Source organism: Haladaptatus sp. DYF46 (assembly GCF_021083305.1).
In the GTDB taxonomy this organism is placed as follows: Archaea; Halobacteriota; Halobacteria; order Halobacteriales; family Haladaptataceae; genus Haladaptatus.
This window is the reverse complement of the sequence record NZ_JAJFAY010000006.1, coordinates 57,672-173,014: the sequence shown is the minus strand read 5'-3', so window position 1 is coordinate 173,014 and position 115,343 is coordinate 57,672. Positions and strand designations below refer to the sequence as shown.

Here is a 115,343-nt window from a genome sequence, read left to right as displayed (position 1 = left end):
CTCGACCATCACGTGGGCGATGCCCGCGGTGGTCATCACCAGCGTGTGGAAGTTCGGCTCGTTCGCCTTCTTCATCCTCTTGGCGCGCTTGCAGGCCATCGACCCGAACCTCTACGAACGGGCGCGGGTCGAGGGTGCCTCGACGTGGCAGGCGTTCCGGGACATCACCCTCCCGCACCTGCGCGGGGCCATCCTCATCATCCTCCTCGTGCGGGGGATTTGGATGTTCAACAAGTTCGACATCATTTACCTCTCGACGCGGGGAGGACCGCTGAAAGCGACGACTACCCTGCCCATTCGTGTGTACGAGATCGCGTTCGAAGCGGTCGATTTCGGCGGCGCGACGGCGCTCGCGGGAATCATGTTCTTCCTGCTCGCGGGCGTCGCCGTGGTCTACTTCTACGTGTTCGAACCCGAAAAGGAGGTGGCTCGCTGATGGCGTTCGGTGAAGGGGCCGCCGGATCGGTCGTTCCCCAACGTCTCCAGCAGCGGGTGAAACGTATCGCCGTGATCCTCACGGCGTTGCTGGTGGCCGTGTTCGTGACGTTCCCGGTCTACATCATGGTCTCCATCGCGGTGCAGTCGCCCGCGGCGGTGTTCGAAGGTGGAGCGGTCCACCTGTTGATCGATTCGGTGACGTTCAGGAATTTCCGGGTGCTGTTCGAGGAAACGAACACGGTTCGGTACTTCACGAACAGCATCATCGTCACCGCGAGTTCGACCCTGATGTCCACCGCGCTCGCGGTGGCGGCGGGCTACGGTCTCACCAGATTCGATTTCACGGGAAAGACGCTGGCGGCACGGGCGGTTCTGTTCGCGTACATGTTCAGTCCCATCGTGCTGGCGATACCGCTGTACGTCATCTTCTACACGCTCGGGTTGCTGAACAGCTACTTTGCGCTGGCGATGGCGCTGACCGGCATCTCCGCGCCGTTCACCATCTGGCTCATGTGGCAGTACTTCCAGACGATCCCGATATCGCTGGAGGAGTCCGCGTGGACCAAAGGGGCGAGTCGAACGCGCACGCTCTGGGACGTCGTTCTTCCGGTCGCGCGACCGGGGTACATCTCGGCGTCCATCTTCGCGTTCGCCGTCGCGTGGAACGATTTCACCATGGCCCGCGTGGTCATGAGCAGCGACGAGATGTACACCATCACGGTCGGGGCGAGCCTGTTTCTCGACCGTGTCACCATCGGCTGGGGTGAGACGATGGCCGTTTCGCTCTTGATCTGCATCCCGCCGTTCCTCATCGCCCTGTTCCTCCAGAACTACCTGCTTCAGGGCTTCAACGTCGGAGGTCTCGAATAATGGCACGCCCAATTCACATCGATTCGGTTCACAAGGAGTATCGATCCGCCGGTGCGGTCCACGTCGCCGTCGACGACCTTTCGCTGTCGATTCCAGAGGGATCGTTCACGACGCTCGTCGGGCCGTCCGGTTGCGGCAAAACGACGACGCTGCGAATGATCGCCGGATTGGAGACGCCCACGGAGGGTCGCATAGCGTTCGGAGAACAGGACGTTACCGACCTCTCCCCCCAGGACCGTAACTGTGCGATGGTCTTCCAGTCGATCGCACTGTACCCGCACATGACGGTTCGACAGAACATCGGCTACGGGTTGAAGGTCCAAGGGGTACCACGCGAGAAGCGAAACGACCGCATCGAGGAAGCCGCGACGGTCCTCCAGATTTCCGAGCAACTGGAAAAGATGCCCGCGGAACTCTCGGGGGGACAGCAACAACGAGTGGCGCTCGGGTCGGCCTTCGTCCAAGACCCGGACGTACTCCTGCTCGACGAGCCGATGAGCGACCTCGACGCGCAACTGAAGGCCGAACTTCGCGTCGAAGTCCAGCGGTTACATCAGGAACTCGATGCGACGATGGTCTACGTCACGCACGACCAGACGGAGGCGATGACGATGAGCGACCACGTCGTCCTCCTCAACAGCGGGCAACTCGAACAGTTCGCCCCGCCGGGCGAGTTGTTCGACCGCCCCGTCTCGAAGTACGTCAGCCGATTCATCGGAACCCCCTCGACGAACCTCCTGCCCGCGACGGTCGTCGAACGCGACGGCTCTTATGTCCTCGATGGGGACGGGTTCGAGATTCCGGCGTCGGCCGATCGCTTCGCGAACCGCATCGGCGAACCGATCACCCTCGGAATCCGTCCGCAGTACCTCTCCCCCGACGGCGGCGAGCATCGATTCACCGTGATCGTCGACGTCGTCGAGCAACTCGGGACGGAGTTCGTCGTCCACGGACGGTCGAACGACACCAACATCGACGTCGTGTCCTCCACGCTCGGGCACGTCAATCACGGGGACGAAATCGTCGTCGAGTTCGACGAGAGCGACTTGTTCGTGTTCGATGACGACGGGAAAACGATATGTTACGGCGACGAACTCACGAACCACTCCCCGAAACAGCAGCGGTAATCGGTACGAAACGAAAAATGATAGACGACAATCGACCCACGGAGAACAGTCAATCAGACGAGAAAAGCGAGCAGCATTCGTCCGACACCCGCGGCGAACGCGACGCTCGAACGGACGGCGGTCGAATCGTCCCGGGTTTACTTCCCGGTGCGGACGGTCAACCGCTCTCGGACGTCACGGTTCTCGAACTCGGGCACATCATCGCCGGACCGTTCTGTTCGATGTTGCTGGCCGATCTGGGCGCCGAAGTCATCAAGGTCGAACACCCCGAGCGAGGCGACGCCGTCCGGGATTCGAGTCCGATCGGCAATAGCTCGTTCAACTACGTCAATCGGAACAAGCTCAGTATCACCGTCGATCTGAAATCCGAAGCAGGAAACGCCGTTTTCCGCGATCTCGTCGGCGAAGCGGACGTTGTAGTAGAGAACTTCGCCGCGGGGACCGCCGACCGGCTCGGCGTCGGGTACGACGATCTGAGTCGGAGCAACGACTCGTTGGTTTACTGTTCGATAAAGGGGTTCAATCCGGGACCGTACGAGAAGTTCCCGGCGCTCGACCCCGTCGCCGAGGCGCTCTCCGGCGTGATGAGCGTCACGGGGCATCCCGGCACGCCTCCCGCTCGCTCCGGGACGAGCCTCTCGGATATGGCGGCGTCGCTGTACGGGGCACTCACGATACTGGCGGCCATTCGCCAACGGGATGCGACCGGCGAGGGCCAGCACATAACCGTGCCGCTCTTCGAGAGCACCGTCGCGCTGATGGGGTATTGGCTGGCGTACACCCAAGCGTACGACGACGTTCCCGAGCCGATGGGTGCGAGTCACCCCGGGTGGGCCCCCTACGACGTCTTCCGGACCGAAGACGACCGGTGGGTGTTCATCGGACCGTCGTCGGAGAAACAGTGGTTGCGGTTCTGTGAGGCGCTCGACGTCGACCTGCACACGGACGAACGGTTCGAAACGCTCCCGGATAGGCTCGAAAACCGTGAAGAACTCGGCGAGCGCGTTCAATCGATTTGCGACACCTACACCGCGACGGATTTGGTCGAACGCCTACAGGCGGCCAGCGTTCCGGTGGCTCCGGTGAACGATACCAGCGATGTCGCCGCCGACCCGCATCTCGAAGCGACCGACGCTCTCGCGGAGGTTCGGGCGACGGAGGGGGACGGCGATCGTATACGGACTCCGCGATTCCCGGCACACACCACCGGATTCGACCGAGTCGAGTCCACCGATCCGCCGGCGCTGGGCGAGGATACCGACGCCGTCCTCGCCGCGTTCGGCTACGATTCGGAGCGAATCGAACGGCTTCGAGAGGACGGGATCGTATGAAACTCCTCGACCTCACGCTACGCGAAGGCGAACAACGACCCGGCGTTCGCTATTCGGTCGAGCAGAAAGTCACCGCCGCGCGGGAATTGGATTCGCTCGGCGTGGACTACATACAGGTCGGGTTTCCGGTTGCGGACGGTCGAACGGCCGAGGTCTGCGAGCGCACCGATTTGAACGCCTCCATCACCGGACTCGCCCGTTCGATCCCGAGCGATGTGACGGCCGCAATCGAAGCCGGGGTGGACGTCGTCGACCTCTTCGCCCCAACGAGCGAGCGCCAACTCGACCACGTCCTCGGGATAGACCGAACCGAACTGGCGGAAACGGTAATCGAGGCCGCCGACGTCGCCCACGAACACGGTGTCGAGGTACACTTCAGCGCGATGGACGGGTTCAGAACGGAGCCATCCGCCCTCGACGACTTGTTCGCGGCGGTCGACGCGGAACTCTACACGATCGCGGATACGGTCGGCAGTCGGACACCTACCGGTGTCGTTACCCACCTCGAAGCGCTCGACGCCGACCCCTCCTCCGTCGGCGTCCACTTCCACGACGACCTCGGCGTCGGGACGGCGAATGCACTGGCCGCCGCCCGTTGCGGCGTTGGGAAAGTCGATCTCTCGGTCGCGGGTCTCGGTGAGCGGGCCGGAAACGCCGCGCTCGAAGCGTTCGTCGCCGCGGCGAGCGTCGGGGACGAAGCGGTCGACGTTGCGATCGCCGAAGACGAGTTGCTTCCCGTCACGAAGCGCGTTCTCGCCACCTTGGACGAGGACGTGAAACCCGAAAAGTCGCTCCTCGGGGAGGAGGTGTTCTCCCACGAATCCGGCCTCCACACCGCAGCGATGTTGGACGAACCGAGTACGTTCGAACCGTTCGACCCCGCCCGGTTCGGCGGCGAACGGCGGCTCCTCTTCGGTCACGCGACCGGCCGAGGTGCCGCACGACGGATCGTAGAACGGAGCGGGAGACGAGTTACCGAAGCGCGAATCGAGCGATTGGTAGAACGGCTCCACGCGAGTTCCCGAGAGCTGTCGCTCGACGAAGCGATATCGCTCGCCGAACGGATCGACTGAGTCACCGCCGTCGGTTCCGTGAAGGGCTAACCGGCACTCCCCTTCGATTCGTCGGTCGCTGTAGATCGGCGTACCCTCTCATCGAACCGTTTCGATCCGTTCGAGCAACTCCTCGCGAGCCGAGCGTCACAAACCGATCAGTTCTCGTTCGAATCATCCGCATCCTTTCCAAGAATGAGGGCGTTTTCGACGAGGCTTTCGTGCCCGCGACGTAACCGTTCGGAGATGGCTTGGTGGGAGATATCCAGTTCCTCGGCGAGATCCGTCGCGCCGGCTTTCCGAGGGATTTGATAGTAGCCCTGATCGTACGCGAGCGTCAACGTATCTTGTTGCTCATCCGAGAGACCGAAGCGACCTTTTCGACCGTCCTCCAACTGATAGATGTTGATGACGTTCAACGTCATCTCCCGATCCTGGCAGTATTGGTACGTCCGCGAGAGGGCATCTCGTTCGGGAAAGACGATGCGAAGGTTCCACTCGTGTTCGTTGCCCATCGCAGCCAGAATCGTCCCGTCCTCCTCTACGAGGACGCGAACGAGCAACTCGACCTTACTGATCCACTCCATTTGATAGAGCCATTCGTCTCCGAGATCGGCGAGTAGTTCGACGTCTTCGGTCGACGGGTCATCCGCGATCGTCGATTCGATCGTATCACGGGGTTTATCGGCGGTAATCCAGACGAAGGGCATGATACGATCGTCGTCGTGAGCGACGACTCGTTCGACTTCGCAACTCAGTTCATCGATCGCGGATAACGAGTCACTGAGTGCGAATTCAGTCGCGGGGATTCCGACTTCGACGACCGTTGCAGTCATACCCTCACCCAGGGAAGAGCGAACGTTATATCCGTTGGCCAATGGTCGACGAGAGACGGTTGTTGCTGTGCCATAATCGTCCCTATGACGACCGTTTTTCCGGACCGACGGCGGTGATCGGATGCCCGGTCTCACAGAAATGCTCGATCGCATTCTGATTTACCGTCGGCTTTTCCGTACCATCATCTCCCGCCGACCACTCACACTCTTTACAGACGAGCATAAAATCCCCCATCGGCCAACGAGAATACGACCCTGAACAAGACGATAGTGACTGTCACTGCAAGGTATTTTTGACGGGGGTCCGGCTTCGATCGGTGGTTTCCGCCGTCACTCGGCGCGGTCACGACGAGAGGGCGTTCGACGACCGAACGACTCAACGGTCAGAATGGAAGTAAATCGCCCGTTTCCGTTCCGGGAGTTCGGAGTCGTTTTCAACATCGATCCGAGCGGTACACCGGCGTTGATACGATTTGAAAAAGTCGAAAACGGTGCCGGGGAAGAGATCGCGCCAGCGCACACCCTCCTCGACGATAGTCAGTTTGTCGTACGGGGTACCACACTGCGGGCATTCGGTCTGGTCCGGCGCTGAGTTGTGCATCGTACGTCCACTAGACCACTTCTACCGGGAAACATCTGGCGACGATCACTGGTCGGATGACGGGGTCCGTAACGCTCGAATCCAGTCGGTAACGATACCCCGTGTTCGCGGGTCAGTCGTCGAGTTCGACGGTTGCGATCAGCGCGCTATCGTCGGTCGTTCGACCGGTGATTCGGATCGGAATCCGCGTCTCGAATAGCGGTCCGTCGATCGTAACGGTATGATACTCGCCGAACTCGCCCATCGGATGGAGATCGTTCGCGAGGAGGTAATCGAGGAACTCCTCGTCCAGCGGCGCTCCGAGCCAGCGGTCCGCGACGCGTTCCGCGTCGATTTTCACGATTCGAGCCTCGAATCCACGTTCGATGAAGCTTCGATAGAGTTCGATCGGGTTCCCGTCCCAGAGCGGATAGACGGGTGTCAGGTCGAGATCATCGCAGAGGTCATCGACCCACGCACGTAGTTCCGGACCCGTGACGTTCCCGAAGACACCGGTGTTGGATTCGACGGTCGAAAGCGTTTCCCGATAGGTCGGTTCGTAGGACTCCCAGTCGACCCGTCGCCGAATCAGGGGAATGCCCATCGACCGGGCTTGTGCCACGAGTATTTCATCGACCGCGTCGAACCCCGTCTGGGCGTCGTCACGAACCGCCATGTGTACCAGTTGGACGACATCGTACTCCTTCATCGCGCGAAAACACGCAAAACAGCTATCCTTGCCGCCGGACCACGAACAGAACGCCGTCGGGAGCGAACCGTTGATATCCATGGGTGCCTGTTCGGTGTTTCTACGGGTCATATGGACACGTTCTACGGAGTTCCGGTGCGTATTGAGTGTATGGTAGAATCCACGAAAATACGAAACGGAGCGTATAAGAGGTCAATACGATGGGATCGTCCGACAGTGTGCGACCGGTCGTCACGCTGACTAACCGGATACATCCGACCCGTAACGGCATCGCGATCTCCGACCTCCGTCCCGCGTTCCATACCCTCATCGCGTCGTTTCTCTCGTCCCGACGGTGGCCCAGTTTTCCGTCCGTTCGCGGTCGTCGGTGTTCGTTCTTCGGGAATTTATAATTTTTCTAACGGGTTTTAAATAAAGGCCGGTAAAATCATATCCTTTGGAGCATATCCTCTGTATTAGTGTCGCCGAACCCATCGACTATCGAGTCAAACGGAACTGAACACCTATGGTACGGATGAGGAACCTCGTCGTGGGTGGCGTCATCGTGCTGCTCGTTCTGGCAGGGAGCGGCTATCTTGCAGTCACGAACGAGGATGTCCCGAAACCCACCGCTGGCGTTCAGGACTTCGGAGACTGGGGAACGGTTACCGATCAACGAACCGAGGTCGTCACCACCTTTTGGACGACCAACCCCTATCCCGTCGATGTCACGACCGGCAATTCGCTTCACGTGGACTACTCGCTTTCCCTCAACGGAGTCACGGTAGCCGATGGGTCGCGAGAGACGGTCGAACTTCCGCGCGGCAATACGACGCAAACGCAATCGACGTACATAGAAAACGACCGCCTGAAGCGCTGGTGGGTGAATTTCATCGAGGCCGACGAAACGATTCACGCGACTGCGTCCGGAAACGTACGCGTCACCACGCCGGTCAGAGATTGGTCGTATCGAGCGTCGGAGTCACACACCCAGTTCGCAAATCGGACGCCGATTCTCGATTCCATCTCGCATGCCGCCGAGCGAACCGAAGGCGAATACGTTCGTACTCGGCGTGTCGATACCGGTTCCATCCACCGGAAGGTGACTGTCGGCGCGGAGATACAGGATGCCCACGCGAGGTGGGGCCGCGTGACCGGAAACCGGACGACCGTCTCAGTACGGTTCCGAATTCACAACCCGAGCAAGACGGTGCCCATCGTCGTCGATCCGACCGGGCTCAGGATGCGAGCCTCCGTGAACGGAAACACGATGTTCCGTACGGGGAGTGGGGTCCTTTCGGCGAACGCGTCCAAACGGACGTTACTGCGTCCGGGGGAAACCCGGGAAGTCGTCATTCCCGTCACGATGGACAACGAGAAAGTGGACGATTGGTTTCGGTCTCACGTCAAAAACGGCGAACGTTCCACGATCGCCGTCCACACACAGCTCGTCGTCGATCCGATCGGGGTCGGAAAGCCGATTCGTGTTCCCGATGGGGACGGAATCTCCTATCGATGTAGCATGCAAACCGCCATTTTCGAGGACAATCAAACGGCCAAAACGACGTGTGGATGAACCGCCCGCTTGGCGGGTGAACCTCGAACCCGTCAGTCGGTCCCAAACGGCCGATTTCGGAAATAGAGAGGAGAGGAAAAGAGAGGACACGACGATTATCGGAGCTTCCCGATACGTCTAAATCGGCCGCACGAGTATCATTTCCCTCGTCGAGAGCGATACGACGAGTCCAAGCGCGACGAATCGTCGCGTATCTCGGTTCTCACGTGGGAGCGCTTTCGCTAACTGAAATCCCATCCAGATCTGCTCAAATAACGGGGGCTACGGGCCGAGAAAGTGCTTTTTCCGTGGTTTCACTTCACCGGTCGTCTTCGATACTGCCTTCGAAATCGTTGTCCGTGAGGGTGAGGTTCTCCGCGTCTTCGAGGATTTGGAGGGCCGGTTTTCCGCTTCGCGAGCGAGCGGTGACGTCCTCTATCAGCGTCCCGTCGCCGCCCTCCACGAGCGCGTGACTTTCGGAGACGTACGTGCCGCCACGAATCGTACAGTCTGCGGCCTTGTTGATCAGCGCGTGGCGACCGGAGTCGACGCCGTGGTCGACCGAGAGGCCGAGGAACTGGGAGTCATCGCGCTCGTTGAAGATAGCGCCGTACGTACCGCTCGTCTCTGCCTGCCCCGTGATGGTAGTGTCCAATAGCTTCACGCCGTCTTCACCGTCACCGATCTTCACGGCCGAACCGCCGCCAGCCTCGTGCGTGACGTCACAGTGCTGGATGAACGCCCTTCCCGAACCCGGCCGAACCATGATAGCGGGGACCGCATCCTCGGTTTGCACCGTGATGGTGCCGTTGTTGAAATGGCTTCGTTCGGCGTTTTTCGCGACCCACACGGCCGGGCTATTGGGAACGCTCGATTGGATTTCGACGTTGGACGCGACGACGTAGTCCCCGTTATCGTAGCGAAGCCCTTGTTGGGCACGGTCGAACCCACCTTCCTCGTCGACGATTATCGTCGCGTCCTCGACGGTGCTGTTGGTACCACCGATTCGGACGTTCGCCCCCAGACTGTTCTGGAAACGGCCACCTTCGACGTGAACGGACCCGTTGCCATTGGACGCGTACAGTCCGTGGTCCGGGAACGAACCGAGAACACAGTCGCGGAAGGTGATCGTCCCTTCGTTGTTGTTACACAGTATTCCGGTCGGTCCCCATTCCAACCTACTGCCCGGTGCGTTCTCCGTCGCAACCGCGCCGTCGGGGGCCGAGAACCGTTCGACGAGACCCGTACCGTCGGGGTCGGTGATCACGAATCGCCCGGGACCCCACGCACCGCTGTCGTGCGTGCCGGTGACGTCGATGTCTCGGACGACCAATCCGTCGTCAGCGGCCACATCGAGGACTCGAACGCCGGTTTCGTCGCCGCTCATATCGACCGTGAAGTTCTCCACCCTGAGGTCCGTCACGGGGTCGTAATCGACACCCAATTGGAACAGTTTATAATTCCAGTCGTCGCTGTCGTCGAACTCGTCGAACGAGGCCGGGACGAGGGTCGCGTCGTCGCCGACCATTCCGAAGTTATTACAGCCGGTGACGCGAACCCGTTTGTCGATATAGTACTCCCCGCTCGGGAATCGCAACAGCGTATCGCTCGCCGCCAATTCCTCGATGATCGGTGAAATCGATTCGTTCCCGTTCGGGTCCGCGTCTTCATCCGTAACGTCGATCACCGTCCCGTACTGGTCTTCGAGGTCGGACGACGCGGCCACGCCCGTACCGGCCAGTGCGGTCGAGCCGACGGCAACACCGGCGAGTTTGAGATACGAGCGACGACTTGCGGCAGTTCGGTTTTGTCGGTCTGGAGCCATCACGAGAATACCCATAGGCTGCAGTTTAAGATTTTTCGGCCATAGTTCATCCAATAAATAAATTCAAGACTTTATGTCCAATTTTAGTTACATCATGGTTCGAGACAACCATTTTTACCGAGGAATCGAGACGTAATCACACCATGGACCAACCCCGTTCGTTGCTTCGAAAAGAAAGGACGGAGGGTTCCGAATCGACGTCGTCGAAACGAGGGGGGCTCTACGATCGGGAGAGGACTTTTGTAGCCCTCGACAGGTCAGTAGCTCACCGACTGTCGTCGAAGTTCGTGACGAACCGGCGGTTTACCGCATCGAATCCAGCGCTCGAACGGTGTCCGACATGATCCACGCCGTCTCGCTCCCCGGTTCTTCGATGCAGATCGCAAAAAACGACTCGCGGCCCTCGTCGACGGTAATTCGGTACCCACTGCTCGCTAATTTTGGATCGTCGTCAAAAGACGAATCAAACGTAGTCACGGTTGGACTCGGAGTCGGGTATAAATAACGCCTGTGGTTTGAAATGGCTACCGCCCGAGAACGCCCGTTCCCGGGGAACGACGACGCGTCTTCTGTACTCCTCCACGTGTTTTCTGTATCCCTTCAACTCCGGTGAGATTCCAATCGAGAGATGATGTACTCAACATTTTTACGACAGATGATGATACCTCTGTTCATGCGACTCGCACGACTGCTCACTCCGACCGGTCCCGTTTCCGGGGAATACGAGAACGGGACTCTGTACACCGATGACGGTGTCTACGAAGTCGGTATCGACGGACGATTGCTTCCGCCCTGTCGCCCCAGCGCCCTCTACTGCATCGGGCGGAACTACGCGACGACGCTCGAACAGATGGACTACGAACAACCGGAGGAACCCGACTTCTTCATCAAACCGGCGACGAGTCTTCTCGCGGACGGGCGGTCGATACCGTATCCGACCTGGACCGACGAACTCACCTACGCGGGAGAACTGGTCGTCGTCATCGACGAACGCTGTCGGAATCTCTCGCCCGAGGCGGTTCCGTCGGTGGTTCGCGGGTACACGATCATGAACGACGTCGACGCCCTCGACCAGGTCGGGCGCACCGCGCGGAAAGCGTTCGACGGGTCCGCCCCGCTCGGCCCTTGGATCGAAACCGACGTCGACCCGACGAATCTCGACATGGAAACGTACGTCGACGACGAGAAACGGCAGGAATCGAACACGGAACTGATGCTCTTCGACCCGTACGAACTGGTCGCGCACCTCTCGCAGCGGTTTACGCTCCGTCCGGGAGATTGCATCGCACTCGGCAGTCCCGAGAACCCCGGAGTCATCGAACCGGGTCAAACCGTCACCATCACCTACGATGGCATCGGAACGTTGACGAACGACGTCGTCAACGGAGCGTTCCCGTAGTTGGGATTCCCCTTCGTGAGGGGAGGCGGTAGAAGAGTGGCTCGTACCTACGTCACGGGGTGACGTTATCCACCGCGTCAGTTCCCGCCGTCACCGTTCAACGACGAGATGTCGATGGAACCGTTGCTGGTCTCGAACACGAGGGAATGCCGTCCGTCGTTGAGAGTCCCCGAAAAACCGTGTTCGGATTTCTCCACCGAACTCACGTCGATATCGTGAACCGTCACGGGACCGTTCGACGTCTCGGCGGAGAGTTCGACGCTCAGCCCCGGCGCAAGGGCGGCGTCGATAGCCCCGTTCGAGTTCTCGACGGTGACGTCGTTCGGCACGGACGGGATTTCGATGTCGATGGTTCCGTTCGACGTCTCGGCTCCCGCCATCCCGCCGACGTTCTTCGCGGTGATACTCCCGTTGCTCGTCGTCAACGAAACGGTACCCTCGATGTCTTCGACCACGAGATTCCCGTTTCTGCTCCGGTATTCGATGTCCCCGACGAGGTTGGTGGCCTCAATGGAACCGTTCGTGGTCGTCACGGCGTCAGTCACGAGGTTCCTCGGACAGCGAACGTCCATGGAAACGGTCGCTTGATCGTGTCTGATCCCTTCGTCGAACTCGGTGACGATCCGAAGTTCGTTTTCGGTGTTCGTCGCGGTGACGGACACTTCGTGCAAGGACTCGTTCGAATTCGCCCGGATCTCGGCGTGCATATCGACCGTCGAACCGTCGTGGGGTCGTACGTTCACCGGACCGTTTCGATTGTGAACCGCCAGCACCGTGTCCGTGCTCACATCGTACGACCGATCCTTCGTTCGCTTCTCTTTGCCGGTCCCCCTATCGACGTTCCCCCGTTTCGTTTCGCCGGTCTCCCGCTCGCCCTTCGCTCGTTTCGTTTCGCCGTTCCCCCCGTCGTTATTCATCGCGTTCGAAACGCATCCGCCGAGCATTCCGACGACGCTGGCCATCGATATCGCGGAAAATTGTCTTCTGTTCATGGTTGTAGTTTGTCAGCCGCTACCATCGGTGTTCGAGCCGTCCGTGCCATCCCGTCGCTCGGTCGTCAACCGTTTTTCACCGAGCGCGAGCTTGTCACCCGGCTCCAGTCCCGTCCGATTGGCGAACCCGCGGTTCATTTCTACGAAGTACCGCCCCGGAACGTCCGCGGAGTATCTCCGTTTCTCCGAGTCGTTCACGTTCGGCTCCGGACTCGCGTGTTCGATGTTCGTTATCGTCCCGTTCGCCCGCACGAAGATGATGTCCAACGGTATCGTCGTGTTTTTCATCCAGACGGCGACCGGCCGAGGCTTATCGAACACGAACACCATTCCGTGATTGCGCGGGAGCGACTGTCGATGCATCAATCCGTGTTCCCACTCGCTCGGCGAGTTCGCGACCTCCAACGTCACCGGAACTCGCTCGGACCCAGTCGTGAACGCCGCCGAAATCGTCTCGTTCCCGGACGACGACGACGACGTCCGTGACACCGCGACCTGTGATTGGTTCGTCTCCCTCGAAACCGAGGTCGCTCGTTCGGTCGCTACGTCCCCGGTTTCACTCGACGTCGCCGGTCGAGCGACCTCCCCCGAACTCGTCTTCCCACCCTCCTCTGACCCGATTCCGATGCAGCCCGAAACCACGACGAACCCCACCAGACACCCGATGAGACAGAGGATACGTATCCTGCGCATGCTGCAGGCTGGACTACTCTCTAGCGTAAAAAAACTGGGGTTAGTTTCTACCACCCCTCGCGCGATCGATGGAGCGTAACGGCACCCACCGCGTCTCCCCGACCGCACTCGTCCGTCGTAGTCGGTCCGTACGGATCCCGCGGATGATCCGGCTACCGAAAGCGACGGAATCGCCGTGCTTCAAGAGCGGCCTGTCCGTTCGGTAGACGTGACACGGTGACCTCTCGGGGGCAGCAATTAAAAAAAAAACGACCCACGTGAATCGCGCGGATTCAGGTGTCGTTAACGATGCCGTCGACCGTCGCGTTCACGTCGACACCGATGTCGCCGCTCGTCGCGTCGCCGCCTGTCGCGTCACCGCTCGTCGCGTCACCGCTCGTCCCAGTTGCATCGCCGCTTTCGGCCGTCGCGTTGCCGATGAAGCTCACGTCTTGGGTGTTTTCTTGCGTTTGGTCGACGTCGGCGTCAGCATCGCCGCTGGACGAACCGTCGTGACCGTCGTGGCCGTCGTGGCCGTCGTGGCCGTCGTGCGGCGCGCACCAACTCGGATAGTCGGCACCGTACGTCCCGGCGTCCGACATCGAGTCACTGGTGTCGTCGGTCATCGCACCGTCGGTATCGTCGGCCATCGAGTCACCGCTTCCGGTCGTTGCCGAAGCGACACCGACCTGAGAGTTGCTGAATGAAATCGTGTTGTTGTTCTGTTGCACGCTCGCGGTCGCATCGCCGCTGGTGGCGTTCGCGGCACCGCTAGTCGCGGCACCGCTAGTTCCGTTTCCGCCGGTTGCGTCACCGACCGTCGCATTGCCATCGATCTGTGCCGCTGCCGTACCGATCGAACCCGCTGCTACGACAGTCACACACACGAAGAGTATGAGCACTCTTCTGAATTTATTAGTATTTTTCATTGTCACAACCGCGATAACGGTGTACCAGTGGTCGATAGATAAACCCGAAGAATCGTTTATAGCGTCTGGACGGCGCTATAATATGTCATATTGCGATCTCACATGTTACCCTTTACGAACCTCGCAGATGGGTCCGCTTTCGATCCGTACTGGTCGCCTCTACTCTATTTGACTTCCGCGATAGCCATGCTAATTTCTCACATGCAATGGCCCCGTGTTATCCCGCACCGGGACGCTTCGTGGTATTGTTCCCGTTTGCGCCATCGTCGCCAAAGACTCGATTCTGCTCGAACTGCCGAACGAGTACCGAATCGCGACATGACCACTGCTCACGACGGTACTCCCCGGATGGCAGTCTTCCGAGGGGACGTACTCACCGAAATCGAACCGGCCGAGTCGTCGGTTTCCCGCCAACGTGAGGAGCAGTCATGCGGAACTCCTCTCGGTGTAGTCACGGCCGTAGAACGAGCGTTCGTCGGTGAGGACGTGCGTCGCGGGACACGAAAATGGATTGGTAGTTGTTCGCTACGGAACTCCGCGTGTCCGTTACACCAACAGCTCGTTGAACGTGACGTTCGCACCGATGTCGATACCGCCGCTCGTGGCATCGCCGCCCGTCGCGTTCCCGCTCGTCGCGTCGCCGCTCGCCGCGGTCGCATCGCCGCTTTCGGCCGTCGCGTTGCCGATGAAGCTCACGTCTTGGGTGTTTTCTTGCGTTTGGTCGACGTCGGCGTCAGCATCGCCGCTGGACGAACCGTCGTCGCCATGGTGGCCCCACCAGGAGGACTTCGCGGCTCCGTCGTCGCCGCCGTCAGCATCGGTGGAGGCTTCGGCGATTCCGATCTGCTCGTTCGTGAACGAGATATCGTTGTTGTTCTGTTCGACAGTCGCCGTTGCGTCACCGCTCGTTGCGTTCGCCGCACCGCTCGTCGCGTCACCGCTCGTTGCGCTTCCTCCGGTCGCATTTCCGACGGAGGCGTTTACGCCAGCATCAACCTGTGCCGCACCTGTACCTGCGAAACCGACTGTGAGAAGCGTCGCACACATCGCGAGTACGAGTGCGCTCCTGATCACGTTTCGTTTCATGATTGGTCATACGGCGAACGAGCTGCTACCCGATTCAGGTGAAACACCACCTGTACGTGTAGCAACGTACCGCCGCAGCCACGATAACCAGCGAGCAGTATATAAAACGGAACTACAGTTTTACGTTCAGTTATCGATTTTGCCCGGCACTAAAGCCTCCCGTCGAAATATAGCCCACATCAACGATCACTGTGGTCGGGCTTAATTTACAGTACAGTCACCCAAGTCATTCGACCGATCGGACGATCGATGCTCCGTCGTGGCCCTTCGGTCGTTCACTCCCAAACCGCCTGAACCAAAGCAGTACGTACTAGTGAGTCACCGTGGAAATAACACTCCGAAGCGAATACGCGACACCGCTCTCCAACAGTTCGAGACAAAACGATGAACGAACCAACGCCGAACGTAACGAGGCGAACGTTCGTCGCGGCCGCGACGGGACTGGTCCCCGTCGGTTCCAATCGAGTGGACGACACGGAGAACGACCGGGAATCGGCGGGTCGCCTGCTCTTCGACAACGACACGAACGGGATGGTCGAGCTATCCGTTTCGATGGTACGGGGCGGAATGAAGAGGGTAGTCGTTTCGCCGAATCGCGGCCCGACGACCACCGTTCGGTACCCGACCCCGCTTTCCGAGGATCCACCCGTCCTCGACGAACCCATCGTCGAGATGAAACCCGTCTCGGGCGCGACGATCGTGAGAAAGAAGTACCTCGTCCCCTCCGGGGAAGGGATAACGCTGCTCATCCCAACACTGCCCCGGCAAAGTTCCCTCTTTTACACCACCCGGTCTCGGTCGAAAGGCGAGGGTAGTTCCATCGAGAAGTACGGGAAAGTCCGCTGCTCTTCGGTCTTCGACGTGTATCTGCGTGGTAACGGAACGCAAACGACGTGTGGCAGTCGTATCTCACGTCTCGATGACCGGCGGTCCGTGCGGGTGGAAACGCTCGACGTGCCGAAGCCGACGTGATGCGAACGCGGCCCGAACGGCATCCGAAATAGCAGCCAGAACGCGTCGGGAGGATGTTCGACGGCAGAATTGCGTCCCGCACGCGTTCGTCGGAGACACGGCGTGCCATCGGTTCGTGAAGCTCCGGGGTTTACAGCGCTCGGTAGCCAATTGCCCGACAATTCGTCTATCCGTGGCTAGCGGTCGAATCGAAGGTCCGGGGCGTCCACGATACCGAAAGCCCGCCGGATGTAGAATGGCGTGGCACTCGCCGGCTCACATGTCTCAGTCGGGTGAGACGGGTTGCTCATCCCTCGGCTCGCCATCGTGGAGTCCTTCGTGCAGCCACACAAACAGGTACGCGTACAGTTACACGCGTCAGTTACTCCCCGTCGTCCGAACTACTCGTGGAAAGTCGTCGAACGGCAAAAAAGAATCCGCGTACTCATCGGTCGCAAAGATGTCCGTCTACGGGACCGTACCGTCGACAAACCCGCCGAGCGTGACGTTCGCGTCAACACTGATGCCGCCGCTCGTCGCGTCGCCGCCCGTCGCGTTACCGCTCGTCGCGTCGCCGCTGGTGGCGCTCGCGTCACCGCTCGTCGCACTTGCATTGCCAGTGAAGCTCACGCTCTGGCTGTTTTCTTGCGTTTGGTCGACGTCGGCGTCAGCATCGCCGCTGGATGAACCGTCGTCGCCATCGTGGTTCCACCAGGAGGACTTCGCGGCTCCGTCGTCGCCGCCGTCAGCACCGGTGGAGGCTTCGGCGATTCCGGTCTGCTCGTTCGTGAACGAGATATCGTTGTCGTTCTGTTCGACGGACGCCGAAGCGTTGCCGCTGGTGGCGCTTGCCGCACCGCTCGTCGCGTCACCGCTCGTTGCGCTTCCTCCGGTCGCATCCCCGGTGGAAGCGTTCGCGTCCACGTCTATCTGTGCTGCGCCTGTGCCTGCGAAACCGACCGTGAGGAGTGTCGCGCAGATCATCACTACGAGCGCACTCCGTGCTATTTTTCGAACCATGTGAATCGTTTCGGTGAATGGCCGCTGACGTACCGCTCAGCGCCATTGCCTGCTCCGCTACCAGCCGTCCTTGGATAAACGGATAGCACCGTTTGAATCGTTAATCGATCATGTATCCGGTTATTGTCGCCCTCGTTCGGGGGGAGTCCATCGATTTGGATACGTGCCGAGGGGATGATATCTGTGGGAAATACCGTTTTTCCGTCTACGGATTACTCCACGGTATCGCCGGTTGAGACCTCGTAGAGCGATCAATACGGTCCGAGCGGTCCGCGGTCGTAGCCCGACCGTTTCGGGAGGATACGGTGGGCGTATCGACGTTAACGCGTCCTAGTTTCACCCCCTCGGTCGTCCGGATACGCCGGGCGCCGGTCCCGACTTCCGCATCATCCCTTTTTAACCAGTTCTGAACCAGTTGCGATTTTGAACCGTTCGATGGCGTTTCGTTGTTCGAGGATAACGTCGGTTAATACGTCTGTAGAAAACGTCGGTATCGAGGCTAAACACCGGGTTTGAGCGGTTTTCGATTTAGAGTCGATAAAAATCCCAAAACGATAGCACGGGTTTATACTCACTTTGCTGGTAGCGTGGCAGCGATGGTGTCGCTGGGTGCACCCGTGATGCACCGAATCGTGACACCCGCTCATCGAGGTGAATATCAACATGCGCAAAGCAGCAAGCAGGATGCTCGTACTCGCGATGTGTGCGACGCTCCTCACAGTCGGTTTCGCAGGCACAGGCGCGGCACAAACAGACGTAAACGCGACCCTTTCGACCGGAGACGCGACCGGGGGAAGTGCAACGAGCGGCGCAGCGACGAGCGGTGATGCGAGCGCCACCAGCGGCGACGCTTCGGCGTCCGTCGTTCAGAGTGGAAACTCCATCTCCTCGGACAACTCGCAAGCCGGTGAGGCAGCAGCGGGGTCGGATTCCGGCGGCAGTGACGAGAAAGCGATGTCCGGATCCTGGTACAACCCTGACGACGGCTCGTCCAGCGGCGACGCTGACGCCGACGTCGACCAGTCACAGTCGAACAGTCAAGACGTGAGCTTCTCCGGCGACGCGAGCGCCACCAGCGGTGACGCGAGCGCCACCAGCGGTGACGCCACGAGCGGCGACGCGACGGGCGGCGACGCCACGAGCGGCGGCATCGACATCGGTGCGAACGTCACGGTCGGCGGCCTGCTCTAAATCACCATCGAATGAGTGGAGCCGTTTAATCGGCTCTATTCACCATACTGATTTTTTCTCGGCGAAACCGCTCTCGTACCAGCCACAGCGAGCGGAGAACCGAGAGAGTTCGTTGCGACGTAGGGAGAGTTCGTTGTGACGTAGGGATGGTCAATCGCGAAGAGCCGAGTGATGGCACCGGGTAGTGTGCGCCTGTTGGACCGAGTAAGCACACCGAAACCGACGGTCGGGAACGGTCCGCTGGTCCCTGTTCACTGCGGCACGCGTGCGTCTCGGAAGCGACGTGAAAGACCACACGCACCCGAGCTTCGGCGCCGAAAAAGCGTCCCCAAGTCGATGTCCGAATACTCGACGCCAGTGGTCGAAGTGTATTCCCACAGGATAGCCCGATCGCTCGTCACGACGGGGAGTGTCTCTGTATAGCGAATTGTACGATACAATCGTCGTTTCTCGGCGACCGACGGGCGTTTTACATGCACGACACTACGTCGGGGAAGGTCCTCGCCGAACCCATTCGTCCCGCGTTGAGAGGATAATAGAGGCGGGAACCCCGTGAAACCGAACACTCGCTCTCCGCAGCCGACGAGCGATTCACACTCGAAGAAACGCGGGAACGGGGATACGCCGTTAACGATGAAGAAGCGGTCGATGGTCTCTATTCCGTCCGAAACCGATTCATCACCCCGACGGTCGCGTTTGTGGCGCAGTGAGTCTGGACAGCCCAACTACCGTGTCGACGAGGGATCGGTCGAAGAGTTGGTCTCGCAACTCGACCGGGCGGTCCAGAACGTCGAACGGGAATCGAGCGAGCGTTCACCGTCCCCCTAATCGGGTGAACTCACGGCGCGCCGGCGAGGACGAACAGCGATTCAGTATCGCCGTTCTGAATCTGACGGGTGGCCTCGGGTGGGAGTCGAATCGCATCACCGCTCTCCATCTGCACTTCCTCGTCGTTGACGGTCACCGTCGCGGAGCCATCGACGAGAAGGTACACTTCCTCGTGTTCGCGGTCTACGTGTGCGTGCTCTTTGCCGGTCCATCTCGGTTCGCATTCGAGTACCGAAATGCCGAATCGCTCGCATTCGAGGGGGTCTCGAAGAAAGTGTAACCCGTCGGCGACACTCTCGACATCGTGATAGTTGACTTTCTCGTATGCCATACGTAGACCACTAGCCCCTCGGACGGTAAAATCACCCGGCCCCTTCGACCGTCCTCGATTTATCGGTCGGCCGCCGTCTCGACCGCCGACCAGACCCGCTCGTTGGTCAACGGCATGTCGAGGGTGTCGACCCCGAGCGGTTCGAGAGCGTCGATAACCGCGTTGACGACCGCCGGCATCGAGCCGATGGTCCCCGCCTCGCCCACCCCTTTTACGCCGAGGGCGTTGTTCGGAGACGGCGTCACCGTGCTATCCGACTCGATATCGGGGACGTCGATCGCTTTGGGGATCGCGTAGTCCTGCAAGGAAGACGTGGCGAGGTTACCGTTCGCGTCGTAGTGGCCGTCCTCGTACAGCGCCTGACCGATTCCCTGGACGATACCACCAACGATCTGTCCTTCGACGAGTTTCGGGTTGATCTGCGGGCCGACGTCATCGACGGCGACGTACCGCTGGAACGACACCTCACCGCTTTCCGGGTCGACTTCGACGACCGCGACGTGGGTACCGAACGGTGCCGTCGAGCCGTCCGGTTCGAAGTACACCGACGCTTCGAGACCGGGGTCAACGTCGTCCGGGAGGTTTCGCGGGTTGTACGCGTCGGCGGAGACGTCCCGAAACGTAATCCCGTAATCCGGTGCGCCCTGAACATGAAACTCCCCCTCCGAAAATTCGATGTCCGCCTCGGCGGCTTCGAGACGGTGGGCGGCGATCGTCCGCGCCTTCTCTTCGATACGTCGGGATGCCTTCCGAATGGCGTTCCCCGCCATCGGCAAACTTCGGCTGCCAGCGGTGCCACCGCCTTCAGTGACCTTGTCGGTGTCCCCCTCGACGATTTCGATAGCGTCGTAGTCGACACCCAATTGGTCACTCACGATTTGAGCATAGGTCGTTTCGTGTCCTTGGCCCGTATCCTGCGTGCCGGTGTGAACGACGACCTGCCCGTCGGCGTTGACCCTCATCTGTCCGCTCTCGATACTTCCCGCAGAGCCGCCACAGATCTCGACGTACGAGGAAAAGCCGATGCCCAGATACCGTCCGTCGTCACGGGCGCGCTCCTGGCGTTCGCGGAATTCGTCGTAGTCGACGATTTCGAGGGCTCGGTCGAGCGTCTTCCCGTAGTCACCGCTATCGTAGTTCATTTTGAGGGCCGTCTCGACCGGGAACGATTCCGGCGGAACGAAGTTTCGTCGGCGAAACTCGACCGGGTCCATCCCGAGTTCGCGGGCGCAGGTGCTCGCCAGCCGTTCGATGATGTAGGCGGCCTCCGGTCGGCCAGCACCGCGGTAGGCCGAAATCGGAGCCGTGTTGGTGATCACTCCTCGAACGGAGACGTGCCCGACGTCGACGTCGTAGGCACCACAGAGCATCCCCGCGGTTCCCTTCGGGATGCCCACTCCACCGACCGTCGGGTATCCACCGAGATCCGCGTCGATCTCCCCTCGGAGCGCGAGGATGTGCCCCGACGCGTCGAGCGCCGCCTCGACGTGCGTCTCCTGCCGACGAGCGTGGACCATCGATTGGAAGTCGTCGGTGCGACGGGCCTGCCACTTGATCGGACGTTCGAGTCGCATCGAACACCACGCCGTCAGAAGGTGGCCGGCGTACGGTTGGAGTTTCGCGCCGAAGCCACCGCCGACGTCCGGCACACGAACGGTGATACGGTGTCGAGGCAACCCGAGAACCGTTGCAAGCCGATCTTGAACCGCGTGCGGGTTTTGGCTCGAGAGTTCGACCGTCAGTTTGTCGTCCGACGGTCGATACTGCGCAACCGCCGCTCGCGGTTCGATCGCCGTCGGGATTACGCGGTTGTTCGACGGATCGAGCGAGACAGTGTGTGCAGCCTGTGAAAACAGTTCTTCAGTCCCCTCGCGGTCGCCGGTGTCCCACTCGAAGGCGACGTTGCCCGGTACGCTATCGTGAATCGGCGGCGCATCCGATGAGACGGCGTCGTCGAGTTGTGGAGCGGCATCGAGGCGTTCGTATTCGACGTCGATCGCATCGAGTGCATCGAAGGCGGCGTACCGCTGCTCGGCGACGACTGCGGCGACGGGTTGCCCTTGGTACCGCACGCGGTCATCGGCGAGGAGGGGCCGCTCGACGGACATTTCCTCCCCGCTATCGTCGTCTTCTTGGAGATCTTCGGCGTCCAGTTCGGCGGCCGGCATCGTACCATCGAGGCCGGATTCGAGAAGGTCGTCGTGGGTATAGACGGCGATCACGTCGCTGTGGGCTTCAGCGTCGGTCACGTCGATCGACTCGATTCGAGCGTGCGCGTACTGGCTGCCGAGGAGCGCGAGGTACCCCATTCGCGGATACTGGATATCGTCGGTATACCGGGCGTCACCCGTCAGAAGGTGTCGATCCTCTCGACGCTGAACGGCGGTTCCGGTCATCTCACCGGGCCTGACCTCGGTGAAATCGACCGTTTCGATCGTCATAGAACTCCTCCCGTCGGATGGTAAAGTGAACTACCTCGTCCGCGCCCGGTCGTGAGTCTTATTCGCATGGTGAAATAGTTGGTTTATCCATGCACATTAAGCCGACTGTTCCGGTGAGCTAGGTGAGACGATTTTCGCCCGGTGTTCTCATTCCCATGCTCGTTTCGTCCAGCATCGCGGAATCTTCGCTCTCGGCTAGTAGGGCGGAACGAACGCACGAACGAGACCCGCTGCAGCGAACCATCCCTTGAGGGGACAGATAGGGGCCACAGAAAGCTGCTTTTCGTACCAACCGAGATGCTGTGACGACGATGGGTGGACCCGAGAGTGGTTAACATAGCCACCTATCGTAGACATTGTATCTGTTGTAGCTATTGTACCCATTTTATCCATTCATCTGTCGTGACTATCATATCTATTATCCCTATTGTTCCTATTGCATCTATTTTGGATATTTTAAGCACAGTAGCTATTGTAGCCGGAAAGCGGCAGATGACGAGCCGTAGACGAGCGACAGGTGAACGCTGTTACGCGTACTCTCCGTTGAATTTCGTTGTCTTTTCCCGATGGTTCCGAACGGAAACGTCAGCACGTCATGCCGCTACCGGTGCAGACTGCTGGGGTCACGGCAAAAATAGCGTCAAGAGCGTGTTCGGTGCTCCCCTCGTTCGTTATATGGAGATGGACTCCTCGTCCTCGTCCGTGTCGTCCGTGCGAACGGTCGTCAGCGACCCCTCTCGGACGTCCGCGAGAACCGTTTCGCCGTCGCTGGTTAACTGGTAAATTGCTTCACCGGTTACGGGTACGATAAGCCCGTTCTCGCGAAGAAGGTCGCATCGGCGTTCAGCGTACGACAGGTGGAGCCCCATCCGATTTGCAACGATCGGAATATATTCGGGTTGTATACGCTGCAGGCTAGTGAGTATCTCGATATCTACGGGACGCATCCAGTTCAGACTCTCGGTCATATCGATCGCTCGGCCCGTACTATGGGTCATGTTACCATATATTTACTTGCCGCTCGGGTTCGGGGCTTCGCGCCATGTCGCTGGAAGTACTCGGTATTCGAACGGTGTCGTTTCCGGACGAACCCTTAACTGACCGAGCGACCAAGCTAGTGCTGTCCACGATGTCCGACAGGGATTCCGATTACACGCCACTCCCGCCGATGACGGAACAAGCACTCTCCCACTTGCGGACGCGATTCGGATCGGGAGAGTCGTTCACCTACGAACAAGCGGATCAGGTGCTTCGAGCGCACGACATCGAGGCCGTTCTCATCGATGATCTTCTCGAAACGTTGTTGCTCCGTGGCTATCTCTACGAGGTCGGCGATGACTTGCGCATCACGGGGTAGCCCGCGACAACCGTGGCGGCACCACCGTGACAGTACCGCGGCGGGTGGTGACACGCGAACACGGTTCGAGTGAAACCGGTGGAAAGCGTTCGTCGTTCGGTTTTTAGACTTCGGATACGGTTCGCCTACCAAATAACCAGATAGCTACTTGGGACAGTAAAGACACTCTCATCGAGGAGTTAGACTTCGACATAGGTAGTTTTTTGTTTGTGGTCTTGGTGATTTCGAATATGCCAGACGATACCATGGAGACACCCGACGATGCCCTCTCGGATCGGTCCGAGGAAACAGCGGTCGGTCCGCCTGCGGCCGACGGCTCCGACCAGAAAACGATCCGGGAACTCCTCGAAGAGGACTCCGGCGGATCCGTGTTCGTGAACCGGAACCTCGTCGAACCGGATACCATCATCGACGAAGAACGCATCGTCGGACGTGACGACCAGCTTCAAGCCGTCGTCGCGTATCTCAAACCGGCACTTCGCGACGAGCGACCCCCGAACATGCTTCTCTACGGCCCCTCCGGAACCGGGAAATCCCTCATCGTCAACGCCGTCTGCGGACAAATCGTCGAGCTCTGTGAATCACAGGACATCAACTTCGGCGTCATCAGTCTCAACTGCCAGCCGATAACCACCCTCGACCGCGCGGTCTACAAACTCGTCGAAACCGTCGCAAAAGACGTGGGTGTCGCCACCGGCGTCCCGGCGACGGGTGTCTCCACCGAACAGAAGTACGAGCGCCTCTACGACCTCATCAACACCTACTACGACTCGGTCATCTTCATTCTCGACGAAATCGATCTCCTCGTGGGCCGGGAGGACGAACCCGCGTATTCGAAGCTCCTCTATCAACTGTCGCGGGCGGGGAAGACGGACACCATTCACGGGACGGTGTCCGTGGCCGCCCTGACGAACGACCCCAAGTTCATGGAGAACGTGGACGGGCGCTCGGAGAGTTCGTTCAATCCCGAAGATATCCCTTTCTCCGATTACGACGCGAATCAACTGCGTGAAATCCTCGACCATCGTCGTGACGCCTTCCGAGCCGGTGCCCTCAGCGACGACGTCATTCCGTTGGTCGCGGCGTTCGCCGCCCAAAGTCACGGCGACGCCCGCAAGGGAATCGACCTCTTCCGGAAAGCCGGTGACCTCGCCGACCGGCAGAACGACGACGTCGTCACCGAATCGCACGTCCGGGATTCCCAAGACGAAGTCGACAAGGACCGCATGCTCACCCAAATCGAAGGACTCTCGACGCAGAAGAAGATCTCGCTCTACGCGACGGCGGCAGTCGCGGTACACACGGCCCATGCCACAACATCCGTCCCGAGTCCCGTCGGGTATCAAGTCTACAAGTGGATCACCGAGCTGTTGGACGCGGATCAGATGACGCGTGAGACGTACATCAAGTACGTCAAAGAACTCAACACGTACGGAATCGTGGACGCCGAGCGAAAAAGCCGTGGCCGTGGACAGGGGATGCACATGGAGTTTTCGTTCTCGGATGACCCCAATCCGATTCTGGACCTGCTCGCGGAGGACTCCCGACTTTCGGCGATCGGCGGTGAGACGGACCATCTCAAATCCATCGCACAAACGAAGATGCAGAAGTTCGAGAGTTCCTAAACCCCGACATCGAATCCGAAGGCAACCGACTGGCTTTCTCTCCCAACTGTTCTATTTATGGTTGTTGCTCATCGTAAACGACCGACCTCGGGACAGTGGACGATTGATTGACAATCGACGATAACCCCTCCATCGAAGTGTAACGACGGTCGAGGGAACCCCCTTGTCGAAGTGTAACTGACTGGGACGCCTGTGGCAGTGTTCTCGTTCTCATCGTCCGCCAAACCGACAGTGGCTTACCCCGTCATCGAAGTGTATTGCTTAGTTAGAAGGCTTCTCAACCGAGAAATAGATGTTTGTCGAGATTCGGAGTACGAGGCATCGAGGTCTACTCGTCAAGGGTGTCCGGGTCGTCTTCTAGAGTGTTCGAACTGTCTTTTGGGATTTTCGAACCGTCTTCCGAGGTACTCGAATCGTGTCGAGGATACGTGAATATCGTAAACGCATTCGAAACGAAGGTATCATTCGTCCGTGCCGGTTGTCGTTCGAGATGTACTGTGACATCGGGGAGTGACGCTTCCAGAAGAGACTGTGTGACCCCGTCATCGAAGTGTAAGCAGATATCGAAACCGATAGACCACGTCGACTTTTCTGTTATTGTTTACCCCCTTATCGAAGTGTAACGTCTCCCTCGTTTATGGGGTACAATACGTTGTGTGCGTGCTTTTAACAGTCGTTACGGTTTGGAAAGTTCACGTCCGGTCACTCACCCCGTCATCGAAGTGTAACAACCGGTTCGTCGGAAGGATACGGGCAAAAACTGCCGTTCAGGGTCGCAAGCGGCGACGGAATAGAACCCACTCGCTCGTCCACGACAAGTCGAGGACGAACGAACGGACGAACGAGGTGGTTCGTTTCATCGGACGATGTTCACGGTGACACCCCCACCCCGTTATCGAAGTGTAACGTGGGAACGGAGTGGTTGGTGTTGCTGATACGATGTTATCTTCCCTTAGCTATCCGTCTTAGCTGCTTTAAATCTGGTTTGCGGATATTGTTTAACGAGCATTCTAATAAAGCTTTCCTTTATTATATGTCGGTGTCTATTCTGTTGATTTCCGGGAGTAGCGACGTATCCCTTGCCAAATTCGTCGCTAACTCCCTCGTTTCTGGCGCTGAACTCCGTTCCCTGCAACTACCTCTACGAGTTCCCCACCTTCCCCCTTCTCCCGTTTACACTTCGATGACGGGGGGAGGGGGTTCGTTTCCCGATTCACTGGAAAACGGCTGCTAACTTCTCTAAGTCGATCAGATGCCACCGATCATCGAGGCTCTCTCGAAGGCCGTTTTCGAACCCCGACTTCGAGAACAGCACGAATTCCTCGTCTCGTTCTCCCGTCTTCCACCGCACCTCACGCGCTTTCTCGCGCAAATCCTCGACCAGATCCGTGCCAACCGGCGTGGTGGTCCATTTACACTCGGCGAAGAGTGCCGTCGGTGTCCGGTCGTCGAGTCCAACAATATCGATTTCGTGCCCACCGTACCACCATCGACCGATCGCACCGTACGACCCGTTTAGTTCCCCATTCTTGGCGAGTTTCCAGAGAGCCTCCTGACAGATGTCTTCGAACGTCGTCGCGACGAACCGGTCGAGTTCGGGCATGATCCGATCCTCGAGAACGAGGTCAGGTGCCTGCTCGATTCCCGACCGACTCGGCTCCACGAACCGGAACCAGAAGCGAAGGAACTCGTCGCTGATCCGGTATATCGATCGTTTCGATTTCTTTTCGATCGCCGTGACAGGAACCACCCGCTGAATCAGCCTGAGCCGGCGAAGACGCTGGAGATACCCCGAAAGCGGTCCCGAACCGATGTCCGTCTGTCCGGAAATTTCGTTTGGCGTGGTATGTCCATTCGCGATGGCTTCGAGGATGCTCATGTACCGCGATGGGTTTCGCAGTTCCGTCCTGAGCAGGAATTCGGGTTCGTCGTAGAGGATCGATGTCTTCGAGAGGTGGTTTCGGAGGAGGTTCGTTTCGAGCGGTTCGTCGTAATCGAAGAGCGCGAGGTACATCGGCATGCCGCCGGTCACCGCAAACGACCGGACTCGTTCCTCAATCGGATAATCGATAATCTCGCTCGCCGAGGCGAACGTGAACGGTTGGAGGTCGATTTGGGCGGTTCGACGCCCATATAACGGGCTCTCGTGACCCATCACGTCCGATTCCATGACGCTGATGCTCGACCCGCACAGGATGAGCGTCGATGTCGACTCCGCCTGTTGTGTATCCACCAGACGTTGGAATGCGGAGAGAATCGTGTCGCTCGACTCGACGAGATACGGGAACTCGTCGATGGCCACGATTCGTTTGTCCTGCGCGAGAACCTCGCCGAGGTAATCGACTGCGTCGTGCCAACTTTCGATGCGTGGAACTCGTTCGTCTCGGTACGCCGCTAACTCCTCGACCAACTGTTCCTGCTGGACTTTCGCCGAGTCTTGGGACGCGAGGTGATAGAGATGGTTCCGGTTTTCACAGAACGCTTTGATCAGTTCCGTTTTTCCGACTCGACGACGACCGTAGATGATGACGAGACTGAATCGATCCCGTTCGTGCTCCGCGCGAAGTGCGTCGAGTTCGTCGGCGCGGTCGTGAAACATTCTTACGATAATCATTATCGAGATAATGACTTAGCTCTTTCCCGCTCTCGTTCTCATTGATGGCTTTATATAGCTACGCCCCGGGCTCCGGAGATTCGTCCGTAGGTGCGTTGGTTAAACATCCATATATCGGGTAATCACCACTATGACAGAGATGTAAAAACGCTCGCAGTAACTAACGATCCGGTGAATCCGGCACTCGTGTTGGTTAATACCGCTGTAATCCGTGTCCCACTCGATTGCTGCTGGCAGTGGCGGAATGGCGAACGGTTCAAATCTAAATACAAGGGACCTGCCGATTCGCACAAATAGGTCACGGTTCGAATGTCTGAAAACTGTAACGTGGTGAATCTCATCCGATAATGTCTATTGCTTCACCGTTCCGAGAACGTCCTAGAGATAGCAACCGTAGCCAGCCACTTTAGCGACTCACATATTGTTTCTGAGCCACCTATTATCTGTCATCACCTATTCATCCTTCATTACCTATCTGTTCTTCACCACCTATTTGTCCTTCATTACCTATTATTCCTGAGCTACTTATTGTCCCTGAGCTACCTACCGTCTTGATCGATGTTTTGGAACCTCGTACGTCGTCCGGTCGTATCTCGATTTCTGTCCGGTACCGGTAGCAATAGGTAGTCTGTCTACCTTAGCTGTCTTTTCTGTCTTCACTATCCCACCCAGATCACCTATCGATACTATCTTACCTGAACTACCTATCGCCACTACTTCTTCTATCCCACCTGCTCGGCTGATCGCTGAACTGAATCCGGCGCGATAACGTACTCAACCGCGGTGCGTACAATAGGTAGTTTAGCTACCTTACCTATTTCCCCTGGTGCACCTATTCTACCTCAACCATCTACTTGCGGCAAGTTTATGTTTTTGTGGCGAGACGGCTATCTCAACCGTCGAAACAAACGAAAACCGGACAATAGGTGGCTTGTATACCTCCGCTACCTATCACAAACGGGGATTCCGGCGGTCGGGTTACACAATGGTAGCAAACGTAGACACTCCACGCGCCGTGAGCGTGGTCATCTTGAAAGGTGGCGTCGGCAAATCAACGATTTCGATGAACCTCGCCCGGCAACTCACCGAACGTGGTCGGGTGCTGTTCGCCGATCTCGACCCGAACGGCCACGCGACGAACGGCCTCGGGTTCGGTGACGTCTACCGAGGGGAGACGAATCTGGGTGACGTCATCCTCGATCAAGGCAACGCGACCGCTGCCGACCTCATTCAGGAGACCGAGTTCGATTTCGACCTCCTTCCGTCCTCGGACACGCTCGAAGATGTCGAAAAGGACCTCGCAGGCGCACTTCAGGGCTCCGCACGGGTCAAAACGAAAATCGTCGATCCGCTTCTCGGTGAGCGATACGATTACATCGTGTTCGACTGCCCCGCCTATCCCGGGATGCTCAACAACAACGCGCTGGTCGCGTCCGGAAACGTCATGATTCCTCTCGAACCCGGTTCGAGTTCCATCGGCGGATACAAACGCACCATGGAGCGACTCATCACGCCCTCACAGGAGTACATCGATATCGACGTGCTCGCACTCGTCCCGAACAAACTCCGCGAGCGAATCGACCAACGAACGGAAGACCGTGAATTGCTCGAAAACTTGAACACGGCCGAAGCGACGGAGAGCAAAGTTCCGAACTTCGCTCGGATTACGGCCGATCAGTTCGACGCCATCGACGACGGCGAACTGCGACCGCCAAAGCCCGGTATCCGATACAGCGCATCGCTTTCGAAATCGCTGAAGGAACACCAGCCGCTGCTGGACTACGACCCCGAGAACGACCAACTGGAGAACTTCGAGGAACTGGCGTCCATCGTCGCGAACGGGGGTGTCGAACGATGACCGATGCGAACCCGTTCGACGATTTGGGTGCCGTCGAAGACGACGATACGACGAAGGAACCGTCGGAACCCTCTCCGGAAAAGTCCACGGAATCGTCGGCCGATTCGATGCAACCCGCGGAGAGCCCCCCCGTCGAGACGTCACGGTCGTCGGAGTCGTCCGAAACCGAGTCTGCGGGGGTTTCCGGTCCGTCGTTCGAATATTCGGAGGTTCGCCAGCGTCCGCTGTACGCCCGAGGCGAGACGTGGGACGAGTTCGAGGACGCGATCGGCATTTCGGTCGTCCCGGAGCTTCGGCGACGGGGTATCCGCGATGAAGAGAAACGTGAAATTCACGACGCCGTCCTCACGCTCGCAGCGGAAGCCCCCGAACGGCTCGTGGAGATAATCGCCGAACGCCGACACGATTCCTAGTTCTACACGTCCGATTCTTCGGTCCGCTCTCTCATCGAAAGACGGGAGTGGCAACTATGAATGAATCTTATATCGCTATATGAATCTTGCATTCACTCGCCACTTTCGTCCGAACGCTGCCCATCCTTCCTCGAAACCGTTCCACCTCCACGAGTCCTAGGGTACCGTTACAGGAATAGTGCTGTAATACTCCTGCAAGAAATCTGAACCACTTATATTGGAGGAGCCACAACGAGTCCATATGCAACTATCGGACCAAGCGGTGAATCAGGTGAATCTGAGCGTCCATAACATCGGCGGTATCGACGAAACGGAAGTCAGCTTTTCCCCCGGCGTGACTGCCCTCACCGGTCGCAACGCGACGAACCGAACGTCCCTGCTCCAAGCGATAATGGCGACGCTTGGCAGCGACCAGTCGTCGCTGAAAGGGGATGCCGAGGAGGGACGTGCCGAACTGACGCTCGGCGACGAGACGTACACGAGGACGCTCCAGCGGCAGAACGGAACCGTCTCGATGGGGGGCGAGCCGTATCTCGAAGACCCGGAACTAGCCGACCTGTTCGCGTTCCTTCTGGAATCGAACGAGGCCCGCCGCGCCGTTGCACGTGGGGACGACCTCCGGGACCTCATCATGCGACCCGTCGACACCGACGCGATTCAAGCCGAAATCGAACAACTGAAACGCGAACGGCAGCAACTCGACGACGAACTGTCCGAACTCGACTCGCTCAAACAGCAGCTCCCCGGTCTCGAGGAGAAACGAACCCAACTCCAGAACGATATCGAGGAGAAACGGACCGAACTCGCGGAGAAGGAGGCCGAACTGGAAGAAGCGGACGCGGATATCGGCGAGACGAAATCCGAGAAGGCCGAACTCGACGAAAAATTGGACGAACTGAGTCAAACTCGCTCGCGCCTCGAGGACGTTCGCTACAACATCACTACCGAGGAAGAGAGCATCGAAGCGGTCGAAGACGAAATGGATTCCCTCGAAGACGACGCCGCTGAGGGTGTCGAAGTCTCGGAGGAGAAACTATCGTCGATAACGGAGCAGATCCGAACACGACGGGAGGAGAAACAACGGCTGGACTCGACCATGACGGAGCTCCAGACGGTCATTCAGTTCAACGAGGAGATGCTCGAGGGGACGAGTCCCGAGCTACTCGCTGCACTGCAGTCGGGCGACGATCACGAGTCGCATTCCGACGGCTCCGTCACCGACCAACTCGTGGAAGACACGAAGACGGTCGTCTGCTGGACGTGCGGAACGGAAGTCGAAGAACGAACCATCGAGGGAACCATCGAACGACTTCGCGACCTCCGCAAGGAAAAGCTCTCGGAGCGCAACGCGCTCGACAGCGAGATTTCGGACCTCCGCGACGAAAAGAGCGAGTTGGAGGCGACACAGCGTCAGCGCGAACAGGCGGAACAGCGACGTCGCCAACTCGAATCCGAAATCGAGGACCGAAAGGCCCGTCTCGATGACCTCCGGGAGACGCGGACGGCCCTCACGGACGACGTCGAAACCCTCGAAGAGGCGGTCGAGGAACTCGAACAGGAGGAGTACAGCGACGTCCTGGACCTTCACAGGGAAGCGAACCAGATCGAGTTCGAACTCGGTCGACTCGAATCCGACCTCGAAGAGGTCGAAGACGAAATCGAGGACACCGAGTCACGTGTCGGCGACCGGGAGCAACTCGAAGCGCGACGGGAGGAGATCAGTGACGAACTGGCGGACCTCCGCACTCGCATCGAACAGATCGAAACGCAAGCGGTCGAGCAGTTCAACGAACACATGGCGACCGTTCTCGACCTGCTCGACTACGAGAATCTCGAACGGATCTGGATCGACCGAACCAAACGGGAGGTTCGGGAAGGACGCCGGAAATCGACGAAGAGCGTGTTCGACCTCCACGTGATTCGAAGCACGGAGTCGGGGACGACCTACGAGGACACCATCGACCACCTCAGTGAAAGCGAACGGGAGGTGACCGGCCTCGTCTTCGCCCTCGCGGGCTACCTCGTCCACGAGGTGTACGATATCGTTCCGTTCATTCTCCTCGACTCGCTCGAAGCCATCGATTCGGACCGCATCGCGGCCCTTATCGACTACTTCAGCGAATCCGCGGGCTACCTCGTCGCCGCACTGCTCCCCGAGGACGCCGCCGCCGTCGATGAGAAGCACGAGCGCGTGACCGAAATCTAAGCCGTACGGTCGCTCGTTGGTTTTTTCGCGGTGACTCCGATCCGACGACAGACGCCCGACAGTCGAACGGATCCGTTTCTAGCGATTCGCTGTGGCCGTCTCCATCCGTAACTGTAACGGGATTCCAACGGATGAGCTTCGAGACGCGAAGACACCGATTCTAAATGTCAGAACAGAATTGAAAAGTCGCGATTCGAAAGCGGGTCGGTGACCCATTCGAGTGGGTGTAGAACGGTTTTCACCGCTCGTATTCGAGACCTGCGTTTCCGGACTGCCGGAAAGAGTACGTCTTAGTAGTGGAGGCGGTTCGATAGGTGAGGTGACGAGGGATTCAGTCGACGGGCGATTCCCACCGCGACCCACCGAATGAATTCGGCCTTATTGTTGTAATGGACGTCGCCGCTCGACGATTTTTCGGGAATTTATTCACGGGAGGGCGTTCGGACGCATTTCGAAATTCCTTATTTTCTTTTACAGAACCGATTTGGCTGTAATCGAAACCCAATTTGACGACGCTCCGGATGAGGAAAATATACCGTGAGTGCCGTCGGACCTCCGAATGAACCGAAATCAGTGTCGTGTAACGAATGTGGCCTCTCCTGCCCGTGTGGACCGTTTAACCGCACATCCATAATCATCGGGTGTCTGGTTTCCGGATACTTCTTCGGACAAGCGGTTATTTCTGAGTGAATCATCCATCGAATCGAGGTGCACACTGGTTCAATATCGGCGATCCATACGTGGTTCGGTGGCCAATTATCGATTTCTCCGGTCGAAATTCGCGTTCTACTATTAAGAACGGTTTTGGAAATGAGACGTGCCATCGTTTCCGATACGTGGCATTCCGACCCCACGAACGACGGATGTTCCTTCATCGGCGTCTCACGCCGAACAAAGACTGTTTCGTTCCCTCCCCAATGCGGACGTGGACGCCGACTATCGGGGATTAACGATCGGCGCGGTCAGCCGAGACGATACTGATCGAGAGCGTCCCGGATGAGTTCGACGCCGTGACCGGGACGCTGGGGGAGTTGAATCATGCCGTCTTCGGGTTCGATGGGGTGTTCCAACACGTCATCGAACGCCTTTACATCGGAGTCGCGATAGAAGTACTCTATCCAGAGTCCGTTCTCGATGGCGGCGAGCAGTTGAATGTGTAGGTCCCAGTTGTAATGCGGGGCGACCGGGACGTCGTAGCACGCGGCCATGTTGGCGACGCGCATCCATTCGGTCACTCCACCGACGACCGAAACGTCCGGTTGGACGACTTCGACGGCATCCTCGCGGAGGAGGTCGGTGAAACCATACCGGCTGAACTCGAGTTCCCCGCCAGCGACGGCGTAGTCGAGCGCGTCGTTGACCTCGCGGTAAAGGTCGAGGCTGTCGGGCATCACCGGTTCCTCGATGAAGTACGGGTCGTACTCGGCGAACTTTCGGCAGGCACGGACGGCCTCCTGCTTGTTCTTCCACTTCCCGTTCGCGTCCATGAGAAGCGTCCGATTCGGGCCGATGGCTTCGCGTGCGACGCGGACTCGCTCGACTTCCTCCTCCACGGATTTTCGCCCAACTTTCATCTTGACGACGTCGTGGCCCCGGTCGACGTACGTCTCCATCTCCTCGCGGAGTCCGTCGAGACCCTTTCCCTCGCGGTAGTACCCCCCGCTGGCGTACGCCGGAACCTCGTCCGCGTGTCCACCGAGCAGTTTGTACAGGGGCATCCCGGCCGCTTTCGCCTTGATGTCCCAGAGCGCGGTGTCGATACAGGAGATGGCCCTGACCATCACACCCTTTCGCCCGATTTGGACCGTGCCGTCGAACATCTCGCGCCAGAGGCGCGACGTATCGCGGGGGTCTTCCCCTTCGACCATCGGTGCGAGGACGCTCTCGACTGCCTGTGCGACGACGTCGGCACCGCCGTATCCGAGCGTGTAACCGACGCCTTCGGTCCCGTCCTCGGTTCGGACGTACACGATGGCGTGGTCCCGTTCTTCGACGACGCGGGTCGCGAACGCGACGGGTTCTTTCAACGGGATCGATACGGCAAAGCTCTCGACTTCTGCGATTCTCATGCGGGCATGTTATATTTTCACACGCTCCGTGTAAAACCTTTCCGACGATGAAATGATAGCCGAAAGATGTCTCCCACTCCCTTATCGACACTATCCACGCGTTCGGTTTCGATACCGGGCGTTCAGTCGAATGTGAGGCGTTCGTTTCCCCGTGGATTTTGCAAAAATGTCAGAAGAGTTGGGGAATACATTTATACCGCGGTACAAACGCTACTTAGTATGTCGAAACAGACGATCGGATTCGTTGGACTTGGAATCATGGGACTACCGATGGCGAAGAACCTGCTCGACGCCGGGTATCCGGTTATCGGTCACAACCGCTCGAACGAGCCTACCGAAGAACTCGTCCGGTATGGCGGGACGGACGGTGGTTCGCCAGCGGGCGTCGCCGAAGAGAGCGATGTCGTCCTCTTGTGCCTGCCCGACTCGCCCGACGTCGAACAAGTCGTGTTGGGCAACGAGGACGAGGATTCCCCGATAATCGACGGTCTGAGCGAGGGTATGACGGTCATCGACCACTCCACCATTGCCCCCACGGTCGCCGAATCTATCGCCACGGATCTCGCGGAAATGGGCGTGACGATGCTCGATGCGCCCATCTCGGGCGGCGAGACGGGCGCGATCGATGGCAGCCTCTCGATCATGGTCGGTGGCGACGAGGACGCACTGGACGAGCATATGGCTCTCCTCGATGTCGTCGGCGAGACTATCAATCACTGCGGGCCGAGTGGCGCCGGCCAGACGACGAAAGCGGCGAACCAGATCGTCGTCGCGGCTCAGATGGTGGGCGTGAGCGAGGCATTGGTGTTTGCGGATCAGGCGGGTGCCGACCGCGAGGCCGTCGTGGACGCCATCAGCGGCGGTGCCGCAGGCTGTTGGACCCTCGACAACCGCGCTCCGAACATGATTCAGGGAAAATTCGAACCGGGGTTCTTCGCCAAATACCAGTACAAGGACCTCAAAATCGCCACCGACGCCGGGGAGACGTTCGGCGCGCCCATGCCACAGACCGGGATGGCCCACGAACTCTACAAGACGATGGTCCAGAACGATATGGGTCGCGACGACAATTCGGGCGTAATGCAAGTCCTCGAAATGATGGCCGGGAAAGGGGGACACACCGACGAGTGACTTTCGGCTGACTTACCTCGGACGGTCGGGCGCTTCGGCGGTCGCTCAATCGGTCGTCAGCTGACGACGTCCGCCTCGACGGTTCCGACGCGTTCGACTTCCGCTCTCACACTGTCACCGGAAACGATGTGCTTTGCACCCGGCGTTCCGGTCGAGATGACGTCCCCGGGTTCGAGCGTCATGACGTTCGAGTGGAACGACACGAGTTCGCGCGGCGACGTCATCATGTTTCGAATCTCGTTCTCGGCGGCGACCGCACCATTGACGACGGTTCTGACTGACAGCCCTTCGAGCGGGCCGACCTCGTCGGGGGTTATCAACGAAGGGCCGAACACGAGGAAGGAGTCGAAACTCTTCGCGCGGGTCAAAAAGCGAGGGTTGCGCTCCAAGATGTCCTCCGCCGTCATATCGATGACCGGAACGTAGCCGGCGATGACGTCGTCGACGTCACCCTCGTCGACGTCGGAACACGTCCGGCCGATGACGAGGGCGAGTTCGGCCTCGGCGGTCACGCGGTCCGTGATGTCGCGCGACGGGAGTCGAATCGGTCCGCCGGGCCCGGTGGCCGTCGTGGACGGTTTCATGAAACTCGCGGGTTCCGTCGGACTGTCCTCGTTCAGGTCGGACGCGTGGTCGGCGTAATTGAGTCCGATTCCCCAGAGCTTTCCCGGTCGTTCGAGCGGCGCGGCGAACGCGAGGCCTTCCGCCGATACGCGACTCGCCGCCGCCTCGTCGGGCGATGGGAGTGCGCCCGAGGCCGCCAGCGGAAGCGCGTCCCGGATGGTCGTCAGTGACGGGTCGGCGGACGAGAGCGGAACGAACCCGTCCCCGTCGCCGAGCAGTGGCCTGCCGTCGATGGTTCGTGCAAGTCGTGTCATGTGATTAGAGGTTGGACGCGCCCTGTCCGCCGTCGACGGGGATGGCGACCCCGTTGAGGAAACTCGACTGCTCGGACGACAGATACGCGACGAGGTCGCCGAGTTCCATCGGGTCGCCGATGCGCCCGAGCGGGTTGATGTCGCCCTTCGTCTCGAGACCCTCCTCGTAGCTCTCGTACTCTCCCCTGTCCACGGCCGCTTGGATGAGTTCCTGCTGCCGGGCAGTCTCGTGCGGCGCGGGGAGAACCGCGTTCGACCGTACCTCCGGCGCGAGTTCCTTCGAGAGCGTCTTTTCGAGGCCGATGACGCCCATGCGGACGGCGTTCGAGAGGACGAGCGACGGTATCGCCTCCTTGACGCTCCGGGAGGTGATGGTGACGATGGTGCCGCCCCCGTCCTCACGGAGATACGGGGCCGCTTCGCGGACGAGACGGACGACGCTCATCACGAGCAGGTCGAACGCGTCGTACCAGTCGTCGTCGTCCATCTCCATGAAGGCGCCGCTCGGCGGGCCGCCGGCGTTGGTCACGAGGTGGTCGATTCCGCCGAACTCCTCGACCGTCCGTTCGACGAGGCGGTCGATATCGTCGGAGTTCGTGAGGTCGCCTTGGACGGCGAGAACGCTCCCGGTGGCGACGGATTCGACGTCCGCTTTCGCCTCGGCGAGACGGTCCTCGCTTCGTCCGTTGATGACGACGTTCGCACCTTCCTTCGCGAGCGCCTTCGCTGACGCCTTTCCGAGTCCGCTGCTCGAAGCGGTGACGAGGGCCACGTTTCCGTTCATTTCATAATTCATGGTAGACGATGAGAATGCACGACCACACACACATAATTGTTTGCCAAAGGGCCGTATTCGACCGGTTAATTGCACGGTATCCCGTCGGAACGGGGACAGAACTAAGCGGATACTGCGTAGATGTATGGACATGACGGAACTGGAGATACCCGACTCCGAGACGCTGGAGGACGTCAACGATATCGACATCGAGGCGTTTCCGCGGTTCGCCTTCGCGGAACGCCACAGGGAACCGCCGCAGGTCGACGACGTGACGGCGGCCACGCGCGAGGCAGTCGGAGATATCCCCGCCTTCGACGAACTGTCCGCGGGTTCGGAGGTGGCTATCACGGCGGGGAGTCGCGGTATTCACGACATGCCGGAGCTCGTCGAAGCGGCCGTCGCCGAACTACAGGACCGAGGCTTCGACCCGTTCGTGTTTCCCGCGATGGGAAGCCACGGCGGGGCGACCCCCGAGGGCCAACGCGGTGTCCTCGAAGAGTACGGAATCACGGAGAAACGCCTCGGCTGTGAGATACGCGATTCCATGGCCGTCGAGTCAGTGGCCGAGGATGCCGTCGGCCGTCCCGTCCCCGTCTCGACCGTCGCGCTCGACGCCGACGCCGTATTGGTCGCTAACCGCGTGAAGTTGCACACGGACTTCCGGAACGAGGTCGAATCGGGGTTGACGAAGATGACCGTGGTCGGCCTCGGAAAACAACGGGGTGCGGAGGAGATGCACAACGCCGCCATCGACCGCGGCCTCGACACCGTCATTCAGGAACGCGCCGACCTCATATTCGAGCACGTTCCCGTCGTCGGCGGCATCGCTCTCGTGGAAAACGCTTGGGACCGCGCCGCACACATCGAAGGCGTCGCCGTCGAGGACATCCCCGACCGCGAACCCGAACTCCTCGAACGCTCCAGACGACTCTTTCCGGGACTTCCCGTCGACCGACTCGACGTCCTCATCGTGGATGAAATCGGCAAGGACGTTTCCGGTACCGGCATGGACACCAACGTCATCGGTCGATACAACTTCCTGGACGAGGAAGAACCCGAGAAACCGGACGTTCGACGGATTTACCTCCGCGGTATCACGCCCGCCTCCCACGGGAACGGTATCGGAATGGGGCTGGCAGACTTCGTCCACGAGGATGTCATCGCGTCGGTGAACCTCGCCGACACCTACCTGAACACGGTGACGAGCGGCGAGCCATCACGCGCCTTCATGCCGATAATCTCCCCGTCGGACCGCACGGCGATGTTGCTCGCCTATTCGATGACCGGCGTTCGGGACCCCGCCGCCCTCCGCGTCGGGTACATCAGAAACACCCTCGAACCCGACGAACTGTACGTCTCGGAACCCGTCGCGCGTGAACTCGCGGAGCGCGACGCCGTCGACGTCGGGGGCTATCGAAACCTCGCGTTCGACGACGATGGCGATTTCGCGTTCGGATTCGACGACTAACCGACGGGAAAAAGTAAAGCGTACGCACTGCAATCGTTCGGCAATGGATGGAAAACCGCTCCTAGCAGTGACGATGGGCGACCCTGCGGGTATCGGCGCGGAAGTGATCGCCGGGGCGTACGATACGGGACGCGAGACCGCCGACCTGCTGGCGGTCGGTGACGCCGCAGTCGTCGAAAAAGCCGTCGAAATCACGGACATCGACGTGGACGTGCGGGCCGTATCCGACGTGGCCGACGCCCGCTTCGAAGCCGGGACGCTGGACGTCCTCGACCTGAACCGCATCGAGGACCACGAGTGGGGTGACCTTCGAGAGGAGTACGGGACCGCGAGTTTGGCGTACGTCGAACGAGCGATAGACCTCGCCGTCGACGGAGACGTGGACGGCATCGTCACCGCCCCGATACACAAGCAGGCGACGCGGATGGCGGGGAGCGAACACGCAGGCCACACCGGACTGCTCGCGAGCCGAACCGGCGTCGAGGACTACTCGATGATGCTCGTCGAGGGGGACCTCCGCGTCACGCACGTCAGCACTCACGTCCCGCTCCGGGAGGCCTGCGACCTCGTGACCACGGAGAACGTCCTCGACACCGTTCGGGTCACGCGGGAGGGACTCCTCGACCTCGGTCTTTCGGAACCGCGTATCGCCGTCGCGGGGTTGAACCCGCACGCGAGCGACGGTGGACTTCTCGGGGACGAGGAGCGGTCCGAAATCGAACCCGCGGTCGGCGAAGCACGCGAGGAGGGAATCGACGTCGAAGGTCCCGAGTCACCCGACACGGTCTACGTTCAGGCCGCCCGCGGCGCGTACGACTGCGTCGTCTCGATGTACCACGACGAGGGCCACATCCCGATCAAGATGCTCGGGTTCAGCGAGGGCGGCGAGGTCAGCGGTGTCAACATGACCGTCGGGCTTCCCATCATTCGGACGAGCGTCGACCACGGTACCGCCTTCGACATCGCGGGCGAGGGTATCGCCTCTCCCAGAAGCATGGAGGACGCCATCGAAGTGGCCACGACGGCGGTTCGAAACCGGCGAGCACGCGGCGCTCACGGAGTGTGAATCACTGACAGAGTTCCCCGACCGCCTCCGCAGCCTCATCGAGGGCGGTGCGTTCGGCCTGCGAGAGCTCCCATTCGACGATCTCCTCGACGCCGTCATCCGAGAGTCGGACGGGCACCGAAAGCGACAGGTCGCGGTACCCGTACTCGCCGTCGAGGGGAACCGAACAACAGACCGGTTCGTCCGGACCGCCGTCGAGCACGGACGCGACGAGCGAGGCGACGCCGCGGGCGGTGACCCATCGCGACGTCTCCTCGGAACCACGGAGCGCCATGATGTCGTACGGAACGTCCTTGACGGCCTCCGAGATTCGCTCGCGTTCGTCCGGCGAGAGCGTAATCGGTTCACCCTCCACGGTCGTTCGGGAAAAGAGCGGGACGAGGTGTTCGCCGTGTTGTCCCATCGTGTAACAGGTGACGTCCGACGGACGGACGTCGGCGTGACGGGCTACTTGGTCGGCGAGGCGCGCGGTCTCGGAGAGCGCGTAGCCGATACAGTAGCGTCGGTCCCATCCGAGTGCTCGCCACATCCGATGGTTGATTGCGTCGAGCGGATTCGTCACGGTGACGACGGGTCGCGGTTCGATTGGTTCCATCCACGAGGCGATGTCGTCGACTAACTCCCCGTTACGCTCCAAAAAGGAGAGTCGGCCGCCGCGTTTGGCACTGTCATCGGGACGCGGAATACTCGCGGCCACGACGATGCAGTCGGCGTCGGCGACGGCCTCGGCACCGGGAGCTGCGGCCGTGACGGATCCGCTTCCGGTCGGTCCCATCGCGCCGGCCGGATGTGAACCGTGGCCGAGGCTCGTCCGGATGTCGATTGCATGCCCCTCGGCCGCGTCGTCCTGCACGTCCACGAGCGTCACGTCGGCGTCGGGTGCGAGGAGCGTGAGCGTGTATGCGGTCGTAGCGCCGATGGTTCCGGCACCGCCGATGACGGCTACGTTCATGTGTGTCGATATCGCGGGGCACTACAAAAAATATCGGGTGGCTTCCCGGCTTCGATGCCGTCCTGTCACCGGGCCGTTCCGACACGGAACGCGCCCACTGGGAGAACTGCTGCGTTGCGAACCTTCTTGTTCCCGGTCTTCCTGATGTGGTCTATGGCACCATCCATCACGCGAATCGAGAGTACCGAGTTCAGCTACCCAGTCGAAGACGTCGGCTACAGCGAGGGTGGGTTCAGTCTCGTATACGAACCCGGGGGAGCCATCGAACGCAAACTGTTCGGACTGAAAATTCACACCGACGAGGGAATCACGGGGGAATACGTCGGCGGCAACTCCCCCGCGTTCGCCCAGATTCACATGTTCGCGGACTATCTGATCGGGAAGAACCCACTACACCGGGAGCGACACTGGAGCAAGGTCAAGCGAGCGCTCCGCAAGTACGACCGGATGGGAATGGGTCCCATCGATATCGCGCTCTGGGACTTCGCCGGGAAGTACTACGACGCGCCGATTCACGAACTCCTCGGCACGTACCGCGAACGGCTTCCGACGTACGCATCGACGTATCAAGGCGACAGGAACGGCGGACTCGACTCCCCGGAGGCGTACGCGGACTTCGCGGAGCAGTGTCTGGAGATGGGGTATTCCGGCTATAAGATACACGACTGGGGCGGCGATTGGCTGGATGTAGAGAAGACGGTCGAAACCGTTCATGCAGTCGGCGAACGGGTCGGCGACGGGATGGACCTCATGATAGACCCCGCTTGCGAACTGGAAACGTGGGGCGACGCGCTGAAGGTGGGTAAGGCGTGTGACGAACGGGATTTCTTCTGGTACGAGGACCCGTTCAGCGACGCGGGTATCAGCCAACACGCCCACCGAAAACTCGCCGAAAAGCTCGACACGCCCATCCTCCAGACCGAACACATCAGGGGACTGGAATCGCACACCGACTTCGTCGCGAACGGCGCGACTGACTTCGTGCGCTCCGACCCGGAGTACGACGCCGGTATCACGGGCGCGATAAAGGTCGCCCGCGCCGCCGAGAGCTTCGGCCTCGACGTCGAATACCACGCACCGGGTCCCGCGCAGCGTCACTGTATGGCCGCCACTCGGAACGCCAACTACTACGAGATGGCGCTCGTCGGGCCGAAGTGTGATAACACGCAGCCACCGGTCTACCTCGGCGACTACGCCGACCAACTCGACAGTATCGATTCGGCGGGAACGGTGCCCGTGCCGGACGGGCCGGGCCTCGGCGTGGAGTACGACTGGGAGTACATTCAGGAGAATCGCCTCGGCGGCCGCGTCTACGAGTAGGATAGGAGGGCAGTGGCCATCGTCAGCGGTACCGACCGCACCGTCAGTCCTCGGCGGGACGGCCGTCGTCCGGAACGGGTGGCGCGCCGACGACCATCCAAACGTGGTCACCGTCGCCGCCCTCACCGTCGTTTTTGATCTGTCGGCGGGTTTCAGGCGGGATGCGGAGAGCACTGCCCGCCTCGACCGTGTGGGTCTCGTCGCCGATTCGAATGCGGCCCGGTCCTTCGAGGACGAGGTAGAACTCCTCCTGTTCGGCCTGTCTGTGGAAACTCATCGCGTCGCCCTCGGAGAGATACCACACCTTCGGGCGCATCTCGGTACAGCCGAGCGTTTCCGCGAGGTTCACGTGCATGGTTCCCGAACCGGCCGACGGTTCGGGTTCGAGGTCGTCGATTCGGGACAGACTGTAGTCGTCAACCATACGCTCACATGAGATGGAAAGGGGATAAACGTCGGGGTGCTGGACTCGAAAACGCGGCCGAATCAGGGCGCACGAAGTGCGCGCTGGACGCTCGATGCGATTTCGTCCTTCGCCGCCGAGTCCAGTTCGACGAGCGGCGGTCGAACGGCGGCGGTTTCCAGCCACCCGCGCGATTCGAGCGCGGCCTTCGTCGCCGGCGCGAACCCGTGGTCCACGCACTGTTGGAAGAGGGGTGCGATCCGTTCCGCGCCGATTTCGCGTGCCCGTTCGACGTCCCCCGTGGCCACCGCGTCACGGGCCGCGACGAACGTCTCCGGAATCGCGTTGGACAGCGCATTGATGCCGCCCGAAGAACCCATGAGCATCCCCGGAACGACGTAACTGTCGAAGCCTTGGAGGAGGCGGAAGTCGTCGGGCGTGCGGTCCGCGACTTCGAGGAAATAGTTGAAATCCCCGCTCGAATCCTTCAATCCGTGAACCTTCGGATGACGGGCGAGGGATTCGACGGTAGCGGGGGCGATCTCCTGTCCGGTGCAGGACGGAATGTTGTACAGGAATATCGGAAGCGACGCGTCGTCCGCGATTTCCGAGAGGAACCGTTCGTTCCCCGCCGGGTCGTTCGCCCCGTGGAAGTACGGAAGGACGATCAGGGCCGCGTCCGCACCGGCGTCGGCCGCCGTTTCGATTCGCGCGAGAGTGCCTGAAACGGTGGTGTCGGCGGTCCCGGCGAGAACCGGCGAACCGTCGGCAGCGTCGACCGTCGTCTCCAACACGGTTTCGTACTCCTCGTCGGACAGGCTCGCGAACTCGCCGGTCGTCCCGGCCGGAACGAGGCCGTCCATCCCGGCGTCATCGACCCGCCTCACCAATTCCGCGAGCGCGGTTTCGTCCACGTCTCCGTCGGCGTACGGCGTGACGAGGGGGCACGATACGCCCTCGAATCCGTCGGTATCGAAGTTCGACATGGATACAGAATTCGTATGCGGGAAGTTAACTCTTCCTCGATGGTCGGAGCGGACCGATTTCCGGAACGGTCCGGTTCTCTATCTCGGAGTCAGAGACGGTCGCGAAGGTCGGCCACAACGTCGAGCGTCCCCGCATCGCCGCCGAGGTCGGGCGTTCTCGGGGCCGAATCGTCCGCGAGTTGTTCCGCGACGGCGCGCCAGAGCGCGTCGGCCGCGGCGGACTCGCCGAGGTCGTCGAGGAGCATCGACCCGGAGAGGACCGTCGCCAGCGGGTTGGCGACTCCCTGACCGACGATGTCCGGTGCGCTTCCGTGGACGGGTTCGAACATCGAAGGAACGTCATCGGAGGGGTTGATGTTCGCGGACGGGGCGAGTCCCATGCTACCGGAGATTATCGCGCCGATGTCGGTGAGGATGTCGCCGAAGAGGTTCGAGGCGACGACGACGTCGAACTCATCCGGCCGACGGATGAAGTCCATCGACGCCGCGTCCACGAGGAGACGCTCGGTTTCCACGTCCGGGTATTCCTCGCTCACTTCGTCGAACACGTCGTCCCAGAGGACCATCCCGTAGGCCTGCGCGTTGGATTTGGTGACGTTCGTGAGTTTCCCATCCCGCTCCTCCGCCTCCTCGAAGGCGGCGCGAACGATGCGCTCCACGCCCGTCCGCGTGAACACGGCGGATTGGATGGCCACCTCGTTGTCGAACCCGCGGTGCTCACGACCGCCGACGTCCGCGTACTCCCCCTCCGTGTTCTCGCGATAGACAACCAAATCGATGTCACCCGAATCGTAGCCACGAAGCGGCGATTCGACGCCGTCGAAGAGAACCGAGGGACGTTTGCAGATGTACTGGTCGAACGTCTTCCGAATGGGTAACATCAGTCCACGGAGCGTGACGTGGTCGGGAACGTCGGGGTGACCGACCGCACCGAGGAGGATCGCGTCGTGGTCCGCGATTTCGTCGGTACCGTCGTCCGGCATCATCTCTCCGTGTTCGAGGTAGTGTTCGGTACCCCAGTCGAAGTCGGTAAACGTGAGTTCGAAATCGTACTCTCGGGCGGCGTCCTCCAGCAGTGGACGGACCGCGTCGATCACTTCGGGACCGATACCGTCGCCCGGAATCACCGCTACGTCGTGCGTCATGGCGATAATGGGGTACGACGGGAACAAATAACTAGCGGTGACGGAAATAAAATCAGTTTCCGACCGCGCGTTCCTGTTCCCCCTTCGCTGGGTTCGGCATCTCGCCCGATTCGTGGCTGACGGTTCCGTGGACGAGCGCCTCGCCCGAGTTCTCGTCGAACAGGTGGATCGCTTCTTCGTCGAAGGTGATCGCGATCACGTCACCCTCCTCCGGTTCGATGTAGGAGGGACAGCGGACGCGGAACTCCCGTCCGTCCATGTCGAGATAGAGGAAGTTGTCGGACCCGATGACCTCGACGACGTCCACGGTCGTCCGTACGGCTCGTGCGTCGTCGACGTCGTCACCCACACGGACGTTCTCCGGACGGACGCCGAACGTGAACCGCGTATCGTCCGAAACGCTTCGGAGCGTCTCGACGAACTCGTCATCGACATCGACGTTGAAGCTCTCACCGTTGGTGAGGGTGTTGCCCGCCAGTTCCACCTCGACGAAGTTCATCGAGGGGCTCCCGATGAAATCCGCGACGAAGCGGTTCGCTGGCTGATAGTATACTTCCTTGGGTTTGCCGACCTGCTGGAGTCGACCGTCGTTGAGGATGACGATGCGGTCCGACATCGTCATCGCCTCCTCCTGGTCGTGCGTGACGTAGATGGTCGTGATGTCGAGTTCCGAGTGGATACGCGAGAGTTCCGTTCGCATGTGCTTTCGGAGCTTCGCGTCGAGGTTCGATAACGGCTCGTCGAAGAGGAACACCTCGGGTTCCCTGACGATCGCACGACCCGTCGCCACGCGTTGTTGCTGTCCTCCCGAGAGCGACGCCGGCTTCTTGTCGAGGAGGTCGTCGATACCCATCATCTCCGCGGCCTCTTCGACGCGGCTGTTGACCTCCGCGTCGGTCAGGTCGGTGCTCAGATTGAGACCGTAGCCCATGTTCCCGCGAACCGTCTTGTGCGGGTAGAGCGCGTAGGACTGGAACACCATCGCGATGTCCCGGTCCTTCGGCGAGACGTCGTTGACGCGCCGTCCGTCGATGCGGAGTTCGCCGTCGGTGATGGTTTCCAGCCCCGCGGTCATCCGTAGGGTCGTCGATTTCCCGCAGCCCGACGGGCCGACGAAGACGACGAACTCGCCGTCTCGAATCTTCAGGTCCAGTTCCTCTACCGCGACGATGGTGTTCGAACTGCCGTCGAACACTTTCGTGACGTTGTCGAATTCTACGTTTGCCATGTTATAGGTCCTCCGTGTCAGTACCGCTACGAGTTTGTCTGTAGGCCCGTACCACTTCGACCGCGTGAGACGTGCGTTCCTGCATCGATATCACCCGGCGAGGCCCTCCCCGACGAAGCGCTGTGAGAGCGCATAGAAGACGACCGGCGGCAACACGAGGAGCACCGCCGCGGCCATCAGCAGGTTCCACTGTCGGAACGCGTCGCTGCCGAGGATGTAGTGGATGGCGACCGTTGCCGTCCGGACGTTCTTGTCGCTGGTCAGGACGAACACCCACAGGAAGTTGTTCCACGCGGTGAGGAACGAGAAGAGGGCGGCCGCACCGACGGCGGGCAGCGACAGTGGCAGGACGATGCGCAGAAACGCACCGATCTCCGAGTGGCCGTCGATGAGCGCCGCCTCCTCGATGTTCGGCGGGATGCCCTGCCGGAAGAAGCCCTGCAGGAGCCAGATGGTCTGGGGTAGGACGAAGATGGACAACGCGACGATGATACCCGTGAGCGAGTTGATCAACCCCAGCGTGTAGAAGATGTTGTACACGGGAATCGTGATGACGATCCACGGGAACATTATCGTGAACACCGCGGTGTAGAACAACAATTTACGCCCGGGGAAATCGAGTCGAGCGAACGCATATGCGCCGGGAATCGAGAAGAACAGCGAGATGACCGTCGCGGCCAACGCGACGATGATGCTGTTCCTGAAGTACGTCGTCATCGCGAACGAGTTCCATATCTCGAAGTACGGGTCGAGCGTGAAGTGCGAGAACGGGGTGTACCCCGTCGATGGGTCGATGGCGGCGAAGTTGGTCAAAACGGACGTCCGAATGACCCAGTAGTAGGGCAGGAGCGCCCAGACCGCCATGACGAACAGGCCAGCGTACAGCAGGTATCGTGAGCGTTTGGTTTCGTTCAACATGGTTATAGGTAGAGGTCCTCCTCTTCGTTCATGATGGTCACGTAGAAGATGGCGCTCGCCATCGCAAGCACGATCATCACCATCCCGATGGTGTATGCGCGGGCGAAGTTCAGTTTGACATACGCGACTTGGTACGTGAGGATACTCAACAGCATGGTTCGGGTCCCGGGACCGCCGCCGGTTAGCTCGAACGGCTGGGCGAACTCGGCAATGTTCCACGCCGTGCGGAGCGCGAGAACGATGATGGTCGGCGTGATGAGGTGGGGGAGCGTGACATCACGGAACCGACGGAGCCGCCCGGCACCCGCCAGCGCGGCGGCCTCGTACTGGTCGCTCGGGATGTTGATGACGGCGGCCGAGTAGATGATACCCGCGTACCCGAAGTCGTGCCACGCCTGTGCCACGATCATGGAGATGTACGGCCAGTATCCTTGGGAGAGGAACGACGGTGCGTTCTGTATCCCGATGTCGGCCAAAAATTTGGCGAGGAATCCGAAGTCGGGGCTCAGGAACCACATCCAAACGACCCCGCCCGCGAGCGGTGCGGAGAAGTACGGGGACATGATGATCGCGCTCAACCACTCCCGGGAGCCTTCCCTGACTTCGCTCAGGAGGATGGCCGCAAGCATACCAAGCCCGAGTTGGAGAAGCGTCGTCGAGAAAACGAAGACGATAGACCAACCAAGGGCGAAGACGAACAGGTCGTTTGTAATCATCCACTGATAGTTTTCGAGGCCGATGAAACTCCCGCCACCACCGAGTTGGGCGTTTGTAAACGTCAACCACACTCCCTGAACCATGGGAATGTAGAACAGCAAGGCGAACATTATGAACGTCGGGAGTATGAACAGGTAACCGGTCCAATTCCGTTTCAGACGGTCCCAGACCGACTCCTCAGTCAGTCCGTACTTCCGTCGAATTTCTTCGGCACTCTGTGCAGCTTGCGCCATGTTACCTAAACACTGGATACCCCCTGTCAAAAAGATTTGGATAGTTATTCGTGTAACAGTTGTCGACGATTCAGCTGGACCGATTATTTGTTCTGTTCCTTTAACGTTTTCTTGATCTTCTGGTTGATCTTCTTCGGAGCTTCCTCCGCGGAAACCTGACCTGCTATGGCCGACGAGATGGTCTTGTTGATGTTATTCCAGCGAATATCACTGGTTCCCTTCACGTCCCACGCCGCTCCGGTCGTCGCGTATTGGCTTCCGTACTTGTCCACGTTATCGATGGCCGTCGTGGTCCACGACGCGAGTTTGTCGCCGTACTGTTCGGTCAGCTTGTCGCTCATCGGGGCGTAACCGGGAATCGCCTCGTAGTACTCGCCCCACGCGGGAAGCGCGAAGTCTTCGTCGGTGAGCAGGTACATGTTGAGGTCCCACGCCGCTTTCTTTTTCTTGTCGCTGGTGTCGAGGATCGACGTCTGCTGTTCTACGGCCCACATGTGACCGCCGTGTTCCCCGGAGACACCTTCGAGTTCGGAAATACCGACCTTGGAGCCGTAGTCCGGGTCGAGTTTCGGGTCCGGCAGCAACATCACGTCACCGTCGCCGCCCTGCCACCCGAACTTGACGTCCGATTTGACCTGCCGCCAGCGGTTTGCGGTCGGCGTCGCGTACATGAAGGACGCGACGCGGTCGGTGAGCATGAGCGACGGTATCTCCTCGTCACCCCGCGACGCGGACTTCTTGCTCGAGAACTTCTTCGCGAGCTTGATGCAGTTTTTGACCATGCCGTCGGTCTTCGGCGCGTCCTTGTGGTCGCTCCCGACGACTATGTCCGGGTTTTTCGGGTCGCCGCGAATCCACGGGTCGGTCCCGTCGGTGTATGCGGTCCGTGCCTCGCCCCAGTAGGATTCGAGGTCGTTGTAGACGCCCGTCTCCTCCCAGGCGATGATGTCCTGGTTCTTGTCGATCTTTTCGAGATAGCCGTAGAAATCGCTCCACGTGGCGAGGTCCTTCTTCGGGTTGCTGACACCCGCCTTCTTGAACGCTTGCACGTTGATCCCGAGGTTGGTGTTCGTGTGGCGCTGTGCACCGCCGGACCAGTAGTCCCCGCGGAACTGGGCGGATTCCTTGTTCGCGGCGGTCAGGTTGTCGGGCATGCCCTTCGTCTTCTCGTAAAACGGCTTGTGATTGGGCACTTTCCCCTGATTGAAGAATTTCAGTCCGAGTGCGCCTCCCTCCGCTATCGCCGGTGGGTTCCCGGCGTTGACGGTCGAGGACAGTTTCGTCTTGATGTCCCCGTATGAGACCGCTTGCAGGTTGATCTTTACCGACCCGTTTTTCTCCTGGAAATCCTTCATCGAATCCTGATAGTGCTTTCGAATGTCGGAGTTCTCGGCGGCCATCCCGGAGATGAACTGGATGGTGGTCGAACCGGAGCCGCCACCGCCGTCGTTGTTTCCATCTCCATCGTTGTTTCCGTCTCCGCCGTTGCCGTCGCCGTCGTTTCCACCGCTGGAGCAACCGGCGAGGGCACCGAGTGCCCCCGTCGCGGCCGTGGCACCCGTTCCCTTGACAAATGTCCGACGGGAAAGGGACCTGTCTTCGTTCTGGCCAGTGTTATCTAATGGCATCCCATCATTACTTGAACAAGAGGGTATAATAAACTTTGCCGATTAATCATCGTTCACTTCGCTCCAAACAAAACCTCGATGATTCGATTCGAAACCGACGAACCACGATAAACCTAAGGCCGGGGGCAGTCACGGAATAGGCATGACAAACGGTGATGGATTCGAACTCCTCGGCGACGTGCGGGCGGTGTGCGACGTCGTCGATTCGACGCTCGGGCCGTTCGGCGCGAACAAACTCGTCGTAGAGGCGGACGGGACGGTCACGACGACGGCCGCCGGGTCCGCCGTTATCGAGAGACTCGACGTCTCGAACCCCTCTGTAGAACTCCTCCGTACGGGGGTCGAGGGATTTCACGAGGTACACGGGGACGGCGCGAGTTCGGTCGTGACGGTGCTTGGGGGTCTTCTCCGCGAGGCGAATCGGCTGGCGGAACTGGGATGTCACCCGACGGTCATCGAGCGGGGATATCGCGCGGCGATGACCGTGGCGGACGAGTACGTCGGAACGCACGCACGCCCCCTTTCGGCGGTCGGCGCGGAGGCCGTTGCGGCGACGGCGTTGACCGGAACGCGTGACCCGGCAGTTCGCGAGATGACCGCGTCCCTCGTCACCGAGGCGGTCGATACCGTTCTCGCTGCCGCAGAACCGGGGTCCGACGTCGGTCGAAACGTGACGGTGGTCTCGCACGTCGGGGCGGCGTCCGCCGAATCGAAACTCGTCCCCGGCGTCGTCGTCGATACGTCACCGGACGTCCGGTCGATGCCGCGGAACGTCGGAAAGGCCGGTGTCGCGGTGCTCTCCGGCAAGGTCGATGTCCCTCACGTTTCCGAACTGGACGGGTCCGAGCGCGCCTTCTCGGTGGACGGGTTCGAGACCCGTGCGGCCGTGGGCGACCGGGAGCGCGCGTCGTTCATCGAAACGTTGGATCGCGTCGTCGACGCGGGGTGTCGGGCGGTTTTCACGACCGGTGGGGTCAACGACCGCGTCGTCACCATGCTCGCCAACCGGGGTATCATCGCGTTCTCGGCGCTCGACGAAGCGGACATCGCCCTCCTCGCGCGTGCGACGGGAGCGGTGGTCGTCCCCTCGTTGGATGACGTCTCCCGGGAGACGCTCGGTGACGGCTCCGTCTTGGTAAATCGCCACGCGGGTCACGACATGGTTCACGTCCGGGCGGATACTTCCCCCGTCTACACGCTGTTCTGCCGCGCACCTGACCCTCGTTCGACCGACGCCTTCGAGCGGTCGGTCGAGGCTGCCGTCCATGCGGCCGCCACCGCGCGGACGGACGGACGCGTCGTCCCCGGAGCAGGGGCGGTCGAAGTCGGTGCGGCCCGAGCGATTCACGACCACGCACCGTCCGTCGCCGGGAAGGAGCAACTCGCCGTCGAAGCGTTCGCGGACGGGCTCCTCGCGGTACCACGGGCGCTCGCTCGGAACGGCGGATTGGATGGCTGGACGGCCATCGCCCGTCTCGTGGCTGCACACTCTACGGGTCGTGATGCGATCGGGGTGGACTCCACCCGTGGCGAGATACGAGACGTCCTCACCGAGAGCCCGGTCGCCGAACCCGCGGCACTCCGACGCGCCGTTTGGAACACCGCCACCGACCTTGCAATCCGATTCCTGCGGGTCGACGAGCAAATCTTCGCCGGGAATCTCGGCGACGAGGACGACTCCGTCGCCCCGCGCCGCTGATCACTCGTGTTCGGTTCGGGGGGTGAACCGTTCCCCGTCGACGTTGGGAAAGAGCACTGCGTCGACGGTCAACAACTGTTCGGCGACGGAACGGGCGGTTTCGGTGGCCTGTGAAAAGATTCGACGCGGTTCGACGATACCCGTATCGTAGGCGTTCGCGAGGTTGCCCGTTTCCAAATCGAGGCCCAACGGAAGTGGGTCGTCCCCCGCGTGTGCGGTACGAAGTGCAGCGACGGCGTCGACGGGATCGAGCCCCGCGTTCCGCGCGAGTTCTTCCGGGACGACTTCCAACGCGTCGGCGAACGCTTCGACGGCGAGTTGTTCCGTTCCGGAGACGGAGCGAGCGAACCGTCGTAGGTCGACCGAAACGGCCGTCGCGGCGGCACCAGCGCCGGGAAGCAACTGCCGGTCGATGGCCGCCACGGAGGCGACTTCGAGGGCGTCTTCGATGGTGCGTTCCCGCTCGATTCTGGCAGTTTCCGTCTCGGTACCCGCGATGAGCGTGTAGACGGGACCGTCGCAGTCGTCGAAGACCGCCCACTTCTCGTCCTCGCGTACGAGTTCCGTGACCCGCCCCGCCGTCCCGAGGACGTCGCGCCCGATGTCCTCACAGTTGGACACGACGCGTGCACCCGTCGCGCGTGCGAGGCGGTGGACGTCGGATTTCGGATACTGTGCCCGATCCACGACGACGACTCCGCGAGCTTCGAGTGCCCCGACGACGGCGTCCTCGACTTCGTCCCGACAGACGAAGACGTCGACATCGAGTTCGTCGATACGCTCTACGAACGCGCTCCGACGTTCGGCGAGTACTCGGCTGTCGGCGGTGCGTTGGTCGGGGGAGACGGTGGACTCACCGAAGGACGTTGCGGCCTCGCCGAAGGCGGGCGTTTCGTCCATAATAGCGACCGTCGCGTCCGCGAGTTCTCCCTCGACGGCCGGTTCCCAGTCGAACTCGACGTGAACGTCCTCGTGCTCGCGGGCCGCGCCCGGGAGCCGTCGGAGGACGACCCCTCGATGGAGGCGGCCGGTCGCGCCGGTTCCGACGACCACCGCGACGTCGTCCGTGTCGAACCAACTGCCGTCGGCCGCGGTGGCGAGCGAGGCGACGGCTTCGGCGACGAGTTCCGCGTAGCGTTCGCGGGCGTCGTTGTCGAGGTCCGCGGTCATCGCGGTCGAGGCGACACGAGCGAGCGTATCACGGTCGTCGGGCGTGCACTCCCGTGCGAGCGAATCGAGGACATCGCCGGTTCGCTGGGCCGCTATCGCGTACCCGACGACGATGGTGCTCGGGTGGAGACCCTGCTCGATCAGGTCGAGGCCGCCACGGATGAGTTCGTCCGCGAGGAGAACTGCGGTCCCGGTGCCGTCGCCGAGCGACCGTTGCACCGAGTCGACGCTGTCGACGAACAGGGCGGCGACGGGGTCGTTGAAACCGTCGCCTCGTTCGACCGCGGCGAGTATCTCTTCGGCGCTCCCGGTCAGTACCGCTTCCGGTTCCCCCTGTAGGTCGTGTGTCTCGACGAGCTTTTCGAGGCCGTACGGACCGATGGTGGAGCGGACGAGCGAAGCGACCTGCTGCGTGGTCCGGCGAATGTATTCACGCGCCTCCTCGTCTCGGAGCGTCCAGTCGCTCCTGTCGACGCCCTCGACATCGTGTTCCGTTCCATCGACATTCATTGACACGGCTTTTGCAAGTGGAACGTATAAACTTGCCCACCCACCGCCGTTCGGGGGACGAACGACGGGTCGGGGAGGAGTCGCCGGTTACTCACACCGATGCGGAAACGATGGCCCGATAGCGCTCCTCGGCGCGTTCCCGGTCATCCTCCGAGAGGTCGACGAGGGGTTCGCGGACGGGACCACCGTACCGTCCCACGAGGTCGAGACCGTACTTGACGGCCGGGACGTTGTTCGCGGAACCGAACCGATTGTTCGCGCCCGTCTCCTGCCGGAGGTCCTCGTAGGACCGAAGCCGGTCGCGGATTTCCTTCGCCCGGGACAAATCGCCGCCTTCGAGCGCCTCCTGAAGGGCGAGCACCTGTTCGGGGACGAAGTTCCCGATGCCGGTCGAGAACCCCTCGGCACCTTCGAGGGAGAACGACGGAGCGTACCGCTCGGCGATGCCGTTGATCCAGACGATGTCGCCGGGAGTCGTTCGCACGCCGTCCGAGAACGCGGCGATGTCCTCCACGGCGTACTTGACCGCGACGACGTTCTCGCGGGCGGAGAGTTCACGGATGTGGTCGTGCGTGAGTTCCGGCCCGCGTTTGTAGAGGACGACGCCGAGGTCGGTGTGGTCGGCGATGGTACGATAGTAATCGAGGACGCCCTCCTCGTGGACGTACGTGTGGACGGGATGCATCACCATGACGGCGTCCGCTCCCGCGTCGGCGTACCGGTCGGCGAGCATCGTCGCATTCTTCGTGCTCCCGCCGACGCCGCCGACGGTAGTTCCCCCTTCGCCGAAGGCTTCGGCGGTCGTTTCGACGACGGCGGCCCGCTCTTCGTTGGAGAGGGAGTAGTATTCGCCGGTGTTCCCGCACGGAACGATCACCTCCGCGCCCGCATCCCGGATGAATTCGACGTTCGACGCGAGTTCGTCGTGTCGAACCGCCTCGCCGTCTTCGGTGAACGGTGTCGGATTGGTAAACGCGACGTTTCGGAGGTCCTGCCTCAGCGATCCGTAGTCCATTGGTATCACGTGACGTACTACTAGGGAACTACAAAAAGACTTGCTTCCAGGAGCGGTCGTTTTCCCTCATCGCCCCCGAAGCGAGGATTAATGGAGCGGTGCGTCAACGACCCACATATGCGTATCACAGATATGGAAGTTATCCCGGTCGCACACCGGGAACCCCGTCTCCGAAACTCGTGGGGCGGTCATAGCGACGTCGCGGCACGAACGATACTCCGCCTCACGACGGCGGACGGGGAGGTCGGTATCGGAGAGACGTACGGGGACCAGAGCGACACCCTCGAAAACGTCCGCCGCCTCGTCGAAGGAGCGAACCCCTTCGAGCGAAAACCCCTCGAACTCAAACTCCAAGACCCGATGGTTTACGGTGCGATCGACACCGCCCTCTACGACCTCATCGGCCGCTCGCTGGACGAACCGGTGTACAACCTCCTCGGCGGAAAGGTCCGTGACGAGGTGGAGTTCTCGGGGTACCTCTTTTACAAACAGGAGGACTCGAACCCCGATTCGGCCGCCGTCGCCGGATACGAGGTGCTGTCCGCGGAGGACATGGTCCGCGAAGCACGGGAGTTCGTCGAACTGGGCGGCTTCGAGACCCTGAAGGTGAAAGGCGGCGTCCTCGAACCCGACGAGGAGGTTCGAACCCTCGAACTGCTGGCCGAGGAGTTCGGCGAGGACACGCCGCTCCGAATCGACCCGAACGGAACGTGGAGCGTCGAAACGACCGTCGATATCGCCCGACGCTTGAGGGAGTCCGACCTCTCCATCGAATTCCTCGAAGACCCCGTCCCGACCCTGAACGCCCACCAGCGATTGAAGGAGTACGTCGATTATCCCATCGCGACGAACATGTACGTCGTGGATTTCGACGAGATAGCGCCCGCGGTTCGACGGGAAGCCGTCGACGTCATCCTCTCGGACCACCACTACTGGGGCGGTCTGTCGGGGAACGTCGACTTGGACAGGGTCGCACGGACGTTCGACCTCGGTGTCGGGATGCATTCGAACTCCCACCTCGGCGTCAGCATGGCGGCGATGGCGCACGTCGCGGCCGCGATGCCCACGGTTCGATACGCCTGCGATTCCCACTACCCGTGGATGGTCGACGACGTCATCGAGACGCCCTTTACGTTCGAGGACGGCTGTATCACGCCCGAAGGCCCCGGTCTCGGCGTCGAACTGGACGAGGACAAACTGGAGCGAGCGCGGCGACGGTACGAGGAATCCGACCCGCTCGCGTACTCCAGCGTCGGTTCGATGGCCACCGAGTACGCGAGCGCGATGAACGACATCGGCCGAAGCGACTGGCTGCCGAACAAACCCCGGTGGTGATACCGTGCCAGTAGGATCGATACGACGTGTGAGCGGACAGAACGCGGCTATCGCGACGGCGGCCGCCGCCAACAAGGGTGGGTCCATCCTGATGGGGACGGTCATGGCCATCTACGTCGGCCGCGTCGGAACCCCGTTCGCCGTCGGTCTCGTGACGGCGACCTACTTCTTCGGTTTGATGGTGTTCTCCCCGATATGGGGCGCTATCGCGGACGTTACGGGTCGCCGGCGAACGGTGTTGGTCCTCTCCGCGGCGTGTGCGGCCGTCGCAATACTCCCATTGACGTTCGTCGGGGGTGTCGGGATATCGCTCGGATTCCGCACCCTGTTCGCCGTATTCGCGGCCGGCTTTCTGCCCGTGATGCTGACGGTCGTCAGCGAACGGGGCGGCGATTCGGAGCGCGGCCGAGCGGTGGGCCTGTTTTCGAGCGCCGCCGCGGTGGGGTTCATGCTCGGCCAGTTCACCTCCGGGGCGCTCATCGAACTGTTCCCTCGTTCGACCATCTACCTCCTGATAGCTGGCTTCGCGGCCATCGTCGCCGTCGCCTGCCTCGCCGTCGAGGACCCGACGCCCGACCAGAATCGCGAGGTTACTTTCGGTCTCATTGCACAGAAAACGGCCAACCGACTCGTTCCGACCACGGGTATCGACCACCTGCAAACGAACGGTCTTCAGTGGTTGTACGTCGCCTCCTTCCTCCGAAGCGTGACCGTCCTGGGGATGACGAGTCTACTTCCCGTCTATCTCGTCTCGAACGTCGGGGTCTCCCCGTTCGTGATGGGCGTCCTCCTCGCGATCAATCCGGCCGTCCAAATCGCCGGGATGTACCTGATGGGCCGGCTCTCCGACCGCGTCGGCCGGAAGCGCCTCATCGTCTCCGGTCTCGTCGGGAGCGGCGGCTACACGCTCCTTCTCGGCCTCACGGCGATGCCGGGGACGCTCTCGGGACAGGTGCTCCTCGCCGGACTCGGCCTGTTCTGTCTCGGCACTTCCTTCTCCGCGCTCCAGACGGGCATCATCTCCTTCATCGGGGACGTAGCCCCCACCGACCGCGAATCCGAACTCATCGGCCTCCGGTCGACGGCACGCGGTTTCGGCGGGGTCGTCGCGCCCCCGCTATTCGGCTTCTCCGCGATGGTGGTGGGGTTCCAAACGACGTTCCTCGCCGCGACCCTCCTTTCGTGGATGGGTGCGGCGCTGGTGATTCGTTTCGTCTCCGAGAGCTACGCACCGACCGGGGCGACGGGGATGCCAGCCGTCGACTGACCGTCGAGGGAACCGTCCGAACCGAACGCGAAGGCGGACGGAGTCGCGCCGCGGCGGAACAGTTATACCGTTCTCGTGGAACGAGTCGTTCGTAATGGTGCGAACGATACTGGTACTGAAGTCGGGGACGCACGGAATGCCGATCGAGGAGTACGCGGCGGCGATACGTGAGCGAGTGCCGGACGCCGAAGTCGAATTGGCGCGAACACGCGGCGAGGAACTCGAAAAGATCCCCGACGCGACGGTCGTCACGAGCAAGCGAATCGACGACGAACTGCTGGCGAACGCGGAAAAAATGCGGCTGTTCGCGTGCTATTCCGCCGGATACGAACACCTTCCCCTCGCGGAACTCGAATCGCACGGCGTCGCGGTGACGAACGGCTCCGGAATCCACGCGCCGAACATGGCCGAACAGGTCCTCGGGAACTTGCTCGTGTTCACACGCCGCCTCGACGAGGGATGGCGTCGACAACGGGACCGCCGGTGGGAGCACTACCAAGCCCACGAACTCAAGGGTGCGACCGTCACCGTCGTCGGCCTCGGTGCCATCGGACGGGCGATCGTCGAGCGGTTGGAACCGTTCGGGGTCGAGACCATCGGCGTGCGATACACGCCCGCCAAAGGCGGCCCGACCGACGAGGTGGTCGGATTCGACGGCCCCGGGTTCGAGTCGGCGCTCGCACGGACCGACTACGTGGTTCTCGCGTGCCCGCTGTCGGAGACGACGGAGGGGCTCATCGGTGCGGAGGAGTTCGACATCCTCGCTCCCGACGCCGTCCTCGTCAACGTCGCCCGCGGACCGGTCGTCGATACCGACGCGCTGCTCGACGCCGTGCGGAGTAACCAACTTCGCGGCGCGGCGCTGGACGTGACGGATCCCGAACCGCTTCCCGAAAACCACCCGCTGTGGAACTTCGAGAACGTTCACATCACCCCCCACATGGCCGGACATACCCCGGAGTACTACGACAGATGTGCCGACATTCTCGCACGCAACTTGGAGCGGGTGGACGAGACCGGGGAATACCGCGAGTTGGAGAATCAAGTGGCGGGGCCGGAGTAGGAAGAAATCGCGAGGTTTCATCCCTCGTACAGGCGACGAAGCGCGGCCAGGCGTTCGTCCCGTCGACGCGTCACCGCGTCCGGGGAGTCGTAGTCGTGAAACCCTGCGCCGTCGGCGATTCCCCCGCGCCCACGGTCGAGGTAGTCGTCGAAGAGCGCACTCGGTTCGTCGTCGTCACAGAGGTGCGGGTAGAGTTCGTCCGTGACCGTGCGAAACAGGTCCAGACCGGCGATGTCCATCGTCTCGAACGGGCCGACGACCGACGTTCGACGGGCGTAGCCGTCGCGGATGGCGGTGTCGATGTCCTCGATGGAAGCCACGCCCTCCGCGGCGAGATGCATGCACTCCCGGACGACGGCGCTCTGGATGCGGTTCCAGACGAACCCCGGAACGTCGCGCTCGACGACCACCGGTTTTCGGTCGACGTCTTCGACGAACGCCGCGGTCCGGTCCATCGTCTCGTCGGACGTCTCCGCGCCGCGGACCACCTCGACCGGTTCCAGCAGGTAGGGCGGGTACCACCAGTGGCAACCGACGATTCGATCCCCGCAACTCGGCGCACCGTCGGCGATGTCGGTGACGCGGAGACTGGAGGTGTTGGAGGCGAGAATGGCGTCTTCAGAGGCCACATCGCCGATACGCTGAAACAGCTTCCGTTTGGCTTCGAGGTCCTCGGTGACGGTTTCGAGGACGAAGTCGGCATCGCGGACGGCCGCTTCGAGGTCGGTTCGGAAGGTCACGTCGGCGAGCGCGTCCTCGGATTCGACGGGTGTGAGGTTTCGTTCGTCCAGAAACGACACGACGTCCCGGATTCGTTCGCGGGCACTCTCGAGGTTCGACTCGCGGTGATCGTAGAGCGCGACGGATCTTCCGTTGAGCGCGAAATGAGCCGCGAAGCCGTGTCCCATGTTCCCCGCGCCGATGACCGCAACGTCCGTTATCGGATTCATCGTGGGTGAGAGCGTGCGTCGCACCCACTAAACTGTACCGTCGCTCGAAATCCGACGATCATCACGTCCGTTCGAAAGAGACCGAAAATGGCTATATTAATATAGTAAATATTATTACTATTCTATATTATATTATAATATTGTTCAATAATTATTTGGTTACTCACTTAGACTGTAATACTATGCCAAGAAGTAACAAAGGCATCGATCGTAGAGGGATGATGAAGTACTCCACGCTCGCGAGCGCCGGACTGCTCGGGTCGTTCGCAGGATGTACCGACATGGGGGGCGGTGGAAGCGGGGGCGGAGGGTCGAAGGACTTCACGAAGAAGGCGAAGAAGATAGGCTTCGCCGACGACTGGCAGAAGCGTCGCATGACGTCGCTCGACGAGTGGAAGATCGGGGACCGAAAAGCGGTCCCGTCCGAAAAGAAGCTCACGAACAAGCAGGCGTGGAAGGATTCGAAATCGCTCAAGTCCTCGCCGTTCAAGCTCCCGGACGGGTGGAAGGACGTCGTCGGCGACGTCAGTGAACTCCAGATTCTCAACTTCGGGTCGCTGAAGTACGACCCGGCCACGGTGGCGACTTACGCCCTGTTCGAGGACCGGTCGGGTATCACGCTCAACCCGCTCGAAATCGTGGTCGACCAGGCCATCCCGAAGGAGACTGCGTTCCTGCAGGCCGGGAAGGGGAAACCAGAGATGTTCGACGTGGTCATCACCGACTCGCTTTCGTCGTTCGTCTCCGGGAACAACCTCGAGTCGCTCGATGCACTGATGCCCAAAGAGGAGATGTGGGAGCCGTATCAGCCGGTGATGAAGAGTTCGCTCAAGTACAAGGACCACCTCTACGCGGGGCCGACCTACCTGGAAGCCAGCCTCATCCACGTCCGCCCGGACCTTCTGAAGAAACAGGGGGTCCCCGAGAAATCGCGGAAGGCCATCCTCGACGGAACGTGGACGTGGGACGATTTGGAAGCCGCGATGAAGGCGTTCGAGGGCACCGGGACGTACGCGTGGGCCTATCGCGGATCCTCACGAGTCTACACCATGCGGGACTTCATGAAGATGTTCTACCAGGCGGGCGGTCAGTTCATGGACGACAGCGGGACGGTGACGGTGAACAGCAAACCGGCCCAGGTCGCGCTCGAAAAGATGGTCGAGTGGCGCGACAAGGGATGGGTACCGGACGAGGTGGTCAATTACGGACAGGGCGACTTGGCCGACGGCTTCCTCTCGGGTCAGTTCGCGATGGTCCCCGTGTACGGCGACCTCGTGCCGAAGGCGATGGCGAAGTTCAAAAAGGACGGGCAGTACACGCCGACGCTCAGCCCGAAAGGCGGAAAAGACGCGCCGAATCCGACTCGGGCAGGCATCGCGTCCCCCACCGGCCTCGGCATCAACGTTAACGCGCCGACGAAGAAGAAACTCGCCGCGATGCTCTACCTCGACACCCGACTCAGCCTCACGAGCCAGTGGTGGGAGTTCGTCGTCGAGGGCAACCAATCGTACTCCAAGGACGTCTACACGGAAGCGGCGAAAACCAACTCCGCGAACTACGCGGAGATTCGCGGCGAGCAGATGAAGTTGAACAAGGCCGAGGTCTTCCCGCAGGAACGACCCATCAAGCAACACGTGAGCCAGGAATGCCAGAAGGCCCTCGCGGGTGACGTGTCCCCGAAGAAAGCGCTCGACAACGCACAGGACTACGTCGACAAAGTCCTCGGGCAGTAATCATCCCATGTCATATGAAACAGACACCACGTTCGGCGAGCCCGATACGGCGTACGAGGAGGTGAAGTACCGCCTCTCCCAGTTCGTCAACGACCACATCCTCCTCGTCCTTTTGGGACCGGCCCTGGTGGTCATCACGGCCATCTTCATCTATCCGGTACTCCAACTGTTCAGGCAGTCGTTCTACCTGACCCTCCCGGGCGTTCCGAGTCGGTTCATCGGCCTCGGGAACTACACCGACATGCTCGGACGGGACGAGTTCTGGACGTACTTTCGACACACGTTGGTCTACTCGTTCGGGTCGCTCGCGCTGAGCCTCGGCGGCGGGCTCTGTGTCGCACTGGCCATCAATCACGTGACCCACCGACGACTCCGGAACACCTACTCGACGGTGATGATGTTCGCGTGGGCCATCCCCATCGCCGTCGTCGCCCTCATCTGGAAGTGGATATTCACCGGCAACAAACTGGGCCTGATAAACATGATCCTCATGGACCTCGGCATCCTCGACCAGCCGTACGCGTGGTTGGCCCAGCAAAACCTCGCGATGGCGATCGTGACGTTCACGGACGCGTGGGCTCGACTGCCGTTCGCGATGATCGTCCTGCTGGCGGGCCTGCAGTCCATTCCGAACCACATGTACGACGCGGCGAAGGTCGACGGGGCCACGACGTTCCAGACGTTTCGCGCCATCACGCTTCCGTACCTGCGGCCGTACATCGCCATCGTCGCGCTCATGAACTGGATGTTCGCCTTCCGCGCGTTCGCCATCATCTTCCCGCTGTCACGGGGCGGTCCCGGAACGCGGACGACGGTGTTCAGCCTCTACATCTATCGGGAGGGGATGATCAACTTCGACTACGGATACGCGTCGGCCATCGCGACGTTCATCATCCTCATCTCCTTGATCGTCGCCGTGATTTACGTCACGAAGATCATGGGAGGTGTTCAGGACGAATGAGCACGCCGAACGAAGGATACGAACGGATCAGCTACGAGAGCAAACAGCGGTTCTGGGACGTCGTCGAGAGTCCGTACATCGTGCATCTTGTGCTCGCGCTCGCGGTGCTGAGCGTCATCGTTCCCCTGTTCTGGGAGCTGCTCACGTCGTTCAAGACGAACGGTGCGGTGTACAACCTCCACTACCTTCCTCGTAACCCGACGTTGAAGTCGTACTACGAGGTTCTCATCGGCCAACAGTACTGGAAGGCGCTCCTGAACAGTCTCATCATTTCGTCGGTGACGACGGCAGTCGTGATGGCCCTCGCCACCCCGGCGGGGTACGCGTTCAGCCGCTATCGGTTCCGTGGCGACAACATCATCTTCATCGGGGTGTTGTTCTCGCGACTGTTCCCGCCCATCGGCCTCGTCGTTCCGTACTACCAGATCATGTCGTGGGGAGGGTTGCTGAACACGCTGCCGGGAATCATCATCGCCCAGATTTACCTCTGGTTGCCGTTGATGATTTACATCATGCGGAACTTCTTCATGTCCATCCCGCCCGCCTTGGACGAGTCGGCGCGGGTGGACGGCTGTACGAAGTTCCAAGCGTTCTGGAAGATAGCGTTGCCGCTCGCGGCCCCCGGCGTCGCCGCGTGTGCCATCCTCACCTTCCTCTACTCGTGGCGGGAGTTCCTCTTCTCGCTCATCGTGACGACGGACTTGCAATCCATGCCGATTTCCGTCGCCGTTTTCAAATTCGTCGGCGACGTTTCGGTCCAGTGGGCTGGCCTCGCCGCCGCGAGCATCGTCGCCGTCCTTCCGACCATCCTCATCGTCCTGTTCTTCCAACGCTACATCGTGAGCGGCCTGACGGCGGGGGCGTTGAAGGAATGACCGAACAGACAACGAGCCACCAACGAACGGAGCCAACAGAATGAGTGAAAGCGAATCCGAAAACACGGCACGGCAGAGCATCGACGACGAACCGAGCGACCACAACGTCCGAATCGACGAGTTCACGAAGGTGTACCGATCCGGTGGCGAGGACGTCGTCGCGGTCGAAAACCTCAACATCGACGTTCGCCGCGGTGAGTTCCTCGTGTTCGTCGGCCCCTCGGGATGCGGAAAGACCACTACCCTTCGAACCGTTGCCGGCTTGGAGGAAGCCACCGAAGGCCGCATCTGGATCGAGGGGAACGACGTCACCGGAAAGGATCCCCGGGAACGGGGTATCGCGATGGTGTTCCAGAACTACGCGCTCTACCCGCACATGACGGTTCGAGAGAACATGTCGTTCCCGCTTCGCATCCGGAACTACCCCGACGACAAGGTGGATTCTCGGGTCGAGGAGGCCGCCAGCCTCCTCTCCATCGACGACCTGCTGGAGCGCAAGCCGAGCGAACTCTCCGGCGGGCAACAACAACGCGTCGCGTTGGGTCGCGCCATCGTCCGCGAACCCTCGGTGTTCCTGATGGACGAACCGCTGTCGAACCTCGACGCGAAACTCCGCGTTCAGATGCGGACGGAGCTGAACGAGATTCACAAGCGCGTCGGAAAGACGACCATCTACGTGACACACGACCAAGCGGAGGCGATGACGCTCGGCGATCGCGTCGTCGTGTTGAACGACGGGAAACTCCAACAGATAGGACCGCCACAGCACCTCTACGACAATCCCACGAACCAGTTCGTCGCGGGCTTCATCGGTGAACCGCCGATGAACTTCGTTCCGGTGGACCTCCGCGAGACGGCGAACGGGTACGAGGCGCACGCCGACGGCCTGTTCACCATCGACCTGCCCGAACAGCACGTTCGCGCCGTGGACGAGTGGGACGGGCCGCTCCACTCCGTCACCCTCGGCATCCGACCCGAGGACCTTCACGACGCGGAATCCGACGGCCAGCGTCACGGCGGGACCTTCGAGGCGTTCGTCAAAGTCGTCGAGCCGATGGGGTCCGATAAGTTCCTCACGCTCACGCCGCCCGACGGCGGCATCGAGTTCACGGCTCGCGTCGTCCCCAACAGCAACGCGGCCGAGGACGCCACCATCTCCCTCTCACCGAACGTGGACAAGATACACCTCTTCGACGACGACACCGGGCAGAACGTCACGTCGAAGTGAACGTACCCCGCGGCTCGACCGCGGGGGCTCGGTGTTTTCCGTAGACGGCTCGCCCCGTCCCCCGAATTAGACCCGACGGAGACGGTCGAGCGCGTCGACGATGGTCGAGTTCCCGCCGAAGGCACCCGCCTTGGTAACGATGGGCGTTCCGTCGGCCTCCCCGCCGCGAACCTCACCGACGGGGACGCCGACGTCGATTTCCTCGCCGCCGAGGGCGACCCCGTCCGCGTCGAGTCGGTCGAGGACGCTCTTCGCGACGGAACCGCCGGTGAGAAACAGTCCGTCGGGGTCCCGTCCCTCCCACACGGTTTCGGCGGCGATACCGAGCGCGGCGGTCACTCGCTCGCGGGCGTCGCGTCCCGAGACGTTCTCCCGTCTCGCCGTCTCCAGCGTTGCGGCGACGGTATCGCCGTCGCGCGCTGCCGTGAGGACGACTGTCGGTTCCGTTGCAAGTCGTTCGAGGCATTCGACGGCGGCATTCCTCGCGGCGTCGTCGGGGGCGCTCACGGCGGTTCGGGCGTCGAGTCGGACGACCTGATTCTCGGGGACCGCCCCGAGTTGCGTCAGCGTCCTCGGGTTCACGCTCCCCGCCACGCCGAAGGCGACACCGCTGGGGTCCGCGGCGACGGATGGGGACTCCGCTGTGGGTTCGCCGGGGCAACGGACGTGCTCGGCGAGTCCGGCGCTTCCGACCAGAAGGACGTCCCCGTCGTACCCGTGGGCACCCGCAGCGACGGCGTCGAGGTGCGAATCGTGAACGATATCGAAGACGACGATGTGACGGTCGTGGGGTTCGACGTCGTCGGGGGGAAGAAGCGCTTCGCCGATCGAGCGCCCGGAGACGCGTTCGATACCTGCGTGGGCGACCGGACCGCCTATCTGTTCTCGAACGAGGCGCGGTACGTGTGCGGTCCCGATTCCGCTGTCCGGGTCCGACCCGACCTCCGTATCGGTGAGGAGTTCGCCGCCGACGAGGTGGTAGCCACACGCGGTGAGGCGGTCGTTCGTGGGATGTGCCGGTGCGACGGCCGTCGCGTCGGCGTCCATGGCGTCGTGAGCGGCGGCGATTTCGACGCCGAGGTTCCCGCGGAGCGTCGAATCTACCTTCTTATAGACGACCGCAGCGTCGGTGGATTCGACGACGCTCCGGACCCGGGAGGCCGCCTCGTCGGCGGCAGCGTAGCGCGAATCGGTGTCGACGACGATGACCGCCGCCTCCGGGTCGTCGAAGTCCGAATCGAGTCGGACGACGGTCTCGTACCCTCGTCCGGCGAACGAGTGTCCCGTGTCCATCGCCCCGGTCAAGTCGTCGGCGACGACGAGGGTGCGGTCAGCGGTCATCGACCCGCGTGGACGCCGTCGATTTCGTCGCGGAACGGAGTCTCGGACGATGGCAAACCGGGGGAGAACCCGACCGTTTGTTCACTGATAATCTCGGCTGGGGATGGTCCGGTGTATCGGTGTCTATCATGTTCACCCCTTCCCCCCCGAAGAATCTTAGTTCTACCTCCCGCCGAAACCGTGCCGACGGGAAACTGCAAAATACCCGGTCCCCTCAGTGATGAGTGTATGTCCGACAGTGGAGGAACGAACGAGTATCGACCGGTCACCGTCGAGGGAAAGACGGCCGTCGTAATCGGCGGCACGAGCGGCATCGGGCGAGCGATCGCGATCGGCTTTGCGAAGGACGGCGCCGACGTCGTCGCGACGAGTCGGTCCGAGTCGCGCGTCGGGGACACCGCCGAAACCCTCCGTTCGGAGGGTGCAGACACCGTCGAAATGACGTGCGACGTCACCGTTCGGGAAACGCTCGAAACCGTGCGGGAGACGGTCGACGCCGAACTCGGCGGGACCGACGTTCTCGTGAACTCGCCCAGCAGTATCGCACGAAGCGATATCGCGGACGCAACCGACGCCGAGTGGGATGCGGTCTTCGACGTCCAACTCGACGGCACGCGCCGCGCGACACAGGTGTTCGCTCCCGGGATGGAGGACGGAAGCATCATCAACGTCGCCTCCCTCTCCGCAGAACTGGCGATGCCGGAACTCGCCGCGTACTCGACCGCAAAGGGGGGACTCGACGCCTTCACGCGCGTCGCCGCACAGGAGTTCGCCCCCGAGGTGCGTGTAAACGCCGTCCGTCCCGGCTTCATCGAATCGAAGCAGACGGAAGGGGTCTACGCGGAGGGGATGCCGCGCCACGACCGTATCGCGGAGCGAACCGCTGCGGGGCGTCTCGGCCATCCGGAGGAGATAATCGGCGCGGCGATCTACCTCGCAAGCGATGCAGCGTCGTACACGACCGGCGAGATACTCACGGTCGATTCGGGGTTCACGGCGAACACCTTCGTCTGGGACTGAGTCGTGCGCTAAAATGAGGAGGTTCGGGACGAATCAGTCGTCGTCTTCCTCCCGGTCGAGCCAGAAGTCGAAGGACCGTCCCGGAGCGAACACGTCCAAGCCGACGGCGCGTTCGTCGCCCGTGTTCTCGACGCGATGGGCCTCCCACGAATCGAGCCACACCGAATCGTTCTCGCCGAGCGTCACCTCGTCGTCCTCGGTGTAGACCGTCATCTCACCCTGTAGCACGAGACAGACCTGTTCGTTCTCGTGGTCGTGCATCGCCGAGGAGTGTCCGGGGGGCTTTTCGAACCATTCGAAGGTGAACTCCTCGCTGCCCGCCATCGAGACGCGTCGCCAGCCTTTCTCGGGTTCGTACGATTCCGCCTCGTCGAAGAACGTCGGTTCCATGGTCGTTCGCTCCCACTCGATCGAACGTCAAAAGTGTGTGGGAGAAGGCACGGTGTAAGATTTATATCCGCCCGATGAGCTATGGTAGGTTATGACGTACGGGCCCAAGAAAATCGTCGACCTCATCGAGGAGAGCGGGTGGTCGTACCCCGTCACGACGACACGACTGGAACGGAAACACGCGCTCGCGAACATCCGAATCGACGAACGCGGAAACTCGATGATGCTCGGGGAACTCCTCGCGGAGGGCGACATCGACCGGTTCGAGGACGAAGACGACCTCTACGTGAAAATGGAACCGCTGTTCGAAGCGGAGAGACGGAAGCGAAACGTCGGTATCATCGGCAAACTCAAACGAATCGTCCTCGGGACGTACACACGGTGACGAGACGATGAACAAACTGCGCACGACGGCGATATTCGGCGGCGCGGTTCTCCTCATCGCCGCGGCATGGGGGGTTCTCGAATACGGTTCGACGGCCGGTTTCGAACCGTTCGCGTGGATAGCGCTCGTCGCCGCCCTCGTGGCGATAGCGCCGGACGCCATCTCCCTCGCGAAACACACGGTTTACCAATTCCTGCGCGAGTCGAAGGCCGCGGACGCCCGCGCCGGGACGAAGGACCGGTACTTCAGGTCCACCGAAACGTTTCGCGGGCGCGAGGAGGTTCTCGATAGCGTCCGCGACGCCGTCAACGGGACCGATAGTTACGAGGACGTCGCCGCCAACGATTTCCCGGAGGGAACCGGCCTCTCGGTCACCCACGCCGGATTTCACAACTCGTTCGTGCGCGTCGACGCGGCGGGTAGACTCGTCCTCGCGGGTGCCTCGAAGCGGACGGCGGACCTCGCCGACGATATCGCGACGACTCTCGACACGTCCTTCGACCAATCGTGGGCGAACCCGATGCGTAATCGTAAACCCATCACGGGCGGGTTTCGCATCCTTCTCGCCGTCGCCCTCCTGACGGCCACGGGTCTCGGTGTCGGCGCAGTCGCCGCCGCCGGATATCCCTCGAACGCGTACAACCCCCTCGAAAAGGTCGTTCTCTCGTCGTACGACGCCCGTGAGACGGTGACTCCCGGAATAAGCGAGACGGATGCGGCCATCGGCAAGGCCGGGTTCCGTGTGGACATGCTTCGGGAGTCGAGCGTCGAAATCGGGTGGAACGACGGCGACCCCATCCGTCTCATCGATACCGGATTGGCCACCTACTCGGTCGCGGGAGACACCCGGTCGTCGATAGCGGACCTACGGGGTCGGAGCCTCACTCCCACACAGCGGGCCCGCATCGATGGTATCGCCACCGACCTCCGTGAGGCCGAGACGAGCGCCGCAACGACCCTCCGAAAGCGAGCAGGCGACCGGGAAAACGAGGTCGCGTCGAGGGGTATCCGCGAGATAGCGAACGCCCTCGGTGATCATCGTGCTGGAACGGCAGGTGCCTCGCTCTCCATCACCATGCCGAAGGGGAACACCGAAATCTCGTTGCGGAAAATAGACACCGGCGGTGTCGGCAACGGAACCGCGACGAACGGATCGACTTCGAACGGCGCGGCGGCTAACGGGTCCGCCTGACAGAACGTCCGACCAGTCCCCTTCCTGCTCGTCCTGAGGAACCGTTTTGTGGGATGGGTGCACACCACGTAACTATGGTAACTGGTACTGGCGGCGAACTCATCTACGATGCGCTGGTCGACGCGGGTGTGGAATTGCTCGTCGGCCTTCCCGGAACCCAGACGCTTCCCTTGGACCGGATCGTGGTCCGGCGTGACGAAATGGCGTATTTGATGGCCCGGCACGAAACCGCGGTCCCGCACATCGCGTGGGGATACTTCGAGACGACCGGCCGACCTGCGGCGACGCTTACCGTCCCCGGCCCCGGGGACACGAACGTGATGCACGGGCTACAAAACGCCCACGAAGATTGCGTACCTATCCTCCACGTTTCCGCCGACGTGAACCCCGAGGACCGCGGAAAGGGTCCCATTCACGAAATCGAGTCGGACACGTTCGACAACGTCGTCAAGCGAAACGTGACCGTGAAAGACGAACTCGAACTCCACGAACTGGTCGAAGGGGGAATCGAGACGGCCCTCTCCCCGCCGTGCGGTCCGGTTCGACTCGGGGTTCCGTCGGGCCTCCTCGCGGCCGATATCGAGGTTCCCGAGGTGAGTGTAACCCCTGAACGGGTCACGTACGGGAACGACACCTATTCGGAGGCTGCCGAACTCCTCGCCGAAGCGGACCGACCGGTGATATACGCCGGCGGCGGGGTACGTCGGTCGCCGGAGGGGGGTCGCGTCGTCCGGGAACTCGCCGAGGCGCTCGATGCGGCCGTCATCACGTCCCTCAAGGGAAAAGGCGTCTATCCGGAGAACGACGACCGGTGGCTCGGCGTCACCGGAACCCACACACCCGCGGGAATGCGCGAGGCGCTCTCCGCCGCCGATATCGTCCTCGCACTCGGAACCGATTTCGACGGCGTCACGACCGCCAATTGGGAGCTTCCAATGGGGGAGACACTCGTCCACGTCACGCTCGACACCGACGACGTGAACGAGGGATACGACGCCGACATCGCCATCGTGGACGACGTCACCCGAGCGGGCGACCGCATCCTCGCGGACTTGGATGGCCGGGGCGGGGACGGTTGGAACGGTGCCGACGTCGCCCGACGCGTCCGCGCTGAGTACGAGAACCATCTCCACGACCTCGGACTCTTCGACGGCGACTCCCCCGCCAACACGCCGGAACTCCTCGCGGCGGTCCGCGAGGCCACACCTCGTGCGTCGCCGGTCACGACGGACGTGGGAGGGTTTCGACTCTGGTCGATGCAGACGTTCGAAACCGACGCCCCGGACCGATTCGTCACCGCCGGGTCGTGGGCCGGGATGGGGGTCGGTCTTCCGGCGGCGATCGGTGCCGCAGTCGGCCGTTCCGACGGGCAACCGGTCGTCTGCCTCACCGGTGATGGCGGACTGATGATGTGCATCCACGAACTCCACACCGCCGCCGAGTACGGCCTCAACGTCGTGGTCGTGGTCTCGAACAACGCGGATTACGGCATCATCTCGAAGTCACCGAAGATCATGCAGTACACGGACGGTCACGAGTTCACGTGGGACCGTCCCGACTTCGCCGAAATCGCCGAGGGCTTCGGCGTTCGAGGGACGAGCGTCGACACGGCGGCGGCGGCCGGTGACGCCGTCGCGGACGCGGTGGAGCGACGGGCAGGGCCGGAGCTCATCGACGTGACTATCGAAACGGAAGAGCCGTCCGCGGCGGCGGCCGCGGACTACGAAACCGAGCTCTCGTTCAATTGAAACCGGATTCGCCTTCGAGCAGGTGTTCCTCGACGACGTCCTCGTCGAGTTCGATACCGAGTCCCGGTCGCTCGGGCACCTCGATGTAGCCGTCCTCGATGAGCGGGTCGCTCGTGTGCAGGTCGTCCCACCAATCGACTTCGAGCGCGTGGTATTCGAGGACGTCGAAGTTCGGAATACAGGCACCGAGATGCACACACGCCATCGTTCCGATGGGGCTACAGACGTTGTGCGGCGAGAACGCGATGTAGTTCTCCTCGGCGCGGTTCGCGATGGCCTTCGATTCGGCGAGACCGCCGCAGGTCGACGGGTCCGGCGTGACGATATCGACGCCGAAGTCGTAGAGGAGGTCTTTGAACTCGTGGACGCGGAACCTGTTCTCGCCGGTCGCGAGCGGGATACCGGTCGCCCGGGCGACTTCGCGCTGGGCGTCCATGTTCTCCGGGGGAACGACGTCTTCGAGCCACATCAGGTCGTAGGGTTCCAGCTTTCGTGCGACGCGTTTCGCGCTGTCTAACGAGTAGTCCCAATGGATATCGAACGCGAGGTCGATTTCGTCACCGATGGCCTCGCGGACCGCCGCGACGATATCCACCTTCCGCTGCACGGCGCGATTCGACACCCGTCCGTTGTACGGGTCCGGGTGGTTGTCCATCTCCATGTCGAGGTCGAACTTGAGGGCGGTAAAGCCCATCTCTGCTACACGCGCCGCCTCCTCAGCGTACGCTTCGGGGCGATAGGCGTCCTCGTCGTGATGGGCGACGTATCCGTCCTCGGTCTCGAACGCTTCGCCCGCGTGGCAATCGCAGTAGATTCGAACCGCGTCACGATACTTCCCGCCGAGCAACTGATAGACCGGAACCCCCAGGACTTTTCCCATGATGTCCCAGCAGGCGATTTCGACGCCCGAGGCGGCGGTCACGACCTTTCCGGTCGTGCCGCCGTGGCCGGACATGTCCTGCACGATGCGACGGAAGATGCGCTCCGGGTCGAGCGGATTTTCCCCGACGAGGAATCGCTTCATGTATTCCATGAGGTCCGTGACCGTTCCGCCGCGATAGGACTCGCCGATGCCCGTGACACCCGCGTCCGTGTGTACTTTCACCAGATTCCACTCGAAGTTCCCTTCGACGACGGCGGTCTCGATATCGGTGATCTTCACGTCCCGTTCCGGCGCGCGGTTGGTCGCGTGGTTGGAAAAGTCACGCATCAGTCCCGTCCTCCGCGTCCGTTCCGCTCGCTACCTTTCAGCGTGGCGTTCGCTTCCATGGGATAACGTTCGATGTACGGAATCGAACCCATATAACCATTGGCACCGGATACCGTACGACACAATCGTTTAAGTGAACGCTTTCGCAACGAATGATATGGAATTCCCCGACGCGAACGAACTCGCTTCCGTCGTCCCCGACGTGGAGTTACCGCGGTTTGCGCGGGTCCGTCACGAACCGTCCACGCCCGAACTCAAGGACCCCGAGTCAACCGCCCGAAGGGAAGTCGATTCCCTCCCGCTCGACCGCGCTGAAGCGGGTTCGACCGTCGCCGTCGGCGTCGGAAGCCGCGGCATCGACCGCATCGACACCGTGACCGCCGCCGTCGTGACCGAACTCGCCGACCGCGGGTTCGACCCGGTCGTCGTTCCCGCGATGGGGAGTCACGGCGGGGCGACCCCGGAGGGACAACGTTCCGTCCTCGAATCCTACGGCATCACCGAGGACGCACTCGACTGCCCCATCGACCCGCGCACGGACACGACCGTCCTCGGGGAGACCGACCGCGGATTCCCCGTTCACTGGTCTACGGCCGCCCTCGAAGCGGACGCCACGCTGGTGATAAACCGGGTGAAGGCACATACGAACTTCCACGGTGCCGTCGAGAGCGGTCTCACGAAGATGAGCGTCATCGGGTTGGGGAAACGGCAAGGTGCCCGGAACACGCACGAACACGCCATCGTCGACGGGTACGAGACCGTCCTCCGCGACGCGTTCGACGTTATCGCCGCCGAATCGAATCTCGTCGGCGGCATCGCGCTCGTCGAGAACTTCCACGACCGACTCGCCGAAGTGGCCGGCATCCCCGTCGGGGAACTGCCGGACGGTGAGACGCCGCTGTTGGAACGGGCGTACGAGTACATGCCGACGCTTCCGTACGACGAACTCGACGTCCTCGTCGTGGACCGGATGGGGAAGGACGTCTCGGGGGCGGGCATGGACACGAACGTCATCGGTCGATACAACGTGTTGAACGCGGACGACCCCGAGTTCCCCGACATCAAGCGGATTTACGTCCGCGGACTGACCGAGGCGTCCCACGGGAACGGTGCTGGAATCGGTCTCGCGGACGTCACCCGACGGTCGCTGGTCGAAGGACTCGACCTCGCACAGACCTATACGAACATCATCACGAGCAACTCCCTCGCGAAGGCGGCACTTCCGGTAGTCCTCCCCACCGACGAGGCCGCGGTGAACGTCACGCTCGGCTCGGTCGGTCCGTACGACCCGGAACGGGTTCGTGTCGCCTGGATTCGCGACACCGGCCACCTCTCGGAGTTCCGTATCTCGGAGGCGCTCGTCGACGAAGCCGAGAACGTCTCGGTCGAGGACTGGGAGCGCCTCGACTTCGAGGAGGGTAAAGCCACTTTCGAGGAAATCCAGTAAGATAGCGCGGGCATCCCTACATTTTTCATGGAGTCCGTCGTAGTATGAATATATGAACACGAAAGATGATTTCAATTATGGGCCCCGTCCGGTTCCCGAGGGGATTATTCTGGACGCTTGCGGTGAACGACCGCTCCCCGAACTCGGCGTTATCGAGCAGCTGTGGAAGACGGACCCGATTCCGGAGGACCGAATCGCGGACGTTGCGGCGGAGGCGGTAGATTCGTTCGACCTCGCGGACGTCCCCGGGGGCGGCGAAGTGGCCGTCGGGACGGGAAGCCGAGGTATCGCGAACGTCCCCGGTATCGTTCGCAGCGTCGTCGCCGAACTCCGCGAACGCGGATACGAACCCTTCGTGTTCCCCGCGATGGGGAGCCACGGCGGGGCCACCGCCGACGGCCAGCGTGAAATGCTGGCGTCACTCGGCGTCACCGAGGACGCTATCGACTGTGAGATTCGTGCGACGATGGACACGACGGTCGTCGGAGAGACCCCCGACCGCGGCGTCGAAGTTCACGCCGACGCGAACGCCGCCGCGGCGGACGCCATCGTCCCCATCAACCGAGTGAAACCGCACACCGACTTTCAGGGCGACGTCGAGAGCGGTCTCTCGAAGATGCTCGTCATCGGCATGGGGAAACAACGGGGAGCGAAGACGGCCCACGAGTGGGCGATGGACTGGAGTTTCAGAAACATGATCCCCGAAATCGCATCCCTGCTCGTCGAGGAGCTTCCAGTCGTCGGTGGGGTGGCCATCGTTGAGGACGAACACGACGATACCACGACCATCGAAGGTGTCCCTCCCGAAGGGTTTCTCGACCGAGAAGCCCAACTGCTTGAGGAAGCGTACGACCGTCTTCCGACGATTCCGTTCGACGAGGTGGACGTCCTCGTCGTGGATCGGATGGGAAAGGACGTTTCTGGGTCCGGAATGGATACGAACGTCATCGGACGACTCGTGTTCGGCCCCGAACCCGCCCCGGAGACGCCGAACATCGAACGGATCTTCGTCCGCGGGCTCACCGAGCCCTCTCACGGTAACGCGACGGGTCTGGGGTCAGCCGATTTCATCCACGCGGACCTCTTCGAGGCGATAGACCTCCCCGACACGCTCGTGAACGGCCTCACGGCATCGGCACCCCGAGGTGTCCGCATCCCTCCGGCCGTCGAGACGGACCGAGCAGGCCTCCTCGCCTGTCTCTCGACCATCGGCGTCACATCCCCCGAAGACGCGCGCGTCGTTCGTATTCGCGATACGATGCGACTCGGTCGCTTTGCGGCGTCCCCCTCGCTGATAGCGGAAGCCCGAGAGCGCGATGACTTGCGTGTCGCGTTCGAACCGGAGCCCATCGATTTCGAGGACGGCCAGTTCGTCGAGAACGTGGTCGAAACCACTGGTCCCTGATGGTGTCGCGGTGTTCGAGTCACTGTGCGGGCTCATTCCGTCTTTCAGAACGATATCGGAAGATATTCGACAACGGAAGAAACGTGCCGAGGATAAATCGTGCCGTTGCACCGGTCTCTCGGTGAAATACACGCATCTCAACTGAACCGTGGTAGAAATAACATCTGACAAACGTGTACTGATAGAATACATACCCGACGAATATTAACAAACATGGGGAATAATATCTATAACGTGACTTTATATTTTCCACTCTTCGATGTAGCATAAATTTATAAAATGATGTGAATCTGAGTTCTCAAATAGAGAATAAGGTCCTCGGAAGAAAACATCCGTCGTAGCACGGTTTCGGATCCATCGAACGAACGATCTCGACGGGAACTGCCCACTCGAAGTCCAACCCCGGCGTCAAACAGGGGGAAACACCCGTGATGAATAGAGGTGGTTCTTACAGACAGAACGGTATGATCACAGACGTCATGTCGTCCCACCGATCGGTTTCATCCTGCTGATCGCGTCGAGCGGGACGGGCTGATACTCGGGCGGAACCGATACGGTCCAAAAACGGGATGGATAAGCGATGATGAATGGTGCTCCCTGGAGACCGTTGTCGACTCGATGAGGGCTGATCGAATGCATACCGGTACCTCCGATTTCGCTGTCTCCCATCCGAAAACCTCCTCCTTCGACACATCGATCGCCGAAGGCCGCGAATTCATTACAATGGTAGTGATGTAACGAGTGGGCCCCCGGCGGAGTAGTGACGACGATGACGGAGCAATGATTCCGATACTAGCGGACGAATTCTCCCGATGGTTGTTCCAACGTCAGTACCATCGTCGACCGACTGCGGGGTGAACGGACTACATTTGTCGTCCTCGCATCCGCCACTGACCGAATGAGTCGCAGTCGATACTCCGCTCTTCGGGCGGCATCTCCGCCAGAGGGGCCACTCTCCACGATCGTTCCGATAGTATCGAAACGGGGCTATTCACCGTCGAACCCCTCCCGAAGGGGACGACCGCTTAATCGTCCGGAATGTTTATTGCAGTTGATAGAGAGTCAAACGATATGTCTGAACGCTCGATACGACACGGACTGCTCGATGGGGAGTTTTCGGTCGGTACGTTCCAACTGCTCGATTCGACGATGGTTTCGGAGATGATCGGCATCGCGGGGATGGATTTCGTCATATACGACCAGGAGCACGGGCCGTTGACGGCGGAGACGACGCTGAAACTCTCGACCGCCGCGCAAAACAGGGACGTCGCACCCATCGTCCGCGTTCGCAACAACGAGGAGGCCGAGATACAACGTGCGCTCGATATCGGGGCCGCCGGCGTCCAGGTGCCACAGATAGAAACGCGTGCTGATGCCGAAGCGGCCGTCGAGGCGGCCCGTTTCGACCCACTCGGGAGTCGTGGACTCTCGAAGTACGTCCGTGCCGGGGACTACGTCGGTAGCGAGACGTACACGGATGACCGGAACGAGGAGACCCTGTTGGTCATCCAAGTCGAGGGTGAGCGGGGCGTCGAGAACATCGACGAGATACTGGACGTCGACGGTATCGACGTCGTTTTCCTCGGGCCGTACGACCTCTCGCAGTCGCTCGGGATTCCGGGGCAGGTAACGGACGACCGCGTCGAGGAGCTCATGGAACGCGTCTGTGAGCGGGCGGCCGACACGGAGACCGTCGTCGGTGCGTTCGCCGACGACGCGGAGATCGCGAACAAATGGATTGACGCGGGCGTCCAGTACATCACCCTCGGCGTCGAGGTGGCCCTCTTCACCGAGTACCTGGACGGCCTCGTCGACGATGTCGACCTCCCGCAAACGGACTGACGGCCCTCCCGTAATCCGGAGCGACTGCTGGTAGAGCGACCACGTGAGAAAAGAATAGCTGTCGTCGGATGGTCGAGAGGGGTTAGTCGACCAACGACCGGGTTTCCCAGTCCTTCTCGAACAGGTTTATCGTGTGCACCTCGTCTTTTGCGCCCGAGTACGCGTGCTCTTCGACGACGTCCATATCGAGTTCGACGCCGAGACCGGGACGCTGTGGAATCTCGATGTGACCGTCCTCGACGACGACGGGATCGACGAGCAGGTCGTTGACCCACTCGACGTCGTACGTCTGGAAGACTTCCTGTATCATGAAGTTCGGGACCGCGGCGTCCACGTGGGCCGAAATCGCCGTCGCGACCGGTCCTTGCGGGTTGTGGGGTGCGAAGCTGACGTGTTCGGCCTCGGCCTGCGCGGCGATCTTCTTCGCCTCCGTGATGCCGCCGGTGTTCATGATGTCCGGCTGGACGATGTCAACGTCCGTGTTCGCCAGCAGGTCGCGGAACTCGTACTTCGTCATCAGCCGCTCGCCCGTCGCGATGGGAATCGGCGACTTCGCCGCCACCTTCCCGAGACTGTTGATGGAATCCGGCGGGCACGGCTCTTCGAACCACGTCGGATGGAACTCCGAAAGGGCGTTCGCGACTTCGACGGCTTGCCCGGCCGTGAACCGACCGTGACCTTCGATGAGGAGGTCCACGTCGGGACCGACGGCTTCCCGCACCGCGCCGACGATATCGACGGCGAGGTTGAACGTCTCGCGGTCCATTCGCTGCCACGACTTTCCGAACGGGTCGAACTTCATCGCGTCGTAGCCGTCATCGACGACCTGTTCTGCGGCTTCCTGCCACGTCGCCGTGTCGTCGGTCGTCTCGGTATACCACCCGTTCGCGTAGGCCCGTATTTTGTCGCCGTGGACGTTTCCTCCGAGGAGTTCGTACACCGGGCGGTCGAGTACCTTCCCTTTGATGTCCCAACACGCCATGTCGATGGCCGAACAGACGGTCGTATTGACGACGTTTTTGGAGAACCACTCGTCGCGGTACATCTCCAGCCACAGTCGCTCGGTTTCGAAGGGATCCTCCCCGATGAAGAAATCGCTCATCTCTTCGATGGCGGCAGCGATGGTCTCGGGTTTGTCGTGCGTCGTCGCCTCGGCGAGTCCTTGGATTCCTTGGTTCGTCTCTAACTGGACGAACACCCAGGGTTTCCACGGATTGGCGACGACATACGTTTCCACGTCGGTGATGTGCAACTCCGACATAGTTATCTGTTTAACTAAGGTCGTAATAATACTTATCCTTCGGATGGATATCGTGGAACACCTCCGCGGAGACGGTCGTTCGAACGGCGTTTCATGTCCACCACTATCCGATAGTATCGGAAAAATATTTGGTGGATCGGGAACTGGGTAGAGTATGAACACCGAACCGGACGCAAAAATCAACTCGACCGCGATATCGTTCGAAATCGTCGAACATCTCAAAGAGAAGGGAGGTGCGACGTTGAGCGAGGTCGTAGACTTCTTCGAAATGCCGACGAGCACGGTACACGATCACCTCCAAACCCTCGTTGCGCTCGGCTATGTGCTGAACGACGACGGGACGTACCGAATCGGAACTCAGTTCCTCGAATTGGGTGGTTATGCACGAAGCCATTCGCGTATCTTTCAGGTGTCCGAAGCGGAGTTACAGAACCTAGCCAGCGAAACGGGAGAGCACGCCAATTTGATGATCGAGGAAAACGGGATGGGCGTCTTTCTGATGAAACAGAAGGGAAAGGAGGCGATCAAAATCGATACGTACGAAGGGATGCGGGTGTATCTACATACGACCGCGATGGGAAAGGCGATACTAGCGTTCATGGACGAATCCCGACTCGAGAGCATCCTCTCACGACACGGTCTTCCCCGCATTACGGAGCACTCCATCGGAAACAGAGAAGCTCTCGAAGCGGAATTGGACGTGATTCGGGAACGGGGGTACGCGACGGACGACGAGGAGCGACTCAACGGGATTCGTTGCGTCGCGGCACCGGTGACGACCGACTCTGGAACCGTCGCCGGTGCGGTCAGTATTTCGGCACCGAAGAACAGGATGCAGGGGGAACGCTTCGAGGAAACGTTTCCGAAGAAGATCCTCGGAACGGCGAACGTCATCGAGGTGAACATGCGACACATGTGACGAACCGGAGCCGAACCGCTGTGCACCTTCGGCGTGAATCATCGAACGGAAACCGGTCGACGCCACCATCGGACATCGCGATTCCGTCTCGAAAGTCGGTAGCCTCTCGGCCACCGGGCGGACGACATTCCGTCCGCTCAACTCGACGCGAGACCCCTTCTCCCAGTGAGGGACGTTCCTCCACGGGCAGTCAGGTGGTAATCGGGACCGACAACCTCTGTCTCCCACGGGAATTCCGCAACTGGCAACAGGTGTATTCTCGATATCAGAACCGAATGACGCGAAGGGTGTCTATCCCGTCCGTTCCCCCGTAACGGTCGAGTGAGAATCCGGACGATGACCTACCACGTCGATTCGCCCCGATAGTGGACCTTCCGTTACATCACTACGTGTGTAATTGGGTCGGGAAAGGAACCCGATAAATGATCGATTCGTGGCGTGTAAGTCGTGGCGGCCCGCGTCCCGAATACCTCCGTCGGTGATCGGTTGCCGCGGATAAAACGCCGACTTTCACGCGTTGGATGAGGAGGGCGTGTACCGCTGAAAACGTCTCGGAACGTACCGGCTCTCCGCCCGTCCGTTCCGTCTCGTTGTATACTGCTCAAACGTCCCGTCGGTATCCCGGTGTGAGTACGGTCGGAGGTGGCACTCGGCGAGATACGGAAACCGACCGACGGAACTGCCCGATACTATCGAATGGTGTCCCGGAATCCACCGCATCGGGAGTCTCGCTGATACCGTTTCGGTCTGTAACGCCGTCAGTGTCGGATGGACGGCATATCGGGAGAGTTGGCGCGTTCACTATGGATTTTAACGAACAGTGAAAAACACGTACTAAACTCGCACGAACGATAAATCTACAGCGAATGACGATGAATTACGGATTTTTTCAAATGCAGAATGGTGACGGACCCCGGAGTTCCGATAGTCGGCGATTCCCCGCGAACAGGTGTTCTGATATACAGAAATCATTCTTTGAATCACGTCTATTTTCCGCGGATTATGCCTTTTATCAACAAAATTTGTCGCTTGTATTCTCTAATGCAGAACAATTTTTTCACTACAAAGATTGAAAATCTTCAAAAATGTCTCGTGAATGGCGGGCATACATCTCGGTCCGTACGCTTCATCCGGTGTAGACCGACAAATCAATAAAGTAGTCCGGGTGAGGTGTAATACCATGGTTTACAGAGCCGGTATCATCGGCACTGGCGGTATCGCGGGAATGGGCATCCTCGGGATGCACGACGAAGCGGACATCGGTCGGAAGAAGTTCCGAGCGAGTCACGCCGGCGGTTACAACGAAATCGACGAGGTCGAACTCGTCGCGATCGCCGACGTGAACGAGGAGAAACTCGAACGATTCGGCGACGCGTGGGACGTTCCCGAAGCACGGCGCTACGTGGGACACGAAGCGATGCTCGCAACCGAGGATTTGGACGTGATCTCCGTCTGTACCCCATCGTACCTCCATCGGGACCACGTCGTCGCGGCGGCGAACTCCGCCGCCGATCCGGCCGTCATCTGGTGTGAAAAACCGATCGCCGCGAGCGTTGCCGAGGCCGAGGAGATGACCGCGATCTGTGAGCGAACCGGGACCGAACTCGTCGTCAATCACTCCTTCCGGTTCACCGAGAATATTCGGGACCTCCGACGCGCCATCGATGACGGCATCGTCGGGGAGACCAAATCGATATCCGCCGATTTCCGACGCGAACTGATGCGCAACTCTACCCACCTGCTCGACCTTCTGGTGTTCCTGCTCGACGCCAGAGCGACGACGGTCAGCGGCTACATCAACGGGGAAAACGACGCCGTCGACGCGCTCGGTGGGACGCAGGAGGTGACCGACTCCGGCGGCGGCGGCCACGTGCTTCTTGACGACGGCACCTTCGCCACCGTCGACTGTACCGTCGCCCGCGAAATCTCCTCGATGTGCCTCCAGTTCGTCGGGACGGATGGAAAACTGTACCTCAACAACGACGACGGCGAGTGGCGATACTGGCGTCTCGAAGACGGCACCCACGTCGAACGACCCATTCCCGGCGTTTCGGGTGCGTGGTCGTGGGAGGAAGACTACAGGCAGGCGTTTCCGAACGCCGCCGACCACATCGTGAACCTGTTGAACGGTGACGCCGAGAACCACTCCCCGGGAACCGACGCGACGCGGTCCCTCGAAATCATCGTCAGTTTCTACATCTCGGACTACACGGGAAGCCACGTCGACCTGCCGCTCGACACGCCGCTCAAGGACGTGCGAATCACGTCGTGGTAACGATGCGACGAATCGACACGCACGTCCACGCGTGGGGAGCGGACTCGGAGGCACACCCGTGGTACGAATCCATCCTCCCGCCGGGGTGGTCGGGACCCTATACGCACGAGGACCTCATCACGGACATGAATCGGGAGGGTGTCGACGAGAGCGTCGTCGTCACCACGCCGCTGTACGGCAGGGGGCGGAACGCGAACGCGTACACCCTCGAAGCCATCGCGGCACACCCCGACCGTCTCTACGGCGTCGGCCTCGTGGACTTCTTCGCCGACGACGTTCGGGACCGTCTCCGGACGGTTCTCGACCACGACCGCATGCTCGGCGTTCGGATACACGCCGCGTTGGAGTACGACGACGCGCCGACGAAACTCGACCGCACCGGCGACTGGATTCTCGACGACTCGCTCACTCCAGCGTGGGAGGAACTCGCGGCGCTCGACGCTTGCGTGTTCGTGTTTCCGAAGGCACAGCAACTGGGATCCGTCGCGAAACTGGCGGACACCCACACCGACGTCACGTTCGTCGTGGACCACATGGCGTGGCCGGACGAGACGACGAACCCGGACGCGGCACCGTGGAGCGATTTCAGCGAGCTCGCGACGCACGATAACGTGTTCGTGAAGGTGAGTTCGCTTCCCCGTTCGTCGGGCGAGGGATGGCCGTATCGTGACCTCTGGGACTACGTCCGAAACCTCGTCGAGTGGTTCGAGGCCGACCGCTTGATGCTCGGATCCGACTATCCGTGGATGGACGATTGGGCGACGTATTCACAGTGTCTCGACTGGGTCGGGGAGGCGCGGTTCCTCTCGCCCCGTGACCAGCGCTATCTCAGGGAGCGGACCTTCACTGAACGCTTCGACGCGTGACCCTGCCGCAACGAAAACAGCTTTGAGCGTCCGTCGGAATGCTGAAGACATGTCTCACGTTAGATTTCGTGACCCGGCAGGTTCCGTCCGCAAAGGTTCGTGGACGAACGACGGCATCGTCTTCGGCGACAGCACCTACGACCCCGACGAGATAGATATTCTCCCGCCGACGGAGCCGAGTAAAATCGTCTGCGTCGGACTCAACTACGCGGACCATGCGGCCGAATCGGGAATGGACATCCCGGAACGCCCGCTGTTGTTCCTCAAACCGCCGAACTCGGTGGCCGGACACGGCGATACGGTCACGCTACCGGCGGGAAAAGAGCAAGTCGAATACGAGGCCGAACTCGGCGTCGTCATCGGGAAGCAGTGTCGAAACGTCGCCGCCGAGGACGCGGACTCGGTCATCGAGGGATACACCTGCGTCAACGACATCTCGAACCGCGACGACCAGATGGTCGAACAGAACTGGATTCGCGGAAAGGCGTTCGACGGATCCGCGCCCATCGGTCCGGTGATCGCCCCGCCGGACGAGGTACCGGACGACGCGGCGGTCGAACTGCGGTTGAACGGGGAGGTAAAACAGCAGTCGTCCCGCTCGGAGTTCATCTTCTCGGTGCCGGAGATAATCGAGGAAATCACGGCGTACATGACGCTCGAACAGGGTGACGTCATCATCACGGGAACGCCGGCGGGCGTCGGCCCGCTGTCCGACGGGGACCGCGTCGAGGTCGAAATCGAGGGCGTCGGAACCCTCGAACACGGGGTCAGAACGGACTAAAATCGCGGTATCACTTCGTCGCCGAACAGTTCCATTCCCTTCGTCTCGGGGAAGTCGAGAAACAGCAACTGAAGTTTGTGGAACCCGAGGTCTCGAATCGCCTCGATTTGCTCGGCAACCTCCGCCGGGGTTCCGATGAGGAAGTCCCCTTTTTCCCGCGCGTCCGTCGCGTCGGATAGCTCGTCGTCCATATCCGACTCCTCTCCCCACGGAAGCGGGAAGATTCGGTCGCAGTACTCCCGCAGTTCGTCTTCGTCCTCCCGGACGAGGACGTGGGCGAGCCACGACCGTTCGACGTCTTCCGGGTTGCGTCCCTCCTCGCGGAGGTACTCGTCGAACTTTCGAACTTTGAACTCGATGGGTTTTCCGCGGGCGCGGGCGCTGATTTCGACGTTCCACTCGTCGGCGTACCTCGCGGCGAGGCGCAGCATCCGCGGCCCGGCCCCCCCGACGACGAGCGGCGGATACGGCTCCTGTACCGGTTTGGGTTCGTTGTACGCGTTCTCGATGTCGTAATGGTCCCCCTGGAAGGTCGGGGCGTCCTCGGTGAACATCGTTTGAAGGACGCATATCGTCTCCTCCAGCATGTCGATTCGCGTATTGACGTCCGGAAAATCGAAGCCATAGGCGGCGTGTTCCTCCTCGTGCCATCCCGCGCCGAGGCCGAGTCGGAGACGGCCGTTCGAGAGGATGTCGACGGTCGTCGCCATCTTCGCCAGCAATGCGGGATTTCGATACGTGATCGACCCGACGAGGGGGCCGAGGTCGACGTCGTCGGTTCGCTCCGCGAGCGCGCTCAGAAGCGTCCACACCTCGAACTCCTCCCGTCGGGGGCCGAGCATGAAGTGATCGGGTGCCCAGAGACCTTCGAGGCCGGATTCGACCGCCCTGTCGGCCCCGACGAGTATCGAGTCGCGGTCGAGGGTCTCGTAGAGCGGTGCGTCCCGGTGGATTCCTGCACCGGCGTAACACTGTACCATCCAGTCGAATTGCATGAGTAGAACGGTTCGTCGTACCCCGTTAAGTGTTCGGTCGGAACGCAAAATACATCAATTATCAATCATGAACGTTTTCGGGTTTCGGTTTCCTCCGGCGATTTTCTCGATATCCGGAGCGATATAGTGCCGCATGATGATATCAGGTGACAATATATTTATGATTAAAGTTATAATGCACACCTTCAACATGGTAATAATGCCATCCGTTACCAGAAGACGATACATTGCGGGTTCCGGTGCCGCCTCGCTTACCGCGCTCGCCGGCTGTTCGGACTTTTTCAGCACCAGTAGCGGTCCCAAGAGCAGCGAACTGAACAAAATCGGCATTTCGATGTACGTTCGCGGCGGTTCGTGGATCACCGCCTTCAAGGAAGCCGCCGAGTTTTACTGTAAGGATCAGGGAATCGAGGTCGACATTGTTCCGAACCAACAGAGCGCCCAGAAGCAGGCGTCCGACATCCGTCAATTCGCTAATCAAGACTACGACGGCATCATCGCGAGCGTGTGGTCGACCGGTGCCGTCAAATCGGCCATCGATTTCGCGGAGAAGCAGGGCGTTCCGGTCTTCACGGCCAACGCCGACACCGCGAGTTCGAAGGCGAAACTGTACGTCGGATTCAGCAACGCCGCCGGCGGAAAGAAATCCGGCGAACAGATGATAAAGGCACTGGAGGAACAAAAATCCGACGAGGACACGTGGCGCGTGCTGAACATCCGCGGCCCGCAGGGGAACCAGTCCGCGAACCAGCGCAGTCAGGGCTTCCTCGACGCTGTGAAGAAGAACGACAAGATCGAAGTCGCGGACACGATAAACGCCGAGTTCGCACAGGACAAGGCAAAGAGCAAGGTGAGTCAGTGGCTCAACTCGAACGGGAACGTCGACGGCATTTATTCCGGAAACCTCTCGATGGGACTCGGCGTGAAGACGGCCGTCGAGCAGGTCGGGAAGTTGAAGAAGAAGGGGGAGGACGGCCACGTCGTCCTCACGCAGATGGACGGAAGCCCGCAGGTGAACCCGCTCGTCAAGAAGGGGTACATCGACGCCGCGGTGGACCAACCGAACTACTTCTACATGCCCATCGCCATCGAATACATGCGCCAGTACATCGAGAACGGCGACGACGCGATACCGAAGGCCGGAAATCAGGTCTCGAAGAGCGACCTCAGCATCAAGCCGCACAAGCACAAGGGCGTGAACCTGTGGAAGAAGGCCATCTGGAGTCCGGCCAAAATCAAAACGCAGAACGACCACCCGTGGTTCCAGACGAACAGCATCGTCATCACGCAGGAGAACGCGGATAAACCCTACCTCTGGGGTAACATCTGGGGATAAACGAATGGTGAACACATGAGTACATCCACCAACGGATTCCTCGGACGGTTCGCCGACGACTCGGAGGATTTCGTCCTCGCGCTCCTCGAGTACATGATCTGGCCGATCCTCCTCGTCGTCGTCGCTTTCGTTGCGGTGCTCGTTCCGAACACGTTTCGGAACATCGTCTCGGTGCAGTTGATCCTGTGGCAGGCGGTGCCCATCGGACTGCTCGTCCTCGGCGAGAGCATCTGCCTCCTCTCCGGACACTTCGACCTCTCGGTCGGGGCGATAATGGGGTTCTCGGCGATGCTCACCGGCATGTTGCTCGGGAACTGTCCGAGTTGCTGGGGCGTCATCGGCAGTCCGGCGCTCGGATTCGTCATCATCCTCGTCGTCGGGGGCCTCATCGGCGTGTTCAACGGCGCGATGATCAGCAAACTCGGTATCAACCCGTTCCTCCAGACGCTCTCGACGCTCATCATCCTGGAGGGCGCGAAAACCGCGCTCAACACCCAACCGGTTCCCGTTCCGCAGGGATACTTGGTCCCCGGTTCGATTCCCAACCTCGCCATCCTGATCACCATCGTCGCGTTCGTCGTCGTCGGCTACGTCATGAAGTATTCCGAGTTCGGACAGGAGGTGTACGCGCTCGGCAGCGACAAGGACTCGGCGCGCGCCGTCGGGGTCAACACCGACCGTGTCACCATCACCGTCTACGCGATAAGCGGCGTTCTCGCCGGACTCGCCGGGTTGATGAGCACCGGATACACGGGCGTCGTTCCGCCGCTCATCGGTGAGGGCCAAGTGTTTCCCGCGTTCGCGGCGGCGGTCATCGGGGGGATAAGCTTGTTCGGCGGCCGAGGGAAGATATCGGGCGCGCTCGGCGGCGTCCTCCTCCTCGGCGTGATTCAGGCCGCCCTGAACATCAGCGGCGTTCCGGCGACGCAAGTCCAAGTCGTCAACGGCTTCGTGTTGCTGATCGCCATCCTGCTGTACAACACCCAAGAGAGCATTCGAAACCGCATCCTCGCGGCGAGCGCATAACCATGACAACGCAACCCAACGAATCGACTCGAACCGGGACGGAATCGGACGTGAAGATGCGATTGGAGGACGTGGAGAAGCGGTTCGGGCGTATCGTCGCGCTCGAAAACATCGACCTCGAAATATACGAGGATCAGATATTCGCGCTCGTCGGCGACAACGGTGCCGGAAAGTCGACGATGATGAACGTGCTGTGTGGCGTCCACGAACCGACGTCCGGACAGCTGTACTTCGAGAACGAGCCGGTTCACTTCTCCAGTCCGAACGACGCCCGAGAGACGGGTATCGAAACGGTGTATCAGGATTTGGCGTTGATGAATGACCTCGACGTCGCAACCAACATCTTCATGGGTCAGTTCCCGAAGCGGGGCGTCGGACCGTTCAGCATCATCGATTGGGAGGAGACGTACGAACGCGCCGATCACATCATGTCCGACCTGCTCGGGCGCGACATCGACCCGGAAACGGAGGTCGAATTCCTCTCGGGCGGCCAGCGCCAACTCGTCGCGGTGGGGCGAGCGCTCGCGTTCGACCCCGACGTCATCATCCTCGACGAACCGACGAGTGCGCTCTCCGTGGATGCCACCGACCTCGTCTACGAGACTATCGAACGATTGAAACGGGAAGGGCACACCATCATCGTCGTCAGCCACAGTTTGGAGACGGTCATGGAGTACGCCGACCGGGTCGCGGTCCTCTATCAGGGAGAACTCGCCGAAGTCGCGTCCGCAACCGAAACCGACGTCGAAACGTTGACCGAACTGATGATAGCGGGGACGGCATCGGGTGGCTCATGAGTCCTGATCCGACCACGCTCGTGTCTCCGTCACGGAGCGGGGAGACGGTCACGTGACCCGATTCGGGTTCTTCGCCTCACTGGAGGAGTTCTCCCCTGAGGAGTGCCTGGACCAGGTCGTAACCGCCGAGGCCGCGGGATTCGACAGCGTTTGGGTCAACGACCACTTCCATCCGTGGTTCGATCACCTCGCGGACGGGTCGCCCGCGAACGGCGGCAACTGTTGGTCGTGGCTGCCCGCCGCCCTCGAACGAACGAGTGACATCGAGATCGGAACGGGCGTCACGGCGATGCTGAACCGCTATCATCCGGCCAACGTGGCCCATCGACTCGCGACGCTCCTCGAACTGTATCCCGACCGGGTGTTCCTCGGAATCGGAACCGGGGAAGCCCTGAACGAAACGCCGCTCGGCAATCCGTGGCCGGAGTACGCCGAACGCGCGCGACGGACGGCGGAAGCCATCCGTATCGTTCGCACCCTGTTCGAGGAGGAGTTCGTGGAGTACGACGGCGACTTCTGGTCGCTCGACGGCGCGAACCTGTACACGGGGCCGGACGAAGCCCCGCCGATTCACGTGGCGGGGAGCGGGCCGACCTCCGCGCGAATGGCGGGGGATTTGGCCGACGGCTACGTCACCGTCTTCGAACCCCCGGAACGGGCGGCGGAGGAACTCTTCCCGGCGGTACGGCGCGGCGTCGAAAAGTCGGCGCGGAACGACTCGTTCGACGACGTCGAGCGAACCGTACACATTCACTGCTCGCTCGCGGAGACGAAATCGGCCGCGCTCGAACCGTGTCTGCCGTGGCGACTCACGCTCCTTCCGATGGTCTTCGAACAGGACATCGCGGACCCACGCTACTTACAGCGACACGGCGACCGGGTCAGCACTCGCTATCTGGAGGAGCAGTTCGTCATCACGACGGACCCGCAGGACCTCCTCGACGTCGCGGAGCGGTACGTCGATTGCGGGTTCGACCACGTCGTCTTCCAGAGTTCGAGTCCGGACCAGGAGGCGTTCTGTGAGGCGGTCGCCGACGTCGTCATGCCGTCGCTTTCCTGACGGACTCTCATGCCCTCGAACGACGGAGCGGAATTTTGAACTCAAACACCATCCGCAATGCCACTAAATTCATAAGAAAAAATCCTGATTGTAGGGAATGATTTAACTTGTGCTATTCTCATCGTATGGTATGGCATCTGGTGGCAAAGGTAGCCAGTGGCACAGAGACATTTCCGACCGACGACGATACCTCAAAACGCTCGGTGCGATCGGTCTGGGTGGAAGCACCGTCCTCGCGGGGTGTACCGGCGATTCCGGTGGCGAGAGTGAGAAGTACGAGAAGGCGTTCTCGACCGTTCCGACGCTGGAGAACGATTACTGGAACGCGTTCAAACGCGGGTATTCGAAAGCGACGGACGCGTACGGTGTCTCCACGAACATTCAGGCGAACGGCGGAAGCACGACGGACATGCTCTCACAGGTCGATTCGGCGGTCACGCAGGGTTCCCAATCCATCATCGGCACCGCGAGCAAGGATTCCGGCGTCCCGTCGCTCGCGAAGAAGGCCAAAGACGCCGATGTCCCGTTCATCGAGATGTGGGCGATGGGAAAGTGGTACACGCCCCCCGACGCCGGGGAACAGTTCGTCCAATACAACATCCCCGAACCGGTGAAGACGGGCAAACTCATCGCGAAAGTCCTGTTCGAGGAGATGGGCGGGTCGGGGAACTTCGTCCACATCACGGGGATGCTCGGAACGGTCGGCGCGAACGGGCGAAACATGGGCGTCGAGGAGGCGATGAAGGAGTATCCGGACGTGAAGCGACTCGGCAAGCCGTTGCCCGGCGACTGGGTTCGCGGGAAATCACGGCAGGCGATGCAGTCGTTCGTCTCGAAGTTCGGGGATAAGATCGACGGCGTCTATGCACAGAACGACACCGAGGCGCTCGGCGCGCTCACGGTCTGTCGCGAGAACGACCTCGACGTTCCCATCGTCGGCTACGACGGCGCGAAGGAAGCCGCAAAGGAGATCAAAGCCGGTCGCGGTAAGGACGAAGCGCGAATCGTCGGGTCGCTGACGGCCCATCCGCCGTGGCAGGCGGGGTGGGCCGTCGCCAAGACGTACGACTGGATTCACGGCTGGCGACCGAAAATCCCGGAGCGGATGATGTTCACCGGCGGCACCATCATCGTCAAGAACCCCGGCGAGTGGAAGGACAAAATCGACTACACGCTCACGACGCCCGAGACGTACCTCGACAACGTCTTCGGGGACGGAGCGATGCCGTACGACTGGGAGAAGATGTCGGTGAAGAAGGCCGGGAAGGACTCGTGGGACCCGCAGAACAAACTCGTTCCCATCCGCAAGAGCGACTTTTACCAACTGCTCTGGAAGGAGAAGAACAAGCCGAACGGCTACTCCCTCCCGAAGGAGTACGGTAAGAGCAAGCAGTTCGACGAGGTCGAGCAAACGTACGCCGACCGGTACAAATCGAATCCGTATGAGTGAATCCGAACGAACCACGTCATCGAGCGCCCTCCAACGCCCCGAATCCGAATCGGAATCCACGGACGGACTCGTCGTCGACGACGTCTCGAAGTCCTTCGGCAACGTCGACGCCCTCGTGGACGCGTCGCTGACCGTCGAACCCGGCGAAGTCGTCGGACTGGTGGGCGAGAACGGCGCGGGTAAGAGCACCCTTCTCAAGATACTCACCGGAATCCATCGTCCCGACGACGGGGCGTTACGACTCCACGGTTCGCCCGTCACCGTCGACGGTCCCCGCGATGCCGCATCGAAGGGCATCTCGCTCGTGCATCAGGAACAGGACGTCGTGCCGAACATGACGGGAGCGGAGAACCTCTATCTCGGGCTTCTCGATGCGTTCAGCACGGCCGGTGTCTTCGACCGGTCCGCCCTCGAAGCCGCCGGGAACGACGTTCTCGACGATCTCGGCATCGATCTCGACCTCACGGAGCGCGTGGCGACCTACTCGTTCAACGACCGCCAACTGCTCGAAATCGCAAAGGCGTTCAGCTACCTCGAAGGGGTGGACCATCCTTTCATCCTGCTCGACGAACCGACGGCGGGCCTCGAAGAGGAGGGGCGAAACGTCCTGTTCGACCGCGTGAGCGAACTCCGGGACAGCGCGTCGTTCGTCTTCGTCTCCCACGAACTCGACGAGGTGCTCGAACTCGCCGACCGAATCTACGTCCTGAAGGACGGTCGCGTCGTCGAGGAGACGCCGACCGAGGAGGCCACGGAGGAACGCCTCCAACGGGCGATGGTGGGACGCGAAACGACGGACGAGTACTACCTCACGCCGGAACAGCGGTCGATTTCGGCCGACGCATCGACCGCTCTCGCGGCCGATGACCTCGGGGCGGACGACGGGATTTCCGAGGTCTCGTTCGAGCTACGGGGCGGCGAAATCCTCGGCGTCGTCGGCGTCGACGGTTCCGGGAAGGAACGACTCGGTCGACTGCTCGGCGGTCCGACGGTGCCCGACCGAGGACGTATCATCGTGGAAGGAAGGGAAGTCGACCCTCCGACGGTGTCGAACCTCGTCGATGCCGGCGTCGGCTACGTTCCGAAGGAACGGAAATCGGAGGGACTGTTGCTCTACCAATCGCTCCGCTCCAACGTCTCGCTTCCCAGTCTCGGCCTGTCGACGCTCCACGAGCGACTGCCGGTCGTCGGGGATGGCCTTCCGCTGGTCGACTTCGAACGCGAACGCGACCTCGCCGAGCGAGCGGTCGAGGAACTGGCCATCAAGACCCCCGGCGTGGACACCCTCGTCCACCAGTTGAGCGGCGGCAATCAGCAGAAGGTCGTCCTCGGCAAGTGGGTGGTCCGCGATACGACCGTCCTCGTCCTCGACAACGTGACGCGCGGAATCGACGTCGGCGCGAAGGAGGAAGTGTACCGACTCTGTCGAAGCCTCGCCGACGAGGGCGTTGCCATCCTGTTCATCGGGGACGAACTCCCGGAGGTCATCGGACTGTCGAACCGCATCCTCGTGATGAAGAAAGGCCGCATCGTGCGAACTATCGACGCACCGGCGGACGAGAAACCCGACGAAGAAACGCTCATACGGGAGATGATCTGAGATGGCGACCGAACTATCGACACGGACGAGGGAATGGCTGGACGAATACCGCGAGCGAAGAACCGTGCAGGATTGGCTGGTGGACATCGGCCCGTTCGCCATGCTCATCCTGTTGGTGGGCCTCTTCTCGTTCACGAGCGACGTGTTCTTCACCTACGGCAACTTCATGGGCGTGCTCAAGAACAGCACGATACTGCTGTTCGTCGCGTTGGCGGGAACGTACCCCATCCTCCAGCAGAGCATCGACCTCTCCGTCGCCGCGAACGTCGGGTTGAGCGGCGTCGTCACCGCGATGCTCGTCGGCCAGTTCGGCCTCCTCGCGTTACCGCTCGGCGCAGGCGTCGGTCTCGTCCTCGGAATGTTGAACGGCGTCGTCTTCACGAAACTCAAACTCCCCTCGTTTTTGGTCACGCTGGGGACGCTCTCCGTCGCCGAGGGGAGCGCACTCCTCCTCACGGGAGGGTCCTCCGTCCCGTTCCGAAACGCCACCGTCGGGTGGATCGCGACGGGCGAACTGGTGCCGACGATTCCGAACCTCGTCCTCTGGGGTGCGCTCTTCTACGTCGTCACGACGTTCGTGGCTTGGAAGACGACCTTCGGGCGGTACTGCTACGCGCTCGGCGAGAGCGAGTCCGTCGCGGAACTCTCGGGCGTCGACGTCGATCGGTACAAAATCGGCGTCTTCGTTCTCTCCGGACTGCTCTGTGGCGTGGCTGGCGCGCTGTTGGCCGCCCGCATTTCCTCCGGTGCCGCGTCGATGGGGGACGGCCTCCTCCTCCCGAGCATCGCCGCCATCGTCATGGGCGGAACGGCGCTCACCGGCGGCGTCGGCGGACCGCACCGGACCGTCCTCGGCGTGTTCGTCATCGCCGTCCTCCGAAACGGACTGGACCTCAGCGGCGTCCACCCGTTCGTGCAGGAGATAATCCTCGGATTCGTCGTGATAGGTGCCGTGTGGATGTCGATGGACCGGGAGAAGATAGACATCGTGAAGTGACCGACCGCGGTGGAATTTCGATTCCGGCAATCGAGCGACGAACCACGAACGGCGGACTGTGGCCCGCACTAATTTTATGTGAGAGAGGGCGAAACGTCCCGTATGGCAGTACTTACTGAAATCGCTGATTACCGTTGTCACACCGGCGAAGGACCGCTCTGGCACCCGGACGAGGGACGCCTGTACTGGGTCGACATCCCGAACGGGCGGTTGTTCCGGTACGACCCGGCGACAGGTGACCACGAGCAGTGTTACGAGACGGACGTCATCGGCGGCTTCACCATTCAAACCGACGGGTCGCTCCTCCTGTTCGAGGACAGGGGACGAATCGAGACGTGGGACGACGGAACCACCCGGACCGTCGTTGACGAACTCGACGCCGAACTGGACTCGCGGTTCAACGACGTCATCGCCGACCCGCAGGGTCGGGTCTTCTGCGGAACGATGCCCACCGATGACCGCCTCGGGCGATTGTATCGTCTCGACACGGACGGAACGATCACGGAACTGTTCGACGGGGTGGACATTCCCAACGGAATGGGCTTCACGCCGGACCTGACAGGGATGTACTTCACCGAGACGGAGGCGGACACGGTCTATCGATTCGAGTACGACGAGGAGTCCGGCGAACTCTCGAACCGGGACGTGTTCCTCGATACGACGGACGAACGAGGGAGTCCGGACGGGATGACCGTCGACGCCGATGGCTACGTCTGGACGGCGTACTGGGACGGCGGGTGTCTCGTCCGGTACACGCCGGACGGGACGGAAGACCGACGAATCGAGTTCCCCGCGCGGAAAGTCTCCTGTATCACGTTCGGTGGACCGGAGTACGAAGACGCCTACGTGACGACCGCACTCGGTCCGGGAGAGGGCGAAGCGGGGACGCGGGCCGAGGAGGGCGAAGGTGCGGGGATACTCTTCGGACTTTCGCCCGGGGTGGAAGGCGTACCCGAGTTCCGTTCGGACGTTTCGGTGTGAGCGTCGGAACGGACGTCCGGAAATCCGGACGTCCGGAGGTCGGTGCCGCCTGACGACGGTCAGTGACCCCAGAGGGTGTCCCCGTCCCGGTATCGCGCGTCCGTGATTCGGTCCCACTGTTCGTCGGTCAGGTCGACGTCGCACGCGCCGACGTTCTCGTCCAACTGCTCCGTCGTTCGCGCGCCGATTATCGGCACGCAGGTGAAGTCGTCGTGGTCCATCAGCCAGCGAATCGACACCTGCGCGGGCGTCGCGTCCACTTCGTCCGCGACTTCACGGATGGCGTCGAGAACCTTCCAGCCACGCTCCGACGCGTAGTAGTCGCCGAACACGTCGTCGAAGTCCGCGCGGGACCCGTCCGGACCCGCCACTGCTTGCGGGTCGTCGGAATCAGCGCGTTCGTACTTGCCGGTCAGGAACCCTCCCGCGAGCGGCGAGTACGGACAAACCGCGAGGTCCTGGTCCGCGCAAACGTCGAGATAGTCGGCCACGTCCTCGTAGTATCCCGCGTGGTGGAGCGGTTGCGTGACTTCGAACCGTTCCCAGTCGTGAACGTCGGACTTCCACAGCGCCTTCGTGAGTTGCCACGCCGCCATCGTGGACGCCCCGAGATAGTTCACCTTCCCCTCTTCGACGAGGCCGTTCAGCGCGTCCAACGTCTCCTCTATCGGCGTCTCCTCGTCCCAACGGTGGATGTAGTAGAGATCGAGGTAGTCGGTGCCGAGTCTGTCGAGCGTTCCGTCGATTTGGTTCCGGATGTGCGTCCGCGAGAGCCCGGAGCCGTTGGGACCCGGCTCGCCCCATCCGTCGAAGGGGAAGTACACCTTCGACGTGAGGACGAAGTCCTCCCGGTCGTGATCCGAAAGCCAGTCGCCGATGTACTCCTCGCTCGTCCCGTTCGGATTGCCGTAGACGTTCGCACTGTCGATGAAGTTGATTCCCCGCTCCCACGCGGCGTCGAGCAGTTCGTGTGCTTCCGCCCGGTCGGTTTCGAGGACGTCGCCCGTCCGCTTGCCGAAACGCCACGTTCCGAAACAGAGTTCGGAAACCTTCGTTCCGGTCGAACCCAATGTACGATATTCCATCGTCCGAACGAACGGTTTGGAGCGACAAAATCGCTTGCATTCATCGACGAACCGGGCGAGAACCGAACAGTTCCGGCAGGGGGTCGAACGTTCCGAGATGTGTTACATCGACGGCCCGATGCGGGTTATCGCGAACTCGGTCAGTCCGTGTTCGTCGACGGCACAGGGGTGGCCGTCCGCGACGGTTCGAATCGAGGACAGAAGGTCCTCCGACGTTGCCGTCGTTGCATCCACGTCGATGTCGTCCGCGAGCGCACCGACCGTGGACTCCTCCCCCGAGATTTTCAGAACCGGAACGGTCGGATGCCCCGCCGGGATTCCGTCGGCGGTGAGGTGGAGGATGAGTTCCGAACCGGCGGCGACCAAACCGGTCGCCGCCTCCTCGAATCTCGACGGCGCATCGAGAATCGCGAGACCCGAATCGAGGGACGACGCGGACCCGTACTCGACGACCTCCCCGATGTCTTCCGCTCCCCACTCCCGCGTTATCTCCTCGAAATCGAGCGACGCGGCACGCATCCCGACTCGCGTCGCACGAGGTGGTTGGTTTCGATGGCGTGAGAGCAGTCCGTCGAGTCGTGCGTTCGCACCCGACGCCGTCCGGGCGCGTGCCGCCTCCGGATGTGCGAGCACGCGCTCGGTTCCCGCGACGACGACCCGTGCGCCCATCCCGACCAGCTCGTCGATCGCCTCCCCGACCAGCGGACCGGCCGTCTCGCGCGTACTCTCACGGAGGTCGCTCGAAACGACGCCGACCGTCAGGTCGCCGAGCGAAATCGACCGTTCCCGCGTATCGGCCTGCGTCCACAACTCGCGTGCCAGTTCGATTCCGCGTTCGACGCAGGCGTCGGTCCCGCCGACCTCCTGAATCGAAAGCTCGCGCACCGGAACCCCTCTGTCGGCGAGGTCGTGGGCGACGTCGTTGCTCTGCACCTCCTCACAGCCCAATCCGACGACGACGACGCCCGACACGTTCGGATTCGTCCCGATTCCGACGAGCGTCCGGGCCGTCTGCTCGTTGTCCGCGCCGAGTTGCGCACACCCGTGGTCGTGCGGGGTCGCGCGGGCGTACGGAAGTTCGTCCGCGATGCGCTCGGCGACGAGGTGGGAGCAGATGACCGACGGGACGACGAGTACGTGATTCCGTATCCCGACGGTTCCGTCCGGCCGTTCGTAGCCGTCGATGGCGTCCGTCATCGCTTCCCCTCCTGTTGGTCGCCTCTGCCACGCGTGCTCTCACAGTTGTGCGTGTGGACCCAGCTACCGGGCGGAACGTCGTCGGTCGCACGGCCGATGACGGCCCCGTACTTGAAAATATCGTCACCCCGGTCGATGGGTTCGAGCGCGAACTTGTGACCGAAGGGAACCTCGTCCGAGAGCGTCACATCACGCTTCCCGTCCGAGAGCGTTCTCCCGGTTTCAAGGTCCTCGAGGGCCGTCGCGACCGAATCACGACGGTCCATGACGAGCGCGGCGTCGTCGATGACGTCGCCTTTCATGCCGTTCCCTCCAGTTCCTCCGGCTGAATCTCGTTGATGGCGAACTCCTCTAACCGACGCCGTTCCGCTTCGGTTCGGCGGCCGTCCGCGACGTCCCTGATGGTCTCGAACAGTCGCTCACCCACGGTCTCGATTTCCTCACCTTGGACGATGGTCGAGGCGTTTACGTCCATGTTGTTCCGCATCTTCTCCCACGTGTGGGGATTGCCGGTCACTTTGATGACCGGCGCGATGGGGTTCCCGGTCGTCGACCCTCGACCGGTGGTGAACGCGACGATTTGTGCGCCGCCAGCTACCTTCGCCACGACGCTCTCGACGTCGTATCCGGGCGTGTCCATGAGGACGAGTCCGCCGCCCGTCGGCAGCGTTTCGGCGTACTCGACGAGGCCCCGTACGGGCGTCGTCCCGCCTTTGGCGATGGCTCCCAGGCTCTTTTCCTCGATGGTCGTCAGTCCACCTTCCTGATTTCCCGGCGTGGGCTGTGCCCCCCGGAGGTCGACGCCCATCAACTTCGCCTGTCCTTCGCGTGCTTCGACCCGTTCGAGGAGTCGTTCTCGAACCTCGTCGGTCGCACAGCGGTCGGCGAGGATGTGTTCGGCACCGATGAACTCCGGCGTTTCGCTGAAACTGACGGTCCCACCGGCGGCGACGATTCGGTCCGCCGCGTTCCCGACTGCCGGATTGGACGCGATACCGCTCGTCGCGTCGCTCCCGCCGCACTCCGCTCCGAATATCAGTTCCGACATATCGGCTTCCTCCCGCCGCGCGTCGGCGATTCCTTCGTGAAGCGTTTCCGCGATTCGCTGGCCGTCGGCGAGGGCACGTTTCGTTCCTCCACAGTCGCGAATCGAGAGCGTCTCGACAGGTTTTCCGGTCGTCGCGATGCCGTCAGCGAGCGCTTCGGCGTCGATATCTTCGGTTCCGAGTTCGATGACGACTGCCGCCCCGACGTTCGGATTCCGGCCGATTCCGGTGAGAACGCGCTCGGTCTGTTTCCGTGCCGGTTTCGGTTGCGTCGTGCCCATCTGATGTGGCGTCGCCCGCGCCCACTCGCCCGCTTCCCCCGCGATGTGGCGAGCGACCGGGCTGGCGGCCACGGACGTCGGAACGAGGGCGACGTAGTTGCGGACGCCGACACGGCCGTCGTCTCGGCGATACCCGTGAAACGTGGTACTCATACACTCACACCGTTCTCGGAGGAGAGCAATAGGTATTACTCCGTGTTCGGTGGAAAACGCCTCGAAAGGTAGTCCACCGCGGGGGAAGCCAGTGGTTCTCCCTATCGGTGAATCGGGGCGCGTACCGTCGGAAACCCGCTATCGTCGGCCGTAAGTTCGCTACCGTCGGTCGAAAGTTTGCTACCGTCGGTCGTCCGTCCGTTCGAGAAGCCCTTTCAGATAGCCGATGGCGTAGAGTCGCCCCAACGTCATGTAGCCGGGGTTGTCGTTCGACTCGGTCGCCATGGTTTGGACGTGGTCCGGTCGAACCGGTCCCTCGAAACCGATATCCCGATACGCCTCGACGCACTCCAGCATGTCCGTCGGGCCGTCGTCGTGCCACGTTTCGACGAACTTTTCGGCGGTTCCGTCCACGTCGCGGAAGTGCACGAAGTTGATACGGTCGCCGAAGTGTCGGATGGCCTCCGGAACGTCCGCCCCCATCGCGGCGAAGTTACCCTGACAGAAGGTGATGCCGTTGTATTCGCTGTCGTAGATGTCGAGTACCCGGTCGTAGGCCTCCACGCTGGTGATGATACGGTCGACCCCGCGAACGTTCCCCAGCGGCGGGTCGTCGGGGTGAAGGGCGAGCTTCACGCCGGCTTCCTCCGCGACCGGAACGACCTCCGTCAGAAAGTGTTCGAGGCCGCCCCAGAGCTCCTCGCCGTCGACGGGTGCCAGCGGTTGGTCGGGGCCGCGCTGCATGAGGTCGTGGTCGTATCCGGTCGTGAGCGACCCGCCCCGCGACGGGAGCGCAGTCGACGTGCGCGCCCAGCGGAGCCCGGCCATCCAGTCGTACGCGACGACCGGCACGCCGAGTTCGCCGAGGTTTCGGAGGTACCGTTTGAACCGTTCTATCTCCTCGTCGCGTCCGTCCCGTCCGAGTCGCGTCGCGTCGGAAATCGGGACACACCCCTCGATGACGTCGACATCGATGCCGAAGTCAGCGAACCGCTGGGTCAGTTCCATGAGGTCCTCGAAGCGCCACGGTTTGCTCCCGTCGCCGATTTCGAGCGTGTGGACGACCGCCCGTTCGACGCCCATCTGTTTGGCGAGTTCCCATCGCTCGTCACGCTCCGGTGGCAGTATGAGTGCTGGCTCCATGGTGGATGTGTCTCTCGTCAGGGGGTATCACTGTTTCTCTCTTTCGACGACCAGTTGCAACGTGGGGAGGGTGCTGGAACGTCAGCGCCCGCGAGGTGCGAGTATCTCGACCGGATGCTTCACCGACTCGTCCAACAGGTCGGCGAGTTGCTCGGTGCACGACGTTCCGGACGCGACAATGGTTCGGTCGGTTTCGTCTGCGAACTGGTCACGGAGCGTCGTCCCGACGTCCATGCTCAACTCGTAGTACTCCGATTTGTACCCGAAACTTCCGGCCATGCCGCAGCACTCCACGTCCGACGTGACCACGTCGTACCCGAGCCGTTCGAACACCGCCTCGGTGTACACGTCGAGTCCCAACGTTCGTTGCTGACAGTGGCTGTGATAGGCGATTCTCGGGGCGTCGTGCGGGAGTACGTCCGAATCCGCGCCGTTTTCCAGCAGCCCGAAGACGTATTCCATAACCTCGTAACTGTTCTCGGAGAGGGTTTCGAACGCGCGGGCGGGGAGTAGCTTTTCGTACTCCCGCCGGAACATGGCGAGGTCGCTCGGTTCCACGACGACCACGTCCCGACCGCGGTCGATGTCCCGACGAAGACGGTCGAACACGCGTCGAGCCTTCGACTCGGCCGTGTCGATCATCCCTTGGGAAAGCGGGGCGCGCCCGCTTCCGGGAACGTCCGGAACGACGACTTCGACGCCGAGGGATTCGAGGAGGGTCACCGCGGCCTTCCCACGTTCCACGAGGACGTAGTTGGTGTAGACGTCCGGATAGAGGACGGCGGTTCGGTCGGCATCGGGAACGTGGCTCCCGCCCCGCGCTTCGAACCACTCGACGAGGGATTCGTCCCGGAAGGTCGGGAGGTCGCGACGCTCGTCGATACCCGCGAGTCGGCTCATCGCGGCTCTGACCGGTGACGACCCGAGCAATCGGTTCGAAACCGGCGCGGTTCTGCTCGCGACCTTCGCCATCGTCTCGAAGTTGCCGAACGCTCGTTTCTGTAGGTCGAGACCCGCCGGTTCCTCGTCCGGGGTCAACCCCTCGACGAGGAAGTCGAACTTCGAGGGGTCGTGGTCGCGGTTGAGGCGGTCGCGGACGACCGTGTTTATCCACGGGATGTCGATCTTCACCGGACAGGCGTTGACGCAGCGCGAACAGCCGGTACAGAGGTCGTTGAACTCGGCGGCGCTGTCGATGCCGTGGACGCCCGTTTCCCACCCGGTGGCGATGCCGCCGGTGTACGTCTCTCCGCCGAAGGCGTGGCCGCCGACGTGCTGGAAGTTCGCACACGAGTTCGCGCAGGCCCCACACCGGATACAGTACAGCGTCTCGCGCAGTTGGTCGTCCTCGCGCATCGCCATGCGTCCGTTGTCGACGAGGACCAGATGGAACTCCCGGTCGCGCTGGTTTCCGAACGCCGGGTCGTCGGGGTTCTCGAAGTCCAACGTGGGGGATTCTGTCGGCGGGCTAAACAGCGAGACGTACTGAGCGATGTCCTGTCCCGTGGCCGACCGGGCGATGAGTTCCACGAACGGACCGAGGTCCGACAGCGACGGGAGTATCTTCTCGACGCCGGCGACCGCGACGTGGGTGTCGGGCGTCACCGCACACTTACGCGCGTTACCCTCGTTGGTGACGAGGGTTATCGTCCCCGAGTCGGCCAGCACGAAGTTCGCGCCGGTCATGCCGACGTCGGCAGCACAAATCCGCTCGCCCAGATAATCACGAGCGAACTCGGTGAGTTCCTCCGCCGTCTCGAACGGTTCGTCCGGGTCGAAGTACTCGTTGAACAGGTCCGCGACGTCGTCCGTCGTTCGGTGTAACGACGGCCCGACGAGGTGCGACGGCGCTTCGTCCGCGATTTGAATGACGAACTCCCCGAGGTCAGTCTCCCAGACGTCTACGTCGTCGGCTTCCAGTTGCTCGTTTACTTCGAGTTCCTCCGTCGTCATGGACTTGCTCTTCACCAGCGAGTCGGCGTCGGTATCTTCGGCGACCTCCCGAATGTAGGCGTTCGCGTCCGCGGCGTCGTCCGCGACGTACAGATGACCGCCGTTGTCCTCCACTGACTCGCGGAGGGTTTCCACCAGTTCCGGAAGTCTGTCGATGGCGTCCTCCTTGATGGCGCGGGCCTCCTCACGAACCGCCTCGTAGCCCGCGAACTCCTCGACGGCGTCGTACCGTTCCTCGTTGAAGTGCGTCGTGTTCTCCTGAACGCTCTCTCCTTCCGTCTCCAGTAAATGGCGGATTTTCGCCGCCTTCTCGCGTCGGCTATCGCTGCTCATCTAGCGACCCTCCACGACGATGACGCGGACATCCGCCGGTCCGTGAACGCCCTCGACGAGCGCGCCCATGTCGCCGGTGGCGCTGACGCCGGTGGCGAAGACGGCGGAGCGCCGACCGTCGTCGAACTCGCCGTCGAGCCAATCGAGGGCGTCGCGGACGTCGGGGACGATGTCGCTCTCACGGATCACGGCGACATGGCGGGGCGGATAGAGGCTGACCGGTTCGGTTCCGTCTGCGGACGATTGCAACACCAAGCTTCCGTGAGCAGCTACGCCGAGCGCAGCGGGTGTGACGCCGGTTTTCGCGCCGGTTAGCTCCCCCGTCGATGGTGAACACGTCACGTCGGCGTCGTCGAGCGAGATTCCGTCGATATCCAACGCGACGCCGACCGCCGGCGGTTCGATGGCTTCCTCCAGCGCGTCGGCGAACGCATCGACGGCCGTCACTGTACACGGGACGTCGAGTTTTCGCAACGACGATTCGAACGTCGTCGTCGATTTCGTCGGCATGGCAGGACGTTGTGGAGGTGGCCTAATAACCATTCTTGTGGCGGCGATGCGCCCGTCCCGTCGATGGACGGGAAAAACGTCGGCAGGCCGGAAGTTCGACCCGTTATTCGAACACGTATTGCTACTCGTACACGTGTACGCTTCCGGTGGCGTTCGATTCGACGTACTCCCAGTCGTACTCCACGCCGAGTCCGGGGCCGTCGGGAACCGGAACGGTTCCGTCGTCGTCGACGACTTCGATCATGTCGGAGTAGTCGCCCAGATACACCGGCGGTTGGGTGTTCTGGCATTCGGGATGAACGAGCGCCATCTCGTAGTAGTTGGCGTTCCGCGTCGCGGCGATGCAGTGTCGCTGGGCCGGACCGGGTGCGTGAAACTCCGTATCGAGTCCGAAGCCTTCGGCCATTCGTGCGCGTTTCATCGCGCCCGTGATGCCGCCGTCGTACTCGGGGTCTGCACGGACGAAGTCGGTCGCCTCGTTCGCGACGAAATCGGTCGCGATTTCGAGACCACGGACGTGTTCCGTCTGGAGAATCGGGGTGTCGAGCGTCTGTCGAAGCTTTCGATGTGCGTGTTGTGAGATACCGCCGTCGCGGAACGGGTCCTCGTACCAGAAGAACCCCTCTTCGTCGAGCGCGCGGCCGAGTTTGACCGCGTCACCGAAGGTTTCGAGTTCACAGGCCGGGTCGTGCATCAGGTCCATCTCGTCGCCGACGCGTTCGCCGACGGCGTGGACGGCGGCGATTTCGCGGTCGAGGTCGCGGGAGGTATCCCCGCCGCCCCATCCGTGAATCTTGTAGCCGGGAAATCCCCTGTCACGACACTCCTCGGCGAAATCGGCGAACGCCTCCGGGGAGTCCAAGCCCCCGTTCTCGTCGCCGTGATAGGTGGACGCGTAGGCGGGAATGCGATCGCGGTACGTGCCGAGCAGTTCGTGAATCGGGGCGTCGTAATATTTCCCCGCGAAATCCCACAGCGCGATGTCGATGGGACCGATTCCCATCCGGTCGTACTTTCTCAGCGCGCGCTTGACTTCGCTCCAGTGTTTTTCACGTTCGAGCGGGTTCTTTCCGACGAGATAGTCCGCGACGGTGTTGTACTGGGCGGCACCGGGGGAGTTTCCGCCGATATATTCCCCCGAGATACCCGTGTCGGTCTGTACTTCGATGGCGAACAGTTTCCGCTCCGTCGTCGAACCGGGTTCGTAAACGAGGTTGAAGCCGTGTTCATCGGTTCCTACGTCCTGTAATGGGTACGAAAACTCCGTACTCACTATTTTCGTTATTTCTGGTCCCACAGTATCCGATTCCGATGTGGCCGTATATAATTTATCTCTCCTCGGCGGGCTTCCGGAGAACTGGAGACGGGCGACCGTATCGCTGATGGTTCGGAGGGTTCGAAGCGTGAAACGGTGCAGAGGGTGACGATTATCGATCAGTAGTTGATGTTGAGTTCGATGACGTTGGCCGCGTTGAGTACCCGTTTCGACAGTTCATCGTGGAGGTCATCGTCGCTCACCCTGCTCGCGGGAGCGGAGACGCTGATGGCACCCAACACCTCGTTCGAGGAGGTGCGTACCGGTGCTGCGATACAGCGGAGGCCCTCCAATCGTTCCCCGTCGTCGATGGCGTATCCTCGCTCGCGGACCTCTTCCAGCGTCTCGAACAGTTCCTCTCTCGTACCGATGCTCTGTGGCGTGGCCCGTTCGAGCCCGTGCCGCTCGACGATTTCGTCGACGCGCTCCTCGGGCAGGTGCGCGAGAATCGCTTTTCCGAGTCCCGTCGTGTGGAGGTACGTTCGGAGACCGGCGTGCGTGTCCAAATCGACCGCTTTCGCGCCTTTGGCTCGCATCAGGTAGACGCCCTTTCCCTGTTCTTCCACGAGGAGATTCGCGAGCTCGCCGGTTTCGTCCGCGAGCGCTTTGATTTCCGGCTCCGCAACCTCGTAGAGTTCCATCGATTTCCGGGTGTGGCCGCCCACTTCGAGGAACTTCAGCCCGAGACGATACTCGCCGCCGGTCTTGACGACGTATCCGTGTTTCCGAAGCGTCGTCAAGTGGTTGTGGACCATGCTCTTTCCCATGTTCGATCCGTCGGCGAGCTCCGTCACGCCACACGAACCCCGTTCCATCAACTCCTCGACCAAGGCGAGCGTTTTTTCGGTGGTTTGCACCGGGTGTTTTGCGTCCATGTCAATGGAAGGCACACATTCATCACCCATAAGCATTCTGGAGACCAGAACGGAAAGAAAAACGACCAAACCTGTTCGAATCGCGCACCCGAAACCGAACGGCATGCTTCGCTCGCCCGAGAACGCATCACGCTCCTTGTACCGTCCCATCGAACGACGTTTTCGATCACTCGGCGGTTCGATCCGAGGCGGGATTCAGTCGGCGTCTTCGACTCGCGTCTCCGTGAAATAGGTTCGGCCGGTCGTCGGGATGTCCATCGTCGAAGTGACCGCGAACTTCCCGAAGAAGGCGGACGAGAAACCGTCGCACCGTCGATGGATCCCCGTCCTCGTCTTGATTTCGACGGTGGAAGGACTGAACCGTTCTCCGTTACAAAACGGAGAAGGCGAATCGACGTATCCATTGACTGTTCGGCAGAATTGTTGTGACTACCGTCGACAGTAGGAAAAAGAAACGAACGCGGAGCAGTGTACGTCGGTGAGCGCTATTCGCCCCGTAACGTGAGGTGGAGCTGTCATTTCGGTACCGTTCTCCGCGTTCCACGGTTTAGAACGTCACGATCATCGATTGACGGTCGAGTAGGTTGCCGCAACCGACCGAACCTTATGCTCCAGATTCCGTATGTGGAAGTCATGACCGACAAAACCAGCGTGCTTCTCATCGGGGAGAACACGTTTCCCTTCCACGAATTCGACGAAATGGCACCACGTATCGAGGACGCTCTCGGGGACGACGTAGCCGTGACTCGAACGACGGACCGAGATTCCCTGCGCAGCCTCGCCGACTACGACGTCCTCGCCGACTATCTCACCGACAGCTCCCTTTCCAGTGCTCAGCGAGACGGTCTCTGCTCGTTCGTCGCGGATGGTGGCGGTTATCTCGGGATACACTGTGCCGCGGACATCACCAGTACCCACGACGGGTCCGGTGGCATCGACCACCGGGACGAACCGTTCCCGGAACTCCGGGAGTTGCTTGGCGGACACTTCATCGGCCATCCGGAGCAATCGACGTTTCGAGTCGATATCGTCGACATCGATCACCCGGTTACCGCTGGGGTCGAGGATTTCGACGTGTTCGACGAACCGTACACGGTCGATTACGATGAGGACGGGATACGCGTCCTCGCTCGGATGGACCACCCCGATCTCGACGACTATCCGGTCGCGTGGGTACGGACGGTCGGCGACGGAAACGTCTGCTACGTCTCGCTCGGGCACACAGCCGAGGCGTTCGAAAACCCGCAGTACCGACGCCTCCTTCGAAACGCCGTTCGATGGGTGAGTGCCTGATCGGCGTCTTACTTTTCCACCGTTACGTCTGTAGGAGTTCCCTCGATCACGAGCAGATCATAGCCGGGAACGGTTTCCTCGCCTAACCGAACGTCCGCATCGCCGACGTCGACGTCTATCGGTTCGCCGCCGTAATTGAACACCCACGTCAGATCGCCGCGGTGGGCAACCCGGACGCGGTCCGGGAGCGGGTCGGCCGCGTGTGTGACGTTGGCCCGCGTGAGCACGTCGGAGACGAGGGCGTCCGCGAGGTCGGCGTCCGGCCAGATCCCGACGTAAGCGACCGACCCAGGTTCGGCTTCACGCACGGTGATGGCCGTACATCCCTCGCCGATCCCGGTCGCGTACTGCCCCACGACCCTCGCGTCGTCGGCGTCGATCCACTCCGCCCACGTTCGATATCCGTACCGTTCGCCCCGATACGAGAGGTGGGTGTCGGACGAGTCCGCCGGGACGCTCTCGTGCTGATCGACGCGAACACCCGCGAGGTCGGCGAGCGGTCCCGGCGGTCGCGTGGCATGAAGCTTGTTGTGCGGGTCCTTCTCCCCCGAACGAATCGTGAACAACAGATGACCGCCGCTCTCGACGTATCGTCGGAAGGTCGACGCGACATCGTCGCCGACGAGGTGCAGCGATGGGGCGAGGACCGCATCGTAGTCTTCGAAGTCGGCGTCGGTCGGAAGTACGTCCACTTGTACGCCCCGACCGCGAAGCGCGTGGTAGTACGTGTGGAGGTGGCTCCAATAGTCGAAATCGGGCGACATCGCCTGTTCGTCGAGCGCCCAGAGGCTTTCGTAGTCGAGGACGAGCGCGACGGGAGCGCTGACCGAGCCCCGGTCGAGATCGGCGAGTTCCGCCGCCGCCGTCGTCGCGTCGTGGTATCCGCGATCGGCGGTCCCGTCCCGCTTTCGAAGCCCGGCGTGATACTGCTCCTGTCCCTCCAGACACCGTCGCCACCTGAAGTAGGAGACGACGTCGGCACCGTGAGCGACCGCGTGGTGTGCCCAGAGACGCATCGCACCCGCTGCCGGTTGGGTGGTCTCGGGCGGCCAGTTGATCGACCCCGGCTGTTGCTCCATCACCCAGAAGTCCCCGGGTGCGGCGCAGCGATAGCGGTCGTGATTGAATCCGATCTGGTCCGGGTTTCCGAGCCGAAGTTCGTCCGCATCGGCCGGATCGTCGCCGGCGACTTGGGGGAATCCGGTCGGATACGAATCCCACGCGGCGAAGTCGAGATCGTCGCCGACGTCGTAGGGGTCTAGCTGGCCGAAATCGAACATGAAGTTGTGGGTGACGAACCAGTCGTCGTTCGCCTCCCGCAGTCGATCCGCTTGCGACCGGTTGTAGGATACGACGCTCGCGCTCGCGAAGCGGTGGTAGTCGAGCAACCGTCCCGGATGGTGATCGGTGACCGTGTGACGCGGCGGGTCGATCTCCTCGAAATCGGTGTGATGCTGGCTCCAGAACGTCGTCCCCCACGACTCGTTCAGCGAGTCGATACCGCCGTACTTCTCACGCAGCCAGTTCCGAAAGGCCGTCGCGCAGTCGTCGCAGTAGCATCGGATGGTGTCGTGGCAGCCGTACTCGTTGTCGGTCTGCCAGCCGACGACCGCCGGATGGTCGGCGAAGTGTTCGGCGAGGGCGGTGACGATGCGGTCGGTCTGCTCTCGGTAGGTCTCCGAGTTGAAGCAGTAGTGTCGCCGACTGCCGAAGTGGCGGACGCCCCCGTCCGGTTCCTCCTGAAGGATGTCCGGATGCTCGTCGACCAACCACTTGGGTGGCGTCGCCGTGGGGGTACATAGTACCGCCTTCATCCCATGCTCGTGCACGAGATCGACCGCGGTTTCGAGCCACTCGAAGTCGAGTTCGCCGGGTCGCGGTTCGAGTCTCGACCAGGAGAACTCGCCCATGCGGACGTATTCGATTCCCGCCGCGGCCATCTGCTCGACATCGATGGTCCACCGTTCGCGGGGCCAGTGTTCCGGAAAATAACACACGCCTATCGACATACCTTCGTGTGGCGTGGAAACTATTATCAAGCTATCGGTGGCATCGAACGGCGCTCGTTCTCGACTCCGAATTCTCGCCACTCACGTCATCGAGGTGAATACGACGAAGGCGACGGTCGTCGGAAGCAGTGCTATCGTGCTTCGAATCCGACCGAGATCGTAGTGCCGTGCGAGCACCGGCCGAAGAAGGAGCGCGCAGAGAAGCCATCCGCTGATCCGGAGCAGCCGTACGATTTGCATCTGCTGTGTGCTCCGGATGTTCATCCGTACTTCCATGATCTTCGGTGCCATCTGTGAGACGTTGCCGCCGGAAACGGCGGCGATGCCGACGTCCGAGCCGGAAATCGTGAGCGCGAGAACGGATGCGACCACGAAAATCGGAACGAACACCACGGAGAGGTACCCGCCGACTTTGAACGTGGTGACGTCGAGACTTCGATTGGAGGCGATCAACCCGGCGATCGCGCCGATCGTTCCGAAGAAAAAGAACAGCAGCAACAGGGTCTGGAAACTCGTGTAGACGAAGTTGAGGACGAACGCCGACAGCAGCGACGGGAACGGTTCCCCGCCCTTCATCACTCCCGGTTCGATGAGGTACGTAAATCCGCTCCGAAAGAGGACGTGGGCGAACACGCCGATCGCGGGCGCCGTCCAGCCGTAATATTCGATGGATTCGGCCGCCTCGCCGAAGTCATCCGCGTCGAGAAAGGCCCGCCACGCGTCGGTGGTCGAATCGACCCTGGCGCGCCAGGCCCCGTATGCAGTTTCGAACGCCATGCAACGTCCAATTTCACTAGACTGTCAAGGGTGTTTCGACTAGACACCGAGCTTCGGGACGTTCGGTACCAAAATGTTATTACCATCCCGGGGAATGTAGTGAGACGAAGTAGCATGGTGAAATACTATCAGTTACGGAATCAGTTTCTCAACCGAGTTTCGCTACCGCGAAAGTATCGCCACCTCCTGTCGAAGGAGAGCGTCTGGGGTTGGTTGTTTCTCGTTCCGACCCTGGTCTCGCTCGGTCTGGTAAGCGTCTATCCCGTCTTCCGTGCGGCGTACCTGAGCATGAACGAGTACAACGGAATCACCCCGCCGACGTGGGTCGGCCCGGCACACTACGTGAAGATACTGTCGGGGTGGCCGGAGTTCTGGCAGGTGTTGCTCAACACCGTCTCGTGGGCGTTCGGCTCGATCATCATCATGCTCCTCGTCGGGATGGGTTTCGCCGTCCTTCTCAACCGCGAATTTCGAGGGCGAAACGTCGTACAGGGGTTGCTCTTGCTGCCGTGGGCGATGCCGTACATCGCCGTGGCGCTGAACTTCCAGTGGATGTACAACTACAATCTCGGGGTGTTCAACGGCCTCTTGCGGCTGGTCGGCCTCGGCGCGATTCCGTGGATCGGGAGTTCGAAGTTCGCGCTGTTTTCGGCCATGCTCGGCTGGGTGTGGCGAAACTTCCCGTTCTTCATGATCAGCTTCCTCGCCGCGATGAAAGCGATTCCCGATTCGCTGTACGAGGCGGCGCTCGTCGACGGCTCCTCCCGATGGGAGCTGTTCCGCCACATTACGCTTCCGTACCTACAGCCGGTTATCATCGTGACGACACTGCTGATGAGTCTGTGGACGTTCAACAATTTCACCATGATATTCGTGCTGACGAGCGGTGGTCCGGGGATGTCCTCGATGGTGCTTCCGGTGTACGTGTACAACAACGCGTTCCTGTCGAACTCCGTCGGGTTGGCGAGCGCCATCGGAATGGTCATGATGGTCATCATGCTCGGGTACGGACTGGTGTACCTCCAGCTCTACCGGCAGGACATCGGTCAGGTGTGAGGTGAACACGATATGGCAACCAAATCACCGCAATCGAACTCGTCGTTCCTGAACGACCCGATGCTCAGAACGATCGGATTCCACGCGTTCGTGTGGAGTCTCACGCTCATCGTCCTGTTCCCCATCATCTGGATGGTCGTCACGTCGGTGAACGTGACGACCGTCGAGGAGCTAACGCAAATCGGTATCACTGGCTGGCTAAGCGGGGTGAGCCTGAACAACTACATGACGATGCTGAACCAGACGACGTTTCTCACGTGGTTCATCAACAGCGCCATCGTCTCGCTGGCGTCCACGCTCATCAGCATCGTCGTCTGTATCTTCGGGGCGTACAGCATCGGACGATTGCGATTCCGCGGTCGAAAGTTGGTCGCGACGTTCCTCCTCATCACGCAGATGTTCCCGTACGTCGTCATCGTCATCCCGCTGTTTCTCGTCTTCCGTGACCTCGGGCTGTTCAACACGCTCACCGGCCTCGTCATCGCGTACATCGCCTTCACGTTACCGTTTACCACGTGGATGTTGCGGGGATTCTACGAGAACCTCCCCGCCCAACTAGAAGAGGCGGCGATGGTCGACGGCAGCACCCGAATCGGGGCGGTCATCAGTGTCATTCTCCCGCTGTCCGCGCCCGCCATCGCGACGACGTTCATCTTCGGGTGGATTCTGGCGTGGAACGAGTTTCTCTTCGCGCTCGTGCTCATCAACGACCCGACCAAGAAGACGTTGCCGCCGGGAATCGGCTCGTGGATCGGACAGAACACGGTCAACTGGGGGCTCATCATGGCCGGTTCGACGGCCGTCAGTTTGCCGCTCCTCCTGCTGTTCGTCTTCCTCCAACGCTACCTCGTCGAGGGACTGGCGGAGGGTGCCGTCAAGTCGTAACGGACGTCCGCGGGCAGAACGACACGAATTTTCACAAAAGTAAAGTCGGGTGGGGTCCGTTCTGTTTTCTATGGAGCAACCACCTACTTCCCCATCCGGTCAAATCTCCGGATACACCCGTTTCGACCGGTCCGAAACGAGTGAAATCATCAGCACCGCGGCCGAGGAGATGGGGAGCCTCGTCCGGAGCACGCTCGGACCGTCGGGCCTCGACAAACTCGTCGTTCGCCGACAGCAAGACGACGAAATTCGCGGACTCGCGAGCAACGATGGGATTTCCATCATCGAGGAGTTCGAGGGGGAGACGAACCATCCGGTCGCACAACACCTCATCGAAACGGCGGAGGCACAGGAGGACGACTTCGGGGATGGGACGACGACGACGGTACTGCTGACGAGCGAACTGCTCACCGCCGGGCTCGACCTCGTCGCCGAGGGCGTCGCCCCGACGACCGTCATCGAGGGGTTCTCCATCGCCGCCCAGCGGACGCTCGAAGTCTGGGATGGTTCCAGCGTCTCGCTAGCGTCGTCAAACGGTGCATCGCTCGACCGCGACCTCCTTCGGAACGTGGCGATAACCGGGATGACGAACGGGAGCACGAAATCCTGGTCGCTGCACGGCCTCGCCGACCCCGTCGTGGAGGCCGTCCTCCGTGTGTCGAACCCGCAAACCGGTTCGGTGGACCTCTCGTTCGTCCGAACGGAGGCGATGCCGGGCGGGGGCGTCGCCGATTCGTCCCTCGTGCCCGGTGCGTTCCTTCCCAAGGAACCGTACTGGGGAACCGGCGAACTGCCGGTCGAGGGACCGGCGCTGCTGGTCGGCGGCGACGTGGCACCCCGGGACCCGGCGTTTCAGGGCAACGTGACGGCGGACACGGACGGGTTCGACGGCGTGCGGGCCGTGGACACACGACGGTTCGACGACATCGCGGCCGCGATTCGCGCGACAGGCGCGGTTGCCGTCCTCGCGAGCGGGGATATTCACCGCGATATCGCCCAAGAGCTGGGTAGCCGTGGCGTGCTCACGGTGCAGAACGTGAAGGATTCGCGCATCGAGTTCCTCGCCCGTGCGACTGGAGCAACGGTATCGACGCCGCTCGTTTCGGCCGACGTGGTGGATGCCGAAGCGACGGCACCCGTACGCATCGACCAACGGTTCGACCAGCAGGACGAGAGCTGGTTGGCAGTGATGGCGACCGGCCCGGATGTCCCCGAGGCTGTGTCGTTCGTCGTCCGCGGCGGCAGCGACTCCGTCGCCCGCGAAGCCGAGCGGCGGGTCAAGGACGGGTTGAACGCCGTTCGAGCGGCGGTGATGCGCCCGGAAGCGCTTCCCGGCGGCGGGGCGGCGGAAATCGCCGCGGCGGTGGCGCTTCGCGACTTCGCACCGGGCGTCCCCGGACGGGCACAGCTCGCGGTGGAAGCGTTCGCGGACGCGATAGAGACGATTCCGCTGACGCTGGCTCGGAACGCCGGTTGCGATGCGCTCGGTACCGTGCTCGACCTCCGGAGCCGTCACGCCGGCGGGAATGGACGGGCGGGAATCACCGCGAACGGAGTCGTCGTCGACGACGTGCTCGACCACGGCGCGTTCGACCCGCAACTCGTTCGGACCAGCGGATTCGTTCGCGGCGTCGAGTTCACGAACAGCTACCTCCGCATCGACGGCATCCTCTACAACGCGACCCCCGGCAGTCCGCTCGACGGAGCATCGTCGTAACTCGAAAAAGGGTCGATGGTGGCGAGAGCGGAGTTGCGTACGAATACGGGTGTCGCCGTCGAGTGGTCGGTCCCCATCTGATCGGCAGGGAGCCGTCCGTTTTCCTCAACCGGCTATCGAACCGGTGGGTCTTCCCGCTGTGTCTGCTTCTCGACGAGAAGGTTGTCGCCCGTCTCCTCGTCGAACAGGTGAATGTCTTCATCGTCGAAGGTGACGTACACCTCGTCGTCGACGTCGGGATTCACGTCCGGCGGGACGAACATAACGTATTCTCGCTCTTCGTCCACGTCCGCCCCCGTCGCCGCCGGCTCAAAGTACAGAAGGTTGTCCCGACCGAGCGGTTCGACCAGTTCGACGGTGACCGCGCTTGCGTTCCGGTGGGACGATTCGCACAGTTCGAGGTCCTCCGGTCGGATGCCGAGGACGAATCGGTCCGAGGCGGTGCGTTCGGCCTTCTCGGCGATCTCGTCCGAGAAGACGTGGTCGATCTGTCCCGTGAACCGAGCGACTCCTTGTCGGTCCTCGATGATTCCGTTGAAGATGTTCATACTCGGACTCCCGATGAACTGGGCCACGAACAGGTTCGTGGGGTCGTTGTACACCTCCCGTGGGCTGCCCACCTGCTGGAGTTCGCCGTGGTTCAGGATGGCGATTCGGTCCGACATCGTCATCGCCTCCTCCTGGTCGTGCGTGACGTAGATGGTGGTCGTGCCGAGTTCCTGTTGGATGCGATTGAGCTCCGTCCGCATGTGTTTGCGGAGTTTCGCGTCGAGGTTCGACAGCGGTTCGTCGAAGAGGAACACCTCCGGTTCGCGGACGATAGCGCGTCCCGTCGCCACGCGCTGTTTCTGTCCGCCGGACAGCTGACGGGGTTTGTTGTCGAGGAGTTCCGGGATGCCAAGCAGATCGGCCGTCTCCTCGACGCGTCGGTTGATTTCCGCCTTGTCGAGCGTCGTCGAACGCTTGAGCCCGAACGCGAGGTTTTCACGCACGCTGAGGTGCGGATACAGTGCGTAGTTCTGGAACACCATGGCGATATCCCGGTCACGAGGTGGGAGAAAATTCACGACTTCGTCGTCGATGGATATCTCCCCAGCCGTTATCTCTTCGAGCCCGGCGAGCATCCGGAGCGTCGTCGATTTGCCCGAACCGCTCGGCCCGACCAGCGTCAGGAATTCTCCGTCGGCGACCTCGAGTTCGAAATTATCGACCGCAACCGTTTTGCCGCCGTAGACTTTTTGAACGGAATCGAAAACTATTCGTCCCATATACCATGTTGATAGGGAACAGTTGTCTATAAAAATATTCCGTCGTCGTCGACGGGAATTTCCAATCAGATACGGCTCTCCGAACGGAGAAATCGTCGTTTCAGTGGATCGGGTGGCGGAGGTTATCGACCCGGACCGGACCTGACGGGACTCATGGATGTGGTGTCGGGAACGGCGGGTGTACCCACCTCGGCGTCATTCGTACGGATTCCAGATTTTCGGCGTGTTGTTGGAACCGGTGATCCAATCCTGCACCTCCTTCGGGGCGTCGTCCAGGCTCGGTTTCTCCGAGTTGCTATCGAGCGTGTAGTCGAGCTTCTTGTTCGCCTCGTTCCGAACGTTGTTGGCCATGCTGACCAACGCTTCCTTCGGGTCCTTGTTCGAGCCCAGAATGGCCGAAATCGCTTGACTGTATCCGGTCGTCGAACCTTCGACCGAGCCGAGGAACGGCGTGTCCTGTCCGCCGCCGTAGACGCCGTAGCGCCGAGTCTTCTGTGCTTGGGTGACGAACGCGTCGAGCCAGTCGTCGGGAAGCTTCGTCGGGTTCTTCGTGAAGAGGTCCATCTGCTCCTGACTCTTCCGTACCGGCATGAAGACGGGTGCGGACGCCGCGAAGTAGTCGGACTGGTTGTCCGGTTGCATCATGTACTTCACGAACTCGTTCGAGCGGTCGCCGACTTCGTGCTTGGAAACGTCGTCGGTGAACGGGCTGAGACAGGAACCGCCGCGGAACGACCACCGTTTGCCCAGCGGTCCCTCGGGCATCGGCTGGATACCCACATTGTCCCGGAGTCCGGCGTGTTCCTCCGTCCGGGCGAGACGTGCATCCTCCGCGCCGAGGTGCGCCATCCCGGCATCGCGCTCCCGGAAGAACTTGTCCGTCGCGCTCGAATCCTGGCTCGTCCAACCGTCTGCCGGCAGGTCCCACGCCTTCTTCAGGCTGGCATAGAACAGGTGACCGAACAGGGACCCGGCCGAATCGAGTTCTACCTGCCACTTTCCATCCTTCTTGCTGTAGAACTTCCCGCCCGCGTTCGCCGTGTAGGCGAACGTGTGTTGACCGGTCGTGAAGTCGCGAGCGCCGGGTTCGATGTACCCCGGATTTCCGGTCTCTTTGACCACGTCTTTCCCGATTTTGACGAGTTCCTTCCAGTCCTTCGGCGGCTTGCTGTGACCCGCCTTTTCGAGGAGGTCCTTCCGATAGTACATCGGTCGCGTCTCGACGAACCACGGGACGCCCCACTTCTTGTCGTCCCAACTGGCCCACGCTTCCATCGGCCCGTACCAGTCGTCGTACGAATCGTAAATGTCCGTGATGGGTGCCGTCGCACCGAGACTTCCGAAGTTCACGGCGTGTTCGTTGGCCATCTCCGAGACGTTCGGCGTCGTCCGTCCCTGAATGGACGCGTTCCACTTCGGGAACACCTGATTCCACACGATGACGTTCGTCGAGACGTTGACCGGCGAATCCGAGTGTTTTTCGAAGCCCTTGGCGGCCTGCTTGATGTTCTTCGTCACTTCCGGGATGTATCCGCGCATCGTCCAGAAGATGAAGTCCTTTTCACCCTTCGTTTTGCTATCACCGCCGCTACCGCCGAACTGTTCGGTACATCCGGCCAATCCGGCTGCGGCACCGGCCGCACCCATGGATGCAGCAGCCTCCATGAAACCGCGCCGGGAGTAGTCTCCCTCGTCGGGGGTACTGGTTACCGTCTCGTCAGTAGCGTCGCCGACCGATGAATCAGTTGCCTTCGGCATAGTGACACGGATTATCATTACTATAGGGGGCAATAACCTTTTCCCTTAGGACACTTCTCTCCTCGTCGAACAGTTCTTCGAAGGGAAACGAGAACTGCTACCCGTTTAGGATAGCACGACAGTCGCTCACGGCCGCGGCGTCGTCACCTTCGGGGGAGAATTCGCACCCGATGTACCCGTCGTACCCCGCAGCGGCGAGCGCGGGGAGGATGTTCCCGTAGTCGAGTTCCCCCGTTCCGGGTTCGTGTCGACCGGGAACGTCCGCGATGTGGACGTACCCGATGTGGTCGAGGTGACTCGTCATGTTGGCGATGACGTTTCCTTCCGTGATCTGCTGATGGTACACGTCGAAGAGGAGTTTGACGTTCGGATCGCCCACCGCATCGACGATGTCGTATCCTTCCGCCGACGATTCGAGGAAGTAACCGGGGTGATCCACGGCCGTGTTCAACGGTTCGACGGCGAGCGTAACGCCCGCGTCGGCGGCGTCGGAGGCGACACTTTCGAGCGCACCCACGATAGCACCTCGTTGGGTAGTGCGGTCGATATTCGCCTGTTCCTGTCCCACGGTGATAATGAGGGTCGAACAGCCGAGGCGTGCGGCCGTTTCGATGGATTCGCGCATGGATCGGCAGGCCTCGGCGGTTCGGTTCGGATCCGTCAGCGGAACGTCGCTGCCGAGCATGGCTGCGACGTTCAGGTCGTGTTCGTCACACGCGTTGGCGACCGCATCGAGGTCCTTGTCACGCCATCCCCAGAACTCCACCGCGTCCGCGCCGGCCGCCGCGGCGAGACCGATTCGCTCCGTAAACGGTGCTCCTTCGAAGACCATCTCGACGCAAACCGACAGTTCTGGCATCGGTCACTCCTCGGCCGGTTCCGGAGTGAGCGTCCCGTCTTCGATCAGCGCATCGAGGGGGTTGTCTTCGATGTCGAGCGGCAACTCGACGCGGCCGTGTCGTCGTGACGATTCCCACGCGCCGAAGATGATTTCCGTCGCCTTGAGCGCGTTCTCCGCGTTCAGTTCGGAGGTGGAATCGTTCTCGACCGCTTGGACGACGTCGGCTATCGCACGGTCGATGAAGACCCGACCGAACTCCCGGGAATCGAGGCCGTGGAGGCCCTCGCCGTCACAGTCGACGTGTTCCCACCCGTCGTCCCCGTCGCGCTTGATGCGGAGGATCTGGTCCTCGGTTTCGTTGTTCGGGAAGCCGTGTCCGATTTCGATGGTGCCCTCGCTGCCCACTAGGCGGTTGTGACAGTTGACCAGATCCGCTCCGATTCCGGTCGTCGCGAGTCCGTAGACGTCGTTCTCGTATCTCCAAGAGGCGAGCGTCTGGTTCTCGTTGTGGGCGCCGAACCACAGGTCTTCGTCCCGGTAGTCGAGCTGGGAGATGACCCACTCGGCCCTTCCCTCGTCGTTGAAGTAGTTACAGAGGTCTACCGAGTGGGACCCGTAGTCGTAGATGTTGGGAGCCGCACACTCAACCCGCTGGAGGTCTCCGATTTCGCCGGCGTCGAGCAATTCCTTGGCCCTTCGATATCCTCGGCCAAAGCGGCGTTGGTGATTGAACGTCAATTTGACGCCCTCCTCGTCACATACCTCGACCATCCGTTCGACGTTCGACCACGTCCTGTCCATGGGTTTCTCGCAGTGTATCGCCTGCACCGCGTTGCTCCGCGCGATGTCGGTCACGATGTCGGCGTGCGTCGGCGGGGGCGTACAGACGCTGACGATGTCGGGTTCGACCGCGGTGACCATGTCGAGGTACTCCTCGAATACACCGTCCGCTTCGATACCCCAGTAGTCGGCGAACGCTTTCGCGTTGGGTTCGACGATATCGGCACAGGCGACCAACTCCGCTCCCGCGTAGTCGTAGGCCGCGGCGTGACGGTACGCCATCGCGAATCCTTGGTTGTTCTGTGTCTCGGGGTCCGGTCCGGTTCCGACGAAGGCGCTAGTTACTGCTTTCATTGCCTCTGAATCACGTACGGAGGTTATTCGAATTCCACAATAAAGTTTGTGATTTGGTAACTTATGTCCCTTCGATGACGTTCCGGAGTGCTGACGGCGCAACGTATATGAATCGAGCGTGTGACTACCAACCATGGATGTCGGAGTCCTCACAGTCGCATTAGCGGAAGAATCGATAGCGGACACGTTCACGTACCTCTCCGATCTCGGTGTCGGGGCGGTCGAACTCGCTTGCGGCGGGTTCGTCGGCGACGCGCATCTTCCGAGGGACGAGTACTTGGACGACGAAGAATCCCAGTCCGACCTACGGACACTTCTCAACGAAAACGATCTGTACGTTTCGGCGCTGGCGACACACAACAACCCGCTCCATCCCGTCGAGGACCGCGCGGCCGAAGCGGACGAGGAGCTCCGCGAGGCGATTCGCCTCGCGAGCCAACTCGACGTGGACGCCGTAACGACGTTCTCGGGGCTCCCCGCCGGAGGGCCGAACGATTCGGTTCCGAACTGGATCACCGCGCCCTGGCCCGACGAACATCGCGAAGCCCACCAGTATCAGTGGGAGGAAGTTGCCATCCCCTACTGGCGGGAACTCGAAGCGTTCGCCGACGATCACGGCGTGGACGTCGCCATCGAGATGCACCCGAACATGCTCGTCTACGAACCGCGCGGGATGCTCGAACTCCGCGAGGCTACCGGCGACCGTATCGGCGCGAACTTCGACCCGTCCCACCTGTTCTGGCAGGGAATCGACATCACCGACTCGATTCGACTGCTCGGCGAGCGGGACGCTATCCACCATTTCCACGCCAAGGACACCAAGGTGTACGACGCGAACGCCCGCGAAAAGGGCGTGCTCGACACGACGCCGTACACCGACGAAATAGACCGCTCGTGGATATTCCGGTCCATCGGGTACGGTCACGGCGAGGCGTTCTGGAAGGATATCGTCTCGACCCTTCGCATGGTCGGCTACGACGGCGCGCTCTCCATCGAGCACGAGGATTCACTCACGTCCGCGACGGAAGGGCTGGAGAAGGCCATCGACGTGCTCGAACGGGCGGTGTTCGAAACGAACCCCGGTGACGCGTACTGGGCCTGAGGTGCGCCGATGGGCGACGCTTTTCGGTGGTTCGCACTCGGCGTTTTGCATCCGTACCAACGTAACACGCACGTTCATACGGCATAGGTATTCTGGATATCAGAACGGGGATTCAAACATCCGTTTCGAAACGATATACCGTGTTACTCCACGGTTTCGACTCGTGTCGTCGTGAAGTACGATCGGCCGGTCGCCGGTACTTCTTTCGTCGTCGGAACATCGAACGCCGCCGTGGAGACGATATCGCTCGCCGACCGACCGACGCGGAGTTCGTAGGGACCTCGCTCGACGGCGAGATTCATGTCCCGGTCGTGGAACGCGAGTTGTGACGCGTCGATTTCGAAGGT

99 protein-coding genes (2 of these 99 cut by a window edge) are annotated in these 115,343 nt (G+C 61.3%); 50 read left to right on the top strand and 49 right to left on the bottom strand.

Annotation, left to right across the window (positions count from 1 at the left end; all coding sequences use genetic code 11):
• The 5 genes in view from LJF34_RS22650 to LJF34_RS22630 are tightly spaced (at most 17 nt apart) and all read left to right on the top strand, a layout consistent with a single transcriptional unit that may run on beyond the window.
• Positions 1-436 carry the end of a sugar ABC transporter permease gene (locus LJF34_RS22650; RefSeq protein WP_231188060.1) on the top strand. Its footprint begins 476 nt before the window's first position, so 436 of the gene's 912 nt are visible here — the last part of the coding sequence; its start codon lies beyond the left edge, outside the window; the stop codon is at positions 434-436.
• Positions 436-1,308: a carbohydrate ABC transporter permease gene (locus LJF34_RS22645; RefSeq protein WP_231188058.1), complete on the top strand. Its 873-nt coding sequence runs from the start codon at positions 436-438 to the stop codon at positions 1,306-1,308. The genes LJF34_RS22650 and LJF34_RS22645 overlap by 1 nt, the downstream gene beginning before the upstream one ends.
• Complete coding sequence (locus LJF34_RS22640) at positions 1,308-2,435, top strand: ABC transporter ATP-binding protein (RefSeq protein ID WP_231188056.1); 1,128 nt, start codon at positions 1,308-1,310, stop codon at positions 2,433-2,435. The genes LJF34_RS22645 and LJF34_RS22640 overlap by 1 nt, the downstream gene beginning before the upstream one ends.
• Positions 2,436-2,452: 17 nt before the next feature.
• Positions 2,453-3,766: a CaiB/BaiF CoA-transferase family protein gene (locus tag LJF34_RS22635; protein WP_231188054.1), complete on the top strand. Its 1,314-nt coding sequence runs from the start codon at positions 2,453-2,455 to the stop codon at positions 3,764-3,766.
• Entirely contained in the window at positions 3,763-4,839 is a 1,077-nt protein-coding gene (locus LJF34_RS22630) for a citramalate synthase (RefSeq protein WP_231188051.1), read from the top strand. Before LJF34_RS22635 ends, LJF34_RS22630 begins: the two co-directional genes overlap by 4 nt.
• Positions 4,840-4,976: 137 nt before the next feature.
• Here the strand turns inward: LJF34_RS22630 and LJF34_RS22625 are convergent, their stop codons facing one another.
• The 3 genes from LJF34_RS22625 to LJF34_RS22615 all read right to left on the bottom strand — a co-directional run bounded on the left by LJF34_RS22625 (position 4,977) and on the right by LJF34_RS22615 (position 7,054).
• Positions 4,977-5,654, bottom strand: coding sequence for a bacterio-opsin activator domain-containing protein (locus LJF34_RS22625; protein ID WP_231188049.1), 678 nt, complete (start codon positions 5,652-5,654; stop codon positions 4,977-4,979).
• A gap of 376 nt (positions 5,655-6,030) precedes the next feature.
• Positions 6,031-6,255, bottom strand: a complete 225-nt coding sequence (locus LJF34_RS22620) for a hypothetical protein (protein ID WP_231188048.1) — start codon at positions 6,253-6,255, stop codon at positions 6,031-6,033.
• A 112-nt stretch (positions 6,256-6,367) separates the two neighbouring features.
• Positions 6,368-7,054, bottom strand: a complete 687-nt coding sequence (locus LJF34_RS22615; protein ID WP_231188046.1) for a diphthine--ammonia ligase — start codon at positions 7,052-7,054, stop codon at positions 6,368-6,370.
• 394 nt (positions 7,055-7,448) lie between these two features.
• Here LJF34_RS22615 and LJF34_RS22610 point away from each other — a divergent pair, with 394 nt between their 5' ends.
• Entirely contained in the window at positions 7,449-8,498 is a 1,050-nt protein-coding gene (locus LJF34_RS22610; protein WP_231188044.1) for an LEA type 2 family protein, read from the top strand.
• A 298-nt stretch (positions 8,499-8,796) separates the two neighbouring features.
• On the opposite strand, the gene LJF34_RS22605 is transcribed toward LJF34_RS22610, so the two are convergent.
• Both LJF34_RS22605 and LJF34_RS22600 read right to left on the bottom strand, forming a co-directional pair.
• Positions 8,797-10,302: a hypothetical protein gene (locus LJF34_RS22605; RefSeq protein ID WP_231188043.1), complete on the bottom strand. Its 1,506-nt coding sequence runs from the start codon at positions 10,300-10,302 to the stop codon at positions 8,797-8,799.
• Positions 10,303-10,605: 303 nt separating this feature from the next.
• Positions 10,606-10,779: a hypothetical protein gene (locus LJF34_RS22600; protein WP_231188042.1), complete on the bottom strand. Its 174-nt coding sequence runs from the start codon at positions 10,777-10,779 to the stop codon at positions 10,606-10,608.
• 196 nt (positions 10,780-10,975) lie between these two features.
• Here LJF34_RS22600 and LJF34_RS22595 point away from each other — a divergent pair, with 196 nt between their 5' ends.
• Positions 10,976-11,701: a fumarylacetoacetate hydrolase family protein gene (locus tag LJF34_RS22595; RefSeq protein ID WP_231188041.1), complete on the top strand. Its 726-nt coding sequence runs from the start codon at positions 10,976-10,978 to the stop codon at positions 11,699-11,701.
• Between the two features lie 77 nt (positions 11,702-11,778).
• On the opposite strand, the gene LJF34_RS22590 is transcribed toward LJF34_RS22595, so the two are convergent.
• The 4 genes from LJF34_RS22590 to LJF34_RS22575 all read right to left on the bottom strand — a co-directional run bounded on the left by LJF34_RS22590 (position 11,779) and on the right by LJF34_RS22575 (position 15,380).
• Positions 11,779-12,693 (bottom strand): DUF4097 domain-containing protein, encoded by a 915-nt coding sequence (locus LJF34_RS22590; RefSeq protein ID WP_231188040.1) that lies wholly within the window; start codon positions 12,691-12,693, stop codon positions 11,779-11,781.
• A gap of 12 nt (positions 12,694-12,705) precedes the next feature.
• Positions 12,706-13,386, bottom strand: coding sequence for a DUF192 domain-containing protein (locus LJF34_RS22585; protein WP_231188039.1), 681 nt, complete (start codon positions 13,384-13,386; stop codon positions 12,706-12,708).
• A gap of 272 nt (positions 13,387-13,658) precedes the next feature.
• A complete protein-coding gene (locus LJF34_RS22580; RefSeq protein WP_231188038.1) occupies positions 13,659-14,246 on the bottom strand; it encodes a hypothetical protein in 588 nt (195 codons plus the stop codon).
• A gap of 594 nt (positions 14,247-14,840) precedes the next feature.
• Positions 14,841-15,380: a hypothetical protein gene (locus LJF34_RS22575; protein ID WP_231188037.1), complete on the bottom strand. Its 540-nt coding sequence runs from the start codon at positions 15,378-15,380 to the stop codon at positions 14,841-14,843.
• A gap of 384 nt (positions 15,381-15,764) precedes the next feature.
• On the opposite strand from LJF34_RS22575, the gene LJF34_RS22570 reads away from it, so the two are divergent.
• The gene (locus LJF34_RS22570; protein WP_231188036.1) at positions 15,765-16,352 is read left to right on the top strand and encodes a hypothetical protein; all 588 of its coding nucleotides are present in this window, start codon (positions 15,765-15,767) and stop codon (positions 16,350-16,352) included.
• Between the two features lie 447 nt (positions 16,353-16,799).
• Here LJF34_RS22570 and LJF34_RS22565 read toward each other — a convergent pair whose 3' ends face one another.
• Complete coding sequence (locus LJF34_RS22565) at positions 16,800-17,351, bottom strand: hypothetical protein (protein ID WP_231188033.1); 552 nt, start codon at positions 17,349-17,351, stop codon at positions 16,800-16,802.
• A gap of 663 nt (positions 17,352-18,014) precedes the next feature.
• Here LJF34_RS22565 and LJF34_RS22560 point away from each other — a divergent pair.
• Positions 18,015-18,542, top strand: coding sequence for a hypothetical protein (locus LJF34_RS22560; RefSeq protein ID WP_231188032.1), 528 nt, complete (start codon positions 18,015-18,017; stop codon positions 18,540-18,542).
• Between the two features lie 838 nt (positions 18,543-19,380).
• Here LJF34_RS22560 and LJF34_RS22555 read toward each other — a convergent pair.
• The 3 genes from LJF34_RS22555 to LJF34_RS22545 all read right to left on the bottom strand — a co-directional run bounded on the left by LJF34_RS22555 (position 19,381) and on the right by LJF34_RS22545 (position 23,110).
• Positions 19,381-19,701 carry a cupin domain-containing protein gene (locus tag LJF34_RS22555; RefSeq protein ID WP_231188030.1) on the bottom strand — a complete coding sequence of 107 codons (321 nt, stop codon included), beginning with the start codon at positions 19,699-19,701 and terminating at the stop codon, positions 19,381-19,383.
• 59 nt (positions 19,702-19,760) lie between these two features.
• A complete protein-coding gene (locus LJF34_RS22550) occupies positions 19,761-22,142 on the bottom strand; it encodes a xanthine dehydrogenase family protein molybdopterin-binding subunit (RefSeq protein ID WP_231188028.1) in 2,382 nt (793 codons plus the stop codon).
• Positions 22,143-22,813: 671 nt separating this feature from the next.
• Entirely contained in the window at positions 22,814-23,110 is a 297-nt protein-coding gene (locus tag LJF34_RS22545) for a hypothetical protein (RefSeq protein WP_231188026.1), read from the bottom strand.
• Between the two features lie 74 nt (positions 23,111-23,184).
• Here LJF34_RS22545 and LJF34_RS22540 point away from each other — a divergent pair, with 74 nt between their 5' ends.
• Together LJF34_RS22540 and LJF34_RS22535 are read left to right on the top strand one after the other, a co-directional pair.
• Positions 23,185-23,499: a hypothetical protein gene (locus tag LJF34_RS22540; RefSeq protein WP_231188025.1), complete on the top strand. Its 315-nt coding sequence runs from the start codon at positions 23,185-23,187 to the stop codon at positions 23,497-23,499.
• Between the two features lie 245 nt (positions 23,500-23,744).
• On the top strand, positions 23,745-25,124 hold the full coding sequence (locus LJF34_RS22535) for an orc1/cdc6 family replication initiation protein (RefSeq protein WP_231188223.1): 1,380 nt from the start codon (positions 23,745-23,747) through the stop codon (positions 25,122-25,124).
• 1,213 nt (positions 25,125-26,337) lie between these two features.
• Here LJF34_RS22535 and LJF34_RS22530 read toward each other — a convergent pair.
• Entirely contained in the window at positions 26,338-27,723 is a 1,386-nt protein-coding gene (locus tag LJF34_RS22530; protein ID WP_231188024.1) for an ATP-binding protein, read from the bottom strand.
• A gap of 1,000 nt (positions 27,724-28,723) precedes the next feature.
• Here LJF34_RS22530 and LJF34_RS22525 point away from each other — a divergent pair.
• The 3 genes from LJF34_RS22525 (at position 28,724) to LJF34_RS22515 (ending at position 32,215) form a co-directional block, all read left to right on the top strand.
• The gene (locus tag LJF34_RS22525) at positions 28,724-29,596 is read left to right on the top strand and encodes a ParA family protein (RefSeq protein ID WP_231188022.1); all 873 of its coding nucleotides are present in this window, start codon (positions 28,724-28,726) and stop codon (positions 29,594-29,596) included.
• On the top strand, positions 29,593-30,009 hold the full coding sequence (locus LJF34_RS22520) for a hypothetical protein (protein ID WP_231188020.1): 417 nt from the start codon (positions 29,593-29,595) through the stop codon (positions 30,007-30,009). The genes LJF34_RS22525 and LJF34_RS22520 overlap by 4 nt, the downstream gene beginning before the upstream one ends.
• Before the next feature lie 241 nt (positions 30,010-30,250).
• Entirely contained in the window at positions 30,251-32,215 is a 1,965-nt protein-coding gene (locus LJF34_RS22515) for an archaea-specific SMC-related protein (protein ID WP_231188018.1), read from the top strand.
• A gap of 962 nt (positions 32,216-33,177) precedes the next feature.
• On the opposite strand, the gene LJF34_RS22510 is transcribed toward LJF34_RS22515, so the two are convergent.
• Positions 33,178-34,284, bottom strand: a complete 1,107-nt coding sequence (locus tag LJF34_RS22510; RefSeq protein ID WP_231188016.1) for a mandelate racemase/muconate lactonizing enzyme family protein — start codon at positions 34,282-34,284, stop codon at positions 33,178-33,180.
• A 189-nt stretch (positions 34,285-34,473) separates the two neighbouring features.
• Here LJF34_RS22510 and LJF34_RS22505 point away from each other — a divergent pair, with 189 nt between their 5' ends.
• Positions 34,474-35,415, top strand: a complete 942-nt coding sequence (locus tag LJF34_RS22505) for an NAD(P)-dependent oxidoreductase (protein WP_342765902.1) — start codon at positions 34,474-34,476, stop codon at positions 35,413-35,415.
• Positions 35,416-35,471: 56 nt separating this feature from the next.
• Here LJF34_RS22505 and LJF34_RS22500 read toward each other — a convergent pair whose 3' ends face one another.
• Together LJF34_RS22500 and LJF34_RS22495 are read right to left on the bottom strand one after the other, a co-directional pair.
• Complete coding sequence (locus LJF34_RS22500) at positions 35,472-36,293, bottom strand: fumarylacetoacetate hydrolase family protein (protein ID WP_231188012.1); 822 nt, start codon at positions 36,291-36,293, stop codon at positions 35,472-35,474.
• A gap of 4 nt (positions 36,294-36,297) precedes the next feature.
• Positions 36,298-37,089, bottom strand: coding sequence for an SDR family oxidoreductase (locus LJF34_RS22495; RefSeq protein WP_231188010.1), 792 nt, complete (start codon positions 37,087-37,089; stop codon positions 36,298-36,300).
• A gap of 130 nt (positions 37,090-37,219) precedes the next feature.
• Here LJF34_RS22495 and LJF34_RS22490 point away from each other — a divergent pair, with 130 nt between their 5' ends.
• Together LJF34_RS22490 and pdxA are read left to right on the top strand one after the other, a co-directional pair.
• Positions 37,220-38,539 carry a DUF362 domain-containing protein gene (locus LJF34_RS22490; RefSeq protein WP_231188008.1) on the top strand — a complete coding sequence of 440 codons (1,320 nt, stop codon included), beginning with the start codon at positions 37,220-37,222 and terminating at the stop codon, positions 38,537-38,539.
• Positions 38,540-38,582: 43 nt separating this feature from the next.
• Positions 38,583-39,605 carry a 4-hydroxythreonine-4-phosphate dehydrogenase PdxA gene (pdxA, locus tag LJF34_RS22485; protein WP_231188006.1) on the top strand — a complete coding sequence of 341 codons (1,023 nt, stop codon included), beginning with the start codon at positions 38,583-38,585 and terminating at the stop codon, positions 39,603-39,605.
• A gap of 1 nt (position 39,606) precedes the next feature.
• Here pdxA and LJF34_RS22480 read toward each other — a convergent pair whose 3' ends face one another.
• Entirely contained in the window at positions 39,607-40,557 is a 951-nt protein-coding gene (locus LJF34_RS22480; RefSeq protein ID WP_231188005.1) for a lactate dehydrogenase, read from the bottom strand.
• A gap of 153 nt (positions 40,558-40,710) precedes the next feature.
• On the opposite strand from LJF34_RS22480, the gene LJF34_RS22475 reads away from it, so the two are divergent.
• On the top strand, positions 40,711-41,877 hold the full coding sequence (locus tag LJF34_RS22475; protein WP_231188004.1) for an enolase C-terminal domain-like protein: 1,167 nt from the start codon (positions 40,711-40,713) through the stop codon (positions 41,875-41,877).
• Between the two features lie 43 nt (positions 41,878-41,920).
• Here LJF34_RS22475 and LJF34_RS22470 read toward each other — a convergent pair whose 3' ends face one another.
• The 7 genes from LJF34_RS22470 to LJF34_RS22440 all read right to left on the bottom strand — a co-directional run bounded on the left by LJF34_RS22470 (position 41,921) and on the right by LJF34_RS22440 (position 49,135).
• Positions 41,921-42,301, bottom strand: a complete 381-nt coding sequence (locus tag LJF34_RS22470) for a cupin domain-containing protein (RefSeq protein WP_231188003.1) — start codon at positions 42,299-42,301, stop codon at positions 41,921-41,923.
• Positions 42,302-42,363: 62 nt separating this feature from the next.
• On the bottom strand, positions 42,364-43,266 hold the full coding sequence (locus LJF34_RS22465) for a dihydrodipicolinate synthase family protein (protein WP_231188002.1): 903 nt from the start codon (positions 43,264-43,266) through the stop codon (positions 42,364-42,366).
• Between the two features lie 89 nt (positions 43,267-43,355).
• Positions 43,356-44,411 (bottom strand): 3-isopropylmalate dehydrogenase, encoded by a 1,056-nt coding sequence (locus tag LJF34_RS22460; protein WP_231188001.1) that lies wholly within the window; start codon positions 44,409-44,411, stop codon positions 43,356-43,358.
• Between the two features lie 52 nt (positions 44,412-44,463).
• Positions 44,464-45,639 carry a sn-glycerol-3-phosphate ABC transporter ATP-binding protein UgpC gene (gene ugpC, locus LJF34_RS22455; protein WP_231187998.1) on the bottom strand — a complete coding sequence of 392 codons (1,176 nt, stop codon included), beginning with the start codon at positions 45,637-45,639 and terminating at the stop codon, positions 44,464-44,466.
• A gap of 90 nt (positions 45,640-45,729) precedes the next feature.
• On the bottom strand, positions 45,730-46,557 hold the full coding sequence (locus tag LJF34_RS22450; RefSeq protein WP_231187997.1) for a carbohydrate ABC transporter permease: 828 nt from the start codon (positions 46,555-46,557) through the stop codon (positions 45,730-45,732).
• Positions 46,558-46,559: 2 nt separating this feature from the next.
• Positions 46,560-47,507, bottom strand: coding sequence for a sugar ABC transporter permease (locus LJF34_RS22445; RefSeq protein ID WP_231187996.1), 948 nt, complete (start codon positions 47,505-47,507; stop codon positions 46,560-46,562).
• 83 nt (positions 47,508-47,590) lie between these two features.
• Positions 47,591-49,135 (bottom strand): ABC transporter substrate-binding protein, encoded by a 1,545-nt coding sequence (locus LJF34_RS22440; protein WP_231187995.1) that lies wholly within the window; start codon positions 49,133-49,135, stop codon positions 47,591-47,593.
• A 142-nt stretch (positions 49,136-49,277) separates the two neighbouring features.
• Here LJF34_RS22440 and LJF34_RS22435 point away from each other — a divergent pair, with 142 nt between their 5' ends.
• Entirely contained in the window at positions 49,278-50,834 is a 1,557-nt protein-coding gene (locus LJF34_RS22435) for a TCP-1/cpn60 chaperonin family protein (RefSeq protein ID WP_231187994.1), read from the top strand.
• Here LJF34_RS22435 and LJF34_RS22430 read toward each other — a convergent pair whose 3' ends face one another.
• Together LJF34_RS22430 and LJF34_RS22425 are read right to left on the bottom strand one after the other, a co-directional pair.
• Positions 50,835-52,514, bottom strand: a complete 1,680-nt coding sequence (locus tag LJF34_RS22430) for a TCP-1/cpn60 chaperonin family protein (protein WP_231187993.1) — start codon at positions 52,512-52,514, stop codon at positions 50,835-50,837. It abuts the gene before it with no gap.
• A 91-nt stretch (positions 52,515-52,605) separates the two neighbouring features.
• Positions 52,606-53,529, bottom strand: coding sequence for a dihydrodipicolinate synthase family protein (locus LJF34_RS22425; protein WP_231187992.1), 924 nt, complete (start codon positions 53,527-53,529; stop codon positions 52,606-52,608).
• A gap of 117 nt (positions 53,530-53,646) precedes the next feature.
• Here LJF34_RS22425 and LJF34_RS22420 point away from each other — a divergent pair, with 117 nt between their 5' ends.
• From LJF34_RS22420 to LJF34_RS22410, 3 genes are all read left to right on the top strand, one after another.
• Positions 53,647-54,864 carry an enolase C-terminal domain-like protein gene (locus LJF34_RS22420; RefSeq protein ID WP_231187991.1) on the top strand — a complete coding sequence of 406 codons (1,218 nt, stop codon included), beginning with the start codon at positions 53,647-53,649 and terminating at the stop codon, positions 54,862-54,864.
• Between the two features lie 4 nt (positions 54,865-54,868).
• A complete protein-coding gene (locus LJF34_RS22415) occupies positions 54,869-56,131 on the top strand; it encodes an MFS transporter (RefSeq protein ID WP_231187990.1) in 1,263 nt (420 codons plus the stop codon).
• A gap of 94 nt (positions 56,132-56,225) precedes the next feature.
• The gene (locus LJF34_RS22410) at positions 56,226-57,194 is read left to right on the top strand and encodes a D-2-hydroxyacid dehydrogenase (RefSeq protein WP_231187988.1); all 969 of its coding nucleotides are present in this window, start codon (positions 56,226-56,228) and stop codon (positions 57,192-57,194) included.
• A gap of 17 nt (positions 57,195-57,211) precedes the next feature.
• Here LJF34_RS22410 and LJF34_RS22405 read toward each other — a convergent pair whose 3' ends face one another.
• Entirely contained in the window at positions 57,212-58,144 is a 933-nt protein-coding gene (locus LJF34_RS22405) for a 3-hydroxyacyl-CoA dehydrogenase family protein (protein WP_231187985.1), read from the bottom strand.
• A 182-nt stretch (positions 58,145-58,326) separates the two neighbouring features.
• On the opposite strand from LJF34_RS22405, the gene LJF34_RS22400 reads away from it, so the two are divergent.
• Genes LJF34_RS22400 through LJF34_RS22385 form a run of 4 tightly spaced genes read left to right on the top strand, consistent with a single transcriptional unit; the run spans position 58,327 to position 62,941 of the window.
• Positions 58,327-59,877 (top strand): extracellular solute-binding protein, encoded by a 1,551-nt coding sequence (locus LJF34_RS22400; RefSeq protein WP_231187983.1) that lies wholly within the window; start codon positions 58,327-58,329, stop codon positions 59,875-59,877.
• A 7-nt stretch (positions 59,878-59,884) separates the two neighbouring features.
• The gene (locus LJF34_RS22395; protein ID WP_231187981.1) at positions 59,885-60,838 is read left to right on the top strand and encodes a sugar ABC transporter permease; all 954 of its coding nucleotides are present in this window, start codon (positions 59,885-59,887) and stop codon (positions 60,836-60,838) included.
• Positions 60,835-61,713, top strand: a complete 879-nt coding sequence (locus tag LJF34_RS22390) for a carbohydrate ABC transporter permease (RefSeq protein ID WP_231187979.1) — start codon at positions 60,835-60,837, stop codon at positions 61,711-61,713. The genes LJF34_RS22395 and LJF34_RS22390 overlap by 4 nt, the downstream gene beginning before the upstream one ends.
• A gap of 40 nt (positions 61,714-61,753) precedes the next feature.
• Positions 61,754-62,941: an ABC transporter ATP-binding protein gene (locus LJF34_RS22385; protein WP_231187977.1), complete on the top strand. Its 1,188-nt coding sequence runs from the start codon at positions 61,754-61,756 to the stop codon at positions 62,939-62,941.
• A 66-nt stretch (positions 62,942-63,007) separates the two neighbouring features.
• Here the strand turns inward: LJF34_RS22385 and LJF34_RS22380 are convergent, their stop codons facing one another.
• Positions 63,008-64,282, bottom strand: coding sequence for a four-carbon acid sugar kinase family protein (locus LJF34_RS22380; protein WP_231187976.1), 1,275 nt, complete (start codon positions 64,280-64,282; stop codon positions 63,008-63,010).
• Between the two features lie 228 nt (positions 64,283-64,510).
• On the opposite strand from LJF34_RS22380, the gene LJF34_RS22375 reads away from it, so the two are divergent.
• Complete coding sequence (locus tag LJF34_RS22375) at positions 64,511-65,302, top strand: SDR family oxidoreductase (RefSeq protein ID WP_231187974.1); 792 nt, start codon at positions 64,511-64,513, stop codon at positions 65,300-65,302.
• Between the two features lie 33 nt (positions 65,303-65,335).
• Here the strand turns inward: LJF34_RS22375 and LJF34_RS22370 are convergent, their stop codons facing one another.
• Positions 65,336-65,692 carry a cupin domain-containing protein gene (locus LJF34_RS22370; protein ID WP_231187973.1) on the bottom strand — a complete coding sequence of 119 codons (357 nt, stop codon included), beginning with the start codon at positions 65,690-65,692 and terminating at the stop codon, positions 65,336-65,338.
• A gap of 91 nt (positions 65,693-65,783) precedes the next feature.
• Between LJF34_RS22370 and LJF34_RS22365 the strand changes: the two genes are divergently transcribed.
• The 3 genes from LJF34_RS22365 to LJF34_RS22355 all read left to right on the top strand — a co-directional run bounded on the left by LJF34_RS22365 (position 65,784) and on the right by LJF34_RS22355 (position 69,017).
• Entirely contained in the window at positions 65,784-66,077 is a 294-nt protein-coding gene (locus LJF34_RS22365; protein ID WP_231187972.1) for a hypothetical protein, read from the top strand.
• A 7-nt stretch (positions 66,078-66,084) separates the two neighbouring features.
• Positions 66,085-67,269, top strand: a complete 1,185-nt coding sequence (locus tag LJF34_RS22360) for a hypothetical protein (protein WP_231187971.1) — start codon at positions 66,085-66,087, stop codon at positions 67,267-67,269.
• A gap of 74 nt (positions 67,270-67,343) precedes the next feature.
• Complete coding sequence (locus LJF34_RS22355; protein WP_231187967.1) at positions 67,344-69,017, top strand: thiamine pyrophosphate-binding protein; 1,674 nt, start codon at positions 67,344-67,346, stop codon at positions 69,015-69,017.
• Here LJF34_RS22355 and LJF34_RS22350 read toward each other — a convergent pair.
• The gene (locus LJF34_RS22350; RefSeq protein ID WP_231187965.1) at positions 69,010-70,227 is read right to left on the bottom strand and encodes a mandelate racemase/muconate lactonizing enzyme family protein; all 1,218 of its coding nucleotides are present in this window, start codon (positions 70,225-70,227) and stop codon (positions 69,010-69,012) included. The two genes, LJF34_RS22355 and LJF34_RS22350, sit on opposite strands and share 8 nt — an antisense overlap.
• A gap of 157 nt (positions 70,228-70,384) precedes the next feature.
• Between LJF34_RS22350 and LJF34_RS22345 the strand changes: the two genes are divergently transcribed.
• From LJF34_RS22345 to LJF34_RS22335, 3 genes are all read left to right on the top strand, one after another.
• Positions 70,385-71,674 (top strand): lactate racemase domain-containing protein, encoded by a 1,290-nt coding sequence (locus LJF34_RS22345; RefSeq protein WP_231187961.1) that lies wholly within the window; start codon positions 70,385-70,387, stop codon positions 71,672-71,674.
• 52 nt (positions 71,675-71,726) lie between these two features.
• On the top strand, positions 71,727-73,079 hold the full coding sequence (locus tag LJF34_RS22340) for a DUF362 domain-containing protein (RefSeq protein WP_231187959.1): 1,353 nt from the start codon (positions 71,727-71,729) through the stop codon (positions 73,077-73,079).
• Between the two features lie 1,071 nt (positions 73,080-74,150).
• On the top strand, positions 74,151-74,921 hold the full coding sequence (locus tag LJF34_RS22335) for an aldolase/citrate lyase family protein (protein WP_231187957.1): 771 nt from the start codon (positions 74,151-74,153) through the stop codon (positions 74,919-74,921).
• A gap of 82 nt (positions 74,922-75,003) precedes the next feature.
• Here the strand turns inward: LJF34_RS22335 and dgoD are convergent, their stop codons facing one another.
• Entirely contained in the window at positions 75,004-76,182 is a 1,179-nt protein-coding gene (gene dgoD, locus LJF34_RS22330; RefSeq protein ID WP_231187954.1) for a galactonate dehydratase, read from the bottom strand.
• Between the two features lie 154 nt (positions 76,183-76,336).
• On the opposite strand from dgoD, the gene LJF34_RS22325 reads away from it, so the two are divergent.
• From LJF34_RS22325 to LJF34_RS22310, 4 genes are all read left to right on the top strand, one after another.
• Positions 76,337-77,101, top strand: coding sequence for an IclR family transcriptional regulator (locus LJF34_RS22325; RefSeq protein WP_231187951.1), 765 nt, complete (start codon positions 76,337-76,339; stop codon positions 77,099-77,101).
• Between the two features lie 1,180 nt (positions 77,102-78,281).
• The gene (locus LJF34_RS22320) at positions 78,282-79,376 is read left to right on the top strand and encodes a Gfo/Idh/MocA family oxidoreductase (RefSeq protein ID WP_231187949.1); all 1,095 of its coding nucleotides are present in this window, start codon (positions 78,282-78,284) and stop codon (positions 79,374-79,376) included.
• Between the two features lie 2 nt (positions 79,377-79,378).
• Positions 79,379-80,242, top strand: coding sequence for an amidohydrolase family protein (locus LJF34_RS22315; protein ID WP_231187947.1), 864 nt, complete (start codon positions 79,379-79,381; stop codon positions 80,240-80,242).
• A gap of 49 nt (positions 80,243-80,291) precedes the next feature.
• A complete protein-coding gene (locus LJF34_RS22310; RefSeq protein ID WP_231187945.1) occupies positions 80,292-81,023 on the top strand; it encodes a fumarylacetoacetate hydrolase family protein in 732 nt (243 codons plus the stop codon).
• Here LJF34_RS22310 and LJF34_RS22305 read toward each other — a convergent pair.
• Positions 81,020-82,018 (bottom strand): LLM class flavin-dependent oxidoreductase, encoded by a 999-nt coding sequence (locus LJF34_RS22305; protein ID WP_231187943.1) that lies wholly within the window; start codon positions 82,016-82,018, stop codon positions 81,020-81,022. The two genes, LJF34_RS22310 and LJF34_RS22305, sit on opposite strands and share 4 nt — an antisense overlap.
• A gap of 199 nt (positions 82,019-82,217) precedes the next feature.
• On the opposite strand from LJF34_RS22305, the gene LJF34_RS22300 reads away from it, so the two are divergent.
• The 8 genes from LJF34_RS22300 (at position 82,218) to LJF34_RS22265 (ending at position 91,265) form a co-directional block, all read left to right on the top strand.
• Positions 82,218-83,354 (top strand): substrate-binding domain-containing protein, encoded by a 1,137-nt coding sequence (locus LJF34_RS22300; RefSeq protein ID WP_231187941.1) that lies wholly within the window; start codon positions 82,218-82,220, stop codon positions 83,352-83,354.
• A 15-nt stretch (positions 83,355-83,369) separates the two neighbouring features.
• Positions 83,370-84,380: an ABC transporter permease gene (locus tag LJF34_RS22295; RefSeq protein WP_231187939.1), complete on the top strand. Its 1,011-nt coding sequence runs from the start codon at positions 83,370-83,372 to the stop codon at positions 84,378-84,380.
• Between the two features lie 2 nt (positions 84,381-84,382).
• On the top strand, positions 84,383-85,177 hold the full coding sequence (locus tag LJF34_RS22290) for an ATP-binding cassette domain-containing protein (RefSeq protein ID WP_231187937.1): 795 nt from the start codon (positions 84,383-84,385) through the stop codon (positions 85,175-85,177).
• A gap of 52 nt (positions 85,178-85,229) precedes the next feature.
• On the top strand, positions 85,230-86,237 hold the full coding sequence (locus tag LJF34_RS22285; RefSeq protein WP_231187935.1) for a TIGR03557 family F420-dependent LLM class oxidoreductase: 1,008 nt from the start codon (positions 85,230-85,232) through the stop codon (positions 86,235-86,237).
• Between the two features lie 130 nt (positions 86,238-86,367).
• Positions 86,368-87,687, top strand: a complete 1,320-nt coding sequence (locus LJF34_RS22280; protein WP_231187933.1) for a sugar ABC transporter substrate-binding protein — start codon at positions 86,368-86,370, stop codon at positions 87,685-87,687.
• Positions 87,680-89,287 (top strand): sugar ABC transporter ATP-binding protein, encoded by a 1,608-nt coding sequence (locus tag LJF34_RS22275; protein ID WP_231187931.1) that lies wholly within the window; start codon positions 87,680-87,682, stop codon positions 89,285-89,287. Before LJF34_RS22280 ends, LJF34_RS22275 begins: the two co-directional genes overlap by 8 nt.
• A gap of 1 nt (position 89,288) precedes the next feature.
• A complete protein-coding gene (locus LJF34_RS22270) occupies positions 89,289-90,284 on the top strand; it encodes an ABC transporter permease (protein ID WP_231187929.1) in 996 nt (331 codons plus the stop codon).
• Between the two features lie 102 nt (positions 90,285-90,386).
• Complete coding sequence (locus LJF34_RS22265; protein WP_231187927.1) at positions 90,387-91,265, top strand: SMP-30/gluconolactonase/LRE family protein; 879 nt, start codon at positions 90,387-90,389, stop codon at positions 91,263-91,265.
• Between the two features lie 59 nt (positions 91,266-91,324).
• Here the strand turns inward: LJF34_RS22265 and LJF34_RS22260 are convergent, their stop codons facing one another.
• The 9 genes from LJF34_RS22260 to xacR form a co-directional block, all read right to left on the bottom strand.
• Positions 91,325-92,350 carry an aldo/keto reductase gene (locus LJF34_RS22260; RefSeq protein WP_231187925.1) on the bottom strand — a complete coding sequence of 342 codons (1,026 nt, stop codon included), beginning with the start codon at positions 92,348-92,350 and terminating at the stop codon, positions 91,325-91,327.
• A 102-nt stretch (positions 92,351-92,452) separates the two neighbouring features.
• A complete protein-coding gene (locus LJF34_RS22255; protein WP_231187922.1) occupies positions 92,453-93,547 on the bottom strand; it encodes a UxaA family hydrolase in 1,095 nt (364 codons plus the stop codon).
• The gene (locus tag LJF34_RS22250; protein WP_231187921.1) at positions 93,544-93,849 is read right to left on the bottom strand and encodes a UxaA family hydrolase; all 306 of its coding nucleotides are present in this window, start codon (positions 93,847-93,849) and stop codon (positions 93,544-93,546) included. Before LJF34_RS22250 ends, LJF34_RS22255 begins: the two co-directional genes overlap by 4 nt.
• Positions 93,846-95,027, bottom strand: coding sequence for a UxaA family hydrolase (locus tag LJF34_RS22245; protein ID WP_231187920.1), 1,182 nt, complete (start codon positions 95,025-95,027; stop codon positions 93,846-93,848). The genes LJF34_RS22250 and LJF34_RS22245 overlap by 4 nt, the downstream gene beginning before the upstream one ends.
• A gap of 180 nt (positions 95,028-95,207) precedes the next feature.
• Entirely contained in the window at positions 95,208-96,170 is a 963-nt protein-coding gene (locus LJF34_RS22240) for a mannonate dehydratase (RefSeq protein WP_231187919.1), read from the bottom strand.
• Positions 96,171-96,251: 81 nt separating this feature from the next.
• Entirely contained in the window at positions 96,252-98,456 is a 2,205-nt protein-coding gene (locus tag LJF34_RS22235) for an LUD domain-containing protein (RefSeq protein ID WP_231187918.1), read from the bottom strand.
• Positions 98,457-98,966, bottom strand: a complete 510-nt coding sequence (locus tag LJF34_RS22230; RefSeq protein WP_231187917.1) for an LUD domain-containing protein — start codon at positions 98,964-98,966, stop codon at positions 98,457-98,459.
• Between the two features lie 121 nt (positions 98,967-99,087).
• Entirely contained in the window at positions 99,088-100,263 is a 1,176-nt protein-coding gene (locus LJF34_RS22225) for a mandelate racemase family protein (RefSeq protein ID WP_231187916.1), read from the bottom strand.
• A 137-nt stretch (positions 100,264-100,400) separates the two neighbouring features.
• Positions 100,401-101,156 (bottom strand): HTH-type transcriptional regulator XacR, encoded by a 756-nt coding sequence (gene xacR / locus LJF34_RS22220; RefSeq protein ID WP_231187915.1) that lies wholly within the window; start codon positions 101,154-101,156, stop codon positions 100,401-100,403.
• A 633-nt stretch (positions 101,157-101,789) separates the two neighbouring features.
• Here xacR and LJF34_RS22215 point away from each other — a divergent pair.
• On the top strand, positions 101,790-102,449 hold the full coding sequence (locus LJF34_RS22215) for a ThuA domain-containing protein (protein ID WP_231187914.1): 660 nt from the start codon (positions 101,790-101,792) through the stop codon (positions 102,447-102,449).
• 8 nt (positions 102,450-102,457) lie between these two features.
• On the opposite strand, the gene LJF34_RS22210 is transcribed toward LJF34_RS22215, so the two are convergent.
• Both LJF34_RS22210 and LJF34_RS22205 read right to left on the bottom strand, forming a co-directional pair.
• Entirely contained in the window at positions 102,458-104,458 is a 2,001-nt protein-coding gene (locus LJF34_RS22210) for a beta-galactosidase (protein WP_231187912.1), read from the bottom strand.
• A gap of 81 nt (positions 104,459-104,539) precedes the next feature.
• The gene (locus tag LJF34_RS22205; RefSeq protein WP_231187910.1) at positions 104,540-105,235 is read right to left on the bottom strand and encodes a hypothetical protein; all 696 of its coding nucleotides are present in this window, start codon (positions 105,233-105,235) and stop codon (positions 104,540-104,542) included.
• Positions 105,236-105,334: 99 nt separating this feature from the next.
• On the opposite strand from LJF34_RS22205, the gene LJF34_RS22200 reads away from it, so the two are divergent.
• The 3 genes from LJF34_RS22200 (at position 105,335) to LJF34_RS22190 (ending at position 108,893) form a co-directional block, all read left to right on the top strand.
• Positions 105,335-106,291: a sugar ABC transporter permease gene (locus LJF34_RS22200; protein WP_231187909.1), complete on the top strand. Its 957-nt coding sequence runs from the start codon at positions 105,335-105,337 to the stop codon at positions 106,289-106,291.
• A 12-nt stretch (positions 106,292-106,303) separates the two neighbouring features.
• Positions 106,304-107,176: a carbohydrate ABC transporter permease gene (locus LJF34_RS22195; protein ID WP_231187907.1), complete on the top strand. Its 873-nt coding sequence runs from the start codon at positions 106,304-106,306 to the stop codon at positions 107,174-107,176.
• Positions 107,177-107,246: 70 nt separating this feature from the next.
• The gene (locus tag LJF34_RS22190; protein WP_231187905.1) at positions 107,247-108,893 is read left to right on the top strand and encodes a TCP-1/cpn60 chaperonin family protein; all 1,647 of its coding nucleotides are present in this window, start codon (positions 107,247-107,249) and stop codon (positions 108,891-108,893) included.
• 113 nt (positions 108,894-109,006) lie between these two features.
• On the opposite strand, the gene ugpC (LJF34_RS22185) is transcribed toward LJF34_RS22190, so the two are convergent.
• The 4 genes from ugpC (LJF34_RS22185) to LJF34_RS22170 all read right to left on the bottom strand — a co-directional run bounded on the left by ugpC (LJF34_RS22185) (position 109,007) and on the right by LJF34_RS22170 (position 113,894).
• Complete coding sequence (gene ugpC, locus LJF34_RS22185) at positions 109,007-110,161, bottom strand: sn-glycerol-3-phosphate ABC transporter ATP-binding protein UgpC (RefSeq protein WP_231187904.1); 1,155 nt, start codon at positions 110,159-110,161, stop codon at positions 109,007-109,009.
• 195 nt (positions 110,162-110,356) lie between these two features.
• Positions 110,357-111,919, bottom strand: a complete 1,563-nt coding sequence (locus LJF34_RS22180; RefSeq protein WP_231187903.1) for an extracellular solute-binding protein — start codon at positions 111,917-111,919, stop codon at positions 110,357-110,359.
• 97 nt (positions 111,920-112,016) lie between these two features.
• Positions 112,017-112,778, bottom strand: coding sequence for a TIM barrel protein (locus LJF34_RS22175; protein ID WP_231187902.1), 762 nt, complete (start codon positions 112,776-112,778; stop codon positions 112,017-112,019).
• A gap of 3 nt (positions 112,779-112,781) precedes the next feature.
• Complete coding sequence (locus LJF34_RS22170; protein ID WP_231187901.1) at positions 112,782-113,894, bottom strand: Gfo/Idh/MocA family oxidoreductase; 1,113 nt, start codon at positions 113,892-113,894, stop codon at positions 112,782-112,784.
• Between the two features lie 133 nt (positions 113,895-114,027).
• Between LJF34_RS22170 and LJF34_RS22165 the strand changes: the two genes are divergently transcribed.
• Positions 114,028-114,996: a sugar phosphate isomerase/epimerase gene (locus tag LJF34_RS22165; RefSeq protein WP_231187900.1), complete on the top strand. Its 969-nt coding sequence runs from the start codon at positions 114,028-114,030 to the stop codon at positions 114,994-114,996.
• Between the two features lie 143 nt (positions 114,997-115,139).
• On the opposite strand, the gene LJF34_RS22160 is transcribed toward LJF34_RS22165, so the two are convergent.
• Positions 115,140-115,343, bottom strand: the 3' end of a protein-coding gene (locus LJF34_RS22160; RefSeq protein WP_231188221.1) for a glycoside hydrolase family 3 N-terminal domain-containing protein. The gene runs 2,055 nt beyond the window's last position; 204 of the gene's 2,259 nt are visible here — the last part of the coding sequence; its start codon lies beyond the right edge, outside the window; its stop codon occupies positions 115,140-115,142.

Excerpts from the sequence above, each read along its gene's own strand:
- LJF34_RS22385 (WP_231187977.1), top strand. The coding sequence starts at position 61,754 with ATGAGTGAAAGCGAATCCGAAAACACGGCACGGCAGAGCATCGACGAC.
- LJF34_RS22480 (WP_231188005.1), bottom strand. The coding sequence starts at position 40,557 with ATGAACGTAGCCGTCATCGGCGGTGCCGGAACCATCGGCGCTACGACC.
- LJF34_RS22550 (WP_231188028.1), bottom strand. The coding sequence starts at position 22,142 with ATGACGATCGAAACGGTCGATTTCACCGAGGTCAGGCCCGGTGAGATG.
- LJF34_RS22495 (WP_231188010.1), bottom strand. The coding sequence starts at position 37,089 with ATGAATTATGAAATGAACGGAAACGTGGCCCTCGTCACCGCTTCGAGC.
- LJF34_RS22530 (WP_231188024.1), bottom strand. The coding sequence starts at position 27,723 with ATGTTTCACGACCGCGCCGACGAACTCGACGCACTTCGCGCGGAGCAC.
- LJF34_RS22270 (WP_231187929.1), top strand. The coding sequence starts at position 89,289 with ATGGCGACCGAACTATCGACACGGACGAGGGAATGGCTGGACGAATAC.
- LJF34_RS22570 (WP_231188036.1), top strand. The coding sequence starts at position 15,765 with ATGAACGAACCAACGCCGAACGTAACGAGGCGAACGTTCGTCGCGGCC.
- LJF34_RS22475 (WP_231188004.1), top strand. The coding sequence starts at position 40,711 with ATGGCACCATCCATCACGCGAATCGAGAGTACCGAGTTCAGCTACCCA.
- LJF34_RS22190 (WP_231187905.1), top strand. The coding sequence starts at position 107,247 with ATGGAGCAACCACCTACTTCCCCATCCGGTCAAATCTCCGGATACACC.
- pdxA (WP_231188006.1), top strand. The coding sequence starts at position 38,583 with ATGGATGGAAAACCGCTCCTAGCAGTGACGATGGGCGACCCTGCGGGT.
- LJF34_RS22235 (WP_231187918.1), bottom strand. The coding sequence starts at position 98,456 with ATGAGCAGCGATAGCCGACGCGAGAAGGCGGCGAAAATCCGCCATTTA.
- LJF34_RS22255 (WP_231187922.1), bottom strand. The coding sequence starts at position 93,547 with ATGACGGACGCCATCGACGGCTACGAACGGCCGGACGGAACCGTCGGG.
- LJF34_RS22360 (WP_231187971.1), top strand. The coding sequence starts at position 66,085 with ATGAACAAACTGCGCACGACGGCGATATTCGGCGGCGCGGTTCTCCTC.
- LJF34_RS22310 (WP_231187945.1), top strand. The coding sequence starts at position 80,292 with ATGTCTCACGTTAGATTTCGTGACCCGGCAGGTTCCGTCCGCAAAGGT.
- LJF34_RS22210 (WP_231187912.1), bottom strand. The coding sequence starts at position 104,458 with ATGTCGATAGGCGTGTGTTATTTTCCGGAACACTGGCCCCGCGAACGG.
- LJF34_RS22215 (WP_231187914.1), top strand. The coding sequence starts at position 101,790 with ATGACCGACAAAACCAGCGTGCTTCTCATCGGGGAGAACACGTTTCCC.
- LJF34_RS22305 (WP_231187943.1), bottom strand. The coding sequence starts at position 82,018 with ATGCAATTCGACTGGATGGTACAGTGTTACGCCGGTGCAGGAATCCAC.
- LJF34_RS22490 (WP_231188008.1), top strand. The coding sequence starts at position 37,220 with ATGACGGAACTGGAGATACCCGACTCCGAGACGCTGGAGGACGTCAAC.
- LJF34_RS22390 (WP_231187979.1), top strand. The coding sequence starts at position 60,835 with ATGAGCACGCCGAACGAAGGATACGAACGGATCAGCTACGAGAGCAAA.
- LJF34_RS22280 (WP_231187933.1), top strand. The coding sequence starts at position 86,368 with ATGGCATCTGGTGGCAAAGGTAGCCAGTGGCACAGAGACATTTCCGAC.
- LJF34_RS22365 (WP_231187972.1), top strand. The coding sequence starts at position 65,784 with ATGACGTACGGGCCCAAGAAAATCGTCGACCTCATCGAGGAGAGCGGG.
- LJF34_RS22545 (WP_231188026.1), bottom strand. The coding sequence starts at position 23,110 with ATGACCGAGAGTCTGAACTGGATGCGTCCCGTAGATATCGAGATACTC.
- LJF34_RS22535 (WP_231188223.1), top strand. The coding sequence starts at position 23,745 with ATGGAGACACCCGACGATGCCCTCTCGGATCGGTCCGAGGAAACAGCG.
- LJF34_RS22250 (WP_231187921.1), bottom strand. The coding sequence starts at position 93,849 with ATGAAAGGCGACGTCATCGACGACGCCGCGCTCGTCATGGACCGTCGT.
- LJF34_RS22350 (WP_231187965.1), bottom strand. The coding sequence starts at position 70,227 with ATGCGTGACTTTTCCAACCACGCGACCAACCGCGCGCCGGAACGGGAC.
- xacR (WP_231187915.1), bottom strand. The coding sequence starts at position 101,156 with ATGGACGCAAAACACCCGGTGCAAACCACCGAAAAAACGCTCGCCTTG.
- LJF34_RS22460 (WP_231188001.1), bottom strand. The coding sequence starts at position 44,411 with ATGACGCACGACGTAGCGGTGATTCCGGGCGACGGTATCGGTCCCGAA.
- LJF34_RS22405 (WP_231187985.1), bottom strand. The coding sequence starts at position 58,144 with ATGAATCCGATAACGGACGTTGCGGTCATCGGCGCGGGGAACATGGGA.
- LJF34_RS22275 (WP_231187931.1), top strand. The coding sequence starts at position 87,680 with ATGAGTGAATCCGAACGAACCACGTCATCGAGCGCCCTCCAACGCCCC.
- LJF34_RS22425 (WP_231187992.1), bottom strand. The coding sequence starts at position 53,529 with ATGGACTACGGATCGCTGAGGCAGGACCTCCGAAACGTCGCGTTTACC.
- LJF34_RS22585 (WP_231188039.1), bottom strand. The coding sequence starts at position 13,386 with ATGCGCAGGATACGTATCCTCTGTCTCATCGGGTGTCTGGTGGGGTTC.
- LJF34_RS22635 (WP_231188054.1), top strand. The coding sequence starts at position 2,453 with ATGATAGACGACAATCGACCCACGGAGAACAGTCAATCAGACGAGAAA.
- LJF34_RS22555 (WP_231188030.1), bottom strand. The coding sequence starts at position 19,701 with ATGGCATACGAGAAAGTCAACTATCACGATGTCGAGAGTGTCGCCGAC.
- LJF34_RS22205 (WP_231187910.1), bottom strand. The coding sequence starts at position 105,235 with ATGGCGTTCGAAACTGCATACGGGGCCTGGCGCGCCAGGGTCGATTCG.
- LJF34_RS22445 (WP_231187996.1), bottom strand. The coding sequence starts at position 47,507 with ATGGCGCAAGCTGCACAGAGTGCCGAAGAAATTCGACGGAAGTACGGA.
- dgoD (WP_231187954.1), bottom strand. The coding sequence starts at position 76,182 with ATGTCGGAGTTGCACATCACCGACGTGGAAACGTATGTCGTCGCCAAT.
- LJF34_RS22240 (WP_231187919.1), bottom strand. The coding sequence starts at position 96,170 with ATGGAGCCAGCACTCATACTGCCACCGGAGCGTGACGAGCGATGGGAA.
- LJF34_RS22175 (WP_231187902.1), bottom strand. The coding sequence starts at position 112,778 with ATGCCAGAACTGTCGGTTTGCGTCGAGATGGTCTTCGAAGGAGCACCG.
- LJF34_RS22590 (WP_231188040.1), bottom strand. The coding sequence starts at position 12,693 with ATGAACAGAAGACAATTTTCCGCGATATCGATGGCCAGCGTCGTCGGA.
- LJF34_RS22265 (WP_231187927.1), top strand. The coding sequence starts at position 90,387 with ATGGCAGTACTTACTGAAATCGCTGATTACCGTTGTCACACCGGCGAA.
- LJF34_RS22620 (WP_231188048.1), bottom strand. The coding sequence starts at position 6,255 with ATGCACAACTCAGCGCCGGACCAGACCGAATGCCCGCAGTGTGGTACC.
- LJF34_RS22465 (WP_231188002.1), bottom strand. The coding sequence starts at position 43,266 with ATGTCGAACTTCGATACCGACGGATTCGAGGGCGTATCGTGCCCCCTC.
- LJF34_RS22375 (WP_231187974.1), top strand. The coding sequence starts at position 64,511 with ATGTCCGACAGTGGAGGAACGAACGAGTATCGACCGGTCACCGTCGAG.
- LJF34_RS22430 (WP_231187993.1), bottom strand. The coding sequence starts at position 52,514 with ATGAATGTCGATGGAACGGAACACGATGTCGAGGGCGTCGACAGGAGC.
- LJF34_RS22395 (WP_231187981.1), top strand. The coding sequence starts at position 59,885 with ATGTCATATGAAACAGACACCACGTTCGGCGAGCCCGATACGGCGTAC.
- LJF34_RS22380 (WP_231187976.1), bottom strand. The coding sequence starts at position 64,282 with ATGACCGCTGACCGCACCCTCGTCGTCGCCGACGACTTGACCGGGGCG.
- LJF34_RS22625 (WP_231188049.1), bottom strand. The coding sequence starts at position 5,654 with ATGACTGCAACGGTCGTCGAAGTCGGAATCCCCGCGACTGAATTCGCA.
- LJF34_RS22565 (WP_231188033.1), bottom strand. The coding sequence starts at position 17,351 with ATGGTTCGAAAAATAGCACGGAGTGCGCTCGTAGTGATGATCTGCGCG.
- LJF34_RS22470 (WP_231188003.1), bottom strand. The coding sequence starts at position 42,301 with ATGGTTGACGACTACAGTCTGTCCCGAATCGACGACCTCGAACCCGAA.
- LJF34_RS22300 (WP_231187941.1), top strand. The coding sequence starts at position 82,218 with ATGCCATCCGTTACCAGAAGACGATACATTGCGGGTTCCGGTGCCGCC.
- LJF34_RS22410 (WP_231187988.1), top strand. The coding sequence starts at position 56,226 with ATGGTGCGAACGATACTGGTACTGAAGTCGGGGACGCACGGAATGCCG.
- LJF34_RS22515 (WP_231188018.1), top strand. The coding sequence starts at position 30,251 with ATGCAACTATCGGACCAAGCGGTGAATCAGGTGAATCTGAGCGTCCAT.
- LJF34_RS22605 (WP_231188043.1), bottom strand. The coding sequence starts at position 10,302 with ATGGCTCCAGACCGACAAAACCGAACTGCCGCAAGTCGTCGCTCGTAT.
- LJF34_RS22320 (WP_231187949.1), top strand. The coding sequence starts at position 78,282 with ATGGTTTACAGAGCCGGTATCATCGGCACTGGCGGTATCGCGGGAATG.
- LJF34_RS22355 (WP_231187967.1), top strand. The coding sequence starts at position 67,344 with ATGGTAACTGGTACTGGCGGCGAACTCATCTACGATGCGCTGGTCGAC.
- LJF34_RS22450 (WP_231187997.1), bottom strand. The coding sequence starts at position 46,557 with ATGTTGAACGAAACCAAACGCTCACGATACCTGCTGTACGCTGGCCTG.
- LJF34_RS22370 (WP_231187973.1), bottom strand. The coding sequence starts at position 65,692 with ATGGAACCGACGTTCTTCGACGAGGCGGAATCGTACGAACCCGAGAAA.
- LJF34_RS22325 (WP_231187951.1), top strand. The coding sequence starts at position 76,337 with ATGAACACCGAACCGGACGCAAAAATCAACTCGACCGCGATATCGTTC.
- LJF34_RS22290 (WP_231187937.1), top strand. The coding sequence starts at position 84,383 with ATGACAACGCAACCCAACGAATCGACTCGAACCGGGACGGAATCGGAC.
- LJF34_RS22345 (WP_231187961.1), top strand. The coding sequence starts at position 70,385 with ATGGAATTCCCCGACGCGAACGAACTCGCTTCCGTCGTCCCCGACGTG.
- LJF34_RS22440 (WP_231187995.1), bottom strand. The coding sequence starts at position 49,135 with ATGCCATTAGATAACACTGGCCAGAACGAAGACAGGTCCCTTTCCCGT.
- LJF34_RS22295 (WP_231187939.1), top strand. The coding sequence starts at position 83,370 with ATGAGTACATCCACCAACGGATTCCTCGGACGGTTCGCCGACGACTCG.
- LJF34_RS22245 (WP_231187920.1), bottom strand. The coding sequence starts at position 95,027 with ATGAGTACCACGTTTCACGGGTATCGCCGAGACGACGGCCGTGTCGGC.
- LJF34_RS22195 (WP_231187907.1), top strand. The coding sequence starts at position 106,304 with ATGGCAACCAAATCACCGCAATCGAACTCGTCGTTCCTGAACGACCCG.
- LJF34_RS22170 (WP_231187901.1), bottom strand. The coding sequence starts at position 113,894 with ATGAAAGCAGTAACTAGCGCCTTCGTCGGAACCGGACCGGACCCCGAG.
- LJF34_RS22645 (WP_231188058.1), top strand. The coding sequence starts at position 436 with ATGGCGTTCGGTGAAGGGGCCGCCGGATCGGTCGTTCCCCAACGTCTC.
- ugpC (WP_231187998.1), bottom strand. The coding sequence starts at position 45,639 with ATGGCAAACGTAGAATTCGACAACGTCACGAAAGTGTTCGACGGCAGT.
- LJF34_RS22595 (WP_231188041.1), top strand. The coding sequence starts at position 10,976 with ATGCGACTCGCACGACTGCTCACTCCGACCGGTCCCGTTTCCGGGGAA.
- LJF34_RS22560 (WP_231188032.1), top strand. The coding sequence starts at position 18,015 with ATGCGCAAAGCAGCAAGCAGGATGCTCGTACTCGCGATGTGTGCGACG.
- LJF34_RS22165 (WP_231187900.1), top strand. The coding sequence starts at position 114,028 with ATGGATGTCGGAGTCCTCACAGTCGCATTAGCGGAAGAATCGATAGCG.
- LJF34_RS22575 (WP_231188037.1), bottom strand. The coding sequence starts at position 15,380 with ATGAAACGAAACGTGATCAGGAGCGCACTCGTACTCGCGATGTGTGCG.
- LJF34_RS22525 (WP_231188022.1), top strand. The coding sequence starts at position 28,724 with ATGGTAGCAAACGTAGACACTCCACGCGCCGTGAGCGTGGTCATCTTG.
- LJF34_RS22400 (WP_231187983.1), top strand. The coding sequence starts at position 58,327 with ATGCCAAGAAGTAACAAAGGCATCGATCGTAGAGGGATGATGAAGTAC.
- LJF34_RS22610 (WP_231188044.1), top strand. The coding sequence starts at position 7,449 with ATGGTACGGATGAGGAACCTCGTCGTGGGTGGCGTCATCGTGCTGCTC.
- LJF34_RS22340 (WP_231187959.1), top strand. The coding sequence starts at position 71,727 with ATGAACACGAAAGATGATTTCAATTATGGGCCCCGTCCGGTTCCCGAG.
- LJF34_RS22435 (WP_231187994.1), top strand. The coding sequence starts at position 49,278 with ATGACAAACGGTGATGGATTCGAACTCCTCGGCGACGTGCGGGCGGTG.
- LJF34_RS22315 (WP_231187947.1), top strand. The coding sequence starts at position 79,379 with ATGCGACGAATCGACACGCACGTCCACGCGTGGGGAGCGGACTCGGAG.
- LJF34_RS22420 (WP_231187991.1), top strand. The coding sequence starts at position 53,647 with ATGCGTATCACAGATATGGAAGTTATCCCGGTCGCACACCGGGAACCC.
- ugpC (WP_231187904.1), bottom strand. The coding sequence starts at position 110,161 with ATGGGACGAATAGTTTTCGATTCCGTTCAAAAAGTCTACGGCGGCAAA.
- LJF34_RS22180 (WP_231187903.1), bottom strand. The coding sequence starts at position 111,919 with ATGCCGAAGGCAACTGATTCATCGGTCGGCGACGCTACTGACGAGACG.
- LJF34_RS22260 (WP_231187925.1), bottom strand. The coding sequence starts at position 92,350 with ATGGAATATCGTACATTGGGTTCGACCGGAACGAAGGTTTCCGAACTC.
- LJF34_RS22630 (WP_231188051.1), top strand. The coding sequence starts at position 3,763 with ATGAAACTCCTCGACCTCACGCTACGCGAAGGCGAACAACGACCCGGC.
- LJF34_RS22500 (WP_231188012.1), bottom strand. The coding sequence starts at position 36,293 with ATGACACGACTTGCACGAACCATCGACGGCAGGCCACTGCTCGGCGAC.
- LJF34_RS22510 (WP_231188016.1), bottom strand. The coding sequence starts at position 34,284 with ATGAGAATCGCAGAAGTCGAGAGCTTTGCCGTATCGATCCCGTTGAAA.
- LJF34_RS22335 (WP_231187957.1), top strand. The coding sequence starts at position 74,151 with ATGTCTGAACGCTCGATACGACACGGACTGCTCGATGGGGAGTTTTCG.
- LJF34_RS22540 (WP_231188025.1), top strand. The coding sequence starts at position 23,185 with ATGTCGCTGGAAGTACTCGGTATTCGAACGGTGTCGTTTCCGGACGAA.
- LJF34_RS22230 (WP_231187917.1), bottom strand. The coding sequence starts at position 98,966 with ATGCCGACGAAATCGACGACGACGTTCGAATCGTCGTTGCGAAAACTC.
- LJF34_RS22520 (WP_231188020.1), top strand. The coding sequence starts at position 29,593 with ATGACCGATGCGAACCCGTTCGACGATTTGGGTGCCGTCGAAGACGAC.
- LJF34_RS22615 (WP_231188046.1), bottom strand. The coding sequence starts at position 7,054 with ATGACCCGTAGAAACACCGAACAGGCACCCATGGATATCAACGGTTCG.
- LJF34_RS22640 (WP_231188056.1), top strand. The coding sequence starts at position 1,308 with ATGGCACGCCCAATTCACATCGATTCGGTTCACAAGGAGTATCGATCC.